The organism is Solirubrobacter deserti (genome assembly GCF_027587175.1).
In the GTDB taxonomy this organism is placed as follows: domain Bacteria; phylum Actinomycetota; class Thermoleophilia; order Solirubrobacterales; family Solirubrobacteraceae; genus Solirubrobacter; species Solirubrobacter deserti.
The window spans coordinates 1-106,912 of sequence record NZ_JAPCID010000023.1; the positions used below are offsets into that span (position 1 = coordinate 1).

Below are 106,912 nucleotides of genomic sequence, written 5' to 3' on the forward strand. Positions count from 1 at the left end.
CCCGCACGCCCCCCAGGCCGGCCGGCGAGGCCGCCGCGTGACGCCCGGCGGCGCACCGCGGTGGGGGGGGCGGGCGTGCCGGCGGCGCCGCCGAGCGCGGCCGACGGGCGGCCGACGAGCCCGGCGAGGGCGCGCACGCCGCGAGCCGGCAGCCCGGGCTTCGGCGTGTGGGCGTTCTCGCGCAGCGCGGCGACCGGCGCGATCTTCGTCGCGCGCCGCGCCGGCAGCATGGCGGCCAGCGTCGTGGCGAGCGTGCCGACGAGGATCGAGACGACGATCGTGCGCGTGGCGACGACCATCCCGGCCGTGGGGAGCTCGGCGCCGACGGCGGCGAAGAGCGCGTTCAGCGCTTCCGCCAGCACGATGCCGACACCGATGCCGACCGCGGACGCGAGCAGGCCGACCGTCAGCGCCTCCAGCAGCACAGCGGTGCGGACCTGGCGGCGGGACGCGCCGACCATCCGCAGCAGCCCGAACTCCTTCGTGCGCTGGGCGACGGTGATGGAGAGCGAGTTGAAGATCGTGAACGAGCCGACGAGCACGGCGACCGCCGCGAACGCCAGCAGGATCGCGCGCACGATGTCCACCAGCGTCGTGAGCGAGTCGAAGTAGAAGCGGTCATCCTCGGCCGCGGTCCGGACTTCCGTGTTCGGACCGGCCGCGCCGGCGATGTCGGCGCGGCGGCCGGCGACGAGGATGCGGTCGTAGCCGTCCTTGGCGAACAGCGTCCGTGCTGCCTCCAGGTCGAAGACGGCGGCGCTCGCCTTGCCCAGCGACTTGACGGTCGCGAAGTTGGCGATGCCGGTGAGCGTGAACGTCTGCGCCTCGCCGCGGGCGGAGACCTCGATCCGGTCACCCACCGCGTAGTCCTGCGCCTCGGCGGTGGCGCGGTCGATCACGACCTCGCCCGGGCCCTGTGCCCAGCGGCCGTCGTGCAGGCGGAACGGCGTGAGCTGCTCGGCGCCCGGGGTCTTGGCGTCGAAGCCGACGCCGAAGTACGGGCCGGTGCCGACCGGCTTGCCGTCTTTGCCCATCACCTGGGCGGTGTCGGTGATGTCGCCGACGGCGGCGGTCACGCCGGGCGCCTGGCGCACCTTGTCGAGGGTGGCCGCGGGGATGGTGGGCGCCTGCGCGCGGATCTCGGAGGTCGAGGAGCCCTTGAACGCGGTCTTCGTGACCACCACGGCGTCCGTGCCGTCGTAGGCGGCGTGCGTGAGGTTCTCCGCCGCGCCGGACATCGTGTCCGTGAGGGTGTAGGCCGCGCACACGAACGCGACGCCGACGACGATGGCGAGCGTCGTCAGGGCGGTGCGGACCGGCCGCGCCGCCAGGCCCTTCCAGGTGACCTTGATCATGCGCGCGCGGCGTCGCGCATGGCGGCGAGGATCGCGTCCTGGCTCGGGCCGGCGAGGTCCGCGACGACGCGGCCGTCGGCCATCAGCAGGACGCGGTCGGCGGACGCCGCGGCGCGCGCGTCGTGCGTGACCATGACGGTCGTCTGGCCGTCCTCGTCCACCGCGGCGCGCAGCAGCGCGAGCACGTCGGCGCCGGACGCGGAGTCCAGGTTGCCCGTCGGCTCGTCGGCGAACAGGACGGTCGGGGAGCAGATCAGCGCGCGCGCGACGGCGACGCGCTGCTGCTGGCCGCCGGACAGCTGCGCCGGCTTGTGGTCGCGGCGCTCGGTGAGACCCATGCGGTCGAGCAGGCGCTCGACGGCGCCCGCCTCCGGCTTGCGGCCCGCGATCGCGAGCGGCAGCGTGATGTTCTCCTCGGCGGAGAGCGTCGGGAGCAGGTTGAACGACTGGAAGACGAAGCCGATGTGCTTGCGGCGCAGGCGGGTGAGGTCGCGGTCGGACATGCGCGTGATGTCCTCGCCCGCGATGTGGACGCTGCCCGCGTCCGGCGTGTCGAGGCCGGCCAGCAGGTGCATGAGCGTGGACTTGCCGGAGCCGGACGGGCCCATCACGGCGGTGAATTGGCCCTTGGGCACTTCGAGCGAGACGCCGCGCAGCGCATGCACGGCGGAGCCGCCTTCACCGTACGTGCGGGTGAGGGCGGTCGCGGACACCGCGACGTGGTCGGTCTCGGGGAGGTCGAAGGGGACGGAGGCGAGAGCGGTCATCTGGGGCTTCCTTGCGTTAGACGGTCGCGGCCGCCTCGCGCGTGAGCCGCGGGCGACGACTCGGCCTGCGGCCTCGCGTCGCTGGGAGATCCGCCCAGAGGGCGGACTCCCGGGCCTCGTCCACGAGGCGTTGAAGGGTCTGATCGAGGGCGCCCGCGTTGAGCAGGGCGGTGGTCGCCTCGGCGAGGAGGCGACCGGCGAGGCCACGGGTGGGCCGCACGGACACGGAGGCGTGCACTTCAGAGCCGACGGCGTGGGGAGCGAGCGTGCCGTCAGGGAATCCCTCGGAAAGGGTTGTCCCGACGATCCGGTAGTCGACGTCGAAGCCGACGGGGCCGCGCGCGGTGAGCGCGAAGCCGTGGACGTCGGCGCTGTGGACCAGCACGTCGAAGCCGACGCGCCGCCCCGCCAGCCGGCCGGACACGCGCACGGTGCGACCGGCGGTGAGCCGGCGGTCGTCCTCGACGTCGAACGGCACGGGCGCCCAGCGAGCGGCGGCGTCCGGGTCGGTCAGGACGTCGAGCACGGCCGCGGGCTGAGCCTGGGCGGTCGCGGTGGCGGTCCACGTCTTCATGGACCGAACTCTTCCGGGTCGCACGGCGCGCGTCGTCGGCCCGGGAGACGATTGTGGGTGCGCGTCCGGATGACGTCAGGTCATCCATAAGGAGTACGCCGGGATCGTCCGCGCTTACGAGGACATACGGGTATCCGCACGTCAGAATCCGGCCGGTGACCGCCCGCCACCGCCTTCCCGCGCTGATCGGGCTCGCACTCGTCGCCGAGTTCCAGCTCGAGCTCGCGCTGCTGGTGCCGGCGGGCACGCCGTACCGCGCGCTCGCGTCGCTGATCCTGGTGGCGATGGCGGTCGCGCTCGTCGCCGGGCGCTGGTTCCCGCTCACCGGCGCGCTGACGATCTTCGCCGGCGCGGCGCTGCTGCCGCTGCTCTCGGAGACCTACTACCACGAGCTGCTGATCGCCTACGCGTCCCCGTTCGTGGGCGCGTACTGGCTGGGGCTGCGCGCGACCCGGTGGGAGCTGGCGGTCGGCATCCCGCTCACCGCCGCGCTGTGCCTGATCGCGACCACCCCGTACGACAACGACGCGGCGATCTCGAGCGGGTTCTTCACCGCCGTGATCTCGGTCGCCGCCCCGGTGCTCATCGGCCGGCTGCTGCGCTCGCGGGCGGCGCTCAACCGCGCGCTGCGTGAGAAGGCGCGCCAGCTCGAGCGCCACCGCGAGGACGCCGCCGGGCGCGCCGTGGTCGACGAGCGCGCGCGGATCGCGGGCGAGCTGCACGACGTCGTCGCGCACGCGCTGTCGGCGATGACCGTGCAGGCGACGGGCGCCCGCCGGCTCACGCTGACGCGGCCGGATTCCGCCCGTGAGGCGTTCGCCGCGATCGAGACCACGGGCCGCGAAGCCCTGGACGAGCTGCGCCGCCTGCTCGGCGTGCTGCGCAACGAGGACGCCGGCGTGTCCCTGGCGCCGCAGCCGTCGCTGCGGCACCTGCGCTCGCTGGCGCGCCGGACGACCGCGGCCGGCCTGCCCGTCGCGCTGCGCGTGGAGGGCGACGCGCGCGAGATCTCCGCCGGGCTGGACGTCACCGCCTACCGCGTGATCCAGGAGGCCCTGTCCGCGGCGCGCGAGCAGGGCGGCGCCGGCCGCGCCGACGTCCGCGTCGTCCACCGCGGCGACCTGCTCGAGCTCGAGATCCGCGACGACGGCGCCTCGGTCGGCGCGCGCCCCCTGACGGGCGTGCGCGAGCGCGTCCTGCTCCACGGCGGCCGCTTCTCCGCCGGCGCTCGCCGCACGGGCGGCCACACCGTCCGCGCGACGCTTGCCGTCGACGGCCGCAGCGTCAACCCACGCGAAGAAGCCGGCCCCGATTGCCCGGTCGACCGCCTCCTTAAAGGGGTCAGACCCCTTTATCTTCGCCGCCCGGGCAAAATGCCCGCGAACGAGCCGGTTTCGTCCGTCTCCGGCCCCGCTCCCACGGCCCGCCCGAACCTAAAGGGGTCAGACCCCTTTAGGTTGCTTTATGCGCGGCGATGGGTGGCGCGGCTGCGGCGGCCGACCAGCGTGGATCGGCTCGTGGCCGCGCTGTTCGCGGTCGCGGCGGTGGTCGAGGTGCTCGTCTCGCCCGACCGGACCGGGCCGGTCGCGGCCAACGTCGCGGTCGCGCTCGGGTACGCGAGCGCGTTGCTGTGGCGGCGGCGGTCACCGCTGCCGGCGCTCGGCATCGCGCTCGGCGCCGGGTTGCTGATGGACTTCGCGCTGACGCCGATCCTGAACCTGTTCGTGCCGTTCGCGATCGTGCTGGTGAGCGCGTACGCGACCGGCGCGCACCGGGACGGGCTCGCGAGCTACGCCGGGCTCGCGCTGACCGTCGCGGGGTTGGAGGCGGTGCAGGCGGCGATGGGTCCGCGGGTCGCCGCCGACTTCTTCTTCGCGGGGCTGATCGGCGCGGTCGCGTGGGGCGCCGGGCGGATGATCCGTTCGCGCATGCGGCTCGCGGCCGAGCTGCACGAGGCCACCGTGCGGCTGGCCGAGGCGGGCGAGGACGAGCGGCGGCTCGCGGCCGTCGACGAGCGGCGCCGGATCGCGCGCGAGATGCACGACGTGGTCGCGCACTCGATCAGCGTCATGGTCGTCCAGGCCGGCGGCGCGCGGCGCATCCTGGAACGTGACGCGGGGCGCGCCGTTGAGGCCGCGACCCGGATCGAGCGCACCGGCCGCGAGGCGCTGGGCGAGATGCGCCACCTGCTCGGCATGCTCTCCGACGGCGCCGACCGCGCCGCGCTCGCCCCGCAGCCGACCCTCGCGGAGATCGGCGAGCTCGTCGCCCGCGCCCGCGCCGCCGGCCTGCCCGCCGCGCTCGACGTGCGCGGGGAACGTCGCCCTCTGTCGGCAGGATTGGACCTTGCCGCGTACCGGATCGTCCAGGAAGGACTCACGAACGCCATGAAGCACGCACCCGGCGCCGTCACGACCGTCACGGTCTCGTGGGCGCCGCACGACCTCGCGCTGGAGATCCGCAACGCGGCCGGCGCCGCCGCGACCAAGAGTGGCGGGCACGGCCTGACGGGCATGGCCGAACGCGTGCGCATCTACGGCGGCGAGCTGCAGGCCGGCCCGGCCGAAGACGGCTGGTGCGTGAGCGCGCGCCTGCCGCTCGCAGGCGACGCTGGCCTGGCGGCTCCCGTCGCTGCGAGTACTCGCCCAAGAGGCTCGCACTCGCGCTCTGGGACGGTTCCGGCATGAGCGTCCGGCTGCTGATCGCCGACGACCAGGCGCTCGTCCGCGCGGGCTTCCGCATGATCCTCGACGCCGAGGACGACCTCGAGGTCGTCGGCGAGGCCACGGACGGGCTCGACGCGGTCGAGCAGGCCAAGCGCCTGAAGCCCGATGTCGTGCTGATGGACATCCGCATGCCCGAGCTGGACGGCATCGAGGCCACGCGCCGCCTTCTGGCCGCCGCGGGCGAGCACCCCGTCCGGGTCCTGATGCTCACCACCTTCGACCTCAACGAGTACGTCTACGAGGCGCTGCGCGCCGGCGCGTCCGGCTTCCTGCTCAAGGACGTCCCGCCCGAGCAGCTCGCAGCGGGCATCCGCGTCGTCGCGCAGGGCGAGGCGCTGCTGGCGCCGAGCATCACGCGCCGGCTGATCTCCGAGTTCGCAGCCGCCGCCCCCGTCCGCCCGACGCCGCCCAAGGGCCTAAACGAGCTGACCGCGCGCGAGCTGGAAGTCTTCCGCTGCGTCGCGCGCGGCCTGTCCAACGCCGAGATCGCCGCCGAGCTGATCGTGTCCGAGACGACCGTGAAGACCCACGTCGCCCGGCTGCTGATGAAGCTCGGCCTACGCGACCGCGTCCAGGCGGTCGTCCTCGCTTACGAGTCGGGCATCGCTGTCCCCGGTAAGGGCTAGCCACACGATGTCGCCCCCGGCCAGCTCGAGCTGAGCGGCCTCGTAGCGCGTCAGCTGGGCGAACACCGGCTTGCCGTCGGACAGCTCGAGGTCCACGCGCACCTCGAACCCCAGGTGCGAGACACGCATCACCTGGGCTTCGCGCGTGCCGGCGTCAGGCTGCGTGCGGAGCGCGATGTCGTGCGGCCGGACGAGCGTGCCGTCGACCTTCGCCACCGGGCCGAGGAAGCCCATCACGAACGGGTTCGCCGGCCGGTCGTAGAGCTCACGCGGGCCGCCGACCTGCTCGATGTGGGCGTTGTCCATGACCGCGATGTTGTCCGCGATCGACAGCGCCTCCTCCTGGTCGTGGGTGACGAGCAGCGTCGTCACGTGGACCTCGTCGTGCAGGCGGCGCAGCCACTCGCGCAGTTCCGTGCGCACCTTCGCGTCCAGCGCGCCGAACGGCTCGTCCAGCAGCAGCACCTTCGGCTCGACCGCCAGCGCGCGAGCGAGCGCCATCCGCTGGCGCTGGCCACCGGACAGCTGCGACGGGTAGCGCTTGGCGAACCCGCCCAGCCCGACGATGTTGAGCAGCTCGTCGACCCGCGCGTCGATCTTGTCCTTCGGCGTCTTGCGGATCTTGAGCCCGAAGCCGACGTTGTCGCGCACGGTCATGTGCTTGAACGCGGCGTAGTGCTGGAAGACGAAGCCGATCCCGCGCTTCTGGGGCGGCACGTTGGTGACGTCGTCGCCGTGGATGACGACCGAGCCGGCGTCGGCCCACTCGAGCCCGCCGATGATCCGCAGCAGCGTCGACTTGCCCGACCCGGACGGGCCGAGCAGCGCGGTCAGCGAGCCGTCTGGGACCTCCAGCGACACGTCGTCGAGGGCGGTGAAGTCGCCGAAGTGCTTGGACACGTTCGAGACGGTGATCATGCCTCCCGCCTCCTTTCGAGCAGGGCCATGAGGACGAGGGTCACGAGCGCGAGCCCCATCAGGACGGTGGACGCGGCGTAGGCGCCGAAGGTGTTGTGGTCGTCGATGTAGCGGGCGTGGACGAGCAGCGTGAGCGTCTGCGACTCGCCGGCCACGCCGCCGGCGACGACGGTCAGCGCCCCGAACTCGCCGAGCGAGCGGGCGACGGTGAGGACGACGCCGTAGAAGACGCCGACTTTGATCGCGGGCAGCGTGATGCGCCAGAACGTCTGCCAGCGCGAGGCGCCGAGCGTCGAGGCGGCCTCCTCCTGCTCGGTGCCGATCTCCCGCAGCACGGGCTCGACCTCCCGCACCACGAACGGCAGCGTCACGAACACGGTCGCGAGCACCATGCCGGGCAGCGAGAAGATCACCGGCAGCGCGCCGCCGAGCCAGCCGTCGTTGCCCCAGAACAGGATCAGGGCGACGCCGACGATCACGGGTGAGACCGCGAACGGGAGGTCCACGACCGCCTGCAGGATGCCCTTGCCGGGGAAGTTGCCGCGGGCGAGCGCGAGCGCCGTCACGAGCCCGAACACGACGTTGAGCGGCACGACGATGGCGACGATCGTCAGCGACAGGCTGATGGCCGAGATCGCCGCCGGGGTCGTGACGGACTGAAAGAACGCGACGAGGCCGTCCTCGAACGTGCGGTAGAGGATCATCGCCAGCGGGACGAGCACGAGCACGCCGAGGTAGCCGAGGGCGGCGGTGCGGAGCGCGATGCGGGTGCTCATGCGACGCCCTTGCGCTTCGTGAACCAGCGGATCGCGAACAGCACCACGAACGAGATCGCCAGCAGCGTCACCGACACCGCCGCGGCGCTCGCCGGCCGGTCCGTCTCGATCTGCTTGGCGATGTACTGCGAGGCGACCTCGGTGTCGCGCGGGATGCCGCCGCCGATCAGCACGACCGAGCCGAACTCGCCGATGGCTCGCGCGAACGCCAGCCCGGCGCCGCCCAGCAGCGCCGGGTACAGCGCGGGCAGGATGATCGAGCGGAACGTCGTCCACCCGCTCGCGCCCAGGGACGCGGCGGCCTGCTCGGCCTCGCGGTCGACCTCCATCAGCACGGGCTGCACGGAGCGCACGACGAACGGCAGCGTCACGAACGCCAGCGCGACGATCACGGCGGGCTTGGTGGCGTACAGATGGATGCCGACCGGGCTGCGCGGCCCGTACAGCGACAGCAGCACGATCGAGGCGACGATCGTCGGCAGCGCGAACGGCAGGTCGATGATCGCGTTGACCAGCGACTTGCCGCGGAACTCGTCACGGACCAGGACCCACGCGATCAACGTGCCCGTGACGACGTTGATCAGCGCCACCAGCGCCGAGATCGCGGTGGTGAGCAGCAATGCGTAACGCGCCGACGGCGCCGTGATCGCGTCCCAGAACTCCGCCGGCCCGGCCTCCAGCGACTTGGTGAAGACGGCCGCCAGCGGCAGCAGGACGATCAGGCTCAGCCACAGCGACGCGACGCCGAGCCCGATCGGGCCGACGCCGCCGCCGAGGTTGCGCCGGGTCCGGGCAGGCGGTTTGGGGACCGCGAGCGACGCCATCGCGACCTAGCCCGTCGCCTCGTCGTAGATCTTGGCCACGGAACCGGTCTCCGGCTCGAACAGCTCGTCGTTGACCTTGCCCCAGCCGCCCAGGTCGTCGATCGTCCACAGCTTCTCGGGCGGCGGGAAGTCGGACGCGAACTGCTGCGCGACGTCCGGGTCGACCGGGCGGAAGCCGGCCTCGGCCCACGCCGTCTGGCCTTCCTTGGTGTAGAGGAAGTCCACGAACGCCTGCGCCTTCTCCTTGTTCTTGGAGTCCTTGAGGACGGCGACGGGGTTGTCGATCCGGAACGTGACGGGCGGGTTGGTGTGCTCGACGTCCTCGCCGTTGCGCTCGGCGAACAGCGCCTCGTTCTCGTAGGAGAGCAGCACGTCGCCCGTGCCCTGCAGGAACGTCTCGGTCGCCTCGCGCCCGGACTTGGGCTGCACCTTGACGTGCTCGCCGATCAGCTTCTCCAGGTAGGCGAGGCCCGCTTCCGGGTTCTGGCCGCCGCCTGACTTCTCGGCGTAGGGCGCCAGCAGATTCCACTTCGCAGAGCCGGACGAGAACGGGTTCGGCGTGACGACCTCGATGCCCGGCTTGAGCAGGTCGTCCCAGGTCTTGATGTTCTCGGGGTTGCCCTTGCGGGTCACGATCGTGACGACCGAGCCGAACGGGACGCCCTTGTACTCGTTCTGGTTCCAGGTCTCCTCGACCTGGCCGGACTCGACGAGCCGCGTGATGTCCGGCTCGACGGAGAAGTTGACCACGTCCGTCTCCAGCCCCGACTCGACCTTGCGCGACTGATCGCCGGACGCGCCATAGGACTGGCTGAACGTCACGCCCTTGCCCTCGGGCGTCGCGTTGAAGGCGGGGATCACCTTGTCGAAGCCGACCTTCGGGACAGCGTAGGCGACGAGCGAGAGCTTCGACGAGCCGCCGCCGCTCGCGGCCGCGGCGTTGCTTTCGGAACCGCCGCCGACCTCATCGCTGGCGCCGCCACAGGCCGCCACGACCAGCGCGAGCAGGGCGGCGACAAGGGCTGTGATCTTCACTGAAAACGAGCTCCTTCGAAATGGACCGAAGTCGACAGGGATTCGAGAGAATACAGAACCACACAAACCCGATCGGCTTTTTACACGGCTACTCTCACGAGCCGGAGTTCGAACTCGGAGGGTCTGAAGTGCGAAAGCTCGCGTTGGTGGTCGTCGCGGCGTTGACGATCGCGGCCTGTGGCGGCGAAGAGGAATCGGGTGGCACCGCCGGTGGCGGCGGTGGCGAGAAGAAGACGGCGATCTACGTCTCGACGAACCCACTGGGCACGAATCAGTTCTTGAACCTGATCGCCGACGGCGCCAAGGCCGGCGGTGAGCAGTGCGGGGTGGAGGTCAAGGTCGTGCAGTCCAACGACCCGAACCAGCTCGCGACGAACCTGCGCGCCGCCGCGCAGGCCAAGCCCGATCTGATCATCGCCAACTCGTTCGACTCCGTGCAGACGATCGAGCAGCTGGCCAAGCAGAACGCCGACCAGAAGTGGGCACTCGTGGACGCCACGATCGAGAACACGCCCAACCTGCGCGGGATCCTGTTCAAGGAGAACGAGGGCATGTACCTGATCGGCGCCGCTTATGCCCTTCTCGCGAAGGACGGCGCGGGCGACTTCCCGGCCTCCAAGTCGGTCGGGTTCGTCGGCGCGATCGACAACGCGCTCGTACGCCGCTGGTACGCGGGCATGGAGCAGGGCGTCAAGGACACGGCGCCCGAGCTCGAGGTCCTGCAGGGCTGGGGCAACAGCTACACCGACCCGGCGACCAGCAAGGAGCTCGCGCTCAGCCAGGCCCAGAAGGGCGCCAAGTACATCGCCGCCGTCGCCGCCGCGGGCAACTCGGGCGTCTTCGAGGCCGCGGCCGAACGCGACTTCTACACCAGCGGCGTGGACGTCGACGAGCGCCCGAAGGACCCGGACCACATCATCCTGTCGATGGTCAAGCGCTCCGACCAGGCCGTCCAGCAGGCCGTCTGCGACGTCGGCAAGGACACCTTCAAGGGCGGCGACGTGGCGCTCGGCGTCAAGGACAACGCGGTCGGCCCCGACTTCCTGACGCTGCCCGAGCTCGAGATCCCCTCGCGCCTGCCGCAGGACGTGCAGGACGAGCTGAAGGCGCTCAAGGACCGGATCGTCTCGGGCGAGATCACCGTCAAGCAGTGATCGCCCTCGAGGGCATCGTCAAGCGCTTCGGCGCGCTCACCGCGCTCGACGGGGTCGACCTGACCGTCGAGCGCGGGACCGTCCACGCCGTCGTGGGCGAGAACGGCGCGGGCAAGACGACCCTCATGGGCGTGCTGGGCGGGATCGTCGCCGCCGACGCGGGCACGGTGTCCCTGGACGGCGAGCCGGTGCGGATCGCGTCGGTGGAGGACGCGTACGCGCACGGCATCGGCATGGTCCACCAGCACTTCCGGCTGTTCCGGCGGCTGACCGTCGCCGAGAACGTCGTGATGGGGCGCGAGCCGCGCCGGCGCGGCGGCTACGACCATGCCGCCGCCGAGGCACTGGTGGACGAGCTCGGGCGCGCGCACGGGCTGCGCGTGGACCCGCGCGCCCGCGTCGGCGAGCTGTCGGTCGGCGACCAGCAGCGCGTGGAGCTGCTGCGCGCGCTGCACCGCGCCGCGGACGTGCTGATCCTCGACGAGCCGACGGCCGTGCTCACCCCGCAGGAGGCCGAAGGGCTGTTCGGCGTGATGCGCGAGCTCGCCGGGCAGGGTCGGACCGTGCTGTTCATCAGCCACAAGCTGCGCGAGGTGCTGACGGTCTCCGACACCGTGACCGTGCTGCGGCGCGGAAGCGTGACCGGCGTGCGCCGCGCTTCCGAGACCGACGAGCGCGAGCTGGCGGGCCTGATGGTCGGGCGGGCGATCGAGTCGGCCTATCAGGCGCCGGACACGCCGGCGGGCGAGCCCGTGCTGCGCCTGGAGGCCCTGACGGCGCGCGGGCTCAAGCCGCTCGACCTGGAGGTGAGCGCGGGCGAGATCGTCGGCGTCGCGGGCGTGGCCGGCAACGGGCAGACCGAGCTCGCCGAGGCGATCGCGGGGCTGCGGCCGCGCGAGGGCGGGACGCTGACGATCGCCGGCCGCGCGCTGAGCGACGCGACCGTCGCGCAGCGGCGGGAGGCGGGCCTCGCCCACATTCCCGAGGACCGCTACGCGCGCGGCCTGGCCCGCGAGGCGACGATCGCCGAGAACCTGCTGATGGGCACGCACCGGCGGCGCTTCCGCCTGGACCGGCGCGCCATGAACGCGCGTGCCCGCGAGCTGGTGGAGGCGTTCGACGTGCGCGCCGGCGACGTCGGGGACCGCGCCGCGACGCTGTCCGGCGGCAACGCCCAGAAGCTCGTGATCGCGCGCGAGCTGGCGGGCGAGCCCGCGGTCGTGCTCGCGTGCCAGCCGACGCGCGGCGTGGACATCGGCGCGGCGGAGTTCGTGCACGCGCAGCTGCGCGCCGCGCGCGACCGCGGCGCGGGCGTGCTGCTGATCAGCGCCGACCTCGACGAGCTGCTCGCGCTCGCCGACCGCATCGTCGTGCTCTACGAGGGCGCGCTGGTCGGCGAGTCGCGCGACGAGGCCGAGCTCGGCCTGCTGATGGCCGGTGCGCATGCGTGACCGCGGCTTCGCCGTCGGCGAGGCGCTGCTGGCGGTGGCGATCGCGCTCGCGGTCGGCGCGCTGTTCGTGCTGATCGCCGACGATTCGCCCGCGACGGCCTACGAGGCGCTGTGGACGAGCTCGGTCGGCTCCACCAACGCGCTCGCGCAGTCGATGACGACCGCGATCCCGATCATCGTCGTCGGACTCGGGATGGGGCTCGCGTTCCGGGTCGGGTTGTTCAACCTCGGCGGCGAAGGGCAGATGATCCTCGGCGCGCTGACGACCGCCGTGGTCGGCCATGCGCTCGCTTCGCTGCCGGGGGCGATCACGTTCGTGCTCGCGGTGGTGTCCGGCTGTCTGGCGGGCGCGGCGTGGGCGGTCCTGCCCGCGTTGTGGGAGGTGTTCCTACGCGTGCCGCTCGTGGTCACGACGCTGCTGCTCAACTACGTCGGCGCGCTGCTGGCGACCTACCTCGCGGCGTACCCGCTGCGCGACGAGAGCGGCGGCTCGACGCTGGCGCAGACGGCCGAGATCCCGAGCGCGCTGCAGCTGCCGATCATCGTCCCCAACACGCCGCTGCACGCCGGGCTGTTCGCCGCGGTCCTGGCACCGCTGGGCGTGCTGTGGCTGCTGCAGCGGACCTCGCTCGGTTACGCCATGCGCATGACCGGCCTCAACCGCGACTTCGCCGAGACCGGCGGCGTGCCCATGAAGCGCACGATCGTGACCACGATGGCGCTGTCGGGAGCGCTGTGCGGGCTCGCGGGCGCGCTGCTGGTGATGGGGCAGACCTACCGCTACCTCGACGACTCGATCGTCTCGCCGCAGACCGCGTGGAGCGGCCTCGCGGCGTCGATGCTGGCCGGCTTCCATCCGCTGTTCACGTTCGTGTCCGGGTTCTTCCTCGCTGCCCTGCAGACTGGCGGCAGCGGCCTGCAGCTGGCGACGAACGTGCCGCTGCAGCTGGTCAACGTCATCCAGGCCGTGATCATCGCGATGGTCGCTGTGCGGCTGTGGCTCGGCCGGAGGGTGCTGCGGCGATGAGCGACTTCTTCTCGATCTTCGACTTCGCGCTGATCCTCTCCGCGCTGCGGCTGACGAGCCCGATCCTGCTCGCCGCGCTCGGCGGGCTGCTCACCGACCGCGCCGGGATCTTCAACATCGGCCTCGAGGGCCAGATGCTCGTCGGCGCCTTCCTCGGCTTCGCCGGCCTGTACTGGACGGGCAGCGCCTGGCTGGGCCTGCTGCTGGGCGTTGCCGGCGCGACCGCCCTGTCGCTGCTGTTCGGGCTGTGGGTGATCCGCCTCAAGGGCGATCCGATCATCGTCGGCCTGGCCGTGAACCTGTTCGCGATCGGCCTCACCGCCTATCTGACGCTCCCGGTGTTCGGCGTGCAGGGCTCCTACGACGACCCCGCGCTCGAAGGCCTCCCGCGGCTGTTCGGCTTCTCGCCGCTCGTGTACCTCGGCGCGCTGCTCGTCCCGGCGCTGTGGTGGCTGCTGTTCAAGCACCCGTTCGGCGTGCGGCTGCGCGCGGTCGGCGAGGACGCCGAGGCCGCCTCCGAGGCCGCGGTGCACCCCGACCGGATCAAGTTCCTGGCCTGCGGGCTGTGCGGCGTGCTGTGCGGGCTCGCGGGCGCCCAGCTCGCGCTCTCGCTCGTCACTCAGTGGGTGCAGGGCATGACCGCGGGCCGCGGCTTCATCGCCCTGGTGGCGATCATGCTCGCCCGCTCGCACCCCGTCGGCGCGGCCGCGGCGGCACTGCTGTTCGGCCTGGCGTACGCGATGGCCGTGCGCCTGCAGGGCATCGGCATCCCGCCGCAGTTCGTGTCGATGCTGCCCTACGTCCTGACCATCGCCGTGCTCGTGCTGCTCGCGCGCCGGCTCCGTAACCGCCCGGTGACCACATGAGACGAGTGATCCTGGACATGGACGTCGGCATCGACGACGCCATCGCCATCCTCTACCTCGCCGCCCGCGAGGACGCCGAGATCGTCGCGCTCGGTGCGGTGCACGGCAACTGCACGGCCCACGACGCGGCGCGCAACGCACTGATCGTGTTCGAGACGCTCGGGCTGGACGTGCCGGTGGCTCTCGGCGCCGTGAAGCCGCTCGAGCAGGAGCTGAGCGTCGCTTCGTTCGTGCACGGCGCGGACGGGATGGGCGACGCCGGCTTCCCCGACCCGAAGGGCGCGGTCACGGGTGAGCACGCCGCCGACCAGCTGATCCGGCTCTCGCTCGAACACCCGGGCGAGCTCGACCTGCTCGCGGTGGGTCCGTTGACGAACCTCGGCGTGGCGCTGCGGAAGGACCCTGAGGTATTGGCGCGTCTGCGCTCGGTCGTGATCATGGGCGGCTCCGGCGCCTACCCGCCGGCCGGCACGCTGCGCGAGGTCGACGCCAACATCGACCACGACGCCGCCGCGGCCGCACTCGTGTTCGCCGCACCCCGGAATGAGCTCGTCATGGTTGGCGTCAACGTGACGTCGCCCGCGATCCTCGACGAGGAGGCCGCCGCCGCGCTCGCCGCCTCCGACACGCCGGCGGCCCGGCTGGCCTCGGCGATCCTCCCGTTCTACCTGGGCTTCTACCAGCACAAATGGGGCCGCCGGGTGTGCTCGATGCACGACCCGCTTGCGGCGGGCATCCTCGTCGACCCGACCTACGCGACGGCCTGGCGCCAGGGTCCGGTCAACGTCGTCAGCGACGGCTTCATGGCGCGCGCCTGGCTGATGGAGCGCGAAGACGGCGGCCCGGTGTCGCTGCCCGTCACCGAGGCACCGCCGACGCGGGTCGTCGACAGTGCCGACTGGCAGCGCTTCGGCGACGAGCTGGTGACACGGCTCACACAGGCCTGAGTCGCGTTCGACGGGTCGTATAACGGAATACGACACCCGGTCCTAATAACTCTAAATCCGATCCGGGATTAGGAGTTTCTATTGTGAGCCGCCGATGCTTGAGATCAGCGGCTTGCGCAAGGTCTTCCCGAACGGTGTCGTCGCCCTGGACGGCGTCGATCTTTCCGTACCGGCGGGCGAGATCGTCGGCGTCATCGGGCGCAGCGGCACGGGCAAGAGCACGCTCATCCGCTGCGTGAACCGGCTCGAGGAGCCGACCGCCGGCACGATCACGCTCGACGGCGCGGACATCACGCGCATGGGTGGCGCCGAGCTGCGGGCGACGCGCCGGCGGATCGGGATGATCTTCCAGCAGTTCAACCTGCTCACCTCGCGGACAGCCGCCGAGAACGTCGCGTTGCCGCTGGAGATCGCGGGCGTGGGGCGCGCCGAGCGAGGCCGCCGCGCGCACGAGCTGCTCGAGCTCGTCGGCCTCGGCGACCGCGGCGGCTCGTACCCGTCGCAGCTGTCCGGCGGCCAGAAGCAGCGCGTCGGGATCGCCCGCGCGCTCGCGTCCGAGCCGTCGCTGCTGCTGTCGGACGAGGCCACGTCCGCGCTGGACGCCGAGACCACGACCTCCGTGCTGGACCTGCTGCGGCGCATCAACGCCGAGCTCGGCTTGACGGTCCTGCTGATCACGCACGAGATGGACGTCGTGCGCGCGGCGTGCGACCGGGTCGCGCTGCTCGACGCAGGGCGGGTCGTGGAGGAAGGTCCGCTCGGCGAGGTCGTCGCGCGGCCCGGCTCCCGGCTCGCCTCCGGCCTGCTGCCGTCGCTCGGCCGGGTCGAGGTCGGCGGGCACGAGCACGCCGAGGAGGTCGTCCTGTTCGAGGACGCCGAGGAGCGGCTCGCGGCGGCGATCGCCGACGGCGCCCGGATCGAGGCCCGCTCCACCGAGCGGATCGGCGAGCGGCGCGTCACCCGCGCGCTGGTCGTGACCCCGAAGGAGGTCGCGGTATGAACGACGGCTGGAGCGAATGGGCCCCGCTGCTGTGGACGGCCACGCGCGAGACGCTCGTGATGGTCGGCGTGGCGATGCTCGTCACGATCCCGTTCGGGCTGCTGTTGGGCGTGCTGCTGCTGCTCACCGATCGCGGCGGGCAACTGGAGTCGCGCGTCGCCAATCGGGTCCTCGGCGCGATCGTCAACGTCGGGCGCTCGGTCCCCTTCATCATCCTGCTGGTCGCCGTGATCCCGCTCACGCGGGCGCTCGTCGGCACCACCATCGGCACCACGGCGGCGATCGTGCCGCTCGCACTGGCGACGATCCCGTTCTTCGCGAGGATCGTCGAGACGGCGCTGCGTGAGGTGCCGAACGGCCTCGTCGAGGCCGCGCTGGCCTCGGGCGCGCGGCGCCGCGAGGTCGTGTCCAAGGTCCTGGTGCCGGAGGCGCTCCCCTCACTCGTCTCGGGCGTGACCATCACCACGATCGGCGTCATCGGCTACTCCGCCATGGCCGGCGCCGTCGGTGGCGGAGGCCTCGGCGACGTGGCCATCCGCTACGGCTACCAGCGCTACGAGACGGAGGTCACGATCGCGACCGTCGTCGTGCTCGTGCTGCTGGTGCAGCTTCTGCAGTTCGCCGGCGACCGCGTGTCCCGGCGCCTCTCTCACTCCTGAAAGGTCCCCCCATGCGACGCATCGCTCTTGCCCTGGCCGCCGCCACCCTCGCCCTGGGTGCGGCCGCCTGCGGCGGCGAGGAGGAGACCGGCAGCGCCGCCGCGGCCGACAAGCCGCTCGTCGTCGGCGCCTCCCCCGTCCCCCACGCCGAGATCCTCAACTTCATCAAGGACAACCTCGCCGAGAAGAACGGCCTCGAGCTCGAGGTGAAGGAGTTCACGGACTACGTGCTCCCGAACACCGCGCTCGTCGACGGCCAGCTGGACGCCAACTACTTCCAGACGCCCGCCTACCTGGCCGACCAGGAGAAGGCACGCAACTTCAAGGCGACATCGATCGTCGGCGTGCATATCGAGCCGCTCGGCCTGTACTCGCGCGAGATCGAGGACGTCGCGTCGGTGCCGAACGGCGCGCAGGTCGCGATCCCGAACGACGCCACCAACGAGGCCCGCGCGCTGCGCCTGCTCGCCGCGAACAACCTGATCACGCTCAAGCCGGAAGCCACCGAGACGGCGACGATCCGCGACATCCAGGACAACCCGAAGAAGCTCGAGTTCGCCGAGGTCGAGGCCGCCCAGACGCCGCGTTCGCTCGACGACGCCGACCTCGCCGTGATCAACGGCAACTACGCGCTCGAAGCCGACCTCACCCCGAGCGAGGACGCCCTCGCGCTCGAGCAGGCGCAGAACAACCCGAACGCCAACCTCCTCGTCACGCTGCCGGAGGAGCGCAACGATCCGCGCGTGAAGAAGCTCGCGCAGTTGCTCACCTCGCCCGAGGTCAAGCAGTTCATCGACCAGCAGTACAAGGGCGCGGTGCTCCCCGCCTTCTAGCCTGATGACCGTGAGACGTGCCGCGTTCGACCCCACCGCCTTCCAATGGGCCGGCGTCACCGCCCGCGCCTACAAGGACGAGCCCGGCAGCGCCCGGGGCATGGCCTGGCAGGGCCTCTCGCGTCACACGCTGGTGCGGTCCGAGGAGGCGGGCGTGACGTTCGAAGTGCGCTACTTCGAGATCGCGCCCGGTGGGTTCTCGAGCCTGGAGAAGCACGAGCACGTCCACGTCGTCTTCACCGCCCGCGGGCGGGGCCAGGCGCTGATCGGCGACCAGGTGGTGGACCTCGACCACCTCGACCTGGTCGAGGTCCCGCCGTGGACGCCGCACCGCTGGATCAACGCGGGCGACGAGCCGTTCGGCTTCATCTGCACCGTCGAGGGCACGCGCGACAAGCCGCAGCCCGTCTCCGACGAGGAGTGGGAAGCGCTCCTCGCCGACCCGCGCACGGCGCCCTTCGCACACTAGGCTGCCGCCCGTGCGGCGGCTCGTCCTCCTTCTCGCGCTCGTCCTCGCCGCGTGCGGTGGCGGCGAGCCGGGCGACGAGGAGGTCCTCCGCGAAGTCGAGCGCAGCTACGCGCAGGAGACACCGCCGCTGCCGGGGGACGCGGCCACCGAGGCGCCGGTCGATCAGCGGTCGGTCGAGGCGTTCGTGCGCGACTACCAGCGGCTGGCTTCTTCGCTGACGAGCCCGCCGCGGGCGCCGCACGGCGGATCGAGACCGCCTACGAGCGCGAGTGGGAGGAGCCGGCCAAGGTCGCGACGCGCTACGACGAGCTCGAGCTGCTCGCGTACGACCGTGAACGAGTGTGGTTCTCCGACATCGAGCGCGACGTCCTCGAGGGCAACGACGTCTACGTGAGCGCGTTCGCGGAATGGGCGCGGATCTCGCGCGGCGCGTTCGAGCCGCGCAACGTGCGCGAGCGCTGGCGCGGCGAACGGGCGACGATCAGCTTCGAGCTCGACGGCACCGCGCACTCGGTCCGCGCCGCTCCGCAGGGCGACTTCCTCGACCTCTGCGTGCTCGACGGCATCAACCGGCTGATCGACGGCCGGCGCTTCGAGGTCCACCGCGCCGACGGGGCGCTCGGCCAGGTCGCGTTCGTCGTCGCGCTCACGGCGCGCGAGAAGCGCGCGCTCGAGCGGCGCGACTGGGCGTTCGCCACGCCCGCCCAGCTGCGTCAGACGTTCGGCTACGGCCAGACCACCGAGGGCGGCGCCCCGGCCCCCTGCTAGAAGCGCACGCTGTACTTGGCGGGCTGCGGGTCGTGCAGGCGGCCGGCGAGCGCGTCGGGCAGCTGGTCGAGGGTGATCTCCGGGCCCACCAGGTCGGCCCACGGGTACTCGCCCGCGGCCAGCACTTCCAGCGCCCGCGCGAGGTAGCGGGGCGCGTGGTGGTAAGTGCCCAGCAGCGTGACCTCCTCGTAGTGCACGCGCGCGGTGGGGACGGTGAACGTCGTGCCGCGCGCGCAGCCGCCGAACAGGTTCACCGTGCCGCCGGGCGCGGCCATCGCAACGGCGAGCTCCCACGCCTCGGGGCGCCCGACGGCCTCCAGCACGAGGTCGGCGTCGCCGCCCTGCTCGATGTCCTGCGGCCCGCGCGTGGCGATCACGGTCTTGGCGGCGCCGAAGCGCGTGGCCAGCTCCAGCCGTTCCGGGTGCGGGTCGAGCACCGTCGGCCTGGCGCCCGCGCTCGCCGCCAGCGCGCACAGCATCAGGCCGAGCGAGCCGCCGCCGAGGATCGTGACCCGCTCGGGCACCTCGACGACGTCCAGCGCGTGGACCGCGCAGGCCAGCGGCTCGGCGATCGGCGCCAGCGCGAGCGGCACGCCGTCCGGGATCGGGTGCAGGTTCTTCGCGACCAGCCGCGCCGGCAGCAGCACCTTCTCCGCGAACCCGCCGAGCACGTACAGCAGGTCCTCGCACAGCGACTCGCGTCCGCGCCGGCACTGGCGGCACTCGCCGCACGGGGCGGAGTTGCCGCAGAAGACGACGTCGCCGACCTGCACCGTGTCGACGCCTTCGCCGACGGCCTCGATCGTGCCCGCGAACTCGTGGCCGAGCCGCGCCGGGAACGGGCCCAGCGACGGATGCCCGCGCAGCAGCGACTTGACGTCGGTGTGGCAGGACGCCGCCGCGCCGACTTGCAGCACCGCCTCGCCCGGACCCGCGACGGGATCGGCGACCTCCTCGACGCGCAGGTCGCCCGGCGCATGGACCAGCGCGGCCCTCATGCGGCGGTCACGACGACCTTGATGCCCTCGCGGCTGCGCGCCGCGGCCAGCGCCGCCTCGGTCTCCTCCAGCGGGAACCGGTGCGTGATCAGCTTGTCGGCGGAGATCTTGCCGTCGGCGATCAGCTGCAGCGCGGCCCGCGTGTCGCGCGGCCCGGCCGAGTAGGACGCCTGGATCTCCAGCTCGCGGAAGAAGAGGTCGTCGACGCCGAAGTCACGCCGCTCCCCAGGGCCGCTGGGCGCGAACAGCTGGATGATCCCGCCGCGGTCAGCGCTCGCCACCGCCAGCTCCCACGCGGCCGCGGCGCCCGTCGCCAGCATGACGACCGTGGGCGAGCCGACCGCCCCGTGCACCGGCTCCACGCCGTGCGCGCCCAACTCGGTGGCCAGCGCGCGCCGGTCCTCGCGCGGCTCGGCCACCGTCACCTCCGCGCCACGCGCGAGCGCCGCCTGGGCGATCAGCAGACCCATCTGCCCGCCGCCGACCACGAGCAGCCGGGTGTCCGAGTCGACCCGCGCTCGGTCCAGCCCGCGCACGCAGCAGGCGAGCGGCTCGATCAGCGTCGCCGCCTCGTCTGAGACATGGTCCGGCAGCGGCAGCAGATCGAGGGACGCGTTCAGCGCCGGCACGAGGATCAGCTCGCTGAACCCGCCGGGCTCGATCCGCGTCGCCTTGAACGTGTCGCACAGCGTCTCGTGCCCGCGGCGGCAGAACTCGCACTCGCCGCACGGCACGTGGTGGTGCACGAACACGCGCGTGCCCGGCTGCGGCAGCTCCTCGCCCCGCGCGTCGACCACCACGCCGACGGGCTCGTGGCCGAGCACGAGCGGCGCGCGCGGGTCCTGGTACCACTGCATGAGGTCTGAGCCGCAGATGCCGCACGCGCGCATCGCGACGAGCACCTCGCCCGGTCCGGGCCGCGGCACCTCGCGCTCCTCGAGCCGCACCTCGCCCTGCCCGTAGTAGACGGCCGCCCTCACGCCACGACCCCCGCGATCGCCGGGCCGAACGGCGCGCGGAGCACGCCCGCGTCGGTGATCAGGCCGGTGATCAATGAGGACGGCGTCACGTCGAAGGCGGGATTCCACACGCGCGTGCTCTCTTGCAACCCGGCGATCGAGCGGACCTCGGACCCGTCGCGCTCCTCGATCTCGATCACGGCGCCGTGCGGCGTCGCGGGATCCAGGGTGGAGCGCGGCGCGGCAACGTAGAACGGCACCTCGTGGTGGCGCGCCGCGATCGCGAGCGCGTACGTCCCGATCTTGTTCGCGGTGTCGCCGTTGGCCGCGATCCGGTCGGCGCCGACGATCACGGCGTCGATCTGCCCGCTCGCCAGCAGCGCCGGCGCGGCGCCGTCCGGGAGCACGGTCACGGGGATGCCGGCGTCGTCGAGCTCCCACGCGGTCAGCCGCGCGCCCTGCAGCAGCGGGCGCGTCTCGCACGCGAACACCTCCACGGGCTCGCCCGCCTGCTGCTTGGCGTAGACGACGCCAAGCGCCGTTCCCCAGCCCGCGGTCGCGAGCCGGCCCGTGTTGCAGACCGTGAGGATCCGCGAGGCGTCCGACAACTCCGCACGCCCGAACTCGCCGATGGCTTCGCAGGCGGCGATGTCCTCGTGCAGGATCGCGAGCGCCTCGGCCTCGCGGTCCGGCGCCGCGAGCACGCGCTGCACCGCCCAGCGCAGGTTGACCGCCGTCGGCCGCGCGGACGCGATCCGCTCGATCGCCGCGTCGTCGTCCCCCGCCAGGAGCACGCCGAGCGCGCCCGTCACGCCGATCGCCGGCGCCCCGCGCACGGCCAGCCGCTGGATCGCCTCCACCACCTCGTCTGCCGTCTGGAGCCGGATCACCCGCTCCTGCGCGGGCAACAACGTCTGGTCGATGATCTCGATCGCGTCCCCGGTCCAGCCCACCGCGGTCCGCACAGCCATCATCCTCGTGCCACCTCCTCGCGCGCGATGGCGCTCACTTCCCCGGCCGTCTCCGGCCGATCCAGCAGGAGCCGCTTGACCGTCTCGATCACGGCGCGCCCGGCGACCGCGCGCGGCTCGACATCCAACGTCTCGAGGTCCGGCACGTGCGCGAGCCCGACGATCCGGCGCGCGGCCTCGGTGGCCGCGAACGCCGCCGCGTCGCGCTGCGTCTGCGCCAGCCAGCGCTCCAGGAACGGCTCGTTGAACACGCGCGGGTCGACGACCCCCGGCCACAGCGCGCGGAACTCCGCCTCGAACGCGTCCCACAGCTGCTCGAACAGCGTCGCCGCCCAGGCGCCGTGCTCCTCGCGGCCGAGCACCGCGTCGCGCGCCATCGTGACGATGAAATTCGACCACGGCAGCGCGAGGTCGAACGCGATCGGCCCGTAGAACGCGAACTCGGAGTCGAAGGCGCGCGTGGACCCGTCCTTGACCATCACGGAGCCGGTGTGGAGGTCGCCGTGCAGCAGCGCCTCGGCGCGGGTCATGAACGCGTACTTGAGCTCGCCCGCGGCGGCCTTGAGCTCGGGCGTCTGCAACGAGGCGGCCGCGTCCGCGAGCTCGTCCTGGAACCAGTTGCGGTCGGCGCCGCTGAACGGCTCGGTGAGCACGAGATCCTCGGTGATCTCGCACAGGTCCGGGTTGATCGCAGCGGCCGTGAGCCACTTGAGCTCCTTGGCCTCGACCCCGAACAGCGACGTGTGGAACGCGACCCGCGCGACGTAGCGGCCGACGTCGCCCGCCGCGCTGTCGTGACGCTCACCGTCGGTCAGCGCGCCGCGCCACACGCGGTGGTCGGTCAGGTCCTCCATCGCGAGGATGTAGCGCTCGGCGTCGAAGCCGTAGAAGGCGGGCAGGTACTCGGCCGCGAAGCGCCCGTGCACCGCGTAGGCGCGCGCCTCGGCGACGGCGCGCTCGGGCGTGAACGGCCACGACGGACCGACCAGGCGCACGTACGGCAGCGCCTGCTTGAGCACGATCCCGCGGCCGCCGCCGTCCTGGCAGACGAAGACGAGGTTGAGGTTGCCGTCACCGACCTCGGTGACGTCGAGGCTCGACGTGTCGACGCGGTCCGCCAGCTCGGGGCGCGCGTCGATGTACGCCGCGACCTTCTCCGGCTCGAGCAGCTCGTACGTAGTCGACCGGTGGGGCTGCCGCCCCCCCGAGACCCCCCCGCTCACCGCAGCTTCCTGACGCCGAAGGTGAGCAGCAGCGCGACCATGAGGACGACCCCCTTGACGAAGTCCTGCGTGTAGTACGGGAAGTTCTTGATCGTGAGCCCGTTGAGCATGATCCCGAGGAACACTGCCCCGATCGTGGTGCCGAGGATGTTCGGGCGGTTGACCGCGAGGACGGCATACCCGACAAGGGCCGCGGCGACCGCGTCGAGCAGGAACGGGCTGCCCGCGCCGACGTCGCCCTCGCCGATCCGCGCGGCGAGGATGATGCCGCCGAGCGAGGCCAGCACGCCGCTGATGATGTAGGCGATCATCCGCACCCGGTCGACCCGGATGCCCGCCAGCCGTGCGGCCTCGAGGTTGCCGCCGACGGCGTAGAACTGCCGGCCCCAGCGCGTGCGCTCCATCACGACCCAGAGCACGATCGCCACGACGGCGAAGATGATGATCGGGAACGGGATCTCGCCGAACAGGCGCCCGCGGCCCAGGTACAGGAAGGCGTCGGTGAAGACGCCGGTGTACTCGGTGCCGTCCAGGACGAGGCCGGTCGAGATCGACTGGCCCTCGGACGGCAGCAGTTGCACGCCCTGGAGCACGAACAGCATGCCGAGCGTGGCCAGCAGGTCGGGCACTCGCAGCCGCACGATCAGCGCGCCGTTGAGCGCGCCGATCAGCAGGCCGCCGAGCAGCGCGACGGGCACGACGGCGATCGTCGGCCACGCGAACATCACCAGGCAGATCGCGCACAGCATCACGGTGAAGCCGGCGTTGGCGCCGATCGAGAGGTCGAAGCCGCCGACCACCATCGAGATCGTCACGCCCAGCCCGATGATCCCGACGATCGAGATGGACTGGAGGATGGAAACGATGTTGTTGAACGAGCGGAACGAAGGTTCTGTCACCGCGAAATAGACCGTCACACCGGCAAACAAGGCCAGCAGCCCATAACGCAAGATGAGTCGCTCGACGCCGGGGGCGGCGCCGACCTCGATCGGTCGCGCGGGCTGCTCTTGGGTGCTCATGCGTTCATCGCCAACGTCAGGGCCTCACGGCTCGCGTCGGCCGCGAGCACGTCCTGCACGACCGAGCCGTGCGAGAGGACCACGATACGATCGGCCACCTCGAGCACCTCGTCGACGTCCGCGCTGGCGACGACGATCGCCGCGCCCGCCGACAGCTCGCGCACCTTGGCCGCGATGTCGCGGCGGGCGCCGAGGTCGACACCGCGGAACGGCTCGTCGAGGGCCAGCACCCGCGCGGGCTTGAGCAGCCAGCGGCCGACGACGACCTTCTGCTGGTTGCCGCCCGACAGCGACTCGATCGGCGCCTCCGGGCCGGCCGTACGCACGCGCAGGTCGCGGATGAGGTCGATCACGCGGCGGCGCTCGTTGCCGGCCTGCGTGAAGAAGCGCCGGACGAGCGCGAGCGTCGCGTTGCCGCGTACGCTCCAGCCCGGGATCAGCGCCTGCGCGGCGCGGTCTTCGGGCACGAGGTGCACCCCGTGGCCGATCGCCTCGGCGGGGTGCTGCGGGCGGATCGGCCGGCCGTCGAGCGTGATCGTGCCCTCGGGCAGCGGGCTCAGGCCGAACAGCGCGCCCAGCAGCTCGGACTTGCCGGCGCCGATCAGCCCGGTGAGGCCGAGCACCTCGCCCTCTTTGAGGTCCAGGTCGAACGGCTCGCTGTGCGCGAACAGCCGCGCACCCTCGATCCGGACGATCGCCTCGCCGGCGACGTGCCCGGAGGGCCGCTGGATCTCCTCGGCCAGCTCGCCGAGCATCGCGTTCACGACGTCCTCGCGCGTGAAGGGCTTGGCGAACGTCGCCACCAGCTGGCCGTCGCGCATCACCGCGACCCGGTCGGCCAGCGCGTCGACCTCGCCGAGCCGGTGCGAGACGTACAGGATCGCGACGCCCTGCTCACGGAGCTTGCGGACGACGTCGAACAGCCGCTCGGCCTCGGCGGTGGAGAGCGCGGACGTCGGCTCGTCGAGGATCAGCAGGCGCGGTTGCTGGGCGAGCGAGCGCGCGACCGCGATCAGCTGGCGTTCGGAGACGCCCAGCCGTGTGACGTCGTCGAGTAGCGTGGCGTCGCTCAGGTGCAGGCCGAGGCCCTCGGCCACCGCGCGGGCGCGCGGCAGCAGTCGGCGCGGCGAGGCCCACGCGCCGTCCTCCCCGCTCGCGAGCCGGTCCAGCGTGAGGTTCTCGGCGGTGCTCAGTCCGGGGATCGTCCACTCCGATGCGTGTTGGTGCACGGTCTCCACACCCGCGCGGCGGGCGTCGAGCGGCGAGTGGAAGCGGGTGGGCTCACCGTCGACGAGCACTTCGCCCGTGTCGGGCGCGAGCGCGCCCGACAGGATCTTGTTCAGCGTCGACTTGCCCGCCCCGTTGGCGCCGACGACGGCGAGCACCTCGCCCGCCGCCGGCTCCAGGCTCACCCCGCGCAGCGCCTGCGTGGAGCCGAACGACTTCGCGACTTCACGCAGCGCAACGGTCATCTAGGACTTGGGAATCCAGTCGGCCGTGGCCGTGTCCTGCGTGTTGAGCTCGGGCAGCTTGGCGCGCAGATCCTCGAGCGTCTTGACCGAGTTCTCCCTGAGGAAGTCCTGTGTGATCAGCGACGGCGGGACGAGCACGTCGGTGTCGATCGGGTCGCCGTTGAGCTTGAGCGCGGCGGCGCGCACCGCGACGCGGCCGACGTTGGCCGGGTCGGTGGCGATCGTCGCCACCCACGGGCTGCCCTCCTTGGTCATCACGCCGATGTCCGGTGTGGAGATGTCGGCGCCGTAGACCTTCACGTCGGTCTTGTTGGCGGCCTCGAGCGCGTTCACGACGCCCTTGGCGAACTCGTCGTAGGGCGCGAGTACGGCCTTGAGCTCCGGGTTGGCGGTGATGACCGCGTTCGCCTGCTCCTGCGTGTCGTTGGCCGTGGAATCGGAGACCTCGCCGAACTGGGCGACCTCCTTGATGGCGGAGTTCGCCTTCTTGACCTCGTCCCAGCCGCGGTTGCGGCGGTCCAGCGGCGCGAAGCCCGGCACGTACACGTAGCCGACCTCGCCCTCGCCGCCGATGCCCTTGACGAGCTCCTCGCCGATGCGCGTGCCCGCTTCCTCGTCGGACTGCTGGATCTCGACGACCTCGGGGTTGTCGTTCTCGACGTCGAACACGACGACCGGGATGCCGGCTTTGACGGCGTCGTCGATCAGCGGGTTGACGGTGGTCGCGAGGCCGTGGTCGACGATGATCGCGTCCGGCTTGGAGTCGATCGCGCGCTGCAGGTCGGTCGCGTGCTGGTCGTTGTTGTTGCGCGCGTCGGAGATGCGCAGGTCGATGTTGAGCGCCTTCGCCTGCTCCTCGGCGCCCAGCAGCCACTGCTGGAAGAAGTCGCCCGACGCGAGCTGGCGCACGAGCGCGACCTCCACGCCCGCCTGGAACTTCTCGGGCAGCTGGGCGGCCTGCTCGGTGGCGGCCGGCGTGGCCGTGCCCTCGTCGGACGCCGTCGACGACGTGTTGTCGCCGCAGCCGGCGAGCATGAGCACCGCGGCGAGCGCGACGAGGGATTTACGCATTGCGGTTGGGACCTCCGAGAAAAAGGCGAGAAAGCCGATCAGGTTTAGCGCGCCAGTCTATCTTGTGGTCCAAGCCTCAGGGTCGTCAGCGAGCGCGTTGACGTTGTCGGGGAGCGCGCCGGCGGCGAGATCGGCGAGGCTGACGTGCTCGACGACGTCGCGCAGGTTCTTGCGCAGCGCGATCCACACGCGCTGCAGCGGTTCGGCCGGGCCCTGGTAGGTGACGGACTCGGGGCGCTCCCCGCGCACGGCCGCGAGCGGGCCGTCGACGGCGCGGATGATGTCGGCGACGCTGATCTCGTCCGCGGGCTTGTTGAGCCGGTGCCCGCCCTCCGCGCCGCGCTGGCTCTGCACCAGCCCGGCGTGCCGCAGGTCGGACAGGATGTTCTCGAGGAAGCGCTGCGGGATGCCCTGAGCGGTCGCGATCGTCTCGGCGCGCACGAGCGAGCCGGTGTTCTGGGCGGCGGCGAGTTCGGCGGCGGCGCGGACCGCGTAATCGGCCTTGGCGGAGACCTTCACGCGCGCATTGTGACGAGAACCCGCGCGCCGCCGAGCGGCGAGTCCTCGATCCGGGCCTCCCCGCCGTGCAGTTGCGCCTGCTGAGCGACGATCGCGAGGCCGAGCCCGGAGCCGCCCGCGCCGGCGTGCACGAAGCGCTCGAAGACGCGCTCGCGCCGGTCGGGTGGGATGCCGGGGCCGTCGTCGTCGACCGCGATGTGATGCGCGCCGAGCTCGATCCGCACGGTGCTGGCGCCGTGCCGCGCCGCATTTTCGAGCAGGTTGTCGAGGATCGCGCGGATGCCCGTCGCGTCGCCGGTGACCGTCAGCTCGTGCGCCTCGCCGAACGCGAAGTCCACCTCCGGGTGGCGCCGGCGGGCGTCGGCGAGCGCGGCGTCGGCGACATCCCCGACATCGACGGGCTCGCGCGCGACCGCACCGGCGTCGCCGCGAGCGAGCGCCTGCAGCCCGTCGAGCAGCGCCGCGAGCCGCGCGACGTCGCGCTCGAGCTCCGCGAGGACCTTGTCGTCCGGGCCATGTCTGAGCGCGGCCAGGTTCGCCCGCACGCTCGTCAGCGGGGTGCGCAGCTCGTGGCCGGCGTCCGCCGTGAACCGCTCGGTCGCGGCGACCGACTCCTCCAGCCGGGCGAGCATCGCGTTGAGCGCGTGCGCGACCTCGCCGACCTCGGCCGGGCCGGACTCGTCCACCCGCGCGCGCGTCGTCGTGATGCCCGCCGCCTGCTCGCGCAGCGACGAGAGCGGCCGCAGCGAGCGCGCTGCCACCAGCCGCACCGCGATCGCCGTCACCACCAAGCCGAGCAGCGCGGCGAGCGCGATCGTGTTCTGCAGGTCGTCGATGCGGTCCTCGACGACCTGCAGCGGCCGCGCGACGATCAACCGCCCGCGGCGCAGCACGCGCCAGCGGGAGCCGTCCGCGGCGGTGAGCGTCCGCAGGCCGGTGCGCGGCACCGGAAGCTCCGGCGCGCGGCCGTTGTCGTAGCTCACCCGGCCCTGCGTCAGCAGCCGCACGGAGGCGTCGCCCGCGAGCCGGTCGAGCTGCCCGGTGCGGTCGCGGCGCGCGGGCACGACCATTCGGTTCACGGTCGCGCGCAGCTCGCGGTCGAACGTCGCGCGCTCGCGCCGGCCGACCTCCGCCATCAGCAGCACGCCGACCACGACGAACACGACGGCCGCCGTGATCGTCACCAGCAGCGCGACGCGCCCCGCGAGCGACTTCACCGCAGCACGAACCCCACGCCGCGGACCGTGTGGATCACGCGCGGCTCGCCGAGCTTGCGGCGCAGGTAGCCGACGAAGACGTCGACCACGTTGCCGTCGGCCTCCCAGTCATACCCCCACACCTGCTCGAGCAGTTGCGTGCGCGTGAGGACCATCCCCGGGTGGCGCAGGAACGCCTCGAGCAGGTCGAACTCACGCCGGGTGAGGTCGAGCTCGACGCCGCCACGGGCCGCGATCCGGCGCGCCGGGTCCAGGCGCACGTCAGCCGCCACGAGCACGTCGCCGGTCGCGGCCGGCGCGCCGCGGCGCAGCAGCGCGTGCAGGCGCGCGACCAGCTCCTCCATCGCGAACGGCTTGACCAGATAGTCGTCCGCGCCCGCCTGCAGGCCGGCGACCCGGTCGGCGACCTCGTCGCGCGCGCTCAGGATGCAGATCGGCGTGTCCAACCCCCGGGCGCGCAGCCGGGTCGCCACCTCGCGCCCGTCGAGGTCGGGCAGGACGACGTCGAGCACGATCGCCGCCGGCGGCTCATCCATGGCCGCGGCCAGCGCGCCGGCGCCGTCCGCGGCCGTGCGCACGGCGAAGCCCTCGAGGCGTAACGCGCGCTCGAGGGCCGTTCGAATCGCCGGCTCGTCGTCGACGACGAGGATCAGCGGACGCGCAGGAACGGAACCCAGAGCTTGTCCTCGCGCTTGGCGGCCTGCTCGGCCGTGAGCCATCCGTCCTGGACCAGCGCGTCGAGGCGCTGCTTGACGAGCGCACGCACCGCGTCGCTGAGCTGCTTGGGCTCGACCTTCAGCGCCGCGGCGACCGTGTTCGTCCACACCTCCCGCTTGTTCCCCTTCTCGGCCGCCTTGACGTCCTTGCGGGACGCTTTGAGCGCCGCCTGCACGTCCTCGGCGGGTTTGTCCAGCTGCTCACCGAGCTTGTTCGCGAGCACCTGGTTGAAGGCGCCGGCCTTCTTCTCCTTGGACGGGGCGGCGGTGGCCGTGGCGACCAGTCCGGCTCCGGCGACGGCGACGATGGCGGCGACGATCCAGTTCTTCATGGCCACCAGCTTCAACCCCGTTCTTGTGGAAACGCTGTGGTTTCAGGCGTTCCAACGCAGCAGGACGGGCGTCTCGCGCTCGTAGCCGAGCTCGCAGATCGCGGCGGTGTCGAGCTTGAGCGACCCGCCGTGTCCCGGCGGCAAGCCGATCCAGCGGGCGCCGAACACGCGCAGGATGTGGCCGTGGGCGAACAGCGCGACGTCGCCGCCCGCCTCGCGGGCGCGCGCCAGCACGCGGTCCGCCCGCGCGCCGGCGTCCGCCAGCGTCTCGCCGCCCGGTGAGCCGTCCGCCCACAGCGTCCAGCCCGGCCGGTCGACGCGGATCTCCTTCGTGGTCAGCCCCTCGTAGTCGCCGTAGGCGATCTCGACGAGGCCGTCCTCGGTCTCGGGCTCGAAGCCCGCGAGCCGCGCCGTGTCCTGCGCGCGCTGGCGGGGCGAGGCGAGCACGAGCGCGAACTCGCGGCCCGCGAGCCGGTCGCGCACGCCCACCGCCGCCTCCCGTCCGCGCTGGGTGAGCGGGACGTCGGTGGTCGACGTGTGCTTGCCCGACGCGCTCCACTCGGTCTCGCCGTGGCGCACCAGCACGATCCTCATTCGACGTAGCTCCTCGCTGCGGCGATCACCGCGTCCACATGGCGCTGCAGCGGCGCCGGGCCGGCCCGCAGCTCGACGACGAACGCCGTCCCGTCCTTGATCAGGTGGTTCTGCCAGCCGATCGCCGTGCCGTGGTAGTTCGGCAGCGACTTCAAGGGAAGGCCGGTGCGGCGCGCGTAGTCGCGCTGGACCCCCGCGTCCACCCCGCGCGCCCGCACGGTGATCCCCATGTGCTGGTGGTAGTAGACGCCGAGCTGCGGGCGCACGCGCCGGACCAGCCGCATCAGCGCCTTGGTCTCCGGCTCCGAGCCCGCCTTCGGCCCGGGGTAGTAGGTGCCGCGCGCGCCGGGTGCCCAGCGGTACGGGAAGTTGCGGTTGAGGTCGACGCCGCGGGCGTTCTGGCGCGTGTTCGCGGCGCGCCCGTCCGGGTTGCCGGTGCGGACCAGCCAGAACTGCACGCCGGCCACGCGCTCGCGCCGGAGCGCCGTGACGATCGCCTCCCCGGCCGGCTCGTTGCCGTGCACGTCGCCGACCACGAGCACCTTCACGGGCGCGTCCTCGTCCCCCACGCGCGTGGCGCGGATCTCCCGGCCTTCGGCCGAGTGGCCGATCACCAACGTCGCGAGCGCAGCGGCGAGCACGCCGTTCTTTGTACCGTCTGCGGCCGTGGCCAGGGTGGTGATCGTCGGCGCGGGGACCTTCGGAGCGTCGCTGGCCTGGCATCTGGCGGGCGGCGGGGACGACGTCGTGCTGATCGACCAGTTCGAGCCGGGCGACCCGCGCGCGACCTCCGGCGGCGAGACGCGGCTGATCCGCTGCGCCCACGGCCCGGACGCGGACTACGCGGCGATGGCGCGCCGTGCGCGCACGCTGTGGCGCGAGCTCGAAGCCGAGACGGGCACCGACCTGCTGACCGAGTGCGGCGTCTCGTGGTTCGCGCACCGCGACGACGGCTGGGAGGCCGCGTCGGCACAGACCCTGCACGCCCTGGACATCCCCGCCGAACGCCAGGACGTCGCCGACGCCGCGCGCCGGTTCCCGTCCTTGAACGGCGCCGACCTGACCTGGGTGCTGCACGAGCCGGAGGCGGGCGTGCTGCGCGCGGCCCACGCCGTCCGCGCGCTCGCCCAGGCGGCGACGGAGCGCGGCGCGCGCATCGTCCACGGCCGCGCGGCGCCCGACGGCGACCGCGTCGTCCTCGAGGGCGACGTCTACGAGGCCGACCGCGTCGTGTGGAGCTGCGGCGGTTGGCTCGCCACGCTCTTCCCGGCGGTCGTGCAACTGCGCGTCACGCTCCAGCAGCTGTTCTTCTACGACGGCGGGCCGGGCTGGGAGCGCGCGCCGGCCTGGATCGACTACGACCGCGCCGTCTACGGCACCGGCGACCTGCACGACCTGGGCGTCAAGTGCGCCTGGGACGAGGAAGGCCCGCCGCTGGACCCCGACGCGCCGCTGCCGGACGCGACGCCGCAGACGGAGGCGCTGATGCGCGGATACGTCGCCGAGCGCTTCCCCGCGCTCGCCGCCGCGCCGCTGAAGGGCACCAGGACGTGCCGCTACGAGCTCACCGCCGACTCCGAGTTCCTGGCCGCCGAGCACGACGGCGTCTGGCTCGTCGGGGGCGGCTCCGGCCACGGCTTCAAGCACGGCCCGGCGCTGGCCGAGCGCGTGATCGCCGCCTGGGACGGCGGCGAGCCGTTGCCCGCGCGCTTCGGCCTGCACCGGCGTGAGCGCGGCACCTCCCTGCGGACGGCCGGCTCGAACCTCTAACGTCAGTCGCCGATGCCGGCCCTGATCTTCGACCTCGACGGCACGCTCGTCGACACCGTCTACGCCCACGTGTTTGCGTGGCAGAAGGCGCTGCACGAGAACGGGATGGCCGTCGACGGCTGGCGCATCCACCGCAAGATCGGGATGAGCGGCGGGCTCTTCACCCGCGCGGTCGGCCGGGAGATCGGCCACGAGCTCACCGACGAGGAGGCCGAGCAGCTGCAGGTCACCCACGACCGCATCTTCCGCGAGCTGCTTCCGCTGGAGGAGCGCCGCCCGCTGCCAGGCGCCAAGGACCTGCTGGCGGAGCTGCGCGAGCGCGAGATCGTGCACGGGATCGCCACCTCGGGCCGGCGGCCGAGCATCGACGCCTCGCTGGAGGCGCTCGGCATCCCGGACGCGACGGTCGTCGTCGAGCGTGGCGACGTCGCGCGGGCCAAGCCGGAGCCGGACCTGTTCCTCGAGTGCGCACGGCGCCTGGAGGCCGACGCCGAGGAGTGCTACGTGGTCGGCGACGCCGTCTGGGACCTTCTGGCCGCGCGCCGGGCGCGGATGCTCAGCATCGGCCTGCTCTCCGGTGGCTACGGCGCGGACGAGCTGCTCGGCGCGGGCGCCTTCCGCGTCTACCGCGACGCGGCCGAGCTCCACGCGTCTCTGGACGAGCTCGGCGTGTGATGACGCCGAAGGCGGTCGTCGAGCGCTGGCTCGAGTTGTTCAACGCCGGCGACGCCGACGGGCTCGCCGCCCTCTACCGCGAGGACGCCGTCAACCACCAGGTCGCCGAGGACCCGGTCGAGGGCCGGGCGGCGATCCACGCGATGTTCGAGCGCGAGTTCGCGGCCGCCGAGATGGTCTGCATCCCCGAGGTCATCCACGAGGCCGGCGACGTCGCGATCCTCGAGTGGCGCGACCCGCTCGGGCTGCGCGGCTGCGGCTTCTTCACCGTCCGCGACGGCCTGATCGCGTTCCAGCGCGGCTACTGGGACAAGCTGTCGTTCCTGAAGCTCTACGGTTGAGCCAGCAGCGCGCCGAGGGCGCGCGCGTCGTCGAACAGCGTCGACTTCAGCGTCTGGTTGTACATCGCCGCGGCCGGGTGGTAGAGCGGGAAGAGCCGCCCGTTGACCAGCGTGCCGTGCACCTCGCCGATCTTCGCCGCGGGCGCGAAGTGTTTGAGCGCGTGGCGGCCGAGCGGGACGATGAAGCGCGGCCGGATGAGCTCGATCTCGCGCTCGAGCACGGGCATCCAGTGCGCGATCTCCGGCGCCTTGGGGTCGCGGTTCTTGGGCGGGCGCGCCTTGACCACGTTCGTGATCCACACGTCGGAACGCTGCAACCCCGCCTCCGCGAGCAGCTCGTCGAGCAGCTTGCCGGCGCGACCCACGAACGGGCGCCCGAGCTCGTCCTCGGTCGCGCCGGGTGCCTCGCCCACGAACACGACGGCGGCCTCGGGGTTGCCCTCGCCGGGGACGGTCCGCGTGGCCGTCTCGCACGGCTCGTAGCCGCAGCCGGCGTGCGCGACGATCTCGTCGCGCAGGCCCGCTAGTCCACCAGCCGGCGCTGGACGGCCCAACGGGAGAGCTCGTGGCGGGAGGACAGCTGCAGCTTGCGCAGGACGGCGGACACGTGCGCCTCGACCGTCTTGGTGGAGATGTTCAGCCGCGCGGCGATCTCCTTGTACAGGTAGCCGCGGGCGATGTGGCGCAGGACCTCGCGCTCGCGCGCGGTCAGCTGCTCGAGCTCGGGGTCGTTGACCTCGACCGGTCCCGCCACGGAGGCGAACGCGTCCAGCACGAACCCCGCGAGCCGCGGCGAGAAGACGGCGTCGCCGTCGGCGATCCGCCGCACGGCGTCCGCGAGCTCCTCGCCGGAGATCGTCTTGGTGACGTAGCCGCGCGCGCCCGCCCGGATGATCGCGATCACATCCTCGGGCGCGTCGGACACGCTGAGCGCGAGAAACCGCTGCGCCGGCCGCTTCTCGGCCACCTGGCGCAGTACCTCCAGCCCGCCGCCGCCCGGCATGTGCACGTCCAGCAGGACGACGTCCGGTTCCAGGCGCACGACGCACTCGACCGCCTCCTCGACGGAAGACGCGTCCCCGATCACGTCCACGAGCCCGTCCAGCTCGGCGCGCACGCCCGCGCGGAACAGCGAGTGGTCGTCGACGATGACGACGCTCGCCTTCACGGTTCGATCACCAGCTCGACTTCGGTTCCGTGGCCGGGGGTCGAGTGCACCGTCGCCCGGCCGCCATGGCGCTCCATGCGACCGACAATAGAGTCACGGACGCCGCGCCGGTCGTGCGAAACGCTCTCGACGTCGAAACCGGGACCGCGATCGCGCACGAACACTTCGACGCGCCCGTCGGCGACCTCGGCGTAGAGCGAGATCGGCTCCGGCCCGGCGAACTTGGACGCGTTCACGAGCGCCTCGCGCGCGGCCGCGACCAGCGCGGCGGCGGGCTCTTCGAGCGGCGCGTCGCCCACGGTCACGACCTCGATCGGCACGTGATGGTCGGCCTCGACTTCCTCCGCCGCAGCTTCAAGCGCACCGGCCAGTGAGTTCTGGTCGTTCCGCGTGCCGTTCAGCCACGCCCGCAGCTCGCGCTCCTGCCGGCGCGCGAGCGCGGCGACCTCGCGCGGGTCGTCCGCGCGCTTCTGCACGAGCGCGAGCGTCTGCAGCACCGAGTCGTGCAGGTGCGCGGCCACCTCGGCACGCTCCTGCGAGCGGATACGCGCCGCGCGCTCGTCGTTGAGCCCGCGCACGAGCCGGATCCACCACGGCGCGAGGATGATCGTGAAGGCCACGAGCATCACCAGCACGGGCAGGACGACGTCCCGCGCCGGCGCCAGCGCGTCGTTGACATACAGGAAGATCAGCGCGCCGCCGACCACCAATGCCGCGCCCGCGGTCGCCCGGTTGACGGTCTGGCGCGGGAGCCGCGCGCGCGAGGTGACCCGCTCGGGCGCCGTCTGCGACTGCCGCCAGATCAGCGCGCCGCCGGCCGCCGCGATCACCAGCGGCCACAGGAACTGGTCGCTCACGAACCAGAAGCCCCACGCCCGCAGCAGCAGCAGGCCGGAGGCCACCAGGCAGCCCATCCCGGCCGCGACGAGCCAGGTGTCGCTGCGGGTCAGCAGCCGCTGCACGGCCGGCTTCTCCGGGCCTTCGGCGGGGATCAGCACCCAGCCGAGCGCGTACAGCGGGATCGCCACGCCGCCGAGCGCGACCGCGGCGATGAAGCCGATCCGGATCAGGATCGGGTCGATCCCGACGCGGTTGGCGAAGCCGGAGCAGACGCCGCCGAGGTACCCGTGCGACGGATCGCGGCGGACGGGGAGCGGAGCGGCGTCGCTCATGAGAGGCCCGCCGTGATGAGGACGACGCCGATCGCCGCCAGGACCGCCGGCGCCGCGTACTCGAAGCGCAGGTCGATCGAGCCGAGCCGGTCCAGCAACAGCAGCGTGCCGAGCGCGATCGTCGCGAGCCCCGCGACGATGAGCGTGCGATCGACACGACCGCGCCTCATGCGCAGGCGTCGCGGTTTCGGTCGACCTGCAGGTGGCCCACGCCGATGTCGGCCTTGATCACGAGCTGCTTGCGCGCCTCGCGGATGGCGATGTCCGGGCCTTCCTTGAAACGGTTCGGGATGTCGGCCGCGCCGACGCCGATGTCGCCGTCGATCGACGCGCAGACGTCGTTGGGCACGAGCACGCGGGCCTCTCCGATCCCGACGTTCACCTTCACCTCGGTGCTGCCGGCGGGGACGTTCAGGTCGCGCAGGTCCAGCTCCATCCGGCCGACGCCGACGCGGTACTCGGGGCGCAGGTCCGCCACCGCCAGCGGCGCGTGGCGCCGCTCGCCCACGCCGCCTTCGAGATCGAGGTCGGCGGCGGAGACGACGGCGAGCGGGAGCACCAGCACGATGACGGGGAGGATGAGCCATCGCGGCCCGCCGAGCAGGCCGGCGGTGACCAGGCCAAGGCCGGCGACCATCGAGACGATGGCCACCGCGACGCCGCCGCCGAGCGCGACGACGAACCCGATGCCGACCGCGGCGGCGACCGCGGCCACGAGGCCGAGCATCGCCAGCACGCCCTTCGCGGCCAGCCGGGCGGGGTCATTGCGGATCTCCTGGCCGATCGCGCGATACCCGGCCACCGCCAGCAGCGTGAAGACGGCGATGCCGAACAGCCCGGGGCCGAGGATGAACCCTGGAGGCGACATCGTCGTCAGCCCGGCGACGGCGAGGCTGGCGATGATGACCAGGGAAGCCGCCCGCGGCTTGTCCGCCATCCAGGCCGGCCGGCCGTTGTCGGACGCCAGGAACGCCGCCAGCGCGAGGTAGGCGACGATGCCGATCCCGCCGAACACCACCGACACGCCGAACGCGACCCGGAACAGCATCGGGTCCACGCCGAAGTAGCGGCCCAGGCCGCCCGCCACGCCCCACACGTGCTTGTCGGAAGTCGAGAGGGTGAGTTGGCGAACGGGGGCGTCGGGTTCCATGGCGCACAGGCTGCCGCCGGCGGGCCGATCCCGCCATTGGGGATCACCCTAGGGAACCCCGAGACGATCCCTAGGCGAGATGCACGACTTTGGTACGCGTCACGGCCGCGAGGAGCTCGGGCTCGGCGCCCGGGCGGGGCGTGCAGAAGACGGCGTCGACGCTGACCGTGCGGGCCGGGAGCTCCCGCCAGGCGCGCTGGGCGTTCGCGTGCAGCGGCGTCAGGACCGAGGCGATCCCCATCCGGTCGTCGACGAGGAGGGCCTCGCCGAACGAGTCGACGGTGCGGACCGTCACGACCGGGCCGCGCGTCTCGCCGCAGATCACGAGCGCATTGGCGGGCGCGTCGGTCAGGACCGTGGGCGGATAGAAGTAGCCGGGCCCGTACAGGGGCTCGCCGCCCGCCAGCAGCTCCGCGCCCTCGTAGACGGCGTCCTGGACCTGGCGGTGCACCCACAACCGCTGTTCCTCGTCGATCAGCGGGCCGAGCTCGGTGCCCGGCGCCAGGCCCGGCCCGCTCCGCAGCGCCCGCGCGTGCGCGACCAGCGCGTCGAGGAACGGCTCGGCCACGGAGCGGTGCACGTTCACGCGCTCAACCGACCCGCACGACTGGCCCGCGCCCGCGTACGCGCTGGCGGCGACCTGCTCGGCCGCCCACTCGGGGTCGGTGCCGGCGTCGATCACGACCAGGTGGCTGCCCGCGGCCTCCTCGCCCGGCCGGATCACGAGGTCCACGCCGGGATGCGTGCTCAAGGGACGGGCGGCGCGGTCGTCTCCGTGCAGCAACTGCAGCGCTTCACCGAGGTCGAGCAGCTCCACCACCCGCTGGGCGGCCAGCGGCGCCTTCTCCGACGGCTTGAGCACGACGGCGTTGCCGCTCACCAGCGCCGCCGCGAGCGCGCTGCAGGAGGCGGCCAGCGGGTCCGCCCACGGCATCAGGATCGCGACCACGCCGCGCGGTTCGCGCACGATCAGCCCGCCGCGCGGGCCGGCCGCGCTGTCGAGCGGCCCGAGCTCCGCGTACGCCTCGATCGCGGCGATCCCGCGCTCGACCCCGCCGAGGGAAGCGGCCAAGGGCGCGCCCGTCTCGCGCGTCTGCAGCTCGGCGAGCTCGCGCGCGTGCTCGCGCAGGCGCCGCGCCGCGGCCTTGAGCAGCGACCCGCGTGCCTCCGGCGTGCTGCGCGCCCACGCGCCCGCAGCCGAGCGCGCGGCGAGCACCGCGTCGTGCGCCTCCGGTGCGGCGCACGCCGGCACGTGGCCGATCGCCTCACCCGTGGCCGGATCGATCACCGCGAGCTCCGGCACACGGTGGAAGACGCCTACGTCGAGCATGCCCATAACCCCTTGCGGGACGCGTACCCGCGCGCCGACGACTCGAACACTTGTCGGGTCCGGGAGTTGACGACCAGTTCCGCCCTTCAGGTTCGTTGCTGCAGTGACGAAGACTCCGGACAGGAGACCACGTGTCATGACCAACGAACGCACACAGGCCTACGGGCGCGTTGTACAGACACTCACCGAGCTGGGGCCCACGAAGCTCCTCGCCGGTGAGCAGGCTCGCATCCGCGACGCCGCCGACAACCTCATCTTCGCCGCGTCGCTCGACGAGGCCCGTGACTCGCTGCGCGACATGGGCGCGCTGGCCGAGCACCTGCTCAAGAGTGGCCGCTGGCTGGAGGAGCGCGTCGACACGCTGATCGCCGACATCCTCGCCTGCGGGCCGAGCGCGGTACCGCTCGCCGCGGCCTAACCAGCTTCCTGAGCCGACAGCGGTTCGGCGACGTCCTCGAGCGACTGCTGCTCGGCGTCGACGCCGAACACGATCTCGATGATCGCGGCGAAGGCCATCAGCCCCGCCGCGATCCAGTAGCCGACGGCGACGCCCGCGGGGTCGTCGCCGCCGAGCAGCCGGCCGAACAGCAGCGGCCCGACCGCGCCGCCGATGCCGGTGGAGATCGCGTAGAACAGCGCGATCGCCATCGCGCGGATCTCGAGCGGGAACGTCTCGCTGACGGTCAGGTAGCCCGCCGACGCGGCGGCGCTGGCGAAGAAGAACGCGCCGCACAGCAGCGCGATGTAGCCCCAGGTGCCGAGCGCGTCGCCGGCGAGCAGCGCCGCGAGCGCCGCCAGCCCGAGCGCCGCCACGAAGTAGGTGCCGGAGATCATCGGCCGCCGCCCGACCGTGTCGAACAGGCGGCCGAGGATCAGCACGCCGAGGAAGTTCGCGATCCCGAACGGGATCAGGTAGAGGCCGGCCACGCTGGAGTCGACGTCGAAGACGCCCGTCAGCACGAGCGAGAACGTGAAGATGACGGCGTTGTAGACGAACGCCTGCGTGGCGAGCAGCGTGAAGCCGAGCAGCGAGCGGCGCGGATAGTCGCGGAACAGCACGCGCGCGATCTCGACGAAGTTCGTCGATCGGCGTTGGACGATCTCCAGCTCGTCGTCGGCGCCGACCGGTTCCAGCGATTTCCAGGTCTTGCGCTCGATCTCGCGTTCGATCCCGTCGACCAGCTGCTCGGCCTCGTCGTTGCGGCCGTGGATCATCAGCCAGCGCGGTGATTCCGGCACGTGCCGGCGCACGAGCATGATCCCGATCGCGAGTACCGCGCCGAGAAAGAACGCGAGCCGCCAGCCGAGGTCGGCGCCGAACAGGTCCTTGTCGAGCAGCAGGCCGGAGAGCGCCGCGCCGAAGGCCGCGCCCAGCCAGTAGGAGCCGTTGATGATCAGCCCGACCCGACCGCGGTACTTGGCCGGGATCAGCTCGTCGATGGCGGAGTTGATCGCCGCGTACTCGCCGCCGATGCCGAGGCCGGTCAGGAAGCGGAAGAACCAGAACGAGTACGCGCTCCAGGTGAAGCCGGTGAGCACGGTCGCGAGCAGGTACAGGCCGAGCGACGCGATGAACAGCTTCTTGCGGCCCAGCCGGTCGGTCAGATAGCCGAAGCCGAGCGCGCCGACCGCCGCGCCCGCGATGTAGAAGGTGCCGCCGACCGCCACCTGGTACTCGCTGATGCCGAGCGCGTCCTGCTCGGACAGCCGGCTCGCGATCGCGCCCACGATGGTGACCTCGAGCCCGTCGAGGATCCACACCGTCCCCAACCCGAGCACGACGAGCCAATGCCACGGGCTCCACGGCAGGCGGTCCATGCGGGCGGGAATGCGGGTCTTCACGGTCTCAGGCACGCCGCGCAACTACCCGTACCATCGAATCGGTGATCGACGAGCTCATCCGCACGCGCCGGACGCACAAGGCGTACGGCCCCGACCCCGTCCCGCGCGAGACCCTGCTCGAGCTGTTCGAACTGGCGCGCTGGGCGCCCAATCACCACGTCACGAACCCCTGGCGGTTTCGCGTGATCGGCCCGCGGGCGCTGGCCACGCTCAAGGCGGCGGCCGAGGCGCACAAGCCCGGCTCGGCGAGCAAGCTCGACCGCGCGCCGACGCTCGTCGCCGTGAGCGTCAAGCAGACAGGACAGGCCGAGCAGGACCACGAGGACCTGCTCGCGACCGCGGTCGCCGCGTACATCGTGCTGCTCGGCGCGCACGCGCGCGGGCTCGCCGCCTACTGGCGCACGGTGCCGGTGCTGGACGCGCTCGGCCTCCCCGACGACGAGACGCCGATCGGCCTGCTCTACCTCGGCACGCCGCGCCAGGAGCAGCGCGTGCCCGAGCGCGCGCCGGTCGAGGAGATCGCGTTCTTCCTCGATTGACGGGGTAAGAGAGCGCTCAATGGCCGCGCGCTCGATCTGGAACGGCACGCTCACGTTCGGGCTCGTCAACGTGCCCGTGAAGGTGTTCACGGCGCAGGAGTCCAAGAGCATCCACTTCCACCAGGTCCACCTCAAGGACGAGGCGCGGATCGAGCACCGCAAGGTCTGCCCCAAGGAGGACAAGGAGGTCCCGAGCGACGAGATCGTCAAGGGCTACGAGCTCTCCGACGGCGGGATCGTCGTGCTCACCAAGGAGGAGATCGCGGCCGCCGGGGGCGAGAACGCGAAGCTGATCGACGTCGAGCGCTTCGTACCCGGTGAGCAGATCGACCCGATCTTCTACGAGAAGACCTACTACCTCGGCGCGGGTGACAAGGGCGAGGACGCGTTCCGGCTGCTGCGCAAGGCGCTCGAGGAGACGGGCAAGGTCGCGATCGGCCGCTGGGTCTTCCACGACCGCGAGCGGCTCGTCGCCGTCCGCCCGCACGACGGCGTGCTCGCGATGGAGGTCATGAACTTCCACGACGAGGTCGTCGAGCCGGGCGATCTCGACCTGCCGAGCCCGCAGAAGAACCCGACCGACCGCGAGCTCCAGATGGCGGGCAAGCTGGTCGACAGCCTGCAGGCGAAGTTCGAGCCGCACAAGTACAAGGACACCCACCGCGAGGCCGTCCTGCAGGTGATCGAGCGCAAGCGCAGCGGCGAGGAGATCGAGGTCGAAGAGCCCGAGCCGCAGGAGGAGACCGACGACCTCATGAAGGCGCTGGAGGCCAGCCTTGGCTAGGGCGCTGTGGACCGGTTCGCTCTCGTTCGGGCTCGTCAACGTGCCCGTCCAGCTCGTCAGCGCCGTGCGCGACCTCGATCTGCACTTCCGCCAGATCCACGAGAAAGACGACACGCCGATCGAGACGCACCGCGTCTGCTCGAAGGAGGGCAAGGAGGTCCCCTACGAGGAGATCGGCAACGAGTACGACGGCGTCGTGGTCACCGACGACGAGCTGAGCGCCGCCGACCCGGTGAAGACGCGCACGATCGACATCGAGTCGTTCGTCAAGCTCGACGAGATCGACCCGATCTACTACGACCACCCGTACTACCTCGTCCCCGCCGGCGAGACCGACGGCACCATCCGCGCCTACCGGCTGCTCGCGGGCGTGATGGAGCGCAGCGAGCGCGTGGCGCTCGGCCGCTTCGTCATGCGCACGAAGGAGTACCTGGTCGCGATCCGCGTGCGCGAGAAGGCGCTCACGCTCTCCACGCTGCGCTTCGCCGACGAGGTTCGCGACACCGACGGCGTCCCAGGCTCCGGCGGCCGCACCAAGCCCAAGGAGGTCAAGGAGGCTGTCAAGCTGATCGAGGCGCTCTCCGGCGACTGGGACCCCTCCGAGTACGAGGACGAGTACCGCAAGCGGCTGCAGGCGATCGTCCGCAAGAAGCGCAAGGGCGGCGACATCAAGCTCCCGGAGACCGACCCCGAGCGCATGGAGCCGGTGCCGGACCTGATGGCGGCGCTGGAGAAGTCCCTGGCGCTACACGGGTAGGGCGTCCGCCACGGGGCGCTCGCCCGAGAGCACCCAGTGCCGGCCGGACCGCAGCAGGCGCCCGTCCTGGGCGAGCCGGGTCAGCGCGCCCGAGACCGAAGGCCGGCGCGCGCCCGCGAGGTGGCTGAGGACCTCGTGCGTGAGCGGCAGCTCGAGGTGGATGCCGTCGGGATGGACCTTGCCGTAGCGGTCGGCGAGCTCCCAGAACAGCATCCACAGGCGGACGTCCAGCTTGGGCTGCTGGGCGATCGCCATCGAGGTGACCAGCCGCACGGCCCGTGACATCGCGCGGCCCGCGAGCTCGGCGCCGAGCTGCGGCCAGTGCGCGGCGCGGTGCATCCAGCGCGTGTCCAGCACGGCGATCCGCGTCGGCGCCACGACGCGCCACGTCCACTCGGCGTCGAGCGTCGTCTCCGAGTCGGCCTGCCACGGGCGCAGCAGGTCGCCCGGGCCGAGCAGCTCCGCCGCGTGGCGGCCGCCGACGCCGACGCGTCGCAGCAGCAAGCCGTCGACGACGAGCATGCCGTAGCCGCCGCGGGCACGCTCGATCGTCTCGGGTTCGGCCTCGCGCCACGGGCCCGTGCCGTAGCGCAGGATCGTGGCCCCGGTGGCCTGGCGGGCCTGTGGGCGTTGGTCGGCCGGGACCAGCTCCGCCAGCCCCGCATCCACGTCGAGCACGCTCACCTGGTCGTTCACAGAACACCGGTGATAGCAGGACACATCGCCACAATGCCCGCCGTGCCCAATCCCCGTCTCGGCTACCTGCTGACCGTCCTGTCGGCCACCTGCTCGGCCCTGAACGGCTCGCTCTCGCGGTATCTGCTCGACGAGGGGATGTCTCCCGCGCGGCTCTCGGAGTTCCGCTCGGCCGTGTCCGCGCTGCTGCTGGTCGCCGCGCTCGCCGCCTTTTCCCCCGGCCGGCTGAGGATCGCCCGCCGCGACGTCCCGCAGCTCGCGTGGCTGGGCATCGCCGGCATCGCGCTCGTCCACGCGACCTACTACGCGGCGATCGCCCGGATGGACATCGGCGTGGCGCTCGTCATCCAGTACCTCGCGCCGGCGATGCTGCTGATCTGGGCGGCCGTGGTGCACCGCGTCCACGCGCCCAGGAGCCTGTGGGCGGCGGTCGCGCTGTCGGTCGCGGGCTGCGCACTCGTGGTCGACGCGCCCTCGGGCGCCGGCAACCTCGACGGCGTCGGGGTCGTCTTCGCGCTGTTGGCCGCGGTCACGCTCGCGATCTACCTCACCGCCTCGCAGAAGGCCGGCGAGCGCTACGACGCGTTCACCACGCTCACGTACGGCTTCGGCTTCGCGACCGTGTTCTGGCTCGTGGTGGCGCCCGTCTGGTCGTTCCCGTGGGAGCTGCTGGGCTCGCTCGAGAACCTGGCGGTCGCGCTCGGCGTGGCCACGATCGGCACGCTGATCCCGTTCCTGCTCCTGGTCACGGCGTTGCGGCACCTGCCGGCGGCGAAGGTCGCGGTGGTGGCGACGCTCGAGCCGGTCCTGGCTTCCGTGTTCGCCTGGTTTCTGCTCGACCAGTCGCTGTCGGCGGTCCAGATCGCGGGCGGCGTCGTGGTGCTCGCGGCCGTCACCTGGGTACGGCGCACTCCATGGACGTCCTCATCGCCGGCGGACACGGGCAGATCGCCCGCCGGCTCATCCGAATCCTCGCCCGCAACGGTCACACCGCCCGCGGGCTGATCCGCAACCCCGACCACGTCGCCGACCTCGAGGCCGACGGCGGCCACCCGGTCCTGTGCGACCTCGAGCACGACGACCTGCGCCCGCACATCGGCGGCGCGGAGGCGATCGTCTTCGCGGCCGGCGCCGGCCCCGGCAGTGGCCCGGAGCGCAAGCAGACCGTCGACCTCGGCGCGGCGGTGAAGTGCATCGAGGCCGCCCAGGCGCTCGGCGTCGACCGCTTCGTGATCGTGTCCTCGATCGGCACGCAGGATGCCGAGCACGCCGGACCGATGCGCGCCTACCTGGAGGCCAAGGCCGCCGCCGACGACGCACTGCGCACGAGCGGACTGAGCTGGACGATCGTCAAGCCGGGCATGCTCACCGACGAGCCGGGCAGCGGCACCGTGGACATCGCGACCGCGTTCGGGCGCCGGGACGCCGTCTCCCGCGACAACGTCGCGCTCGTCCTCTACCACGTCCTGCTGGCTGACAACACGATCCGGACGGAGTTCGAGCTCTTCGACGGGCCGACGCCGGCCGACGTCGCGGTGCAATCGCTACAGCGCGGCGACGGCCCGGTTACCGTCTTGTAAATGCGTTCGCCCATCGCCGGAATCGTCGCCGCGGCGTTCCTCTGCTTTGCAGGGACCCCCGCTTCCCAAGCGGCCGTTGACAAGGGGCCCGCCGGGCTCGCCTTCTACACGCCGCCGGAGACGCTGCCCAAGGGCACGCACGGCACGCCGATCTGGGTGCGCGGCCTCACCGGCAAGGCCAAGCTGACGAGCGCGAAGAGCAACCGGCTGCTGCTCTACCTGGGCCAGCAGACGAGCGGGCACGACACCGCGATCTCCGGGACGGTGCACGTCCCGAAGGGCAAGGCGCCCAGGGGTGGCTGGCCCATCGTCACGTGGGCGCACGGCACGATCGGGATCGCGGACGCGTGCGCGCCCTCGCGCGTCGGCATGCCCGCGCAGTACGACCACAAGCTGCTCAACACGTGGCTGAAGGCCGGCTACGCCGTCGTGCGCACGGACTACGAGGGCCTCGGCACGCCCACCACGCACCCGTACCTGATCGGCGTCTCGGAGGGCCGCGCCGTCCTGGACATGGTCCGCGGCGCGCGCAAGCTGGACCGCAGCCTGGGCAAGCGGGTCGTGATCGCCGGCCACTCGCAGGGCGGCCACGCGGCGCTGTGGGCCGGCGCGCTGGCCGGCCGCTGGACGCCCGAGCTCGACGTGCGCGGGACGCTCGCGCTCGCACCCGCCAGCCACCTCGGCGAGCAGGCCGCGCTGCTCGGCGCGCTCACGGCGCCCGGCCCCCTCACGGGCCTCGCGGCGATGATCGTGCGCGGCGTCGACGTCGACCGGCCCGCGCTCAACGCCGCCTCGCTGCTGTCCGACCGCGCCCGCGTGCTGTTCCCGCAGGTGGACGAGGTCTGCCTCAGCGACCTGACGGAGGGCGACTCGTTCGGCGGGCTCGCGCCGTCCGAGCTGCTGCGGCCGGACGGCAACCTCGCCCCGGTGATCGGGGCCCTGAACGAGAACGACCCGGAGACGCTGAAGATCCGCTCCGGCCCGGTGCAGATCGAGCAGGGCACGACGGACACGACCGTGCTGCCGCTGTTCACCAACCAGCTCGTGCCCAAGCTCAAGGCCGGCGGGGCGAACGTGACCTACAAGACCTACACCGGCGTCGATCATGCGGGCGCGGTGCTGAACAGCCGGGCCGCGGCGGACGCGACGAAGTTCGTGCGTTCGCGCCTCAGCAGGTGAGGTCGGATGATCGGGGTGGGGCGGAGGGGATGTCCCTACTTCAAATGCCAGCGGCCTTGCTGACGGCCTTGATGTAGCCGACCGCGGTGGCGGGGCGGTCTTCCGGCTCCTTCTCGAGGGCCCGGTTGATCGCCTTGCCGACCGCGGCCTCCTGGCCGGGGATCTCCGGCGGCGCCTCCTGCAGGTGCGCGAACAGCACGCGCATCGACGGGCGCCCGCCGAACGGCGGCGTGCCCGTGAGGCACTCGTGGATGACGCAGCCGACCGCGTAGATGTCGGTCGCGGCGCTGACGTCCTCCCCGCGGATCTGCTCCGGGGCCATGTAGTCGAGCGAGCCGAGCGCCTGCCCGGGGCGGGTGAGGTTGGACGCCTGCGAGTCCTTGGCCAGCCCGAAGTCCGTCACGTAAGCGCGGTCGCCGTCCAGCAGGATGTTCGCGGGCTTGATGTCCCGGTGGACGAGGCCGGACGCGTGCAGCGCGTCGATGCCCTCGGCGGGACCGGTCAGCAGCCGGATCGTCGTCTCCAGGTCCAGGGTCCCCGCAGCGGCGATCCGCTCCTGCAGCGACCCGCCCGGGATCAGCTCCTGCACGAGGTAGGGCAGCCCGCCCGACTCGCCGGCGTCCAGGACGGGCACAACGTGGGGATGGGAGATCTTCTGGGCGGCGGCGACCTCGCGCTGGAAGCGCCGGACGAAGACCTCGTCCTGGGAGAGCTCGGTGGTGACGACCTTCACCGCGACGGGCTTCCCGCCGTCGGCGACCCCTTCAAAGACGATGCCCATACGGCCGCGCCCGATGGTCCGCGTGATCCGGTAAGGACCGACGGAGTCGCCCGGCCTGGGCTCGAGTGCGATCTCAGGCATACGAGCGCCGCAAGTCTATCGGCTCGACGGCGGGTCCAGCACCGCCACCCGACTTCCGGTCAGCCGTCACTTGCGGTCAGCCCGCGGAGCCGGGACACTAGGCGTCGATCTCGCTATGGACAAGCCAAGGCTCGGTGACTACAGGATCGAGGGGATCGTCGGGGTGGGGCGCATGGGCGTCGTTTATCTTGCGATCGACCGCATCACGGGACGCGCTGTCGCGTTGAAGGTGCTGCGTGAGGATGTCGCCGCCGATCCCGTCTACCGCGCGCGCTTCCGGCGCGAGGGTGAACTGCTGGCCCAGCTCGAGCACCCGCACATCATCCCGATCCACGGGATGGGCGAGGTGGAAGGCGAGCTCTACATCGCCAGCCGGCTCGTCTCGAGCACGCTGCGCAACCTCATCCTGGCCGGTCCACTCTCGATCGATGTGGCGATGAAGGTCCTGGTCTCCGTCGCGAGCGCGCTGGACGCGGCGCACGCCGCGGGCGTCGTCCACCGCGACGTCAAGCCCGCCAACGTCCTGCTCGACCCGGGTCCCGAGGTCTTCCTCGGCGACTTCGGCCTCGCGCGCGACAACGATGGCAGCCAGTTGACCGCCCCGGGGCAGGTCCTCGGCACCATCGACTACATGGCGCCCGAGCTGCTGGACGGCGAGCGCGTCGGCGCCGCGACCGACATCTACGGGCTCGCCTGTCTCGCCTGCGAGACGCTGACCGGTACCGTCCCCTACGTGCGCGAAACTGACGCCGCCACCATGTACGCCCACATCGTCGAGCCGCCGCCCAGCGTCAGCGAGCGCCGTCCGGAGCTGCCGCGCACGCTCGACGCCGTGCTCGCCGCGGGCATGGCCAAGGACCCGGAGGACCGCCCGGCGTCGGCGGGCACCCTCGTCATCGACATGCTCGGCGCGCTCGGGCGCCCGGCCCCGGCGTGTCTGGCCGCATAAGGAAGTGATGCACTGACGCGGCCGGATCAGCAGGCAACAGCCGTCGGGGGGGAAGCGCTAAACGGGCGCTATGAGATCGTGGCACCCATCTCCAGTGGGGCGATGGGTGCGGTTTACCGTGCCACGGACCGGGAGACCGGGGCCGACGTCGCCGTCAAGCGCCTGCTGGACGTCCGCCACGCCGCCCGCTTCGAGATCGAGGCGCGGCTGCTGGCGAGCCTGAGCCACCCGCGCGTGGTCAAGGTGCTCGACCACTCCAGCGACGACCAGGGCCTGTACATCGTCATGGATCTCGTCCACGGCGTGGACCTGGGCGCGATCCTCAAGCGCAGCGGCAACCCGGGCCTGTCGTACGGCGACGCGATCGAGTACGTGCGCCACGGCTGCGAGGCGCTGTCCTACGTGCACTCGCAGCAGATCGTCCACCGCGACGTCAAGCCGCAGAACATGATCCACGGCGAGGACGGCGTCGTCCTGGTCGACTTCGGCGTGGCGCGCGCGCTGGGCGGCGACGAGGATCAGGGCACGATCGCGGTCGGCACCCCGCGCTACATGGCGCCCGAGGTGTTCGCGGGCGGCACCGTCAGCGCGGCGTCGGACATCTTCAGCCTGGCGGCGACCCTGTGGACGCTGCTGATCGGCACGCCGCCGCGCTACGGCGACGTGCTCAAGCTCGACAAGCTCGCGCCGGGCCTGCCGCCCGAGCTACACACCGCACTGTCGGGCGGGCTCGAGATGCTGCCCGAGCAGCGGATCCCGTCGGCGGGCGCGTTCGCGGAGGCGATCGGCGTGCCGCTTACGGGCGACCGGGGCCACTCGCTGGCCCAGTCGCTCGGCCGGCCGACGACGCGCCGCAAGGTCATGGAGGCGATCGTCCGCACCGCCGCCGGCATGTTCGAGGCCGCCGCGTGCTCGATCGCGCTCACCGACCCGTCGAACGGCGAGCTGGTCTACGAGGCGGCGTGGGGGGCGGGCGCGAGCGAGGTCGTCGGCATGCGGCTCCCGCCGGGGGTCGGCATCGCGGGCGCGGTCGTGGCGAGCGGGGACGGCGTGTTCGTGCCCGAGTGCCGCAAGGACCCGCGCTTCGCCCGCCAGGTCGCGGCCGGCACGGGCTACGTGCCGTACACGATGGTCGTCGCGCCGCTCGTGCGCGAGGGCAAGACGATCGGCGTCCTCTCCGTGCTGGACCGCCGCGACGGCGGCCCGTACCTGCGCGAGGACCTCGGCAAGGTCGCGCTGTTCGCCGACCTCGCCGTCGTCGCGCTCGACCTGGACACGTTCCCGCTCAGCAGCTCGGGCGGCCGCACCCTATTGGCGTGAGGCGCAGCCCTTCCGCCCCACCCCGATCATCCGACCTAACGTGACTTGATCGACGCGGCGATCTCCTTCGCCGCGTCCAGCCGCTCGCCCCGGGTGGCGTTGACGGTGATCGCGATCCCGCCCCAGGCGGGATCGTTGAGCAGGAGGTCCGAGCAGTTGCGGTTCTCGCACTCGGGCGTGCCGAAGTTCTTGACGGTCGCCAGCTCGGATTCCTCCGCCTGCGTCTCCAACGGCTTGCGCTCCCCCGTCTCGAACGTCCCCGGGTTCGCCTGCTCGTTGGGCGTGTGGAAGATCCGGATGACGGTCTGCCCGTCGGTGAGCACGTGCACCCGAAGGTCGCCGCCGCCGGACCGGTCGAGCTCGAACGAGCGCGGGGCGCGGCCCTCCCAGCCCGGGCCGGTGATGCGCCGGAACGCATCCGCCGTGGGCTCCGCGCTGGCCTCGGCGGTGGCCGTCGGCGTCGGCTTGGGCCGGGCCGGCTCCTCTTCGTCGCGTGTCAGCAGCAGCACCGCCGCCACGATCAGCAGCACGAGGAGCAACAGCAGCAACAGCAGCAACAGCAGGATGATCAGCTTCTTCTTGTTGCGCGGCGGCTTGGGGCCGATGTGGCGGCCGCACGACGGGCAGAAGTCCGCGCCCTTCTCGACCTCTGCGAAGCAGTGCGGGCACTGCTCCATCTGCGGCGGCAGCACGGCGGTCGGCGCCTGGTCGCGCGCCTCCGGGCGCAGCTTGTCGGCGAAGCGCGTCGGGACGTCGAAGCTGCTGTCGTAGCGCTTGACGCGCACGTTGCGCGGCACGTCCGTGTCGATCCAGAGCGTGACGGCGTCGGCCTGGACGTCGACTTCCGCCACGCCGCCCGGCCGCTTGCGCGGGACGAACTGGACCTGGACCTCCGTCCGGCCCCAGACGATCACGGCCCGGTCCTGCAGCACGAGCGCCGCGCCGGGCTCCCACTTGCCGAGCCACAGCTCCAGCGGGACGAACATCTCGCCGCTGTCGTAGCGGCCGACATGCGAGGCGAGGTCGGGCGCGAAGTACTCGAGCGCCTCGTCCACGTCCTGCGCGAAGCGCGGATCGGCGACCGCCGCACGCGTCCGATCGGCCGTCTCGTAGAGCGTCTGCGTCTGGTCTTGGCCCGTGGTCATGGCGGTGAGGGCGCAGCCTACCTGGACGCACGGTACTTGCCGCGGAAGTCCAACGGCGGTTAGCGTTGCACCACATTGAGTCTTGACACGCATTACGACGCGATCGTCGTCGGCTCGGGGTTCGGCGGGTCGGTGACGGCCTTCCGGCTGGCCGAGGCCGGCAAGCGCGTCCTGATCCTCGAACGCGGCCGCCCGTACCCGCCCGGCTCGTTCACCCGCAGCCCATACCGCGCGCGCGAGAGCTTCTGGGATCCGCCGCGCGGGCTGGTCGGCATGTACCACTACTGGTCCTTTCGAGGGATCGACGCGCTGGTCTCGGCCGGGCTCGGCGGCGGCTCGCTGATCTACGCCAACGTCTTCATCCGCAAGGACGAGCGCTGGTTCGTGCAGGAGGACCTGGACCGCGGCGGCTACGAGTACTGGCCTGTCAACCGCGGCGACCTCGACCCGCACTACGACCGGGTCGAGCACATGGTCGGGCTGCAGGAGTTCCCGGTCGACCACGAGCCGTACGCGTCGACGCCGAAGACGATCGCGTTCAAAGAGGCGGCGACCGAGCTCGGGCTGCGCCACTTCCACCCCAAGCTGGCGGTGACGTTCGCCAACGAGGGGCGCGACCCGGTGCCGGGCGAGGCGATCGTGGAGAAGATCCCGAACCTGCACGGCCGCACGCGCACCACCTGCCAGATGTCGGGCGAGTGCGATGTCGGGTGCAACTTCGGCTCCAAGAACACCCTCGACTACAACTACCTCACGCACGCCGCCCACCACGGGGCGGAGATCCGCACTTTGGCCGATGTGCGCCGCTTCGAGCCGCGTGAGAATGGCGGCTATGTGGTGCATTACGCGGACCTCGACGCCGGCGCGCCCGAGGCGCCGCCGACGGTGCGGGTGACCTGCGACCACCTGATCCTGAGCGCCGGCACGCTGGGTACGACGAACCTGCTGTTGCGCAACCGCGCCGTCCTGCCCGGGCTCTCGAGCCGGATCGGCACGCGCTTCTGCGGAAACGGGGACCTGTTGACGCTGATCCTCAACACGAGCCGCGTCACGGACGGCAAGCGCGAGTCACGGATCGTCGACCCGGGCTACGGGCCGGTCATCACGACGACCGCGCACATCCCGGGCGCCGAGGACGGCGGCACGGGCCGTGGCTTCTACCTGCAGGACGCCGGCTACCCGCAGCACCTCGCGTGGATCCTCCACATCCTCAGCGCGCCGGTGCAGCTGTGGCGCTGGCGCGCGGGCGCGACGCACCTGGTCAAGAACTGGCTCAAGGGCTCGCCCGACACCGACGTCACCGCCCACATCGCCGACCTGATGCTGCCCAGTGAGCTGTCCGCGGGCGGGCTCCCGCTGCTGAGCATGGGCCGCGACATCCCGGACGGGCGCATGTACCTCAAGAACGGCCGCCTGGACCTGGACTGGAACCGGCGCGCCTCCGAGGAGTACTTCGCGCGCGTGCGCGGCGTCTCGCGGGACATGGCGCGCGTGCTCGGCGGGCGCTTCGCCGACAATCCGCTCTGGTTCCTGCGGCGCGTGATCACGGTGCACCCGCTGGGCGGCGCGCCGATGGGACGCACCCGCGAGGAGGGCGTGGTCGACGCGTACGGGAACGTCTTCGGGCATCCTGGATTGCACATCGCGGACGGCTCCGTCATGCCCGGCCCCACCGGCCCCAACCCCAGCTTCACGATCGCGGCGCTGGCAGACCGCTTCGCCGACCAGATCATCGATCCCGACAGACGCGTCGCGGAGGCGGCGGCCAGATGAGCTCAAGCGTGCGCTTCACCGAGGAGATGCTCGGTCACATCACCTTCGGCGAGACCGACTTCGCCCGCGGAGCCCGGCCGGACGGCGAAGGCGCGGCCGCCTTCATGTTCCACCTCACGATCGAGGTGGCCGACGTGAATCACTTCGGGAACGATCCCCTGAGAGCCGCGGACGCTCGTGGCTGGGTGCATTGCGATGCACTGGGCGGCCAACTTCCCGTCGTCAACGGTTGGTTCAACCTGTTCGTCGACCAGGACGGGAAGCCGGGCGTCAAGCACATGCTCTATCGGCTGTGGTTCTACGACGGCGTCGGGCACCCGCTGACGATGATCGGGCACAAGGTGGTCGCGAACGACGGCGGCTTCGACCTGTGGAAGGACACCACCACGCTCTTCACCCGCGTCCTGCGCGGGCACGTGCCCGAGGGCGCCGACGAGAGCGCGGAGATCGTCGGGTCCGGGATCATCATCATCCGGATGCGTGACTTCGCCAAGCAGCTCACCACGTTCCGCGCCTCGGGCCCCGGCCTCGGCGCCCAGCTCGGTGCGCTCGTGAAGTTCGGCGTCATCTTCGTCCAGCAGCTGGCTCAGGTGTACCTACGCAGGGGGTCTCGCAAGCGTGTCGCCGCGCAAGGCTAAGCGCCTCAAGGCCGCCGAGGCGGCCAGAACCAAGTCCAGCGGCCGGACCCACGTCCTCGGCATCCTCGCCGGCGGCGCGGTGATCACGGTCTTCGGCGCGGAGCTGACCCGCGTCTGGCGGCTCGGGACGCTTCCGCGCTCGCGCCAGATCACGTCCGAGGACGACCGCCGCTCCAGGCCGGTCGAGGCCGTGATGACGCTGCGCGAGGGCTACGCCGTCTCGCGCACGCGCGAGAACGCCCTGTTCAACATGCTCGCGTCCTTCACCGTCGCGTTCGGCATCACGCGCGCGATCACGTGGACGATCCGCGAGAAGGGCGGCTTCGGCCCGATCAAGGACGTCGTGGTCGGCGACACGCACATCCACCATTTCCTACCGGGCGGCATCCTGGCGCTGGCCGCCGGCGGCGTCGCGATCGGCACCAAGGGTGAGCACCTGGACAAGTACCTCGCGTTCCCGTTCGGCGTCGGCGTGGCGCTGGTCCTCGACGAGTCCGCGCTGCTGCTCGAGCTCGACGACGTCTACTGGACCGAGGAGGGCGTGCTGAGCATCCAGATCGCGTTCGCCGCGATCGCGCTGCTGTCCGCGCTCGCCTACCTGATCCGGATGATCCGGCACTCGGAGGCGCAGGACACCGAGTCCGACTGGGAGCTCGCGGCCAAGGCCTGGGACGACCTCCAGATGAGCTCTGGAGGCGTCCCGGGAATCGGACTTTGAAGGCAGGACATCCGCTCCGCCCCACCCCGATCATCCGACCTTAAGTCACCCGTCTGACGCGTCGACGAGGCGCGGGCCGTAGGCCGGCGGGGCGATCAGGAAGGCGACGCCGAAGCCGGCCATGATGCCGACCATCAGGGCGCCCACCCACAGGGTGGGGTCCCAGCCGATGCCCTTGTCGAGGGCCAGGATCCCGTAGTAGGAGATCCACAGCACGGCGGCGGCGATCGGGCCCGCCGTGCGGATGCCGCCGAGCGTGAGCCGGTCCTTGCCCGACCGGCTTTGTACGACGTCGATCGCCAGGCCCGCGAGCACGAGCGGGATGACCAGGACCCAGTCGCGGTACTCGGTCATGATGCTCGCGAGCAGGCCGTATCCGGTGAACACCAGCGTCATGGCGCCGAACGGGACACGCCACCGGCGCAGCATCAGCAGCGCCGGGCCGAGCAGGATCAGCGTCGTGATGATCATCGACGCGATGCCGTGTGAGGCCGCGTAGTAGTAGAACGGCCACTGGTCGTCGCCGTAGCCGGTCAGGCCGGCGTTCAGCGAGACGGTCTGGTCGTCGAAGTCGTCCTTGAACTGCGCCTGGTAGTCGGCGACGAAGTCGCTGGTCGGCGTGACGTTGGTCATGAACGCCGACAGGTACATCGTGATGAAGCCCGAGACGCCGATGAACAGCGTCGCGGAGATCAGCACGGGCAGGAAGCCCTTGAGGTCGGGCGTGATGTCGGCCTTGGCCCACATCGAGCGGATGCCGGTGGAGCTCACGAGCAGGCCGCCGAAGAACAGCAGCAGGTGCGGCGGGGAGTAGATCGCGTCCACGCCGACCTCGAAGCCGTAGGCGGCGTGCCAGATGAAGTCGGTCGGGCCGCCGAGGGCGAGCGTGAGCAGGCCGAGGATGGCGACGCCGTAGCCGACAGGGATCGCCTTCAGGTCCGGGATCAGCGACTTGCGGGGGTCAGCGCCGGCCGCGAGCTGGTACTTGGTCACGAGCAGGCCGATCCAGACGCCGATCGCGGTCATGCCGGCGTACAGGAACAGATGCGGGAGCGACCAGAAGGACTCCTGGCCGGTCTCGTTGTTGTGGCCGCGCCCGTCGAAGAACATGGCGATGATCGGCCAGACGGTGAGGGAGGCCGTGATGAGGTCCTCCTTGTAGGTGGTGACGGGGCGCTCACCTCGCGCCGCCGCGGGGGCGCTGCGCGCCATCTGGGTCAGACCCGACATCCCTTTTCCTTTCTCAGACGACCGCGGTCGCGGTCCGCTCCTCGTCAGCCAACTGGTCCGACTCGAAGTCGGCGTCCGGCAGATACTTCTCCAACCACTTGGGCACCCACCAGTTCCAGTCGCCCATCAGCTCCATCGTCGCCGGCACCAGGACGAGCCGGACGAGCGTCGCGTCCAGCGCGATCGCCACCGCCAGCCCGAGCCCGATCTCCTTCACCTGCGGGACGCCGGTGGTGGCGAAGATGCCGAAGACGACGACCATGATCACGGCCGCGCTGGTGATCACCTTCGCGCTGCCCTGCAGGCCTTCGGCGACGGCGCGGCGGTTGTCGCCCGTCGCCAGGTAGCGCTCGCGGATGCGCGAGAGCAGGAACACCTCGTAGTCCATGCTCAGCCCGAACACGATCGCGAGCAGCAGCGGCGGCGTGACGACGTTGACGTAGCCGCGCGCTTCGTACCCGGTCCAGTCGAACCAGCCGTACTGGAAGAACATGACGAGCACGCCATAGGCGGCCGCGACCGTCAGCAGGTTCATCAGCACGGCCTTCAGCGGCAGGATGACGCTGCGCAGGACCAGCAGCAGCACGAGGTAGCTGCAGATCATCACGAACAGGAAGATCTTCCACAGGTTCGCGGCGACGAGGTCGTTGAAGTCCTCCTGCTGGCCGGTGTAGCCGCCGATCTGGACGCTGCCCACGGTGCTCGGGCCGCCCTCGGCGCGCAGGCGGTCCAGCAGCGCCGTGGTCGACGGCGCCTCCGGGTCCTCGCGCGGCACGACCTTGTAGAGGACGGCGCGGTTGTCGGAGGAGAGGATCGGCCCCTCGACGCGGGTCACGCCTTCCGTGCCTTTGAGCTGCTCCGCGTAGGCGAGCAGCGCGTCCTCCCTGCCGGTGAGCTCGGAGCGGCTGTCGACGACGACCAGCAGCGGCGCGGACTCGCCCGCCGGGATCTGCTGCGCGGCGAGCTCGAAGCCGACGCGTGTCTCGTGCCCCTCGGGGAACTGGCGCAGCGCGCCGTTGCCGAAGTCGAGTGAGAGCGCGGGGATGGCGAGCGCGAGCAGGATCGCCGCGGCGCCGACCGCGCTCAGCGTGCTGCGCTTCATCACCGCCGCGGTCCAGCGCCGCCAGAACTGGCGGGACGGCCGCTGCCCGAACAACAAGCCGGTGACGCTGACGATCTTCCCGCGGCCTTCCACGCGCGGGCCCGCCCACGCGATCAGCGCGGGCAGCAGCGTGACGGCGGCGAGGACCGACAGCGCGACGACCGTGATCGCGCCGATCGCGAGCGAGCGCATCGCGGTCGAGTCGAGCAGGAACAGCCCGGCGAGGCTGACGATCACGGTGACGCCGGAGAAGACGACGGTCGCGCCGGAGGTGCGCATGGCGATGTCGAGCGCCTGCGCCTGATCGTGGCCCGCCGCGACCTCCTCGCGGTAGCGGCTGAGCACGAACAGGCTGTAGTCCACGGCCACGCCGATGCCCAGCATCGACGTGATGTTGGTGACGAACACCGACATCGTGAGCGCGAGGCTGAGCAGGTAGATGATCGCGCCGGTCACGACCACGGCGGCGACGGCGAGCGCGGCTGGGAGCAGCGCGGCGAGCACGGTGCCGAAGACCGCGAGCAGGACGATCAGGATCGCGGGGAAGCCGGTCAGCTCCGCGTGCTCGAGGTCCTCCTGCTGGAGCTGCTGCATGCCGGCCCACAGCGCCTGCTGGCCGACGACGTAGTGCTGGACGCCGTCTTCGACCTCGTCCACCTTCAGCTCGGCGCGCAGGTCCTTGGCGGCCTGCAGGATGTCGTCGGCGACGCCGTCGACCACGAGCGGGAGGACGATCACGTCCCGCGTGGCGGCGGCCTGCTTGGCCGTGGCCGCCACCTGGGGGTCGACTTCGGCGTGTTCGATCGGCTTGGCGACCGCGACGACGCGGTCGACGGCGGCGGCCAGGTCGCCTTCGCCCTTGTCCTCGAGCACGATGCCGAGGCCTTCGCCCTGCTCGTGGTGGAAGCGGCTGAGCGCTCGGTCGACCTCCGAGGAGCCGGAACCGGGGACGTCGAAGCCGCCGCTCGTGAGGTTGCTCGTCTGCTGCGCCATCAGCGGCACCGCCGCGACCACCAGCACCAGCCATCCCAGCGCGACGAGCTTCCGGCGTGTCCGCACGAACGCTGAGAGTCGGTTCATGGCGGTCTGCAACAGAGCGCGAGCATAACCGCGCCCGATACCGGTGCGCTAGCCGTTCGACGAGATGTGCCGCGCGACGAGCGTGGCCGCGGCGGGCGCTCCCCGGACGAAGCCGAAGAACGGGCCGAAGTCCGCGGTCGCGGTGAAGCCGGGCAGGTAGAGACCGGGCCGCGCGACGGACTGCATGTGCTCGTCCAGCCCGGGCGTCGCGAGCGGCGGCAGGTACGGGACGCGGGCGAGATCGGCCTGGTAGCCCGTCGCGAGCACGATTCGGTCAGGGCGCAGACGTGTGTCATCACTTAGGCGGACCTCGCCATTGAGTGCGACGACGTCCGCTTCGGCGTGCACGTGCACGGCCTGGATGCGCGGCGCGAGCCAGGGTTCGAGCGTGAGCCGGCCGACCTCCCAGAAACGCCGCGCGATCGCCGCCTGCTCGGTCGCGGGCAGCCGGCGCCAGTAGCCCGGGACGTCGAGCGTCGCTTGCACGTGCTCGTTCACGAAGTCCCAGCTGGTCGGGGCAAAGCGCGGCTGCGGGTGGCGGTGCACGACGTCCACCCGGGCCGCGCTGTGCTCGAGCAGCAGCGCCGCGGTCTCGTAGGCGGACTGGCGGCCGCCGACGATCAGGTACTCGGCGCCCGCCGCGTCGCCGAAGTCGACGTAGTCGCAGGTGTGGACCTCGTCCGTCGCCCACTCGGGGCGGTGCTGGAAGTACGCGACGCCCGGTGCGGCGACGACGATCCCGTCTGGCAGCTCGGTGATCTCCTCCGCGATAGGCTCGATGCCGGCCTGGTCCTGGAACCACTGCGCGTAGTCGAGGAACAGCCCGACCGGGATCGGGTCCGGCGGGTCGGGGCAGAACGCGCGGAACGTCAGCTCGCCCGCCGGGTCCATGTGCCAGTCGGGCCCGCTGCGCAGCAGCATCCCGTCCGGCATGTGGTCGCGCCAGAACCCCATCGGCTTGCCGTAGACGGTCGCTGAGATCCCGCGGTCGCGCAGCGCCTTCGCCGTCGCCAACCCGTACGGGCCTGCACCGATGACAACGACCTCGCTCACCTAAAGCAACCTAAAGGGGTCAGACCCGTTAATGTTTCTTTAGGTACGCAGGAGGATGGCTTCGCCCTGGCCGCCGCCGCCGCACAGGGTCGCGACGCCGAGCCCTCCTCCGCGCCGGCGCAGCTCGTACGCGAGCGTGAGGATGAGGCGTAGGCCCGAGCCCGCGAGCGGATGGCCGAGGGCGACCGCGCCGCCGTTCACGTTCACCGTGTCCAGGTCGAGCTCGAGCGCGTCGGCGGAGGCGAGCACGACGCCCGCGAACGCCTCGTTGATCTCCCACAGCGCGATGTCCGCCGGCGCGAGCCCGAAGCGCGCGAGCAGCTTCGTGCTCGCTTCGGCCGGGCGCAGGTGCAGCGTCGAGTCCGGGCCCGCGACGACCGCGCGGCCGACGACCTCGGCCAGGAACTCCGGCGCGCGGTCGGCGGTGGTGATCACGGCCGCCGCGGCGCCGTCGGACACCTGCGAAGCGTTGCCCGCCGTGATCGTGCCGTCCGGCGTGAACGCGGGCTTGAGCGCCGCGAGCGCCTCATAGCTCGTCTCGCGCACGCCCTCGTCGCGCTCGAGCTCGGCGAGCGGCGCGATCTCCTCCGCGAGCCGCTCACGCCCGGCCAGCGCCTTGGCGTGCGAAGCCTCCGCGAACCGGTCCTGCGCCTCGCGCGTGACGCCGAGCCGCGCGTTCTCGGCGTCGGACATGCCGCCCATGCCCTCGTCCGCGATCGAGCAGTAGAGCCCGTCGTGGACCATCACGTCGACCATCGCCGCGTCGCCCATCTTCACCTGCGGCCGCATCCGCACCGCGTGCGGTGCGCGGGTCATCGAGTCCAAGCCACCCGCCAGCACGGTCGTCGCCTCGCCCGAGCGCAGCATCGACGCCGCCAGCGCCACCGCGCTCATCGACGCCAGGCACACGTCGTTGAGGGTGATGCCGGGCACGGTCCGCTCCACGCCGCCCAGCAGCGCCGCCCGGCGCCCCGGGTTCTGCCCGTTCGCGGCCTGCAGCACGTTCCCGACCGCGACGTAGTCCGGCTTCAGGTCCGTGCGGGCGAGCGCCGCCCGCACGGCGTGCGCCCCGAGCTCCACCGCGTCCACCTTCGCGAGTGCACCGTTGAACTTTCCGATCGGCGTACGCGCTCCCGCCGCAATCACCACGCGCTCCATCACCGCGGATATGGTCGCAGCATGAAGCGGCTCCTGATCCTGACCTGGCTGATGCTGTTCTCCCGCCGCGAGCCCGTCTCGCGCACCCCGGCGGAGGTGGGCCTGGACTTCGAGCCCGTCTCGTTCCCGGCCACCGACGGCGTGGACATCAAGGGCTGGTTCGTGCCGGCGAAGGGCGAGGGACCCAAGCCCGCGATCGTGTTCGTGCACGGCTGGATGTGGAACCGGCTGGGCAACGTGGCGGGCAAGGCGCCGATCGACGACCGCGACGTGGACTTCCTGCCCGCCACCAAGGCCCTCGTGGACGCGGGCTACAGCGTGCTGATGTACGACATCCGCGGCCACGGGGAGAGCGCGCGGGGCCGGAGCCTGCTGTCGTTCGGGCCGGTCGAGAAGCGCGACTTCGTCGGCGCGGTCAACTACCTGCGCACCCGCGCCGACGTCGACGGCGAGCGGATCGGCTCGATCGGCATCTCCATGGGCGGGACGATCGCGCTCTACGGCGCACCCGAGTGCCAGCCGGTCAAGGCCGTGCTCGCCGTGCAGCCGGCCAAGGTGACGACCTTCAACTACAACTTCGCGCTCGACCAGTGGGGCCCGCTCGGTCCGGCGATCGTCGCCCCGATCGAGCTCATCTACCGGATCGCGCGCACGCCGCCGCCGAGCGTGCAGGACCCGGGCGAGCCGGCCAAGCGGCTGGACGGGACCGTCGTCAGGTACGTGCAGGGCACGGGCGACCGCTGGGGCACGATGGTCGACGTGCTGCGGTTCGCGGAGGGCACGCCGACCCTCGACGGGCCGGTCGTGCACTACCCCTCCAGCGGCCGCTACGACGGCTACCGCTACGTGTCCGCGGAGACCGACGACATCGTCGACTTCTTCCGGCGCAACCTCTGAAGAAGTCCACGATAAGTGGCTTAGGATGATCTAGATAATGCTGTGCGGACGTTTACCCGTCACTCCAAATACAGCATTATCTCGATTACGATAATCTTCCTAATGTCGTGCTTGAGCCGTTTGACTTTCCAGCTATCGAACGGTTCGTCAACCGCGAGACAGACTTAGCGCGCCTGGAAGAGTGGTGGAACGGCGACGATCCGAATGCGCTTGCACTCTTCGGTCGCCGTCGGGTCGGTAAGTCGTGGTTGTTTCGCCGCCTGGCGCATGGCAAGCCGGCGATCGTGTTGGTCGCAGAGCGGCGTGACACCCGTCCGCAGCTTCAGCGCCTGGCTGAACGCCTGTCTCCGGCGCTCGGATTCCGGCCGGACATCCCGGACCTGTCGTCCTTGTTCGAGGTGCTCTACCGGCTGGCCGCCGATGAGCGGCGCTTGGTCGTCATCGACGAGTTTCCATGGTTGCTCCCGAGCGGCGGCGCGGCGCAGCGGGAAGCGCTGACGAGCATCCAGGCGGTGATGGAGGAACGCGATGCCTCGCAGTTGCGGCTGGTGTTGTGTGGCTCCTACATCGGGCAGATGGAAAGCCTGCTTTCGGAGAGCAGCCCCCTGCGAGGCCGGTTGACGCCGCTGCGAATCCGGCCGCTGCGGTTCGACGGCGCCCGCCGGTTCATGCCTGACGCGCTCGACGTTCGCGAGCAGGTGGAACGGTACGCCGTTGCGGGCGGAATGGCGATGTACCTGGACGAACTCGCTCGCGGCGAGTCACTGGCCGCGCAGGTCCAGCGAGCGGTGCTCTCGGATCGCGGGAAGCTGTTCGACGACCCGCGCGAAGTGCTGGAAGAGGAACTGCGTGCCCCGGGTGTCTACTTCTCCCTGCTGGAGGAGCTCGCGTTCCGGCGCCGCTCGCTCGGTGAACTCGCGGCCGCGCTCAATCGCGACAGTGGGACACTGGGCCCTTACCTGAACCGGTTGAGCGAAATGGAGATCATCCGTGGCATATCCCAAGTCGTCGGCGGCAGCGAACGCGACCGACGCTGGGAGTGCCAGGATCCGTTCCTGCGGTTCTGGTTCAGATTCGTGTTCGGCATGCAGGACGACCTGGGCGCCGGACTCGAGCCGGCGGACTATTGGGACGGCGCGATCGCGCCAGAGCTCGCCGACCATGCCGCGCCGGTGTTCGAGGACCTCTGCCGCGAGTGGGTGCGCAAGACGCACGGCCGCGTCGCCCCGCGAGTCGGCTCCTGGTGGGGACCAGCTCGGCATGACCTGCGCCGTACCCACGAGCGAGAAACCGACGAGATCGACATCGTCGGCGTCGCACGCAACCAGGTCACGCTCATCGGCGAGTGCAAATGGACGGCCAAGCCGCTCGACGGCGGCGTGCTCCGCGACCTGGACGACTACAAGCTCCCTGCACTGCGTCAGTCGAAGGCCAAGGTCGCCAAGCAGCCGCGGATCCTGCTGTTCTCGCGCAGCGGCTTTGAGCGCAGGCTCGTGGAGGATGCCGCCGAGCGGGGCGACGTCGAGCTCGTCGACGCCACCCAGGTCTGCGAGGACCTCGCGAGCGACTAGGCGCCGGGTTTAGGCATCTGCGAGCGCAGCATCGCGTCGAAGGCCGCGTCGGGCAGGACCTTGCGCGTGGCCATGAACATGTGCGCGGACGGCGCGACGCGGTAGCGCGCCTTCGGCTTGTCGGTCGAGAGCGCCTTGAGCACCGTCTCCCCCACGGCCTCGGCGCTGCACGCCAGCATGCCGAGCGCGCCGGTGGTGTAGCTGGAGGTGACCTCGGCCACGCCGTCGTTGAAGCTCGCGTACGGCCCGTCCTCCTGCACGCGCCGGCCGACCGCGGTCTTGCCCAGCGGCGTCTTGACGAAGCCCGGCTCGATCAGCACGGTCTTGATCCCGAACGGCCGCGTCTCGTAGCGCAGCGCGTCGCTGATCGCCTCCAGCGCGTGCTTGGTGCCGCAGTAGTAGCCCGTGCCCGGCCAGGTGAACTTCCCGTTCATCGAGCCGACGGTGATGATGTGGCCGCGGCGGCGCTCACGCATCTGCGGGAGCACGAGCTGCGCGAGCCGCACCGGCCCGAAGACGTTGGTCTCGAACAGCGCCCGCACGCGGTCCATCGGCACCGACTCGATCGCGCCGACCTCCTGGATGCCCGCGTTGTTGACGAGCGCGTCGATGCCCTCGCTCACGGCCTCCACGGCGGCGACCATCGAGTCCTCGCTGGTGACGTCGAGCGCCAGCGTCTTGCAGCCCTTGGCCTCCAGGTCGGCGATCGACTCGGTCCGGCGCGCCGTCGCGTACACGTTGTAGCCCTTGGCGGCGAGCACTTCGGCGGTCGCCCGCCCGATGCCCGAGGAGCATCCGGTGATCAGCACGGTCTGGCTCATGCGGCAGTCACAACCTCTTCCTGCTTCGTCGGTGCGGACTCGAAGTCCATGTCGGGGAGCCGGCGATCCAGCCACTTGGGGATCCACCAGTTCAAGTCGCCCATCAGCTGCATCGTCGTCGGGACCAGCACGAGCCGCACGATCGTCGCGTCGAGCGCGATCGCCACCGCCAGCCCGACGCCGATCTCCTTGACCTGCGGCACACCCGTGCCGGCGAAGATCGCGAACACCGCGACCATGATCAGCGCCGCGCTCGAGATCGTCTTCGCGCTCGCCGCCAGGCCCTGGGAGACCGCCTGCTGCGTGTCGCCGGTCGCGTGGAAGCGCTCCTTGATGCGCGAGAGCATGAACACCTCGTAGTCCATGCTCAGCCCGAACACGACCGCGAGCAGCAGCGCGGGCGTGATCGCCTGCACGTAGCCGAGCGACTCGAAGCCGGTGACGGAGTCGAACCAGCCCCACTGGAAGACCATCACGAGCACGCCGTACGCCGCCGCGACCGAGAGCGCGTTCATCAGCACGGCCTTGATCGGCAGCACGACGCTGCGCAGCACCACGAGCAGCACGAGGAAGCTCAGCACCACCACGAACAGCGCCACCTTCCACAGCGAGCCGGAGATCACCGCCGTGTCGTCCTGGTTCTGCGCGGTGGCGCCGCCGATGTGCATGGGCACCGGCGGGTTCAGCGCCCGCAGCCGGTCGACGAGCGCGACCGTCGCGTCGCTCTCCGGCGACTCCTGTGGCGTGACGACGACCAGCGTCTTGGTCCCGTCGCGCGAGCGCTGCGGCGGGGAGACCTGCGCCACGCCGGGCAGCGACTGGATGTCCGAGCGCACGTAGTCGTCGACCTGGTTGCCCTCGAACACGAGCTGCACCGGGCCGAGCGAGCCCGGCCCGTACTGCACCGCCGCGATGTCGAACCCGACCCGGGTCTCGAAGTCCTCCGGGAACATGGCGATCGCCGCGGTGTTGGTCTTCATCACCAACGCCGGCGAGGCGATCAGCAGCATCACCGCGGTGGCGGCGAGCGCGAACGGCAGCGGGCGGCGCATCAGCAGCGCCGTCCAGCGCTCCCAGAAGCCCGGGCCGGGCTTCGGCTCGCGCTTGACCCGCAGCCGCCCGATCAGCCTGCCCGGCCGCGCGACGCGGTGCCCGAGCGCCGCGATGAGCGCCGGCAGCAGCGTGATCGCGGCCATCACGGCGATGCCGACGACGACGATCGCGCCCACGGCCATCGACTGCACGACCTTCGCGTCGATCAGGAACAGCCCGGCCAGCGCGACGATGACGGTCACGCCGGAGAACGCGACCGCCATGCCCGAGGTGCGCAGCGCGACCTCCCGCGCCTCGGACGGCTCGAGCCCGTTCCCGAGCTCCTCCCGGTAGCGGGCGAGAATGAACAGCGAGTAGTCCACCGCCACGCCGATGCCGAGCATCGAGGCCATGTTGGTCACGAACGTCGACATCCCGTAGACCTGCGAGAGGAAGAAGACGATCGCGCCGGTCACGACCACCGACGCGATGCCGAGCGCCAGCGGCAGCGCCGCCGCGGCCAGCGAACCGAACACGAACAGCAGGATCAGCAACACGATCGGCAGGCCGACGATCTCCGCCTGCTCGAGGTCCTCCTTGGACAGCTCCTGGATGCCCGCCCACAGCGCGCTCTGCCCGAGCAGGAAGACGGCGAGGTCATCGCCCTCCTCGCCGGTGTGCAGGTTCTCGCGCATCGTGGCGGCGGCGTCGACGGCCTCGTCGCGGTCGCCCTCGACCACGAGCGGCATGACCACCACGGGTTCGGTGGACGCGCGCGCGGCGGCGGCCGCCTCGGGGTTCAGGCGCACCGCCTCGACGTCCTCGAAGCCCTCCCGCTCGACGCGATCGACCGCCGCGGCGAGCTTGGCCGGATCGCGGTCCCGGTTGTCGAAGAGCACCGACAGCGACTCGGCCGACGTGCCCTCGAACTCGCTCCCGAGCGCGTCCGCGACGAGCTGCGAGCCCGACCCCTGCGTCTCGAAGCCACCGCCCGTCAGGTTCTCCGTCTGGCGGCCCGCGAACGGCACCGACGCGACGACGATGACGAGCCAGACGATGAGGACGAGGCGACGCCGGCGAGCGACGAAGCGCTCGAGCCGGTCCATGACAGCTTGCATAGCGCACTTCTAACGGCCATGGACAGCGCTTGCAATCTGGTGCGTGGCGCGGATACAACACGCACTCTGACCGAGACACACTCCGTACGCACCTCAGACGGCACCGAGATCCGTCTCACCCGCCACCAGTTCGGGTCCAAGGGCCCACTCGTGCTGGCCCCCGGCTACGGCAACGCCGCCAGCGCGTTCGCCGTCGAGACCGTGCCCAAGAACTGGGTCCAGTACCTGGGAGAACACGGCTACGACGTGTGGCTGCTGGACTACCGGGCCAGCCCCGTGCTGGACGCCAGCCGCACGCAGTTCACCGTCGACGACATCGCCACGCGCGACTGGCCCGCCGCGGTCGACACCGTGCGCGAGAAGACCGGGCAGTCGGACGTGCAGGTTTTCGGGCACTGCGTCGGCGGCCTGTCGCTGTTCATGGCGATGGGCGCCGGGATGGAAGGGGTGCGCAGCGCCACCTTCTCCAGCCTCGCCGGCAACCCGATCCCCACGCCCGGCAACCAGCTGCGTGCCCACGCCCGGATGGCGACGCTGTTCAAGCTGCTCGGGATCAAGTTCCTCGACGTCGCCTACGACCCGAAGCGCTGGGACGGCAAGCTGATCGAGACGGTGATGAAGGCCGTGCCGTTCCGGCACGTCTACGACAACCCGATCGCGCGCCGGATCTACTTCATCTACGGCGACGTCTACGACTACGAGAACATCAACCGCCCGACGATGGAACAGGCCGTGCCCGGCTTCTTCGGCGGCGGCAACCTGACGTTCTTCGAGCACATCTCGCTGATGATCCGGGCCAGCGAGGCGCGCGACGCGCACGGCCAGGACACCTACTGGCGCAACCTCGAGAACTTCAAAGTCCCGATCCACTTCATCACGGGCGAGCACAACAAGATGTTCGTCCCGCGCGGGCTGCAGCGCTCCTACGACGGGCTGCGCAAGGCCCACGGGCCGAAGCTGTACTCGCATCACGTGATCAAGGACTACGCGCACCTGGATCTGTGGCTGGGCGAGAACGCCGAGCGCGACGTGTGGCCGACCGCCCTTGCCGAGCTGGAGAAGCGCAACTAGATGAGCCGTCGTGGTCTGGAGGACTTCTTCTCCTACCCCTTTGCCCAGGCGATCCAGGACCGCCGGACCCGGCGCGTCGCGCAGGGCACTTCGCTGCCGCACGGCGCGCAGCCGTACCAGTCCAGCAACGCGCCCTCGCCGCTGGCGCCGCTGGAGGAGGCGATCCTGATCGCCTCCACGAGCGTGACGGGCGCGGTCATGCACGACGGGCCGACGCAGAAGGTCGACGGCTCGCCCGAGCTCGGCACGATGTTCCTCGAGGTGGCCGGGCGCGCCGCTTCGAGCGCCGACAACGCGCAGGCCACGTCGTTCTTCATGACCAACGACGAGGGCGTGTGGCTGATCGAGCGCCCGCGCGGCGCCGCGGCCGTGGAGCTGTTCTCGCAGATCCCCCCGCGCTGGGAGGACCGCACCGAGGACGACTGGCTGTCGTTCGCCAAGGCGGTCAAGCGCAAGGTCTACGACGGGCGCTTCGCGTTCCCGGACAAGCAGTGGCCGTACTTCCTCGGCTGGAACGGGCAGATGACCAACGCGCCCGGCACGACGCAGTTCCTGCCCGTCGTGGACAACACGCGCCAGTACATCAACGTGCTGCTGATCCTCCTGAGCGAGCCGAAGGGCAAGGCGCCGCTGTTCATCGACGACTGGCAGCCGTTCCGGCCCAAGGGCGCCATGGAGTGGGCGGCGTGGGCGGCCTCCAAGCTCGGGCTGGTGGACCCGATTCCCTACCAGCCGATCGGCGGGCTCAAGCAGGCGCGCGGCGGCTACTCGTCGCTGGACGTGCCGGCGCCGCTCGGGTCGATCACGACGGTGCGCACGGACTACGAGGCGCACTTTTTGTTCCAGAACCTGATGCTCACCGCCGAGGCGCTGCGCCTGGGCGCGTGGGTGCACGGCGCGCCGATGATCCCGCACGTGTGGCAGCGGGACCCGGCCAAGGGCATCCTCGGCCTCGGCTTCCGCGAGTACAGCGCGAAGACGTTCGACTCGCGCTGGAAGCGCTGGCCTCCGGTGCCGGCTTCCCAGCCCGCGTACGTGGGCATCGACGGTGTGCTCGAGGGCCTGTGTCCGCCGTACGTGAACGACATGGACGCGGCCGTCGACCAGGTGCTCGAGGAGAAGTTCGGTCCCGACGGGACGTACACGAACGCGGACGTGTTCGCACAGTCCTACAAGGACAAGGAGACCGCGCAGGCGTACCTGAAGGCCGCCGGCCACCCGCCGCACGAGGCAATCGAGTACACGAAGCAGATCTGCCGCTACCTGGTGGAGACCTACGGGCGCTTCCCGGCCCACACGGACCCGTTCCACCTCCCCGGCATCTGGCTCCAGTGCTCGCACCTGGAGATCGAGTACTACGAGCAGTTCGCCAACCCGCGGCACGTGCGGCGGCAGGCCGAGGGTCGGGAGATCTGGGACCGCTAGATGGGCAACGTCCACGGCCGGATGACCGGCCTGACGCTCTTCACGCCCATCCGCCCGCAGTGGGTGTGGTTCCTGCGGATCGGGCTGCCGGTCACCCGGTACCTGCCGTTCATGGCGCGCCACATCCTGCAGTTCAACTTCATCAAGTTCGTGCGCTGGACGATCGTGCCAGGCCTCGAGGGCGAGCACCTGAACTACCAGTACCTGTACTTCGAGAGCAATTTCGACGGGCCCTGGCAGCACTACATCGACGCCTTCGCGTACGTGATCCCGCTCGACATCCGCGTCACCTGGGGGCGCGGCCCGGGCTTCCCGGCGCCGCCGCCCGCCGAGCCGCTGAAGGCCTGGATCGCGAAGAACTCGATGGAGGGCGGCACGTACTACTGCGCGCACGCGGACGACTCCACGCGCATGGTCTCGGGCGCGCTGGCCGTGCGCGACCGCTTCGCCGAGCTCGATCCCGATCTGCCGCCCGAGCAGTTCAAGGCCGCATGGGAGCGCTTCCTGAGCGATGCTCAGGCGCATCTCTGAGAGCGGCCACCGCGTCGGGAGCGCGTACGCGCTGACGACGTTCGCGCGCGTGCAGGACGGGCGCGCCGACGAGCTCGAGGCCTACCTGGGCGCGCTGCCGGTCGGCCCGGACAGCCCGTTCGCGCGCATCGACACGCTCCACATCGCCCGCGTGCAGCTGTTTCGCGCGCTCGTGCACCAGGGGCCCGATCAGACCAAGCGCGACGAGTTGCAGCACACGCACCTCGTCTTCACGAGCACGATCGACGGTGACCTCGAGCCGTACGTGGAGGCGTTGCGCAAGCGCGTGCCGGAGTGCGACCAGTGGTGGGGCCGCTGCGTCGGCTACCCCGGCCGCACGCAGGCGGGCGCGTTCCTGGGGTGGGTGCGCTCGATCCAGGCCCGGCCCGGGCTCTTCCGGAGCGCGCTGCCGAACGCGACCGTGCACGAGGTGCGCCACGCCCTGGCGCTGCGTGAGCGGGTGATCGACTTCGCCGTCGAGGCGCAGGGCCTGTCCGCCGCCGAGCTGCACGAGCGCTTCAAGGGCGAATTCCGGCCCGGAGGGCTCGATTCGCTGGAAGAACCCGCCCGGGGGGCTCCTTCTTCCGCCGCTGCGAGAGCTCGGCGCTGATGCTCGGCCGCCCGCCCAACGTCCCGCGCCGCAAGCCACGACGCGCGGACATCGACCTCGGCGACATCCAGGGCAACGTCCTGCGCGGCTACACGCATCCCGCGGCCGCGTACCTGTTCCTGCGGATCGTCGACGTCGACGCGGCGCGCGCGCTGATGCGGCGGATGCTGCCGCAGGTGATGACCGCCGAACCGTGGCGCGACGGCGTGCCCGAGACGGCGATGAACGTCGCGTTCACGTTCTCGGGGTTGTCCGCGCTCGGACTTTCGCCGAACCTGCTCGAGTCGTTCCCGGAGGCGTTCCGGGAGGGGATGGCGGCGCGCGCCGAGCGGCTCGGCGACCGCGGCCCGAGCGCGCCCAGCGAGTGGGAGGACGGGCTGGGCACGGGTGGCGCGCACGTGCTCGTGACGGTCTACGCAGTCGACTGGGAGCACCTGACCGCGGCCGTGCGGTCGGTGATCGGCGAGGACGAGCGCCAGCAGGCCGTGACGCTCGTGCACCTGCAGCGCGCGGAGGCGCTGCCCGGCGGCAAGGACCACTTCGGCTTCTTCGACGGCATCGCGCAGCCCGCGGTGCGCGGCGCGGGCGTCGAGCCGCGGCCCGGCGACGGCCAGCCCGACGGCGCCGGCGGCTGGCGCGAGCTCGCCACGGGCGAGATCCTCCTCGGCTACGAGGACGAGGACGGCACGCTGCCCGCCGCGCCGCTCGCCCCCTTCGAGCGCAACGGCACGTTCGTCGTCTACCGCAAGCTGGCCATGGACACCGCCGCCTTCCGGCGCTTCGTCGACGCCCAGAGCTACCCGGGCGGCCCGCGCCAGCTCGCCGCCAAGATCGTCGGCCGCTGGCCCGACGGCACGCCGCTGGCGCTCTCCCCCGGCTCGCCCGACGCCGCGATCGCCTCCGACCCCGCCCGGCTGAACAACTTCGGCTACGCCGACGACCCGGACGGCTTCAAGTGCCCGCTCGGCGCGCACATCCGCCGCGCCAACCCGCGCGACTCGGCCGGCTTCTTCGACGGCCGCCTGTCCAACCGCCACCGGCTCGTGCGCCGCGGTCGCGCCTACGGCAAGCCACTCCCACCCGGCGCGACGGAGGACGACGGCACCGACCGCGGCCTCGTGTTCGTCTGCTTCCAGGCCGACATCTGGCGCCAGTTCGAGACGGTCCAGGCGCTCTGGATCGACGACGGCGACCCGTTCGGCCTCGGCCGCGACAAGGACTTCCTCGTCGGCGAGCCGCACGGGACCGAAGGCAAGATGACGATCCAGGGCCACCCGCCGCACTTCCTCAAGCCGCAGCCCCGCTTCGTGACCCTGCGCGGCGGCGAGTACCTGTTCCAGCCTTCGATGAGCGCGCTACGCCACCTCAGCGGGGCTGGCTGACGCTCATGTCAACCGACGCCGGGCGCGGGGGCGTAGTCGCCCAGGAAGTCCGGGCCGATGATCTCCTGGCGGACCGCTTCGCGCCCGATGTAGCAGCGCCATTCGCGCCCGTCCGAGCGCAGGCTGCGGCACCCGCCGTTGACGTGCTTGGTCGCGTCGACCGTCGGCTCGACGGTGCCCTTGAGGTCCGCGATCTCGCTCTGGAACTCGCCCTCGATCGTGCAGTGGTACTCGACGCCTTCCCGGACGACCTCGCACTGCGGGCTGGTGCCGACGAGGAACTTGGTGCCGCGGGGCAGCGACTGCTCGACGTCCTCGGTGGAGAGCAGGCCGCCGGCGAGCGCCGCGCCCGGCGCCAGCAGCGCCGCGCACGCCGCGCCGGTGAGAACGCGCCGGCGGCGTCGGCGGCCGCGCAGGTCCTGCTGGGTCGCGCGCTCGAGGTCGTCGCCGATGGACATGAGCCGGCCGGTCATCGGGCCTCCTGCTTGGAAGACAGTCGGGTGCGCAACGCCGCCAGCCCGCGGTGCACGCGGACGCGCGCCGCGGCGGGCGTGGTGCCGAGGGACGCGGCGACTTCGTCGTAGGCCAGGTCGTCGACGACGCGCAGGCGGATCGCTTCGCGCTGGCTGGGCGGGAGCGCGTCGAGCGCCTCGTCGAGCCCGTCCAGCCAGGTCTCGTCCGGCGCCGGCGCGGGCGTCGCCACCTGCATCCCCAGCCGCTCGCGGGCGGCGTGCTCGAGCTGGCGGCGGCGCACGGACTGCAGGAGCACGTTGCGGGCGATCCCGAACAGCCAGGGCCCGGCGCTTCCGTCGCACTCGTCGCGGAAGCGCGCCCGCACGAGCCACGCCTGCGCGAACGTCTCGGCGGTCAGCTCGTGCGCGGCCTCCTCGTCGCGCGAGCGTCGCAGGTGGTAGGCGAGCACCCGATCCGAGTAGCGGTCATAGAGCTCGCGGAACGCGCCCGCGTCGCCGCGGGCGCGCGCCATCAGGACAGCGTCGCTGGTCATCTGCCACTGAGATGACCAGACGGCACGGTTTCGTTACGGCTCCCGCTGCGTCGCGTTCGCGGCGAGCTCCGGTTCCTCCGCGGCGAGCGCGGCCGACTCGCGCAGCGACCACAGCTTGACCTTCGCCTTGCGCCCGCGGACCTCGGCCTCGCCGACCTCGACCAGGTCGTCGACCGGGCGCGTGAGCGCCTGCTTGGTCGAGTCGGCGACGTAGAGCTGGTGCGGCGTTCCCTTGGTCATGCCCTCCAGGCGCGCGGCCGTGTTGGTGGTGTCGCCGAGCGCGGTGTACTCGAGCCGGCGCTCGGAGCCGACGTTGCCGGACATGACGGGCCCGGAGTTCAACCCGATCCCCATCTTGAAGCCGTCGTGCAGTCCCTGCTCGCGCAGCCAGCCGTTGAAGCCGTCCATCCGCGAGAGCATGTCCCGGGCCGCGTCCAGCGCACGGTCGGCGTGGTCTGCGGCCTTCAGGGGCGCGCCGAACACGGCCATGATGCCGTCGCCCATGTAGGCCACCAGCGTCCCGCCGTGGTCGAGGATCGCCTCGCTCATCTCGGTCAGGTACTTGTTGAGCGCCTCGATCACCCGCTCCGGCTCGAGCGTCTCGCTGAAGCTCGTGAAGCCGCGCAGGTCGCTGAACATGACCGTCGCCTCGCCGCGCACGCCGCCGAGACGGACGCCGTCGGCGTCGGCCAGCACCTGGTCCACGACGGCCTCGGGCACGAAGCGCGCGAACGCGTCGCGCGCCTGCTCGCGCTCGAGCGCGGTGGTCAACCCGTGCACGATGCCGGTGACGAGCATCGCGGCCAGGCCGGCGATGAAGGGGTAAGCGACGTGGTTGATCACGCCCTCGGACTGGAACAGCACCTGCGACCCGACCAGCAGGACCCCGATGCCCGCGGCGCCGATCGCCAGTGCGGGACCGACCCTCAGGCGCAGCCCCGCGATCGGCGCGAGCAGGCCGAGCAGCACGACCGCGAGCACGTTCAGCCACCCCGGCCCGGAGCGCAGCGGGTACCCCTCGAGCGCGGTCCGGACCGCCGCCATATGGATCTCCGGCCCGGCCATCAGCGTGTTGCCGCTGGTGGACGTGCTGTGGCGATCCTGATTGACGTTGGCCGTGGCGCCGACCATGACGATCTTGCCGCGCACGACCGATGGGTCGAAGAGGCCGTCGCGCACCTTGGCGAAGCTGATCGTGCGCCGGGTCTCCGGCGGCCCGGGGAAGTCGATCCAGTTGTCCTCCGCGGTCGGCGGCGTGACCGGGCGACCGCTCGCGAGCCGCGCCACCTCGACGCTCAACGACGGCAGGCCGTCCTTGTCGCGTGAGACGCGCCGGATCTTCGCGTCGTCGTCGGTGGGGAACCCGGAGAAGCTCATCAGCGGCCCGGGCTGTCCGCGCCGGTGCGGGTTCCCGAAGACCTCGTAGGAGCCGTCCGCGCGGACCTCGGTGGTGGCCAGCACGATCTTGCCCCGCGCCGCCTCGATCGCAGCCTCCAGCGCTGCGTCGGCCCGCTTGTCGTCGCTGCGCTCGCTGAACTGCACGTCGTAGGCGATGACCTTGGCGCCCGCGTCCAGCAGGTTGCGGATGGCGTCGGCATGGTCGTGCCGGTCGAACGGCCACGTGGGCTTGGGCGGGGCCGTGTACGTGTACTCGTCGATCGCGACGAGCACCTGCTCCTCGTCCGGGCCTTCGCTGCCGCGCACGTCGAAGCGGTAGTTGACGGTCGAGAGCTCCAGCCGCTCGAGCGCGTGCGTGGCCTGCAGGACCAGCACCAGCCCGACGATCAACGCCGCGGCCCCGAGCAGCGAGCCGGCCACCAGCCGCCGCGTGCGCGGGTTGGCGCCGCGCGGGCCGAGCCGTTCCAGCGGGCCGCCGAGCGGGACCCGCGACGGCACGTGCGCGAACGGCGTCAGGACGAGCGCCGCGGCCGCGGCGGCCAGCGGCGGGACGACCGACACGATCGTGCCGCGGTTGAACAGGACCTGTGCGACGAGGAGGAACACCGCGACCGCCAGCACGCCGGCGATGACCGCCGGCATCGTCCCGAACCAGCGGCAGACGAGCGGGACCACGAGCGCCAGCGCGAGGATCGCCAGCGCGTCCAGCCACCACCCGGACGCCTGCAACGGGAAGCCGGCCAGCGCCGTCGCCGCCGCGTTGGCGGTGGCCTCCGGGCCGGGCATGTGGTCGTCGACCGGCGTGCGGTGGAAGTCCTTCCCCGCCTGCGCCGTGGCGCCCACGACCACGAGCTTGCCGCGCACGTCGGCCGCCGGGAACGCGTTGCGTTCCACGTCGGAGAAACGCAGCTGCCGGAACGTGCCCGCGGGCCCGGCCCAGTCGACCGGACGCCGTCCGTCCGACGCGATCAGGCCGCGGAAGCTCGGCAGCGCCCGGACCGCGGCGACCGACAACGTCGGCAGGCCCTTGATGTTCATGGACATCTGGCGCAGCACGCCGTCGCCGTCGGCCGGCAGCAGCGAGGCCGACTCGGTGGCGCCGCTGTACGCGATCCCATGGCCCCCGCCGAAGATCTGCGTGGTCCCGTCGTCGGCGACCTCGGTGGTGGCGAGCACGACCCGGGGCGAGTCCGCGACCGCTTCGATCAGCGCGTTGTCGGAGTCGGGGTTGTCGCTCTCCTCCGTGAACTGGACGTCGTAGGCGAGGACGCCGGCGCCCGCCTTGGTCAGGTTGCGGATCACCCGCGCGTGGCTGCGGCGGTCGAGCGGGTAGCGGCCCGCGGCCTTCAGCGTGGCGTCGTCCATCGCGACGATCACGACGTCCTTGGACGCCTCTCGCTCGCCGCGGATCGAGAAGCGCGTGTCGACGCTCGCCCGCTCGGCCCCGCCGAGCCAGCCCGTGCCGTGGAAGACGAACCCGACCGTCGCGGCGATCAGCGCGATCGCGACCAGCGCCATGCCGCCGGGACGCCTCATGCCGCCGCCACGAGCAGCGCGACCAGGAACAGCGAGAGCACGTGGAACGACTGGTCGACCGCCGCCGCGAGCGCCAGGTTCAGACCGTCCGCGCGCTTGACGCGCACGAGGTACAGGCTCACGAGCCGGCCGTCGTCGATCATCAGGTGCGGGATGAACACGAGCGCGCCGGCGATCACCGCCCACGCCGGCTCGAGCTCGCCGCCGATCCAGATCAGCGCGGGCAGGAACGCGAGCGTGTACGTCGTGACGTGGGTGAGCAGCGCGCGCCGCGCGACCGGGTCGCTGCCGAGCCCGCCGCGTTTGTGGCGCGCCTGCCAGTCCGTCTGGAGGAGATAGTCACCCGCCATGTGGGCGACGAGGAACGCCGCGAGGACGGAGACCCAGCTCACTAGCGACGCGCCAGGTACTGCTTCCCGGCCCGGACGACCACGTTGCGCTTGCGCTTGAAGTCGCGGACGAGGACGGAGCCCTGGGTGACCCGGGTCAGCGTCCCGTCGCAGCGGTCGGTGACGAGCCACTTGGTGCCGCGCACGGTCGCCGAGCTGTACTTGCCCGACGTGCGGAACGCGCCCTTGCCCTCGCCCCACAGCTTGCGCGTCTTCTTTTTCTTCTGCGCCGCGCTCGCCCGGCCGCCGGAGCGCTTGGGGCACTTGGCGAGCGCCTCGGCGAGCGCGAGGTCGGTGATCGGCTTGGCGCCGCGCGTCTGGCCGACCTTGAACACGCCGTCGTAGAACCAGGCGAGCTGCGTCTGGTCGCCCGTGCCGGTCGTCGAGACGAGGTTCACGCGGCCCCTGGTGGCATCGATGGTCGCGCCCACCGGGATCTGCATCGCGCCCTTGAGCTCCACGAACGTCTTCGAGGGCGGGATCTTGATGAAGATGCGGCCCCGGCGGACGCTGACGTTGACCGTCTTGCCCGTGACGGGCGGCGGCAGCTGCTCGATCTCCGGCGCGGCCGCGCCGGGGTTGCCGTTGCCGCTCGGGGCGGGCGGCGTGACCGTGCCGGGGGGAGCGGGGCTCGCGAGCAGCCAGCGGACGTCGATCGTGCGCCGCTCACCCGGGGCGAGGTTGTCGAGCGCGAACTCGACCCCGACGCCGTTGTCGGGCGCCGCGGAGTCGACCGTGTTGTTGAGCCCGTCGGCCGCGAAGTTGGCGAAGACGGCCTCGAAGTCGCCCTCCTGGTAGGCGCGCCAGGGCGTGACCTCCTGGAGCCCGTACACGAGCCCGGACGTCTCCTCGCGCCCGCCGACGAACCGCGGGGGCGTAGCGGCGATCGCGCCGTTGCCGCTGTCGTTGTTGCCGACATAGAGGTCCGCGAGCGCGCCGGCGCGCAGTGAGGTCGGCGCCGTCGAGACGTTCTCGATGTCGTAGGCGATGTTCACCTGCGGCACGTTGTCGGTGTAGGAGATCGTCTCCGTCACCCGCAGGTTCGGCCCGACCGTATAGACGCTCGCCAGGAGCTTGGTCGCGCCGCCGTCGGCGAGCGTCGGGCCCGAGAGCCGCGTGCGGCCGGGCGCGGCGTCGAAGCCCGACTCGAGCGGGTAGTGGTTCGGACCTTCCTTGATCTCGAGCCCGGCGTGGCCCGGGTTCTCGTCCGGGTCATAGAAGAGCCCGGCCGCGATCCCGTCCTGGCGGATCTGGATCCCGCCGAGCCCGTCGGCGATCACGTTCAACGGCGCGCCGTCGATCTGGGCGCCCGCGCCCGCGGGCACGGCGAACACGGTCGCGCCCGCGAGAGCGGCCGCAACCAACATTCGAATGCCGCCTCGTCTGCGCAAACCACCCCGATCGTCTTTCAATGGCCCTCGGTCTGTCAAGCCCCTCTGGACGGGTGGACGGGCGTCCGTTCGGGCAGAGGCGCCGTGTCCCTACCCTGGGTCGCCGTGCGCTGCTACGTCGAGCCGAGCCCCGCGGGCGGGTACTTCGTGCGCATTCGCGGGGAGGCGGCGCCGGTGTCCCGGCACGACACCGAGGAGGAGGCGGAAGCCGCCGCGGCCGCGTACGAGCGCGGGCTCGCGCGCGAGGACACGGTCGAGCACGCGATCCTCAAGGACGAGTCGGAAGTGCTCATCCGCGCGGTCCGGCCCGACGACAAGCCGCTGTTCGTCGCCGGCTTCAGCGACCTCTCGCCGGCGTCCGTCCGGGGACGCTTCCTGGCGTCGCGGCCGGCGCTGAACGTGCAGGAGCTGGCGTTCTTCACCGAGATCGACCACGTCGACCACGAGGCCATCGGCGCCCTCGACGCCGCCTCGCGCAAGGCGGTGGGCGTGGCGCGGTACGTGCGCGACGGTGAGCGGCCCCACGTCGCGGAGGCGGCGCTGGTCGTGGCCGATGCCTGGCAGGGTCGCGGGCTCGGCGACAAGCTGCTGCGCCAGCTGCGCGACCGCGCGCTCGAGAATGGCATCCGCTGTTTCACCGCGCTGCTGTTCGCCGACAATGAGGCCATGCTCAAGCTCTTCCGCCGGCTCGGCGAGGTCACGGTCACCGGCCGTGACGGCAGCGTGATCGAGATCGCGGTGCCGCTCGGATGAGCAGCGGCTTCGGGCTCGACCATCTGCCCTACGGCGTCGTCGACGGGCACTGCGTCGTCCGCTACGAGGACCACGTACTCGACCTCAGCACGGTGCCCGGGCTCCCGCCCGTGTTCGACTACCCGACGCTCAACCCCTTCCTGGCGCTCGGCCGGCCCGTGTGGGAGGACGTGCGCGAGAAGGTCACGCGCGTGCTGGAGGCTGGCACCGTCGAGCTGCAGGCGATCTACGAGCTCGAGCTGCCGCTCGCGGTGGGCGACTACGTCGACTTCTACTCCTCGCTCGAGCACGCGACCAACGTGGGCAGGCGGTTCCGGCCGGACGACCCGCTGCCACCCGCGTGGAAGGCGCTGCCGATCGGCTACCACGGGCGCGCCGGGTCGATCGTCGTCTCCGGTAGCGACATCGTGCGCCCGCACGGGCTGCGGCCGAGCTACGGGCCGACCGAGGAGCTGGACTTCGAGCTCGAGCTGGGCTTCGTCACCGGCCCCGGCAAGCACCTCGGCTGCCCGATCCCGGCGAGCGACGTGCGCGATCACGTCTTCGGCTTCGTGCTCGTCAACGACTGGAGCGCGCGCGACCTGCAGCGCTTCGAGTACCGCCCGCTCGGGCCGCTGACGGGCAAGTCGTTCGCCACCAGCATCTCGGCCTGGGTCACGCCGCTGGCTGCGCTCGAGCCGTACCTGGTTCCGGCGCGCGAGCAGGACCCGGAGCCTGACGAGTACTTGCGCACCACCGGTGACTGGGCGCTCGACATCGACCTCGAGGTCGAGGTGAGCGGGACCGTCGTCACCCGCGGGAACGCGCGCAGCCTGTACTGGACGTTCCCCCAACAGCTCGCGCACGCGACGGTCAACGGCGCCGCCGTCCGCCCCGGCGACCTGTTCGCGTCGGGCACCATCTCCGGCCCCGAACCCGGCACCTACGGGTGCCTGCTGGAAGCGGGCGGGCCCTACCTCGACGACGGCGACACGGTGACGCTGCGCGGCCGCGCGGGCACGATCGAGCTCGGCGCCGTGCGCGGGACGATCGTCAGCGCGCGGTGATCGCCGCGACCTCGCGCGGCAGCGAGATCGGGTCGAACGGCTTCGCGATCACGCCCGCCGCGCCCAGCGCCAACAGCGTGTCGTCCTCGCCCTTGGCCGTGAGGAAGATCACCGGCACGTCGTCGCCGAGCAGCGGGCGCAGCTGCTCGAGCGTGGCCGGGCCGTCGGTGTCGGGCATCATCACGTCAAGCAGGACGACGGCCGGCCGCGCCGCCGACGCCGCCCGCACCGCTTCCGCCGCCGACCCCGCGACGGTCACGTCCCAGCCGCCGACGCGCTCGAGCGCCATCTTCGCGATCGCGCGGATGTCGGGCTCGTCGTCCACGAGCAGCAGGTAGCTCAAGCCAGCGCCTCCGCCACCGAGGCGTCCAGGTTCTCGGCGTCCACCTTCACCACCGGGAGGTCGAGCTCGACGCCGTCGAGCCCGGCGCCGGAGACGAGCACGAGCGCGAAGCCCTCCGCCTCGGCCAGCACCTCCGGGTCGTCGAACGTCTCCACGCGGCGCCCGAGCCGGCGCACGGCGCGCGCGAGCTGAGCGCGCCGCGGCGCGCGCCGGTCGTAGACGGCGACCGGCGGCTTGCCCTGCGGCAGCGGCAGCGTGATCCGGAACGTCGCGCCCGCCCCGGGCTCGCTCTCGGCCCAGATGCGGCCCGCGTGCTGCTCGATGATCGCGCGCGAGATCGGCAGCCCGAGGCCGGTGCCGCCCTTCTCGCGATGGTCGGACGCGTCGACCTGGCGGAAGCGCTCGAACACCGCTTCCAGCTGCTCGGGCGGGATGCCGCGCCCTTCGTCCATGACCGAGATCAGCACGTTGGCGCCGTGCGCCTTGACCATCGTGCGCACGGACGCGCCGGGTGGCGAGAACTTGATCGCGTTGCCGACGAGGTTCACCAGCGCCTGGACGATCCGATCGGGGTCCACGAACAGCTCCAGGTCCCCAGGCGCCTGCCACTCGAGCGCGACGCCGGCCGCGTCCGCCACGGGCTGGACGACCTGCGCCGTGGCCGCGAGCAGGTCGACGGGCGTGACGCTGCGCACCTCGAGCTCCACGCGGCCGGCGTGCAGGCGCTCGAGGTCCAGCGTCTCCTCGACCAGGCGCGTGAGCCGCTCGGTGTTCTCGCGCGCGATCCGCACCATGTCGGCGGCCTCGACCGACAGCTCGCCCGCGACGCCCGCCTCGAGCAGGCCGAGCGAGCCGCGGATGGAGGTGAGCGGCGTCTTGAGCTCGTGCCCGACGACGGACACGAGCTCGTCCTTGAGGCGCTCGACCTCCTTGCGCTCGGAGATGTCCTCGACCATCCCGATCGTCACGTCCGGCCGCCCATCGCGGTCGCGCAGGATCGAGGCCGTCAGCGCCGCCCAGAACCAGGTGCCGTCCGGCCGCACGTAGCGCTTCTCGCGCCGGTAGCGGTCGAGTTCACCGCTGAAGAGCTTGTCGACGTTGTCGCCCCCGCGGTCGGCCGGATGCGTGATCGCGGACACGGGGACCCCGCGCAGCTCGCCGGCGGGGATCTCGATCATGGCCGCGAACGCCCGGTTCGCCTCGACGATCCGGCCGCTCTCGTCGACCATCGTCATGCCGATCGCGGCCTCGTGGAAGACCGCCCGGAACCGCTGCTCGCTCTCACGCCAGCTGGCGAGTGCCTCGGAGAGGTCCTTGTGGTTGAGCTCGTCCTCCGCGATCCGGGCGATGTCGCGCAGCAGCGCGATCTCGGTCGCGCCAAGTTGACGCGGCTTGGTGTCGGCGATGCACACAGTGCCGACTCGGAAACCGGTCGCGGTCGTGATTGGTACGCCTGCGTAAAAGCGCAGGTACGGCGGACCGGTCACCACCCGCATGTGCGCGACCCGCGGATCGAGGTGGGTGTCGGGGATCACCAGCGGCTGCGGGCTCTCGATCGCGATCGAGCAGAACGACACGGCACGGTCGTCTTCGCTCCCCGTCAGCCCGATGCACGACTTAAACCACTGACGTTCCTCGTCGACGAGTGACACGAGCGCGATCGGCACGTCGAACGCCGCGGAGGCGATCCGGGTGAGACGGTCGAAGCGCTCCTCCGGGGGCGTGTCGAGAATGTTCAGCGCCTGTAGAGCGCTGAGCCGGTCAGCCTCCAAAGTCCCTGCTGCAGCCACGATCGACACGCTACCCGCCTACCATCCGTCGGGATGCAGGAGACGGACGAGCTGCAGGCCGTGATCGCGGCGATGTGGGCGAACGCGCGGCCGCGGCTGCTCGCGCGGGTGGAAGCGCTGGAGGCCGCTGTGGCCGCCGACCTGCGGGACCCCGAGCGTGAGACGGCGCTGCTGCAGGCGCACACGCTGGTCGGCACGCTGGGGACCTTCGGCCGCCCCGTGGCGTCGGACTCGGCGCGCGCGGCGGAGGTCGCCCTGGAGGCGGGTGACCGGGACGCCGTCTGCGCCGCGGTCGAGAAGCTGCGCGCGCAGATCGAAGCGGACTAGGTCCGCTTGCTGGCCACGTAGTACTGGCGCACGAACACCACGACGATCAACCCGAGGCCGAGGTAGAGCCCGTAGCGGGAGATCGCCTTCGCGATGTCCACCGCGTCCTGCCCCATCGCGTAGCCGAGCCCGATGCAGAGGCCGATCCACAGGCCTGAGCCGATCAGGTCCAGCAGCAGGAACACCCACAGCCGCATGCGCGTCCAGCCCGCGGCGGCGTAGATCAGCACGTTCGGGACGGGCTGGAAGTAGGCGATGATGATCGCCGCCCAGCCGAAGCGTTTGGTCAGCCGTTCGAGCCTTTGCGCGCGCTTCTCGGCCTTCGGGTGGTTGCCGATGAAGACGTCGATCGCGCGCTTGCCCCACCGCCGGCCGGCCCACCAGTACAGCCAGTCGAACATCATCATCCCGGGGATCGAGACGAGGATCACCAGCGGCAGCGACGCCTCGCCGATCCGCACCATCCCGCCCAGCGTCACCATCCCGGACGCCGAGCCCTTGAGCAGGACGAGGATCCACGGGTGCGCGAGCAGCGTCGGCGTCAGCGGCATCAGCGCCAGCAGGTAGAGCCCGCTGGCCATGATCGCGCCGAGCAGGAACTTGTCGGCGGGCTGCGCGCGACCCTCCCACGGGAGCGCGGGTGGCGGCGGCTCGGCCTTGCGCGGCAGTGCCGCCCCGTCCTCGCTCATCTAGGCAAAGGTACTGCGCCAGGCCTCCGGGGCGGCGTGGATCTCCAGATTCGCCGCGCCCCGCCACGCGGCGAGCCGTTCGAGCTCGCGGCGGATCGCCTTCGGGAGCCGCGCGCCGCGCGGGACCTTCGGCTCGGCGTGGACGGTGTGCGCGACGAGCGTGTCCCGCTTGCGGTCCATGGCGAGGTCCACGCGGCCGACGAGCCGGTCGCCGTCGAGGATCGGGAGCACGAAGTAGCCCCAGCGGCGCTTCGGCCTGGGCACATAGATCTCGAGCCGGTGGTGGAAGCCGAACAGCGCCTCGGTGCGCGCGCGGTCGCACAGCAGGTTGTCGAACGGGCTCAGGAGCACGGTGCGGCCCTTGAAGTCGTCATTCAGGCGCTCGACGTCCTCGGCGCAGATCCACCAGTCCTCGCCCAGCCCTTCCACCGCCAGCGGCTCGATCACGCCCTCGCGGTGCAGCTCGGCGAGCACCTCGGGCAGGTCCGGGTAGCGCCCGCGCGTGAAGTGGGCGCGGATGTGCGGCACGCGCGCGGCGCCGAGCGCCTTGATCGCCAGCGGCGCGGCCCGGCGCGTGATCTCGCGGCCCTCGATCGGCTCGCGCGGCGCCTCGGCCGGCAGGCAGCGCTCCATCAGGTCCCAGACCCGCTGCGCGCCCTCGCGGCGGGAGATGCCGACCACGCCGCGCACCCACATCATGTCCAGCATCCGCGAGACGTTGCGGCCGGTCGTCCAGCCGCCGGACTCCCACGCGACGGTCGCGCGGTCCTCGAACGCGGTCGCGCGCGACGGACCGGCCTCGGTCAGCACCTCGAGGATGTGCTCGCGCAGGCCCACCTCGCTGCCGTACCACGCGTTCACCCGCCGTTGCCACGCGCCGCCGCGGCCGTGCGGCCAATGGCGCATCTCCCACGCGTGCAGCGGCAGGTCCTCGCTGAGCACGTAGGACGCCTCGTGCGCCCAGTACTCGAACAGCGCGCGGTCCTCGTAGGCGAGCTGCTCGAACGCTCGCTCGTCGAACGCGCCGTGGCGGGAGAAGAGCACGAGCAGGTGGTTGCGGGCGACGACCGCGGTCGGGTCGAGCTGGAGGCAGCGCAGCGCGCGCACCGTCTCCAGCAGGTCCTGGGGTGTCGCCTTGCGGCGTGGGAGCGGGCCGTCGAGGCGCTGGTTGCGGATGGCGAGCCGGCGGACGGCCTGCGGTGTGGCGCGGAGCACCAGCTCAATTCTGGCGGAACAGGTAGGCGGCCGCGGCGCGTCCGACGACGATCCCCGCCGCGCACCAGGCGAACGCGATCCACAGCTCGTCGCCTACCGGGGTGCCCATCGTGAGCGCGCGCACCGAGTCGGCGATCGGCGTCACGGGCTGGTGCTCGGCGACCCACCGCAGGCCCGCGGGCATCGACTCGGCGGGCACGAACGCGCTCGACACGTAGGGCGCGAAGGCGGCGACGAACGTGATCGCGTTGGCGCCTTCGATCGTCTTGGCGAGCAGCCCGAACGCGGCCGCCATCCAGCTGATCGCGACCATCAGTGCGAGCAGCAGCGCGGCCGCGGCGAGCCAGCGCGCCGGGTCGACCTCGGGTCGGAAGCCGGCGATCAGCGCGACGGCGATCACGAGGCTGGTGGAGACGACGTTGCGCGCCACGGACGCCGTGACGTGGCCGGTCAGCACGGCGCCGGACGGAATCGGCAACGTGCGGAAGCGGTCGATCACGCCCGTGGTCATGTCGACCGCGACGGCGACCGCGGTGGACGCCGAGCCGAAGCCCGCGCACAGCACGATGATCCCCGGCACGACGTAGTCGACGTAGCGCCCGCCGGCGTCGATCGCGCCGCCGAACACGTAGACGAACATGAGCAGGATCGCGACGGGCAGCAGCACGGCGGTCAGCAGCGCGTCGATCGAGCGGACGCTGTGGCGCAGGCTGCGGCCGACGAAGGTGAGGCTGGCCGTCATCGCGTCACCGCCAGGAACACGTCGTCCAGCGACGGTTGGTGGAGCTCGATGCGTTCGGCGTCCGGGTGGGCCTCCAGCGCGCGGCGGACGTCGTCTGGACCGTTCACCGGGATGCGCTGGGAGCGGTCGGCGAAGTGCAGCTCGAGCACCTCGCTCGCGATCCGGGCCTTCAACTCGGCGGCGGTGCCCTGCTCGATCACGCGACCGCCGTCGATCACGGCGATCCGCTGCGCGAGCCGGTCGGCCTCCTCCAGGTACTGCGTCGTGAGCAGGACGGTCACGCCCTCGTCGGCGAGCGTGGTCACGGCGTCCCAGACGGCGCGTCGCGAGCGGGGGTCCAGGCCCGTGGTCGGCTCGTCGAGGAAGAGCACCTGCGGGCGCTGGACCAGGCTCATCGCCAGGTCGAGCCGGCGCCGCATGCCGCCGCTGTAGGACTCCACCCGGCGGCCGGCGGCCTCGACCAGGTCGAAGCGCTCCAGCAGGTCGTCCGCGATGCCCTTCGGCGCGCCGCGCAGCCGGGCCATCATGCGCAGGTTCTCGGCGCCGGTGAGCATGCCGTCCACCGCCGCCTCCTGGGCGGTGAGGCTGATCGCGGCGCGGACGGCGTTCGGCTCGCGGACGACGTGGTGGCCCGCGACGCGCGCCGTGCCGCCGTCGGGGGCGAGCAGGGTGGTGAGGATGCGGACGGTCGTCGTCTTGCCGGCGCCGTTCGGACCGAGCAGCGCGAACACCTCGCCGGCCTGCACCTGCAGGTCCACGCCGTCCAGGACCGTGGCGTTCCCGAAGCGCTTCCTCAGACCTTCGACCTCGATTGTGTATGGCATACACAAGAGTGTACGGCATACACTGCGGCTATGGCAAGGGGGTTGAACGTCGAGCAGATCGTCGAGGCGGCGGTCGCGATCGCGGACGAGCAGGGGCTGGCCGCGGTCTCGATGGCGACAGTCGCCAAGCGCTGCGGGTTCACGACGATGTCGCTCTACCGGCACGTCGCCAGCAAGGACGAGCTCGTGTGGCGGATGGTCGACCGGGCGGTCGGCGTCGCCCCTGAGCTCGAGTACGACGGGTGGCGCGACGGGCTGTTCCAGTGGGGCCACGCGCTGATGGACCGGCTGCGCGAGCACCCGTGGGGGATCGACATCCCGATCATCGGCTCGCTGCCGACCTTCGCGCAGCTGTCGTGGCTCAACCGCGGGCTGGAGATCCTCGACGGGCACGTCGAGCACCCGGGCGAGGCGGCCGACCTCGTCCTGCTGCTCAACGGCTACGTGTTCTGGGCGCTGCGGCTGGAGGTCTCGCTCGCGGCCGCGCCGCCGACGCCGCTCGTCCCGCCCGACTTCGACCTCGAGGCGCTGCCCTACGTGGCGCGCGCGCTGAGCGTGGGCGGGTTCGAGGACGAGAGCTCGCCCGAGGAGAACTTCGTGCTCGGGCTCAACCGGACGCTGGACGGGATCGCGGCCGCGTTGCGCTAGCCGTCGAGCCCGCGGCCGGTGCCGCCGAGCTTCCCGCGGACCTCCTCGAAGTACCGCTCGGCGTTCTCGGGCGTGACCAGCTTGGCGCCGGTATCGACGGTCGGCTTGACCTGCTCGTCATTGAGCGCCTTGATCGCCGATTCGACGCCGACCTTCGCCATGCCGTAGGGGTCCTGCGCGATCGTCGCGTACATCTTGCCCTCGAGGATGCGCTGCGTGGCTTCCAGCGCGCCGTCGAAGCCGATCAGCTTGATCTGGTCGGTCTTCTTGCGCGCGGCGATGGCCTCGATCGCGCCCAGCGCCATCTGGTCGTTGGCCGCGAACACCGCGTCGACGTCGGGGTTGGTCTGGAGGATGTCCTCCATCGCGCCGACGGCCTGCTCGCGGTCGAACTGGCCCGTCACCTCCTTGACGATCTTCGTCTTGGCGCCGGCCTTCTTGAGGCCTTCCTTGACGCCGTCGACGCGGTCGATGCCGACCTGCGAGCCCGGAATCCCGGACACGATCGCGAGCTCGCCCTCGTTCTTGAGCAGCTTGGCGATGTACTCGCCGGCCTTGACGCCGCCCTGCTTGTTCTCGGTGCCGACGTAGGCCGTCTTGGGCTTCCAGTCCTTGATGTCGGAGTCGAACAGCACGACCGGGATGCGGCGGGCGGCCTTCTCCAGCACGGGCTTGAGCAGATCGCTGTCGGAGGGCGCGATGACGAGCGCGTCGACGTCCTGGGCGAGCAGGTTCTCGACGAGGTCGATCTGCTCGACGATCTCGGTGTCGGCGCCCGCGGCCTTCGTCAGCAGCTTGGCCTTGCCCTTGGCGCCGGCCTGCGCGCCCTTCTCGGTGTTGACCCAATACTCCTGGTTGAGCGACTTGGGCACGAAGCCGATCTTCAGCTCGTCCTCGTCGGTGGGCGCGAGCTGGCCGCCGCAGCCCGTCAGCACGAGGGCGAGCGCCAGCAGCCGCTTCACCGGTCCCCGCCACCCACGATCATCGACACGAGCTTCTCCTGCGTCTGTTTCGTCGGCTGCTCCTCGCCGACGTAGCGGCCCTGGCGCAGCACGACGGCGCGGTCGGCGACCTCGATCACGTGCTCCATGTTGTGGCTGATGACGATCACCGAGACGCCCTGCTCGGCCGCCTCGCGGATGAGCTTGAGGACGTTGCCGGCTTCTCGCGCGCCGAGCGCGGACGTGGGCTCGTCGAGGATCACGATCCGCTTGCCGAACGCGATCGCCCGTGCGCAGGCGACGGCCTGACGCTGGCCGCCGGACATCAGCCCGATCTCGGCGTCGGCGCTCGGGAGGTTGACCTGGAGGCGGTCGACGATCTCCTCGGTGTCGTGCCTCATGCCGCGGTCGTCGACCCAGCGCAGCCAGCCGAAGCGCGTCTTCTCCCGCCCGGCGAAGAAGTTGCCGATGGCGCCGGTGTTGTCGAACAGGGCGAGGTCCTGGTAGACGGTCTCGATGCCGAGCTCGCGCGCGGCGTGCGGGGAGTCGATCGTGACCGGCTCGCCGTCGAGCTTGATCGTGCCGTCGTCGGGCTTGACGACGCCGGACAGGATCTTGATCAGCGTCGACTTGCCGGCGCCGTTGTCGCCCAGCAGCGCGAGCACCTCGCCCTCGTTGAGCTCGAGCGAGACGTCGCGCAGCGCGGTGGTGCCGCCGAAGCGCTTGCTGACGCTGTCGACCTCCAGGACCGCGCTCATTCGTCCTGCCCCCGGATCGTGCGGAAGCGCTCTTCGAGCCGGCGCCTGAACACGTCGAGCTCGACGGCCACCACGACGATCACCCCGATCGCGATGAGCTGCACGTAGGTGGAGACGTTGAGCAGGTTGAGGCCGTTGTTGATCACGCCGAAGATCAGCACGCCGACGATCGCGCCCCCGACCGTGCCACGGCCGCCGAAGAAGGACGCGCCGCCGATGATCACGGCGGAGATCGCGGCGAGCTCGTCCAGCTGGCCGGCGCTCGGGTAGCCCGCGTTGGTGCGGCCGGCGGTGATCACGCCCGCGAGGCCGGCGGCCAGGCCGGAGAAGATGAAGACGCTGATGATGACCCTGTCGACCGGGATGCCCAGCCGTCGCGCCGCTTCCTTGTCCGCGCCGACCAGGTAGATCCAGCGTCCCCACTGCAGCTTCGCGAGCAGCACGTAGGCGAGCAGACCGAAGACCGCGACGATGATGATCGGCACCGGGATCGGGCCGAGCTCACCGCCGCCCGCCGTCTGCACGATGCCCGGCATGCCCGGCATCGGCGCGCCGTCGGACAGCATCAGCGCGAGGCCGCGCGCCGCGTTGAGCGTGGCGAGCGTCGGGATGAACGCGTGCGGCATGCGGCCCTTGACGAGCATGATCCCGTTCAGCGCGCCGACCGCCGCGCCGGTGAGCAGCATCATCGGGATCACGAGCGGGCCGCCGAAGTCCCACCCGTACGCGAGCGCGCCCGTGACGGTGCACAGCGCGAGCACCGAGCCGACGGACAGGTCGATCCCGCCGACGAGCACCACGAACAGCTGCCCGATCGCCAGGCACGCGAGCGGCGCCACTTGCACCGCGATGTTCGAGAGGTTGTCGCCGGTCATGAAGAACGGCGACGCGAGCGTCATGATCGCGATCAGCAGGACCAGGATCAGCGCGGGCCCGAAGCGGATGACCCGCAGCGACAGGTTGAGACTGCGTTCCCCGGCGGAGGGCGAAGACGCGGCAGCGGTGGCCATGGCGACGGGTTCTGTACCCGTTGTCGCGTAGGCTGAGACCAGTGGCGCGAGTTGTCGTCGTCGGTTCGATCAACGTCGACCTCGTGGTCGTCACCGAGCGCCTGCCCGCAGCCGGCGAGACCGTGACGGGCGGGCGCTTCGGCTCCTACGGGGGCGGCAAGAGCGCGAACCAGGCCGTCGCCGCCGCTCGACTCGGCGCGGAGGTCGCGTTCGTGGGCGCGGTCGGCGACGACGCCATGGGCGAAGAGGCGACGGAGGCGCTCCGCACGGAGGGCATCGACGTGTCGCGGATGGCCCGCCTGGGGGAGCCCACCGGCGTGGCCCTGATCGTCGTCGACGCCGCCGGTGAGAACCAGATCGCGGTCGCCTCGGGCGCGAACGCCGCGCTCGACGCCGCCGCGATCGCGCCCACGTTGGACGAGCTGCTCGCTGCGGCCGACTCGCCGCCCGCCCCCACGGCCGACTCGACGCCCGCGCCCGCGGGCGTCGTCCTCCTCGGCCATGAGGTCGGCGAGGACGTGGTGATCGCGGCGGCCCGCGCCGCCGAGGCCGCGGGCTGGCCTGTCGTGCTCAACCCGGCGCCCGCGCGCGAGCTGCCCGCCGCGCCGCTCGCCGTGCTCACCCCGAACGCGAGCGAGGCCGAGCAGCTCACGGGTGAAGCCGAGCCGGAAGCCGCCGCGCGCGCGTTGTCCGAGTCCACCGGCGCGGCCGTGCTGATCACGCTCGGTGCCCGCGGCGCCCTCCTGCTCGAGCCGGGCGGCTCGCCCGAGTTGCTGCCGGCGACCAACGTCGACGTCGTCGACACCACCGGCGCGGGCGACACGGTCAACGGCGCGCTCGCCGCCGAGCTCGCCGCGGGCCGACCTCTGCGCGAGGCCGCCGAGTTCGCGCTCCGAGCGGCCGCGCTCTCGACCACGAAGCCGGGCGCCCGCGGCGGCATGCCGACGCGCGCAGAAGTGGACGCCGCGTGAGACGCGCAGCCGTGCACCGCCGCGGCTCGTGCCGGGCGCGCGCGACCCCCGTCCTCGCGGAACATCCCCCTCTTCGGGCGAAGCCCGGTTGCGCGAGACGGGGGTCGCGCGCGCCCGGCCACCACGGCGCCGGAGCCCCGCCGCTGCGAGCGAGGCTCGATCTCGGGTCGCGTGCGCCCGGCCACCACGGCGCCGGAGCCCGACCGTGAGGCGAAGAGCCATCCCGCTCCCCATCATCGCGGCCGGCGCGGGCCTGGCAGCCTGGGCGGCGTGGATCGAGCCGCGCAGGCTCGTCGTGCGCGATGTCGACCTCGCCGTGCCTCACTGGCCCGCCGCCCTGAGCGGGTTGCGGGCCGGGGTCATGTCGGACCTCCACGCGGGCGTGCCGCACGCGGGCCTCAACAAGATCGCGCGGGCCGTCGACGCGCTCAATGCGCGCGAGCCCGACATCCATCTGCTGCTCGGCGACTACCTCGACGCCAGCCAGAAGCTGCGGCGCAAGCTCGCGCCCGAGGCGGTCGCGGCCGAGCTCGCCCGGCTGAAGGCGCCGCTCGGGACGTACGCGGTGATCGGCAACCACGACTGGCACAACTCGGGCGACCGGATGTGGCGGGCGCTCGAAGCGCACGGCATCCCGGTGCTCGAGGACCGAGCCGTGAAGGTCGGCGACTTCTGGATCGCGGGACTGGGCGACATGCGCCACCGCTTGCCGAACGTCGTCCACGCGCTGCGCGAGGTGCCCGAGGACGAGCCGGTGATCGTCCTCTCGCACGACCCGGACCTGTTCCCGCGCATCCCACACCGCGTCTCGCTCACGCTGTCCGGTCACACGCACGGCGGGCAGGTCGCGATCCCGGTCATCCGGCGGCCGCTGATGCCCTCCCACTACGGGGAGCGGTACGCGCGCGGGCACATCGTCGAGCACGGCCGGCACCTGCTCGTGACCAGCGGCATCGGCACCAGCGGCCTGCCGGTCCGGTTCCTCGCGCCACCCGAGGTGCTGCACCTGACCTTGCGTAACCTGTGAGTTACGCGTAACCTACGGGTTACATGAACAGCATCGAGCGCGACATCTTCATCGCCGCCCCCGTCGAGCGGGTGTGGCAGATCGTCACCGAGCCGGAGCACATGGCCAACTGGTTCGGCGACGCCGGCGCCTCCCGCGCCGGCGACACCATCACCGTCAGCTGGGCCGAGCACGGCGACGGAGAGCTGCGGATCGTCCGCGAGGACGCGCCGCACGCCTTCGCCTTCCGCTGGGACGCGAACGACGCGGGCATCGGCGACACCCTCGTCGAGTTCACGCTTGCCACCGAGGGCGACGGCACGCGCGTGAAGGTCGTCGAGAGCGGTTGGGGCGAGCTGAACACGAGCCCGGAGCGCCAGGCCGAGCTGCGCGACGGCAACGCCAGTGGCTGGAAGCACGAGCTCGGCGACCTCGAGCGCTACGCGCAGACGATCGCCGTGTGACCGAGGACGTCTTCACCGCCCTCGCCGACCCCACGCGGCGCTCGATCCTCGACCTGCTCGCGGCCCACGGCCACGGCACGGCCACCACGCTGTCCGCCGAGCTGCCCGTGAGCCGCCCGGCGGTGATCAAGCACCTCGCTGTCCTCGACCGCGCCGGGCTCGTTGCTGCGCAGCGGCACGGCCGCGAGGTGAGGTACGTCGTCCAGCCCGAGCGCCTCCAGGAGACGGCGGCGTGGATGTCACGGCTGGCGGACCGGTGGGACGCTCGGCTGGCGGGGGTGAAGGCGCTGGCCGAGGCCGCCGAGGACGCCGACTCGCGCGGATGAAGACGACCAGCTGCGCGGCAAAGAAGAGAAAGCCCGGAATCGCGAGGATCCACAGCCCGTCGGCGGCGGTGACGACGGTGAACACCGCGGCGAGCGGCAGGATGAGCAGCGCGACGCGTCTGCGTTGACTGCCAAGCGTTCGCGGCATGCAGTGAGTTGTACCCCGGCGACCGGAACTTCCCGGGTTCAGCGTGAGCTGACAGCGCCGCACGCGAGCTGCGGTTGCGAAGATCCGTGGCCACGATGACCCACGTGACTCAGATGGCGGAGCTGTGGTTCGACCACGAGCCGCAACTCGACCTCGACGCACTCGCCGCCGCGGTCCCCGGCGCCGAGCGGATGGGCGACGCGCTCGTCCACCCGCGCTTCGCGTTCACCCTCGACGACGGTTCGAAGGGCGCGCTGGTCACCACGTTCCTGACGCCCGACGGTGAGCGCACGGACGAGAATGCGGCGACCACCGAGCAGACGTGGGACTGGGAGGACGCGGACGCTGTGCTCGCCCGTTGCACGCACAGCCTGCTCGTCGCCGAGCTGTTCGGCAGCGTGCGCCCGTACCGGGAGCGCATCGAGACCTACGTCCCCACCCTGTGCGCCGCGATCGAGCAGCTGCAGCCCGCGGCGGTGTGGCTGCCCAACAGCGAGCGCGTCGCCAACCCCGCCGCGATCCTGCACGATCGCGAGCTCATCGCCTGCCTGAACGTCCGGTTGTACGGGATCGAGGACACCGACCACAAGCTCATGGACACGCTCGGCCTGCACGCGCTCGGCCTGCCGGACCTGCAGTGCGCCTACGAGCACGACGACCCGGCCGACATCGCCCAGTTGCTGTTCGACGTCGCCGGTTACCTGCTCGACCACGGCGACGTGATCGAGGACGGCGACGACCTCGCCGAGCGCGGCTGGGTCTGCCACGACGCCGTCTCGGTGACCGAGCCCGAACGGCGCGCGCTCACCCTCACCCGGCCGTAGCGCCGCGCAGGAACGCTGCCTGGAACCCACGCAGCTCGCCGCGGGCCATGCCCGAGGCGATCGCCGGGTCCGCCTGCATGTACGCCTGCGCCGCGTCCTCATCGGGCGCCTCGAACACGCAGATGCCGGTGTTCGTCGTGCCCAACGTCGGCCCGGCGAGGATCAGCGAGCCCTCCTCCAGCCGTTGCGTGAGCAGCTTGACGTGCTCGCCCCAGACCGCCTGTTCCTCGTCCGTCATCGTGCCGGCGAAGTTCTCGCGCGGGGGATGCAGGAAGTAGATCCATTGCTCCATGGCGCGCGAGCCTATTCAGTGAGCACGACGCATCCGCGCGCGAGCAGTTCGGCGGGCGGGTCGTAGACCTGGTTCCAGCGCAGGTCGAGCTTCTCGAGGCGCGGGAGCTCGCCGATCCAGTCCGGGACGGACGTCAGGCGGTTCGCGCGCAGGTCGAGCAGGCGCAGCTCGTGGAGTCCGCGCACGGTCTCGGGGACCGCGGTGAGCGCGTTGGTGCGCAGGTGCAGCTCGCGCAGCTTCGGCAGCCGCAGCTCCGGCACCGCCGTCAGCCCGAGGTCCAGCGCGCGCAGCTCGATCAGCTCGGGGAGGTCGAGAGCCGGCAGCGCCGGCAGCGGGTTCTCGCTCACGTTCAGGTAGGTGAGCGAGGGCGGCAAGGACGGCAGCGCCGTGAGCGCGTTGTCGTGCAGGTAGAGGATCTCCAGCCGGGTCAGCGCGGACAGGTCGGGCACGGCGCGCAGCGCATTGTGGCCGAGGTCGAGCGTGCGCAGAGCGGCCAGCGAGCCGTACCACTCGGGCACGGTCTCCAGGCCGAGCTCACACGTATAGAGCCGCTCGAGCTCCGGATCCGGAGCCTCGAGCAGCCCTCTCAGGCGTCGTACAGCCCCTCCAGCGTGAAGATCCGGCGCAGGATCGCGACCGACGACGCGTACGTGGAATCCAGCCCGTAGTAGGACAGGCCGCGGGCGCCGAGCGTGCGCGCCTGCGAGTACGGCGTGTCTGAGGCGTAGTGGATGATCCCGAAGTCGATCGGGAGCTTGGAGAAGTTCACCGCCTCGCCGGTCGGGTAGCGGTCGGCGTCCGCGATCTCGTAGACCGCGTTGCAGAACGGGCCGGCCTCCATCTCGACCACGGTGTACGCCTCGCGGTAGTAGAAGTCGAGGTAGTTGCGGTTCTGCAGGAAGGTCGACTTGACCGTGACCGCGCGCTGATTGTCGAGGCCGCTGCCGAAGACGAGGTAGGGCGCGATGTCGTCGAACGAGAACGCGTTGTCGAGCCAGTAGGTGGAGCCCGAGTGCTCGTCGTGGATGACGCCGCTGATCAGCACGTCGCCGACGTCCGCGTTGAGCGTCGCCGCCTTGCCCAGCACGTAGACGCCGCGCAGCGTGTCGTGCGCGGTCGTGATCTCGCGCAGGATGTTGTACGCCGCGAGCCCGAGCGGGTACTCGATGTTGACCACGACGCCCTGCGCGTGCGCGAGCTTCTCCGCGTCGACCGGGCCGAGCCGCGGGTCCAGGCCGGCCGGGTCCAGCGAGGCGAGGTCGATCACCTGGGCGGACACGCGCAGACCGGTGCGCGAGGAGATGTGCGTGATGCCGAGCTCGCGCTCGTGCTTGCGGCGGCGCTCCCACGCCGGGCCGTCCTCGGGCTGGCGCTCGTAGTACAGCCGCGCGCCGTAGTAGAGGAAGTTCTCCCACGACCCGGTGGTGCGGCTCGAGCGGAAGCGCTCGAGCTCCTCCTGCAGGTAGTCCGGCCCGTTGGCCTCCACCCAGTCGACGATCTCGTCCTCGGTCGCCCCCGCGCTCGCCGACACCAGGTTCACCAGCGAGTGCGTGTTGGACGAGACGAAGTACATCGGCTTGTCGCTCAGCGACTGGTCGGTGAACGTCGCCCGCACGGGCGCCCACCAGCGGCGCGTGAGCCGCGCGTAGCCGGACGCCGATCCGCCGAGCATCCGGATGCGCAGGCTGAGCTTGCGCTCGCGCACCTCGTCGACGAACGCCGCGAGCCCTTCCGGCCACGACTCCTCGACCCGCTCCCAGTCCTCCTCCGAGCCGCCGCAGCAGCGGGCGAGCTCGGCCGGCGTGGGCTCGTCGGAGCAGTCCGCCGCGCGCAGCAGCGCGTGCAGCTTGTTCCACTCCAGCTGGTAGGCGACCAGCGACGGGATCGCGTCGTCCAGGTCCGAGGTGGAGGCGAGCAGGACGGCGAGCGTGCCGGTGCCCGAGTCGAACCAGCGGCGCCGCCGCGCGGGGGACTCGTACGGGGTCCAGTCCTCGATCCGGCCGATCCCGGCGCGCGCGAACGCCTCGGACTCCTGCCCCATGACGATCACGTTCGCCCGCCAGATCGTGGCCGGCAGCCGCCGCAGCGAGTACAGGAACGCGCCCAGGTCGGGCTGCTCGGGGTCGTAGGCGAGCGGGTGCAGGCTCGAGTTCATCGCCGCGTGCGACGGCTCGAGCACGCGCAGGAGCGTCTCCCCCGACGACCGCAGCAGCGTCGTGTACGTGCGGTGGTAGAGCTCGACCTCGTCGGACGTCTGGCGCAGCGTGCCGTTCGGCTCAGCCGAGGGGACACGAAGACGGGGAACGGCCATGCGCCATGACGCTACCGCACCTTCGGCCAGGACCGGTCAAGCACCCGTTGCCGGTCCCCGCCGCCCGCGCTCAGCGCCGGATGGGGTAGCCCGCGCGCGCCCACGTGCCGACGCCGCCGTCGACCACGTGCAGGACCTCGCGCGCCCCGTACCGCTGCACGAGCGAAGCGCCGACCGCGGCGCGCTGCCCGCTCGCGCAGATGACCGCGACCGGCTCGTCCGCGTCCAGGTCGGACGGCAGCGCGTGGATGTCGTGGTAGGGCACGAACACCGAGTCCGGGATGTGCCCGGCCTCCCACTCGTCGCGCTCGCGGACGTCGAGGATCTGGGTGCCGTCGCGCTCGTGCAGCTCGTGCACGGTGAGCCGCTCGATCTTCGCCACCGGCAGCTTCTCCTCGCGCCAGCTCGTCATCCCGCCCGCGAGGTAGCCGGCGATCCGCTCGACGCCGACGGCGGCGGCCAGCTCGGCCGCGTGCAGCGCGTCGGCGTCGTCGCGGCCGACCAGCACGATCTCCTCGTCCGGCCCGGCGATCCACGCCAGCCGGGTCCCGAACCCGGCCTGCAGGATCGTGTTGCAGATCGCGCCCGGGATGTGCGCGTCGTCGAACTGGAGCGAGGTGCGCACGTCGATCACGGGCGCGTCGAGCGTCTGGATCTGGCGCGGGGTGAGCGGGTGCGCGTCGACGGTCCGGCGGTCCAGCGACCCGCGGTTGATCGCGACGATCGCCTTGAAGTTCGGCGGCTGCGGGCGCAGCGCGGAGGTCGCGCGCGCGACGAACTCGTCCTCGTCGCCGACGCCCAGCAGCTCGTTGTGGCGGCGCTCGAAGCCGATCGTCGTGGACACCTTGAGGTCCATCGCGGGCCCGCCGCACAGCGAGCCGCCCAGGTGGCCGGGCCAGACCTCGACGTCGTCGCCCAGTACCAGCAGCGCGGTGTGCAGCGAGCGGTAGATGTCGCGCGCGCCCTCCTCCTTCTCGACGGCGAGGTCGGGCCGCGCGATGTCGCCCACGAACAACGAGTCACCGGTCAGCACCGCCCATGGCTCAGAGCCGCGCGCAGTATCGATGAGCGCGAACGCCGTGTGCTCGGGCCGGTGCCCGGGCGTGTGCAGCGCGCGCACGCGCACCGACCCCAGCTCCAGCTCCCAGCCGTCCTGGAAGGCCTCGTGCTCGTAGTCGGGCGAAGCGAGCGCGTGGACATGGATCGTCGCGCCGGTCGCGGCCGCGAGCCGGCCGTGGCCGCTGACGTGGTCCGCGTGGTTGTGCGTCTCGAGGATGTGCTCGATCGAGACGCCGAGGTAGCGCGCGAGCCGCAGGTACTCGCCGATCTCGAGCCGCGGGTCCACGACGGCCGCGACGCCCGCGGACTCGTCGCCGACCAGGTAAGAGGCGCACCCGAGGTCCTCGTGCGCAATCTGCCGGAAGATCACGAGGCGAAATCTACTCCCACTGTGCGCGCCATCACGTTGCGTGCGCAAGCAACGGCTATCTTAGTCTGCGTGACTGAGATTTTTGACACCACTCCCACGCTGTGCGCCGTCTGCGGCGAGCGGCCGGGTACGGTGCGCATGGTGTTCGCGGCCGGCCCTCAGCGGCGGACCGCGGTGCTGTGTGAAACGTGCGCGACCGACCTGCGCGAGCGCAAGCCCGCCGACCCCGAGCGCGCGCCCAAGAGCGCCCTCGGCGAATTCGGGCGCGATCTCACCGCCGCCGCCAAGGCGGGCCGCATCGACCCGGTCATCGGTCGCGACGACGAGATCGCCCAGACGATCGAGATCCTCTCCCGCCGGCGCAAGAACAACGCCGTCCTGATCGGCGAGGCCGGCGTCGGCAAGACCGCCATCGCCGAGGGCCTGGCGCTGCGCATCCACGAGCAGACCGTCCCCGAGGTGCTGCACGGGACGCGCCTGGTCGCGCTCGACCTGTCCGGCATGGTCGCCGGCGCGCAGTTCCGCGGCCAGTTCGAGCAGCGCCTGAAGAAGGCGCTCGAGGACGCCTCCGGCGGCAACACGATCCTGTTCATCGACGAGCTGCACACCGTGCTCGGCGCCGGCAACGCCGAGGGCGGCATGGACGCGGCCAACATCCTCAAGCCGCTGCTCGCGCGCGGTGAGCTGCGCGTGATCGGCGCGACCACGCTCGCCGAGTACCGCAAGATCGAGCGCGACTCCGCCCTCGCCCGCCGCTTCTCCGCGGTGACTGTCGAGGAGCCGTCGGTCGACGACACCGTGACGATCCTGCGCGGCCTGCGCGGCGCGTACGAGAAGCACCACGCCGTCATGATCGACGACGCGGCGCTCGAGGCTGCCGCCCGGCTGAGCGATCGCTACATCACCGAGTACCACCTGCCCGACAAGGCGATCGACCTCGTCGACCAGGCCGCGGCGCGGCTGCGGCTGACGGGCGCCAAGGACCTGAGCGCCGAGATCGCGGACGCCGTCACGCGCGAGGACTACGAGCGCGCGGCCGAGCTCAAGCGCCGCCAGGGCGCCGATGGCCCCGTGGTCGTCGGCGAGACCCAGATTGCCGCGGTGGTCGCGGACCGCACCGGCATCCCGGTCGGCGAGCTCGTCGAGGGCGAGCTCGAGCGGCTCAACGACCTCGAGGACGACCTGCACGAGCGCGTGATCGGCCAGGACGCGGCCGTCGAGGTGGTGGCGGACACGATCCGCCGCGCCCGCGTCGGCCTCTCCGAGGGCGACCGTCCGCTCGGCAGCTTCCTGTTCCTCGGCCCCACCGGCGTCGGCAAGACCGAATTGGTCAAGGCCCTGGCGGAGCGGCTGTTCGCCACCGAGAAGGCGCTCGTCCGGATCGACATGAGCGAGTTCCGCGAGCCGCACACGGTCGCGCGGCTGATCGGCTCGCCTCCCGGCTACGTCGGGTACGGCGACGGCGGCCAGCTGACCGAGCCCGTGCGCCGGCGCCCGTACTCGGTGATCCTGCTCGACGAGATCGAGAAGGCGCACCCGGAGGTCTGGAACGTGCTCCTGCAGGTGATGGACGACGGCCGCCTGACCGACGGCGAGGGCCGCACGGTGGACTTCAACAACGCGGTGATCGTGATGACGTCGAACCTCGGCGCGGGGCAGGCCAAGCGCGGAATCGGCTTCACCGCGAGCGCGCCGAAGGCCGAGGCCGCGCGCATGGAGGAGGCCGCCAAGGCCGCCTTCCTACCCGAGTTCATCAACCGCATCGACGAGATCGTGACCTTCGACGCGCTGAGCGCCGAGCAGGTCGAGCGGATCGCGGCACAGATGGTCGAGCGGGTCGGCGACCGGCTCGCGACCGAGCGCGACATCAACCTCGACGTCGCCGACGCCTACGTCGCCCGGCTGGCGCAGGAGGGATTCGACGAGGCCTACGGCGCCCGCCCGCTGCAGCGCCACATCCGGCGCACGCTGGAGAAGGCGCTGACGCGCGCGATCCTCGCCGGCGAGATCGCCGACGGCGACCGCGTCCACGTCACCGAGGACGGGTCGCTGATCGTCGAGCCGGCGCACGCCTTCACGACGGCCTAAGGGCACCTAGGAGGTCTGACCCCTTAGGTTGCGGGCATGACCGACTTTCCGCTGCCGGGCGCGGCGACCCCCGTGGTCGTCGCGCCCGCGCCCGGTCGTGGCCCGCAGTTCTGGACCGGCGCGCCGTCCGCCGTGCTCGACGGCGACACGATCGTCCTCGGCTACCGCGTGCGCAACGGGCCGGACACCACGGACGAGACCGTGATCGCGGTCTCCCACGACGGCGAGCACTACGAGACCGTGCTCGTGCTGCCGCAGCAGCACTTCGGAGCGGCGTGGACCGAGCGGCCCGCGCTGGTGCGGACCGAAGTCGGCTGGCGGCTGTGGGTGAGCTGCGCGACCCCGAACACCAAGCACTGGTACATCGCGGTCGCTGAGGCCCCGACGCTCGACGCGTTGAGCGAGGCGGAGCTCTCCGTCGCGTTCGCCGGTGACGACCACACCGCGGTCAAGGACCCGATCATCCGGCGTTCCGCGGGCGGCTGGGAGGCGTGGATCTGCTGCCACCTGCTCGACGTCCCGGGCGAGGAGGACCGCATGAACACGGCCTACGCCACCAGCACCGACGGCTGGTCGTGGACGTGGCACGGCACCGTGCTCGAGGGCCGGCCCGGCACCTGGACGGAACGCGGCGCGCGGCTGACCACGATCCTGCCGGACGGCCGCGCGGCGTACGACGCGCGCGCGTCCGCACAGGAGAACTGGTTCGAGCGCACCGGCGTGACGCGCCGCGACGGCAACCGCTTCGAAGCCTCGGGCGAGCCGCTCGCGGACGTCCGCTACCTCGAGGTGCTGCCGCTGCCGGACGGGGCGCACCGCATCTGGTACGAGGCGCGTCTGGACGACGAGTCGCACGAGCTCAGGACCGAGCTGATCCAGTAGGTCGGCCGGCGTGTCATCCCGCGTGGAGCTCGCGCGGGGCATCGAGCGCGCCGACCGTGATGGCGGCGCAGCGGCCGGCGAGCGCCTCGCGTGAGAGCCCGACGACGCCGGCGATGTCGTGGTCGCTCGTGCCCGCCAGCCGCATCGCGAGGATCGCGCGGTCGGTGCGGCTCAACGCCTCGGCCGCACGACGCTGCGCGCCCGGCGTGATCGGCGGCAACGGCCGCTCGCCCCGCACGGCCGCGAGCAGCTCGTGCGCGGGCGCGGCCTTGTCGACGAGCGCCGCCGCGCCCGCGAACGTCGCGCGCACGACGTCGACGCCGGTCGCGTGCACGACCACACGCGCCGACCGCACCGTCAGGCACGCGCGCACGTCGTCCACCACGACGACGTCGGGGTCGGCGCGATAGAGCAACGGGAGGAGCGCGCGCCGGTGCTCCGCCGCGCCGACCGGCACGACACCGGGCGCCGCGCGCAGGATCGCCTCCAGCCCCGCGCGGGTCGCGGGGTGGGCGTCGAGGATCGCGACGCGGATCATGCCGCCACCGCCGTCCGCAGCGCGGGGCGCGGTCGCCAGGTCACCACGAGGTAGCCCAGCAGGGTGATCGCCACGCCGGCCGCCACGTCGAACACGTAGTGGTTGGCGGTCGCGACCGTCGACAGCGCGACCAGCGGCGCCCAGCTCAGCGCCAGCGCCTTCAGCCAGCGCCGCCGCACGACCATCGCGACGGCCACGCTCAACGCCAGCGCGAACCCGCAGTGCAGCGACGGGACCGCCGCGATCGGGTTGTAGAACCACGTCGAGTGCCCCGCGAGCGTCACGGCGGACGTCTCGCTCACGAAGTCCGTCATGCCGACCTCGGCCAGCCGCGGCGGCGCCACGGGGAACAGCGCGTAGACCGGTAGCGAGAGCATCCAGGTGGCGATCACCGTGTTACGGAGCCGGGGGTACAGGCGCGGCGCCCACCGGTACATCGACAGCAGGACGAGCGGCAGCACGACGATCTGGGCCGCGAGATACACGTGGCTGAGCAGCGCGCCGCCGAGCGCGTCCTGCACGCCGTGCTCGAAGCCGACGCCGCCCTGCGCGCCGACGACCCACTGCGCGTTGCTCTGCGCGAGGTCCATCTGGCCGCTGGTGACGCCGCGGCCGGCGTTGTAGAGCAGATACGCGGCGCCGAAGAGCATCAGTTCGCGGACGCCGCGGCGGCGGACGAAAGAGGGAGTCATGGGATGTCGACCTCGTCGACTCGGATCGCAGTGGCGCGCTCGGCGAGGAAGTACGGGAGGAGCCCGAGCGCGTGTTCGGGACCGTCCGCCTGCACCGTCCACCAGATCGCGTGCCCGCCGAACGCACACGAGGCCAGCGCCGCGCGGTGGCGGAGCGGGCTCGCGTGTCCCCGGAAGGCGGCGAACGCCACGCCGCACTCGTGCGGCTCATGGCGGTGGTGGAGCAGGAAGCGGGGCATGGCGCACACGCTCCCGTGAAGGCACCCGTGGCTCATCGGGGCGCTGCCCTGATTCGGGACCCTGATCCGGGTCCCTAAGGGTGCGAGATCGGGGTCCTGCCCTGAAGTCGCGGCGCCCGCGCCCGAGGACGCTCCGTGCCATGGCTACCTTCCTCTACCGGCTCGGCCGCTGGGCGTATGACCACCGCCGCGCCGTGCTCGCGCTCTGGCTCGCGATCCTGATCACCGTCGGCGGCATCGCGGCCGCGTTCGGCGGCACGAAGTCCAACAAGTTCGAAGTTCCGGGCACCGAGTCCCAGCAGGCGCAGGAGCTGCTGGAGGAGCGCTACCCGGCCGCGAGCGGCTCGTTCGCGCGCGTCGTGTTCGCCGCGCCCGAGGGCCAGACGCTCTCCGGCGGCGAGAACGCCGCCGCCATGGACGCGACGCTCGGGGAGGCGAAGGGCGCCGCCGAGGTGAGCGGTGTCTCGGACCCGGTGTTGAGCAAGGACGGGACGATCGGCTACGCCGACGTCATCTATCCCACCCCGTCCTCGGAGATCTCCGACGAGGCGCGCGAGCAGCTCGCCGACGTCGCGCACACAGGTGAGGCCGCCGGGCTCCAGGTCGAGTTCTCGGGCGGGATCGCCGCCGAGGAGGCCGCGCACGGCTCCGAGTCGCTCGGCATGATCGTCGCCTTCTTCGTGCTCGCGATCACGATGGCGTCGCTGCTGGCCGCCGGCATGCCGCTGCTCACCGCCATGCTCGGCGTGTCGATCGGGCTCGCGGGCCTCACCGGCCTGTCGAGCGTGATCGACCTGAGCGAGACCGCGCCGGTGCTCGCCACGATGCTCGGGCTCGCGGTCGGTATCGACTACGCGCTGTTCATCCTCGCCCGGCACAAGCAGAACCTGGGCGACGGCATGGAACCGCGTGAGTCCGTCGCCCACGCGAGCGGCACCGCCGGCAGCGCGGTCGTGTTCGCCGGCCTGACCGTGATCATCGCGCTCGTCGGCCTGTGCGTCGTGAACATCCCGTTCCTCTCCGTGATGGGTCTGGCCGCGGCCGGCACCGTCGCCATCGCGGTCCTCGTCGCGCTCACGCTGCTGCCCGCGCTGTTGGGCTTCGCCGGCGCGCGCCTGGCCAAGCCGAACCGCTTGCTCGCCGGCCGCTCGGGACGCAAGCGCTCCCCGCTCAGCGCCCGCTGGGTGAGCTTCGTGGTGCGTCGCCCGGGTGCCGTGCTGCTCGTCGGGCTGGCGCTGCTCGGCGTCGCCGCCGTACCCGCCGCGCACATGGAGCTCGGCCTGCCGGATGGCTCCTCCGAGCCCACGAGCTCCACCGAGCGCCGCTCGTACGACCTGCTGACCGCGGGCTTCGGCCCCGGCTTCAACGGCACGCTCACCGTCGTCGTGGACGCGCCCGAGGTGGCCCGCTCCGAGCAGGAGGCCTTCGGCAAGCAGGTGGCTTCCACCCTGGAGGACTTCCCGGGCGTCGCCGCCGTCTCCCCCGCCATGCCCAACGAGGCCGGCGACCTGTGGATCGTCCAGGTCACGCCTGAGACCGGACCCGCGACCCAGGAAACTAAGGACCTCGTCACGGCCCTGCGCACCGAGGCCGAGCAGCTCCCGAAGTCCGCGCATCTGAGCGCGTACGTGACCGGCCAGACCGCGGTCAACATCGACACGGCCGACCGCCTGAACGAGGCGCTGCCGCTCTACGTCGGCGTCGTCGTGGGCCTCGCCCTGCTGCTGCTCATGGTCGTGTTCCGCAGCGTCCTGGTGCCGCTGAAGGCCGCGGCCGGGTTCCTGCTCTCGATCGCCGCCTCGCTGGGCGTGACGGTCTGGATCTTCCAGGACGGCAACCTGAACGGGCTCTTCGACGTCGCCTCGGCCGGCCCGATCGTCTCGTTCCTGCCGATCCTGCTGATCGGCATCCTGTTCGGGCTCGCGATGGACTACGAGGTGTTCCTGGTCTCGCGGATGCGCGAGCGCTTCGTCCACAGCCGCGACGCGAAGGCCGCCGTCGTCAAGGGCTACGTCGACAGCGGCCGCGTCGTCACCGCAGCGGCCACGATCATGATGGTCGTCTTCGGCGCCTACATCCTCTCGCCGGACCCGATCATCAAGTCGATCGGCCTCGCCCTGGCCTTCGGCATCCTCGCCGACGCGTTCCTGGTCCGGCTCACGCTGGTACCGGCCGTGATGGCGCTGCTCGGCCGCCGCGCGTGGTGGATGCCCAAGCGCGTCGAGCGCCTCGTCCCCGACCTCGACATCGAGGGTGAGCGCCTGGCTACAGCTCGATGAGCCCGCGCTCGAGCGCGGTCACCACCGCCGCCGTGCGATCGTCGACGCCGAGCTTGGCGTAGACGTTGAGCAGGTGCGTCTTGACGGTGGCCGCGCTCACGTGCAGGCGCTCGCCGACCTCGCGGTTGGTGCAGCCCTTCGCCACCAGCTGCAGCACCTCCCGCTCCCGGGCGGACAGCTCCTCGCCGTCGCCGCGCCAGACCCGCGCGGCGACGGCGGGGGCGAGCACGACCTCGCCGCGGGCCGCGGCCCGCACCGCGCGATGCAGCTCATCGCGCGGTGCGTCTTTGAGGAGGTAGCCGCTCGCGCCGGCCTGCATGGCGCGCGCGATGTCGCCGTCGCGGTCGTAGGTGGTGAGCACGAGCACACGCGCGGCGGGGTCGAGCTCGCGCAGCTTCGTGGTCGCGGTGACGCCGTCCATGACCGGCATCCGCAGGTCCATCAGCACCACGTCGGGGTTCGCCGACGGGTACACGGCCAGCGCGCGACGCCCGTCCTCGGCCTCGCCCGCCACGACGAACCCCGCGCCCTCGAGCACGGCCCGAAGGCCGTCGCGCACGACGGGATGGTCGTCCACGAGCAGGACCCGCACGCTCACAGCGGCACCGTGACCTGGACGCGCGTGCCCGCGCCGGGCGCGGACGTGATCTCGGCGCGGCCACCGACCGTGGCGGCGCGCTCGCGCATCGTGGTGAGGCCGAACCCGGTCCGCGGGGCGGCGGCGAGGACGCCGCGGGCGGCCGTCGCGAGCGCGCCGTGGTCGTGCGCCCGCGACCCGTGCGGGGCGGCCGCGTCGAACCCGCGGCCGTCGTCGGCCACGCACAGCGTCGCCTCGGCGGCGCCGATGTCGAGCGCGACCTCGACGTGGGTCGCGTCCGCGTGGCGGCGGACGTTCGAGAGCGCCTCGCGGGCACAGCCCAGCAGCGCCTCTTCGACGGCAGCCCCCAGGCCCGCGTCGTCGCCGCGGACCTTCACCGCAACGTCCAGCCCGTGCTCGGCGCGCAGGCGGCCGGCCAGCACCCGCAGGCCGGCGCCCAACCCGTCGCCGGCGTCGAGCAGGTCGGGGCGCAGCGCATGGACGGCGCGGCGGGCGTCGGTCAAGCCGGCGCGGGCCGCGTCGCGGCCGCGCGCGAGCCGGGCCATGCCCGAGTCGACGCGCCCGGCTTCGAGCTCCTGCTCGGCCGCCTCCAGCTGGGCGACGACGCTCACCAGCGACTGTGTGAGCGTGTCGTGGAGCTCGCGGGCGATGCGCTGGCGCTCCTCCAGGGCGCCGATCAGCCGGCCCTGCTCGTGCACCTCGGCGCGCGCGGCTTCCAACTCGGCGATCGTCTCGGCGCGCTTGCGCGAGACGCGCTCGGCGGCGTCGATCGACACGGCCAACACCAGCGCGACGCCGGTCGTCACCGCGATGCCCATGATCAGCTCGCGCCCCTGGAGATCGGCGAGCGCGAACGTGGCGGCGGCGACCGCGCCGCACCCCGGCACCGCCCACCACCCCAAGCGGAGGAACAGCTGCGGGTAGATCGCGTAGACGAGCAGGAAGTAGTGGTTCGAGCGCCCGACCAGCACGAGCATCAACGCGATCAGCCCGAGTACGTGCACGAGCCCGAGCCGGCGCAGCCACACGAACGCCGCATGCCACGCCAGGAACGCGAACGCGAGCGCCAGCGTGACCGGGTCGTGGTCGTCGAACCACGCGGCGCCCGCCGCCACGACCAGCACGCCGGCGAGCAGCCCGCCCCAGATCAGCTCCTCACGCCGCTCGGACATCAGGCGAACCCTACGACCAGCGGAACGCGCGCAGACTGATGAGCCCGCCGACCAGCAGCGCCGCCACCGGCACGAGCACCGAGGACGCGGCCGGCGGCGCGCCCGCCCACGCGTCGCGCAGGCCCTCGACCACGTAGGTCAGCGGCAGAACGTCACCGATTGTGCGCGCGGCGTCCGGCAGGTTCTCGCGCGGCATCGCCGCGCCGCTCAGGAACAGCTTCGGGAAGTAGAGCGCAGAGGCCGCCGCCTGCGCCACCCGCGTGGTCGGCGCCAGCGCACCGATCGCGCCGCCCAAGGCCGCCGCCGTCAGCGCGGCCAGGACGATCAGGGCGACCGCCCGCAGCGGCGCGTCCGGCAGCCCCGCGCCGAACACGACGATCGCCAGCCCGCACAGCAGCACCGTCCCGGCCGCGGCGACCGCCAGCTGCACGATCACGTGCGCGCCCAGCACGTTCGCCGGCCGGATCGGCGCCAGCGACAACCGCCGCAGCACGCCGCGCTCGCGCTCGTTGGCCAGCGACTCCGCGAGCCCCATCACGCCCGCCGTCGCCACCACGAACACCACCAGCCCGGCCTGCAGGACGTCGAGCCCGATCTCGCCCCCGAACTCGGCGCTCGGCCGGCCGACGTCGTCGCCGCCCGCGTTGAGCAACAGCAGCAGGACGGGCAGCAGCAGCGTGAAGCCGACCGCGGCCGGCTCGCGCACGAACAGCCGTAGCTCGGTCAGGCTCAGCGCGCGGAGAGCACGGGCCATGCTTCCCCCTCCCCCACGAACGAGAAGTACGCCGTCTCGAGCCCGCCGAACTCGTCGGTGGGCGCGCACGCGAGCACCTGCCCGCGGTTGATGATCGCGACGCGGTCGCACAGCGCCTCGGCCTCGGCGACATCGTGCGTGACGAGCACGACCGTCAGCCCTTCCGACCGCAACGCGCGCACCAGCGCCCACGCCGAGCGCCGCGCCTCCGGGTCCAGCCCCGTGGTGAGCTCGTCCAACACGACGAGCTCCGGCTCGTGCAGCAGCGCCAGCGCGAGGAAGAGCCGCTGGCGCTCGCCGCCGCTCAACTTCCCGAACGGCTGCTCGCGCACCCGCTCGAGCCCCCAGCGCGCGAGCAGCGCGCGCGGGTCCGCGGTGCGCGGGTACAGCGCGGCGAACAGCTCCAGCGCCTCCCCGACGCGCAGCCGGTCGGGCAGCGTCGCGTGCTGGAGCTGGACGCCGACGCGTGTGCACAGCTCGCGCCCCGGCTGCATCCCCAGCGTCCGGATCGTGCCCGCGTCCGGCGTACGCAGCCCGACCGCGCACTCCACGAACGTCGATTTCCCGGCCCCGTTGGGCCCGAGCAGCCCGAGCACCTCACCGCGCCGCACGGACAACGTCAACCCGTCCAGCGCGACCGTCGCGCCGTAGCGCTTGACGAGGTCGGTGGCTTCGATGGCGAGTTCCATGCCCCTAGCGTCGGGCACGCCGCCGCCCGCGACATCGCCACGACGGCTAGAGCTCACTCAGCCATATGGCTGAGCGGCCTGTAACGTCCGCTTCGTTCGTACCGGCCGGGAGGAGAGACCCGTGGTGGATCAGTGGCTGTCCGAGTTCGAAACCGCGCTGAGCAACGGCGACAGCGCAAGCGCGGCCGCGCTGTTCCATGAGGAGAGCTTCTGGCGCGACCTCGTCGCGTTCACGTGGAACCTGAAGACGGTCGAAGGGCCTGAGGAGATCGAGGCGATGCTCGACAGCACGCTCGAGCACACCCAACCCTCCAACTGGCACACGACCGAGCCGCCGGACACCGCGGACGGCGTCACGACGGCCTGGATCGCGTTCGAGACCGCCGTCGGGCGCGGGAACGGCCTGCTGCGGCTGCGCGACGGGAAGGCGTGGACGCTGCTCACCGCGCTGTACGAGCTCAAGGGCTTCGAGGAGCCCAAGGGCACGCACCGGCCCAAGGGCGTCGAGCACGGCGCGAACCCGGACCGCGTCACCTGGCTCGAGGAGCGCGCCCGGGAAGCTGAGACGCTCGGCTACTCCGAGCAGCCGGAGGTCGTGATCGTGGGCGGCGGCCAAGGGGCGATCGGGCTCGGCGCGCGCCTGCGCCAACTGGGCGTCCCGACGATCATCTGCGAGCGCAACGAGCGCCCCGGCGACTCCTGGCGCAAGCGCTACAAGTCGCTGTGCCTGCACGACCCGGTCTGGTACGACCACCTGCCCTACATCAAGTTCCCCGAGAACTGGCCGGTGTTCTCGCCCAAGGACAAGATCGGCGACTGGCTGGAGATGTACACGCGCGTCATGGAGCTCAACTACTGGGGCTCGACGACCGTGCACTCCGCGAGCTTCGACGAAGACGAGGGCCGCTGGACCGTGCAGGTCGAGCGCGAGGGCCAGGCGATCACGTTGCGCCCGCGCCAGCTCGTGCTCGCGACCGGCATGAGCTCACAGCCCAACCTCCCGGAGATCGAGGGGATGGACGTCTTCAAGGGCGACCAGCACCACTCGTCCAAGCACCCCGGCCCGGACGCCTACGCGGGCAAGCGATGCGTCGTGATCGGCTCCAACAACTCCGCGCACGACATCTGCGCGGCGCTGTGGGAGGTCGGCGCCGACGTGACGATGGTCCAGCGCTCCTCCACCCACATCGTGCGGTCGGACACGCTGATGGAGATCGGGCTCGGCGCGCTCTACTCCGAGCAGGCGCTCGCGAACGGGATCACGACCGAGAAGGCGGACATGATCTTCGCCTCGTTGCCCTACCGGATCCTGCACGAGTTCCAGATCCCGCTCTACGACCAGATGCGCGAGCGCGACAAGGACTTCTACGCGCGCCTGGAGGAGGCCGGCTTCTGGCTCGACTGGGGCGAGGACGGCTCCGGCCTGTTCATGAAGTACCTGCGCCGCGGGTCGGGCTACTACATCGACGTCGGCGCTTCCGAGCTGGTCGCCGACGGCAAGATCAAGCTCCAGCGCGGGAAGGTCGCGCGACTCACCGAGCACACCGTGGTGATGGAGGACGGCACCGAGCTGGGAGCCGACCTCGTCGTCTACGCCACGGGCTACAACTCGATGAACGGCTGGGCCGCGGAGCTGATCTCGCAGGAGGTCGCGGACAAGGTCGGCAAGGTCTGGGGCCTGGGCTCGGACACGACCAAGGACCCCGGACCGTGGGAGGGCGAGCAGCGCAACATGTGGAAGCCGACCCAGCAGGAGAACCTGTGGTTCCACGGCGGCAACCTCCACCAGTCGCGCCACTACTCGCTCTATCTCGCGCTGCAGCTAAAGGCGCGCATGGAGGGGATCGACACGCCGGTCTACGGGCTTCAGGAGGTTCATCACCTGGCGTGAGGCCAGCAGCGCGAGGCCGATGACGACGTAAGCGGCGAGCACCGCGATGTGCTCGCCCGCCGCGGCGCCGTCGAAGAAGCCCGTGCTGCGCAGCAGGCTGCCGCCCGCCCCCGGCGGGAGCAGCTGACCGAGCGCTCCGCCCGGGATCATGTCCGGGCCGGTCGCGACGCCGCTGAGCGGGTTGCCCACGAACACCATCGTCAGCGCGCCGAGCGCCGCACCCTTGTGACCCGCGAGCGCGTAGAGGCCGGCGACGAGCGATCCGATCGCGAGCACGGTCAGGCTGAGCGCCGCGGCGTTGGCGGCGAAGTCGCCTTCGACGACGCCGAGCCAGCTGTCGATGACGAGCGCGCCGGCGGTGCCCGCGAGGACCGCGCCGGCGAACAGGGCGGCGACGCGGCGTCTGGCCTTCGCCGCCAGCACGCCGGTGAGGATGCCGGCGAGCACGAGCGGGAGCACGGACGCGGCGAGCCCGTTCGCCTCGCGCGGGGCGGCGACGACGTCCTCCACCGGCTTCGTCGCGCCGTGGGTGAGCGCCTGCGCGGCCACGGGTGAAGCGGCGGTCGCGACGAGCACCTTGTCGCTGGTGAGCGCGCCGTAGATCTCGCGGTCCTCGATCGCGGCGCGCGCCTGCGCGGCGCTGGCGTAGCGGCGGAATTCGACGCCCTCGATCCGCGGGGCGGTAGGGCCGACCACGCCCACGGGCAGCTCGCGCGGGCCGACCCGCGACGCGGGCCACGCGAACAGGGTGAGGACGAGGGCGGCGATGAGGGGGACGACCAGGATCTTCTTCATGCCTGGAGCGTCCTCCGGCGCGGCCCGCCGGTCATCGGGGGCCGACCCTGGTCTCAGACCCTGAAGCCGGGTTATGCTCGGCAGCACGATGCGGGTCTCCGCCGAGCCGCTCGTCGGGCGTGGCGCCGAGCTCGCGGCGCTGGAAGACCTGCTGGGGCGGCGCGGGTTCTGCACCGTGGAGATCGTCGGCGAACCGGGGATCGGGAAGACGCGCCTGCTGGCGGAGCTCGAGGCGCGCGCGGACCGGCGCGGCGGGCTCGTGCTCAGCGGCAGCGCGTCCGAGCTCGAGCGCGACCTGCCGTTCGGCGTCTGGGTCGACGCGCTGGACGAGTACCTGCACGGACTCGAGCCGCGGCGGCTCGCAGGGCTGCCGGACGAGCTCGGCCACGTGTTCCCGGCCCTGCCAGCGGTGGGCGCCGTCGACCGCTACCGCCTGCACCGCGCGGTCGGCGCGTTGCTGGAGGAGCTCGCGCCGCTGACCCTCGTGCTCGACGACGTCCACTGGGCCGACCCCGGCTCGATCGAACTGCTCTCCGCGCTGCTGCGACGCCCGCCCGACGCGCCCGTGCTGCTCGCCGTGGCGGTGCGGCCACGCCAGATGCCCGACCGGCTCGCGGCCGCGTTGGAGCGCGGCGCGGTCACGCGGCTGGACCTCACCGGGCTGAGCCTGAGCGAGGCGCGTGAGCTCGTCGGCGAGCCCGCGGAGGCCGTGTTCGCCGCCAGCGGCGGCAACCCGCTCTACCTGCGCCAGCTCGCCCGCGCCGGTGTGGTCACGGGCGCCGGCGCGGTCGAGCTCGGCGGCGTGGAAGTGCCGCGCGCGGTCGCCGCGGCGCTCGGCTCCGAGCTGGCGCTGCTGAGCGCCGACGCCCGCTCGGCGCTCGCGGGCGCGGCGGTCGCGGGCGATCCCTTCGAGCCGGAGCTCGCGGCCGCCGCGGCAGCGCTGGAGGAAGCGCGGCTCATGACCGCGCTGGACGAGTTGCTGGCCGCCGACCTGGTGCGCGGCACCGACGTCCCCCGCCGCTTCCGCTTTCGCCACCCGCTCGTCCGCCGCGCGGTCTACGAGTCCACGCCCGCCGGCTGGCGGCTCGGCGCCCACGAACGCAACGCCGCCGCATTGGCCGCGCGCGGCGCCACCGCCGCCGAGCGCGCCCACCACGTGGAGCGCTCCGCCCGCGTCGGCGACCTTGCCGCGGTGGCGGTGCTGCGCGAGGCCGCCGACGAGATGGCGCTCCGCGCGCCTTCCTCGGCGGCGCGCCTGTACGCCGCCGCGCTGCGGTTGGCGCCGGCCGCGGGCGCCACCGCCGCGACCTCGTCGGGCGCCGCCCCCCCCGCCCCCCCCGCGCCCCCCCCCGCCCCCCCCCCAGACCCCCCGCGGGCGGGGGG

Annotated in this window: 110 protein-coding genes; 48 read left to right on the top strand and 62 right to left on the bottom strand. The window is 71.9% G+C overall.

Annotated elements, in window-relative coordinates:
- The 3 genes from OJ962_RS17105 to OJ962_RS17115 form a co-directional block, all read right to left on the bottom strand.
- Positions 1-1,355, bottom strand: a 1,355-nt coding sequence (locus tag OJ962_RS17105; protein ID WP_270006494.1) for an ABC transporter permease, incomplete at its 3' end; no start/stop codon positions are given.
- Positions 1,352-2,122, bottom strand: a complete 771-nt coding sequence (locus OJ962_RS17110) for an ABC transporter ATP-binding protein (protein WP_202956651.1) — start codon at positions 2,120-2,122, stop codon at positions 1,352-1,354. The genes OJ962_RS17105 and OJ962_RS17110, both read right to left, overlap by 4 nt.
- A 16-nt stretch (positions 2,123-2,138) precedes the next feature.
- Positions 2,139-2,696: an SRPBCC family protein gene (locus tag OJ962_RS17115; RefSeq protein WP_202956650.1), complete on the bottom strand. Its 558-nt coding sequence runs from the start codon at positions 2,694-2,696 to the stop codon at positions 2,139-2,141.
- Between the two features lie 155 nt (positions 2,697-2,851).
- Between OJ962_RS17115 and OJ962_RS17120 the strand changes: the two genes are divergently transcribed.
- Positions 2,852-5,383 carry a sensor histidine kinase gene (locus tag OJ962_RS17120; RefSeq protein ID WP_202956649.1) on the top strand — a complete coding sequence of 844 codons (2,532 nt, stop codon included), beginning with the start codon at positions 2,852-2,854 and terminating at the stop codon, positions 5,381-5,383.
- Complete coding sequence (locus OJ962_RS17125; protein ID WP_202956648.1) at positions 5,380-6,048, top strand: response regulator; 669 nt, start codon at positions 5,380-5,382, stop codon at positions 6,046-6,048. The genes OJ962_RS17120 and OJ962_RS17125 overlap by 4 nt, the downstream gene beginning before the upstream one ends.
- Here OJ962_RS17125 and OJ962_RS17130 read toward each other — a convergent pair.
- Genes OJ962_RS17130 through OJ962_RS17145 form a run of 4 tightly spaced genes read right to left on the bottom strand, consistent with a single transcriptional unit; the run spans position 5,980 to position 9,601 of the window.
- Entirely contained in the window at positions 5,980-6,966 is a 987-nt protein-coding gene (locus tag OJ962_RS17130) for a sulfate/molybdate ABC transporter ATP-binding protein (RefSeq protein WP_202956647.1), read from the bottom strand. The genes OJ962_RS17125 and OJ962_RS17130 overlap by 69 nt on opposite strands.
- On the bottom strand, positions 6,963-7,742 hold the full coding sequence (locus OJ962_RS17135; protein ID WP_202956646.1) for a sulfate ABC transporter permease: 780 nt from the start codon (positions 7,740-7,742) through the stop codon (positions 6,963-6,965). The genes OJ962_RS17130 and OJ962_RS17135 overlap by 4 nt, the downstream gene beginning before the upstream one ends.
- On the bottom strand, positions 7,739-8,566 hold the full coding sequence (gene cysT / locus OJ962_RS17140; RefSeq protein WP_202956645.1) for a sulfate ABC transporter permease subunit CysT: 828 nt from the start codon (positions 8,564-8,566) through the stop codon (positions 7,739-7,741). Before cysT ends, OJ962_RS17135 begins: the two co-directional genes overlap by 4 nt.
- Before the next feature lie 6 nt (positions 8,567-8,572).
- Positions 8,573-9,601 (bottom strand): sulfate ABC transporter substrate-binding protein, encoded by a 1,029-nt coding sequence (locus OJ962_RS17145; protein WP_270006495.1) that lies wholly within the window; start codon positions 9,599-9,601, stop codon positions 8,573-8,575.
- A 128-nt stretch (positions 9,602-9,729) separates the two neighbouring features.
- Between OJ962_RS17145 and OJ962_RS17150 the strand changes: the two genes are divergently transcribed.
- The 10 genes from OJ962_RS17150 (at position 9,730) to OJ962_RS17195 (ending at position 18,775) form a co-directional block, all read left to right on the top strand.
- Complete coding sequence (locus OJ962_RS17150) at positions 9,730-10,755, top strand: BMP family lipoprotein (protein WP_202956644.1); 1,026 nt, start codon at positions 9,730-9,732, stop codon at positions 10,753-10,755.
- Complete coding sequence (locus tag OJ962_RS17155) at positions 10,752-12,206, top strand: ABC transporter ATP-binding protein (RefSeq protein ID WP_202956643.1); 1,455 nt, start codon at positions 10,752-10,754, stop codon at positions 12,204-12,206. Before OJ962_RS17150 ends, OJ962_RS17155 begins: the two co-directional genes overlap by 4 nt.
- Positions 12,199-13,233: an ABC transporter permease gene (locus OJ962_RS17160; RefSeq protein ID WP_202956642.1), complete on the top strand. Its 1,035-nt coding sequence runs from the start codon at positions 12,199-12,201 to the stop codon at positions 13,231-13,233. The genes OJ962_RS17155 and OJ962_RS17160 overlap by 8 nt, the downstream gene beginning before the upstream one ends.
- Positions 13,230-14,099, top strand: a complete 870-nt coding sequence (locus tag OJ962_RS17165; RefSeq protein ID WP_202956641.1) for an ABC transporter permease — start codon at positions 13,230-13,232, stop codon at positions 14,097-14,099. The genes OJ962_RS17160 and OJ962_RS17165 overlap by 4 nt, the downstream gene beginning before the upstream one ends.
- The gene (locus OJ962_RS17170) at positions 14,096-15,046 is read left to right on the top strand and encodes a nucleoside hydrolase (RefSeq protein WP_202956640.1); all 951 of its coding nucleotides are present in this window, start codon (positions 14,096-14,098) and stop codon (positions 15,044-15,046) included. Before OJ962_RS17165 ends, OJ962_RS17170 begins: the two co-directional genes overlap by 4 nt.
- Before the next feature lie 94 nt (positions 15,047-15,140).
- A complete protein-coding gene (locus tag OJ962_RS17175) occupies positions 15,141-16,046 on the top strand; it encodes a methionine ABC transporter ATP-binding protein (protein ID WP_202956639.1) in 906 nt (301 codons plus the stop codon).
- Positions 16,043-16,705: a methionine ABC transporter permease gene (locus tag OJ962_RS17180; protein WP_202956638.1), complete on the top strand. Its 663-nt coding sequence runs from the start codon at positions 16,043-16,045 to the stop codon at positions 16,703-16,705. Before OJ962_RS17175 ends, OJ962_RS17180 begins: the two co-directional genes overlap by 4 nt.
- Before the next feature lie 11 nt (positions 16,706-16,716).
- Complete coding sequence (locus tag OJ962_RS17185; RefSeq protein ID WP_202956637.1) at positions 16,717-17,538, top strand: MetQ/NlpA family ABC transporter substrate-binding protein; 822 nt, start codon at positions 16,717-16,719, stop codon at positions 17,536-17,538.
- 10 nt (positions 17,539-17,548) lie between these two features.
- Positions 17,549-18,007 (top strand): cupin domain-containing protein, encoded by a 459-nt coding sequence (locus OJ962_RS17190; protein WP_202956636.1) that lies wholly within the window; start codon positions 17,549-17,551, stop codon positions 18,005-18,007.
- Between the two features lie 339 nt (positions 18,008-18,346).
- Complete coding sequence (locus tag OJ962_RS17195; protein WP_202956634.1) at positions 18,347-18,775, top strand: hypothetical protein; 429 nt, start codon at positions 18,347-18,349, stop codon at positions 18,773-18,775.
- Here OJ962_RS17195 and OJ962_RS17200 read toward each other — a convergent pair.
- From OJ962_RS17200 to OJ962_RS17260, 13 genes are read right to left on the bottom strand one after another with little or no spacing between them, the layout of a single operon-like run.
- Positions 18,772-19,773: a zinc-dependent alcohol dehydrogenase gene (locus OJ962_RS17200; protein ID WP_202956633.1), complete on the bottom strand. Its 1,002-nt coding sequence runs from the start codon at positions 19,771-19,773 to the stop codon at positions 18,772-18,774. The genes OJ962_RS17195 and OJ962_RS17200 overlap by 4 nt on opposite strands.
- Positions 19,770-20,753 (bottom strand): alcohol dehydrogenase catalytic domain-containing protein, encoded by a 984-nt coding sequence (locus tag OJ962_RS17205; RefSeq protein ID WP_202956632.1) that lies wholly within the window; start codon positions 20,751-20,753, stop codon positions 19,770-19,772. Before OJ962_RS17205 ends, OJ962_RS17200 begins: the two co-directional genes overlap by 4 nt.
- Entirely contained in the window at positions 20,750-21,697 is a 948-nt protein-coding gene (gene mtnA, locus OJ962_RS17210) for an S-methyl-5-thioribose-1-phosphate isomerase (protein ID WP_202956631.1), read from the bottom strand. Before mtnA ends, OJ962_RS17205 begins: the two co-directional genes overlap by 4 nt.
- Before the next feature lie 5 nt (positions 21,698-21,702).
- Positions 21,703-22,926 (bottom strand): S-methyl-5-thioribose kinase, encoded by a 1,224-nt coding sequence (mtnK, locus tag OJ962_RS17215; RefSeq protein WP_202956630.1) that lies wholly within the window; start codon positions 22,924-22,926, stop codon positions 21,703-21,705.
- Complete coding sequence (locus OJ962_RS17220) at positions 22,923-23,945, bottom strand: ABC transporter permease (protein ID WP_202956629.1); 1,023 nt, start codon at positions 23,943-23,945, stop codon at positions 22,923-22,925. Before OJ962_RS17220 ends, mtnK begins: the two co-directional genes overlap by 4 nt.
- Positions 23,942-25,417 (bottom strand): sugar ABC transporter ATP-binding protein, encoded by a 1,476-nt coding sequence (locus OJ962_RS17225; RefSeq protein ID WP_202956628.1) that lies wholly within the window; start codon positions 25,415-25,417, stop codon positions 23,942-23,944. Before OJ962_RS17225 ends, OJ962_RS17220 begins: the two co-directional genes overlap by 4 nt.
- Positions 25,418-26,488: a sugar ABC transporter substrate-binding protein gene (locus OJ962_RS17230; RefSeq protein WP_202956627.1), complete on the bottom strand. Its 1,071-nt coding sequence runs from the start codon at positions 26,486-26,488 to the stop codon at positions 25,418-25,420.
- Between the two features lie 57 nt (positions 26,489-26,545).
- Entirely contained in the window at positions 26,546-27,007 is a 462-nt protein-coding gene (locus OJ962_RS17235) for an RrF2 family transcriptional regulator (protein ID WP_202956626.1), read from the bottom strand.
- Positions 27,004-28,224 carry a sensor histidine kinase gene (locus OJ962_RS17240; RefSeq protein WP_202956625.1) on the bottom strand — a complete coding sequence of 407 codons (1,221 nt, stop codon included), beginning with the start codon at positions 28,222-28,224 and terminating at the stop codon, positions 27,004-27,006. Before OJ962_RS17240 ends, OJ962_RS17235 begins: the two co-directional genes overlap by 4 nt.
- Positions 28,221-28,901 (bottom strand): response regulator transcription factor, encoded by a 681-nt coding sequence (locus OJ962_RS17245; protein WP_407697517.1) that lies wholly within the window; start codon positions 28,899-28,901, stop codon positions 28,221-28,223. The genes OJ962_RS17240 and OJ962_RS17245 overlap by 4 nt, the downstream gene beginning before the upstream one ends.
- Complete coding sequence (locus tag OJ962_RS17250) at positions 28,874-29,272, bottom strand: hypothetical protein (protein WP_202956623.1); 399 nt, start codon at positions 29,270-29,272, stop codon at positions 28,874-28,876. The genes OJ962_RS17245 and OJ962_RS17250 overlap by 28 nt, the downstream gene beginning before the upstream one ends.
- 42 nt (positions 29,273-29,314) lie before the next feature.
- Positions 29,315-29,866, bottom strand: coding sequence for a histidine phosphatase family protein (locus tag OJ962_RS17255; RefSeq protein WP_202956622.1), 552 nt, complete (start codon positions 29,864-29,866; stop codon positions 29,315-29,317).
- Positions 29,863-30,507, bottom strand: a complete 645-nt coding sequence (locus OJ962_RS17260; protein ID WP_202956621.1) for a M14 family zinc carboxypeptidase — start codon at positions 30,505-30,507, stop codon at positions 29,863-29,865. The genes OJ962_RS17255 and OJ962_RS17260 overlap by 4 nt, the downstream gene beginning before the upstream one ends.
- A 25-nt stretch (positions 30,508-30,532) precedes the next feature.
- Here OJ962_RS17260 and OJ962_RS17265 point away from each other — a divergent pair, with 25 nt between their 5' ends.
- The 3 genes from OJ962_RS17265 to OJ962_RS17275 are packed head-to-tail and all read left to right on the top strand — an operon-like array spanning position 30,533 to position 32,652.
- Positions 30,533-31,636 carry an FAD-dependent oxidoreductase gene (locus tag OJ962_RS17265; protein ID WP_202956620.1) on the top strand — a complete coding sequence of 368 codons (1,104 nt, stop codon included), beginning with the start codon at positions 30,533-30,535 and terminating at the stop codon, positions 31,634-31,636.
- 12 nt (positions 31,637-31,648) lie between these two features.
- A complete protein-coding gene (locus OJ962_RS17270) occupies positions 31,649-32,311 on the top strand; it encodes an HAD family hydrolase (protein ID WP_202956619.1) in 663 nt (220 codons plus the stop codon).
- Entirely contained in the window at positions 32,311-32,652 is a 342-nt protein-coding gene (locus tag OJ962_RS17275; RefSeq protein ID WP_202956941.1) for a nuclear transport factor 2 family protein, read from the top strand. The genes OJ962_RS17270 and OJ962_RS17275 overlap by 1 nt, the downstream gene beginning before the upstream one ends.
- Here the strand turns inward: OJ962_RS17275 and OJ962_RS17280 are convergent.
- The 6 genes from OJ962_RS17280 to OJ962_RS17305 all read right to left on the bottom strand — a co-directional run bounded on the left by OJ962_RS17280 (position 32,643) and on the right by OJ962_RS17305 (position 37,472).
- Positions 32,643-33,206: a uracil-DNA glycosylase gene (locus OJ962_RS17280; protein WP_202956618.1), complete on the bottom strand. Its 564-nt coding sequence runs from the start codon at positions 33,204-33,206 to the stop codon at positions 32,643-32,645. The genes OJ962_RS17275 and OJ962_RS17280 overlap by 10 nt on opposite strands.
- Entirely contained in the window at positions 33,176-33,820 is a 645-nt protein-coding gene (locus tag OJ962_RS17285) for a response regulator (RefSeq protein WP_202956617.1), read from the bottom strand. Before OJ962_RS17285 ends, OJ962_RS17280 begins: the two co-directional genes overlap by 31 nt.
- Positions 33,817-34,992 (bottom strand): ATP-binding protein, encoded by a 1,176-nt coding sequence (locus tag OJ962_RS17290; RefSeq protein ID WP_202956616.1) that lies wholly within the window; start codon positions 34,990-34,992, stop codon positions 33,817-33,819. The genes OJ962_RS17285 and OJ962_RS17290 overlap by 4 nt, the downstream gene beginning before the upstream one ends.
- Positions 34,989-35,162: a LiaI-LiaF-like domain-containing protein gene (locus OJ962_RS17295; RefSeq protein WP_202956615.1), complete on the bottom strand. Its 174-nt coding sequence runs from the start codon at positions 35,160-35,162 to the stop codon at positions 34,989-34,991. The genes OJ962_RS17290 and OJ962_RS17295 overlap by 4 nt, the downstream gene beginning before the upstream one ends.
- Entirely contained in the window at positions 35,159-36,142 is a 984-nt protein-coding gene (locus OJ962_RS17300) for a PspC domain-containing protein (protein WP_202956614.1), read from the bottom strand. The genes OJ962_RS17295 and OJ962_RS17300 overlap by 4 nt, the downstream gene beginning before the upstream one ends.
- Before the next feature lie 70 nt (positions 36,143-36,212).
- A complete protein-coding gene (locus OJ962_RS17305) occupies positions 36,213-37,472 on the bottom strand; it encodes an aldehyde dehydrogenase family protein (protein WP_202956613.1) in 1,260 nt (419 codons plus the stop codon).
- A 136-nt stretch (positions 37,473-37,608) separates the two neighbouring features.
- Between OJ962_RS17305 and OJ962_RS17310 the strand changes: the two genes are divergently transcribed.
- On the top strand, positions 37,609-37,890 hold the full coding sequence (locus tag OJ962_RS17310) for a hypothetical protein (protein ID WP_202956612.1): 282 nt from the start codon (positions 37,609-37,611) through the stop codon (positions 37,888-37,890).
- Here OJ962_RS17310 and OJ962_RS17315 read toward each other — a convergent pair.
- Entirely contained in the window at positions 37,887-39,326 is a 1,440-nt protein-coding gene (locus OJ962_RS17315; RefSeq protein ID WP_202956611.1) for an MFS transporter, read from the bottom strand. The genes OJ962_RS17310 and OJ962_RS17315 overlap by 4 nt on opposite strands.
- Before the next feature lie 29 nt (positions 39,327-39,355).
- Here OJ962_RS17315 and OJ962_RS17320 point away from each other — a divergent pair, with 29 nt between their 5' ends.
- From OJ962_RS17320 to ku (OJ962_RS17330), 3 genes are read left to right on the top strand one after another with little or no spacing between them, the layout of a single operon-like run.
- Entirely contained in the window at positions 39,356-39,853 is a 498-nt protein-coding gene (locus OJ962_RS17320; RefSeq protein ID WP_202956610.1) for a nitroreductase family protein, read from the top strand.
- A gap of 19 nt (positions 39,854-39,872) precedes the next feature.
- A complete protein-coding gene (gene ku / locus OJ962_RS17325) occupies positions 39,873-40,637 on the top strand; it encodes a non-homologous end joining protein Ku (RefSeq protein WP_202956609.1) in 765 nt (254 codons plus the stop codon).
- On the top strand, positions 40,630-41,394 hold the full coding sequence (ku, locus tag OJ962_RS17330; RefSeq protein WP_202956608.1) for a non-homologous end joining protein Ku: 765 nt from the start codon (positions 40,630-40,632) through the stop codon (positions 41,392-41,394). The genes ku (OJ962_RS17325) and ku (OJ962_RS17330) overlap by 8 nt, the downstream gene beginning before the upstream one ends.
- Here ku (OJ962_RS17330) and OJ962_RS17335 read toward each other — a convergent pair.
- Positions 41,383-42,090 carry a helix-turn-helix domain-containing protein gene (locus tag OJ962_RS17335; protein ID WP_202956607.1) on the bottom strand — a complete coding sequence of 236 codons (708 nt, stop codon included), beginning with the start codon at positions 42,088-42,090 and terminating at the stop codon, positions 41,383-41,385. The genes ku (OJ962_RS17330) and OJ962_RS17335 overlap by 12 nt on opposite strands.
- 42 nt (positions 42,091-42,132) lie before the next feature.
- Between OJ962_RS17335 and OJ962_RS17340 the strand changes: the two genes are divergently transcribed.
- Genes OJ962_RS17340 through OJ962_RS17350 form a run of 3 tightly spaced genes read left to right on the top strand, consistent with a single transcriptional unit; the run spans position 42,133 to position 44,849 of the window.
- Positions 42,133-43,095, top strand: a complete 963-nt coding sequence (locus tag OJ962_RS17340; RefSeq protein WP_202956606.1) for an EamA family transporter — start codon at positions 42,133-42,135, stop codon at positions 43,093-43,095.
- Positions 43,005-43,670, top strand: coding sequence for an SDR family oxidoreductase (locus OJ962_RS17345; RefSeq protein WP_202956605.1), 666 nt, complete (start codon positions 43,005-43,007; stop codon positions 43,668-43,670). Before OJ962_RS17340 ends, OJ962_RS17345 begins: the two co-directional genes overlap by 91 nt.
- Complete coding sequence (locus OJ962_RS17350) at positions 43,671-44,849, top strand: alpha/beta fold hydrolase (protein ID WP_202956604.1); 1,179 nt, start codon at positions 43,671-43,673, stop codon at positions 44,847-44,849.
- A gap of 40 nt (positions 44,850-44,889) precedes the next feature.
- On the opposite strand, the gene OJ962_RS17355 is transcribed toward OJ962_RS17350, so the two are convergent.
- Positions 44,890-45,711: a serine/threonine-protein kinase gene (locus OJ962_RS17355; RefSeq protein ID WP_202956603.1), complete on the bottom strand. Its 822-nt coding sequence runs from the start codon at positions 45,709-45,711 to the stop codon at positions 44,890-44,892.
- 115 nt (positions 45,712-45,826) lie between these two features.
- On the opposite strand from OJ962_RS17355, the gene OJ962_RS17360 reads away from it, so the two are divergent.
- Together OJ962_RS17360 and OJ962_RS17365 are read left to right on the top strand one after the other, a co-directional pair.
- Positions 45,827-46,660 (top strand): serine/threonine-protein kinase, encoded by an 834-nt coding sequence (locus tag OJ962_RS17360; protein WP_202956602.1) that lies wholly within the window; start codon positions 45,827-45,829, stop codon positions 46,658-46,660.
- Positions 46,661-46,738: 78 nt separating this feature from the next.
- The gene (locus tag OJ962_RS17365) at positions 46,739-47,980 is read left to right on the top strand and encodes a protein kinase domain-containing protein (protein ID WP_270006496.1); all 1,242 of its coding nucleotides are present in this window, start codon (positions 46,739-46,741) and stop codon (positions 47,978-47,980) included.
- Positions 47,981-48,015: 35 nt separating this feature from the next.
- On the opposite strand, the gene OJ962_RS17370 is transcribed toward OJ962_RS17365, so the two are convergent.
- Positions 48,016-49,125: a zinc ribbon domain-containing protein gene (locus OJ962_RS17370; RefSeq protein ID WP_202956600.1), complete on the bottom strand. Its 1,110-nt coding sequence runs from the start codon at positions 49,123-49,125 to the stop codon at positions 48,016-48,018.
- Positions 49,126-49,200: 75 nt separating this feature from the next.
- On the opposite strand from OJ962_RS17370, the gene OJ962_RS17375 reads away from it, so the two are divergent.
- From OJ962_RS17375 to OJ962_RS17385, 3 genes are read left to right on the top strand one after another with little or no spacing between them, the layout of a single operon-like run.
- Positions 49,201-50,898 (top strand): GMC oxidoreductase, encoded by a 1,698-nt coding sequence (locus OJ962_RS17375; protein ID WP_202956599.1) that lies wholly within the window; start codon positions 49,201-49,203, stop codon positions 50,896-50,898.
- On the top strand, positions 50,895-51,536 hold the full coding sequence (locus tag OJ962_RS17380) for a hypothetical protein (protein ID WP_202956598.1): 642 nt from the start codon (positions 50,895-50,897) through the stop codon (positions 51,534-51,536). The genes OJ962_RS17375 and OJ962_RS17380 overlap by 4 nt, the downstream gene beginning before the upstream one ends.
- The gene (locus tag OJ962_RS17385) at positions 51,517-52,254 is read left to right on the top strand and encodes a hypothetical protein (protein WP_202956597.1); all 738 of its coding nucleotides are present in this window, start codon (positions 51,517-51,519) and stop codon (positions 52,252-52,254) included. Before OJ962_RS17380 ends, OJ962_RS17385 begins: the two co-directional genes overlap by 20 nt.
- Positions 52,255-52,299: 45 nt before the next feature.
- Here OJ962_RS17385 and OJ962_RS17390 read toward each other — a convergent pair whose 3' ends face one another.
- From OJ962_RS17390 to OJ962_RS17405, 4 genes are read right to left on the bottom strand one after another with little or no spacing between them, the layout of a single operon-like run.
- Positions 52,300-53,484 (bottom strand): hypothetical protein, encoded by a 1,185-nt coding sequence (locus tag OJ962_RS17390; RefSeq protein ID WP_270006497.1) that lies wholly within the window; start codon positions 53,482-53,484, stop codon positions 52,300-52,302.
- A gap of 13 nt (positions 53,485-53,497) precedes the next feature.
- Positions 53,498-55,666 (bottom strand): MMPL family transporter, encoded by a 2,169-nt coding sequence (locus tag OJ962_RS17395; protein ID WP_202956595.1) that lies wholly within the window; start codon positions 55,664-55,666, stop codon positions 53,498-53,500.
- Positions 55,667-55,714: 48 nt separating this feature from the next.
- The gene (locus OJ962_RS17400) at positions 55,715-56,719 is read right to left on the bottom strand and encodes an NAD(P)/FAD-dependent oxidoreductase (RefSeq protein WP_202956594.1); all 1,005 of its coding nucleotides are present in this window, start codon (positions 56,717-56,719) and stop codon (positions 55,715-55,717) included.
- A gap of 39 nt (positions 56,720-56,758) precedes the next feature.
- Positions 56,759-57,877: an acetyl-CoA C-acyltransferase gene (locus tag OJ962_RS17405; RefSeq protein ID WP_202956593.1), complete on the bottom strand. Its 1,119-nt coding sequence runs from the start codon at positions 57,875-57,877 to the stop codon at positions 56,759-56,761.
- 21 nt (positions 57,878-57,898) lie between these two features.
- Between OJ962_RS17405 and OJ962_RS17410 the strand changes: the two genes are divergently transcribed.
- Complete coding sequence (locus OJ962_RS17410) at positions 57,899-58,774, top strand: alpha/beta hydrolase (protein WP_202956592.1); 876 nt, start codon at positions 57,899-57,901, stop codon at positions 58,772-58,774.
- 107 nt (positions 58,775-58,881) lie between these two features.
- Entirely contained in the window at positions 58,882-60,345 is a 1,464-nt protein-coding gene (locus tag OJ962_RS17415) for an ATP-binding protein (RefSeq protein ID WP_202956591.1), read from the top strand.
- Here the strand turns inward: OJ962_RS17415 and OJ962_RS17420 are convergent.
- Both OJ962_RS17420 and OJ962_RS17425 read right to left on the bottom strand, forming a co-directional pair.
- Positions 60,342-61,166 (bottom strand): SDR family NAD(P)-dependent oxidoreductase, encoded by an 825-nt coding sequence (locus tag OJ962_RS17420; protein ID WP_202956590.1) that lies wholly within the window; start codon positions 61,164-61,166, stop codon positions 60,342-60,344. The genes OJ962_RS17415 and OJ962_RS17420 overlap by 4 nt on opposite strands.
- Entirely contained in the window at positions 61,163-63,316 is a 2,154-nt protein-coding gene (locus OJ962_RS17425; protein ID WP_202956589.1) for an MMPL family transporter, read from the bottom strand. The genes OJ962_RS17420 and OJ962_RS17425 overlap by 4 nt, the downstream gene beginning before the upstream one ends.
- 150 nt (positions 63,317-63,466) lie before the next feature.
- Here OJ962_RS17425 and OJ962_RS17430 point away from each other — a divergent pair, with 150 nt between their 5' ends.
- From OJ962_RS17430 to OJ962_RS17450, 5 genes are read left to right on the top strand one after another with little or no spacing between them, the layout of a single operon-like run.
- A complete protein-coding gene (locus OJ962_RS17430) occupies positions 63,467-64,387 on the top strand; it encodes an alpha/beta fold hydrolase (RefSeq protein WP_202956588.1) in 921 nt (306 codons plus the stop codon).
- Positions 64,388-65,812 (top strand): hypothetical protein, encoded by a 1,425-nt coding sequence (locus OJ962_RS17435; RefSeq protein WP_202956587.1) that lies wholly within the window; start codon positions 64,388-64,390, stop codon positions 65,810-65,812.
- Positions 65,813-66,343 (top strand): hypothetical protein, encoded by a 531-nt coding sequence (locus tag OJ962_RS17440; protein WP_202956586.1) that lies wholly within the window; start codon positions 65,813-65,815, stop codon positions 66,341-66,343.
- On the top strand, positions 66,324-66,953 hold the full coding sequence (locus OJ962_RS17445) for a hypothetical protein (RefSeq protein WP_202956585.1): 630 nt from the start codon (positions 66,324-66,326) through the stop codon (positions 66,951-66,953). The genes OJ962_RS17440 and OJ962_RS17445 overlap by 20 nt, the downstream gene beginning before the upstream one ends.
- Positions 66,953-68,335: a Dyp-type peroxidase gene (locus OJ962_RS17450; RefSeq protein WP_202956584.1), complete on the top strand. Its 1,383-nt coding sequence runs from the start codon at positions 66,953-66,955 to the stop codon at positions 68,333-68,335. The genes OJ962_RS17445 and OJ962_RS17450 overlap by 1 nt, the downstream gene beginning before the upstream one ends.
- A gap of 8 nt (positions 68,336-68,343) precedes the next feature.
- On the opposite strand, the gene OJ962_RS17455 is transcribed toward OJ962_RS17450, so the two are convergent.
- Genes OJ962_RS17455 through OJ962_RS17475 form a run of 5 tightly spaced genes read right to left on the bottom strand, consistent with a single transcriptional unit; the run spans position 68,344 to position 74,031 of the window.
- Complete coding sequence (locus tag OJ962_RS17455) at positions 68,344-68,808, bottom strand: hypothetical protein (protein ID WP_202956583.1); 465 nt, start codon at positions 68,806-68,808, stop codon at positions 68,344-68,346.
- Positions 68,805-69,341: an RNA polymerase sigma factor gene (locus OJ962_RS17460; protein WP_202956582.1), complete on the bottom strand. Its 537-nt coding sequence runs from the start codon at positions 69,339-69,341 to the stop codon at positions 68,805-68,807. The genes OJ962_RS17455 and OJ962_RS17460 overlap by 4 nt, the downstream gene beginning before the upstream one ends.
- A gap of 33 nt (positions 69,342-69,374) precedes the next feature.
- Entirely contained in the window at positions 69,375-72,275 is a 2,901-nt protein-coding gene (locus tag OJ962_RS17465; RefSeq protein WP_202956581.1) for an adenylate/guanylate cyclase domain-containing protein, read from the bottom strand.
- Positions 72,272-72,667: a DUF3307 domain-containing protein gene (locus OJ962_RS17470; protein ID WP_202956580.1), complete on the bottom strand. Its 396-nt coding sequence runs from the start codon at positions 72,665-72,667 to the stop codon at positions 72,272-72,274. Before OJ962_RS17470 ends, OJ962_RS17465 begins: the two co-directional genes overlap by 4 nt.
- Positions 72,667-74,031, bottom strand: coding sequence for a hypothetical protein (locus tag OJ962_RS17475; RefSeq protein ID WP_202956579.1), 1,365 nt, complete (start codon positions 74,029-74,031; stop codon positions 72,667-72,669). The genes OJ962_RS17470 and OJ962_RS17475 overlap by 1 nt, the downstream gene beginning before the upstream one ends.
- Before the next feature lie 129 nt (positions 74,032-74,160).
- On the opposite strand from OJ962_RS17475, the gene OJ962_RS17480 reads away from it, so the two are divergent.
- Both OJ962_RS17480 and OJ962_RS17485 read left to right on the top strand, forming a co-directional pair.
- Entirely contained in the window at positions 74,161-74,808 is a 648-nt protein-coding gene (locus OJ962_RS17480; RefSeq protein WP_202956578.1) for a GNAT family N-acetyltransferase, read from the top strand.
- Positions 74,805-75,854, top strand: coding sequence for a fumarylacetoacetate hydrolase family protein (locus OJ962_RS17485; protein WP_202956577.1), 1,050 nt, complete (start codon positions 74,805-74,807; stop codon positions 75,852-75,854). Before OJ962_RS17480 ends, OJ962_RS17485 begins: the two co-directional genes overlap by 4 nt.
- On the opposite strand, the gene OJ962_RS17490 is transcribed toward OJ962_RS17485, so the two are convergent.
- A complete protein-coding gene (locus OJ962_RS17490; protein WP_202956576.1) occupies positions 75,841-76,197 on the bottom strand; it encodes a response regulator in 357 nt (118 codons plus the stop codon). The two genes, OJ962_RS17485 and OJ962_RS17490, sit on opposite strands and share 14 nt — an antisense overlap.
- Positions 76,194-77,987 carry a GAF domain-containing sensor histidine kinase gene (locus OJ962_RS17495; protein ID WP_202956575.1) on the bottom strand — a complete coding sequence of 598 codons (1,794 nt, stop codon included), beginning with the start codon at positions 77,985-77,987 and terminating at the stop codon, positions 76,194-76,196. The genes OJ962_RS17490 and OJ962_RS17495 overlap by 4 nt, the downstream gene beginning before the upstream one ends.
- Before the next feature lie 33 nt (positions 77,988-78,020).
- On the opposite strand from OJ962_RS17495, the gene OJ962_RS17500 reads away from it, so the two are divergent.
- The gene (locus tag OJ962_RS17500) at positions 78,021-78,314 is read left to right on the top strand and encodes an Hpt domain-containing protein (protein WP_202956574.1); all 294 of its coding nucleotides are present in this window, start codon (positions 78,021-78,023) and stop codon (positions 78,312-78,314) included.
- Here OJ962_RS17500 and OJ962_RS17505 read toward each other — a convergent pair.
- The 4 genes from OJ962_RS17505 to OJ962_RS17520 are packed head-to-tail and all read right to left on the bottom strand — an operon-like array spanning position 78,311 to position 81,784.
- The gene (locus OJ962_RS17505) at positions 78,311-79,003 is read right to left on the bottom strand and encodes a DedA family protein (RefSeq protein ID WP_202956573.1); all 693 of its coding nucleotides are present in this window, start codon (positions 79,001-79,003) and stop codon (positions 78,311-78,313) included. The two genes, OJ962_RS17500 and OJ962_RS17505, sit on opposite strands and share 4 nt — an antisense overlap.
- Entirely contained in the window at positions 79,004-80,218 is a 1,215-nt protein-coding gene (locus tag OJ962_RS17510) for a winged helix-turn-helix domain-containing protein (RefSeq protein ID WP_202956572.1), read from the bottom strand.
- Between the two features lie 4 nt (positions 80,219-80,222).
- On the bottom strand, positions 80,223-80,960 hold the full coding sequence (locus OJ962_RS17515) for an ABC transporter permease (RefSeq protein ID WP_202956571.1): 738 nt from the start codon (positions 80,958-80,960) through the stop codon (positions 80,223-80,225).
- Positions 80,957-81,784, bottom strand: a complete 828-nt coding sequence (locus tag OJ962_RS17520; RefSeq protein ID WP_202956570.1) for an ATP-binding cassette domain-containing protein — start codon at positions 81,782-81,784, stop codon at positions 80,957-80,959. Before OJ962_RS17520 ends, OJ962_RS17515 begins: the two co-directional genes overlap by 4 nt.
- 30 nt (positions 81,785-81,814) lie before the next feature.
- Between OJ962_RS17520 and OJ962_RS17525 the strand changes: the two genes are divergently transcribed.
- Positions 81,815-82,432, top strand: a complete 618-nt coding sequence (locus tag OJ962_RS17525) for a TetR/AcrR family transcriptional regulator (protein ID WP_202956569.1) — start codon at positions 81,815-81,817, stop codon at positions 82,430-82,432.
- On the opposite strand, the gene OJ962_RS17530 is transcribed toward OJ962_RS17525, so the two are convergent.
- From OJ962_RS17530 to OJ962_RS17540, 3 genes are read right to left on the bottom strand one after another with little or no spacing between them, the layout of a single operon-like run.
- Positions 82,429-83,394: a sugar ABC transporter substrate-binding protein gene (locus tag OJ962_RS17530; protein ID WP_202956568.1), complete on the bottom strand. Its 966-nt coding sequence runs from the start codon at positions 83,392-83,394 to the stop codon at positions 82,429-82,431. The genes OJ962_RS17525 and OJ962_RS17530 overlap by 4 nt on opposite strands.
- Positions 83,391-84,131 carry an ATP-binding cassette domain-containing protein gene (locus tag OJ962_RS17535; protein ID WP_202956567.1) on the bottom strand — a complete coding sequence of 247 codons (741 nt, stop codon included), beginning with the start codon at positions 84,129-84,131 and terminating at the stop codon, positions 83,391-83,393. The genes OJ962_RS17530 and OJ962_RS17535 overlap by 4 nt, the downstream gene beginning before the upstream one ends.
- Positions 84,128-85,141, bottom strand: coding sequence for an ABC transporter permease (locus tag OJ962_RS17540; protein WP_202956566.1), 1,014 nt, complete (start codon positions 85,139-85,141; stop codon positions 84,128-84,130). Before OJ962_RS17540 ends, OJ962_RS17535 begins: the two co-directional genes overlap by 4 nt.
- A 41-nt stretch (positions 85,142-85,182) precedes the next feature.
- On the opposite strand from OJ962_RS17540, the gene OJ962_RS17545 reads away from it, so the two are divergent.
- From OJ962_RS17545 to OJ962_RS17565, 5 genes are all read left to right on the top strand, one after another.
- On the top strand, positions 85,183-86,112 hold the full coding sequence (locus OJ962_RS17545) for a PfkB family carbohydrate kinase (RefSeq protein WP_202956565.1): 930 nt from the start codon (positions 85,183-85,185) through the stop codon (positions 86,110-86,112).
- A gap of 205 nt (positions 86,113-86,317) precedes the next feature.
- Positions 86,318-87,139: a metallophosphoesterase gene (locus OJ962_RS17550; protein WP_202956564.1), complete on the top strand. Its 822-nt coding sequence runs from the start codon at positions 86,318-86,320 to the stop codon at positions 87,137-87,139.
- Between the two features lie 23 nt (positions 87,140-87,162).
- Positions 87,163-87,582: an SRPBCC domain-containing protein gene (locus OJ962_RS17555; protein ID WP_202956563.1), complete on the top strand. Its 420-nt coding sequence runs from the start codon at positions 87,163-87,165 to the stop codon at positions 87,580-87,582.
- The gene (locus tag OJ962_RS17560; protein WP_202956562.1) at positions 87,579-87,908 is read left to right on the top strand and encodes an ArsR/SmtB family transcription factor; all 330 of its coding nucleotides are present in this window, start codon (positions 87,579-87,581) and stop codon (positions 87,906-87,908) included. The genes OJ962_RS17555 and OJ962_RS17560 overlap by 4 nt, the downstream gene beginning before the upstream one ends.
- Positions 87,909-88,151: 243 nt before the next feature.
- Complete coding sequence (locus OJ962_RS17565) at positions 88,152-88,880, top strand: DUF4261 domain-containing protein (protein WP_202956561.1); 729 nt, start codon at positions 88,152-88,154, stop codon at positions 88,878-88,880.
- Here the strand turns inward: OJ962_RS17565 and OJ962_RS17570 are convergent.
- From OJ962_RS17570 to OJ962_RS17585, 4 genes are all read right to left on the bottom strand, one after another.
- A complete protein-coding gene (locus tag OJ962_RS17570; protein WP_202956560.1) occupies positions 88,867-89,172 on the bottom strand; it encodes a YciI family protein in 306 nt (101 codons plus the stop codon). The two genes, OJ962_RS17565 and OJ962_RS17570, sit on opposite strands and share 14 nt — an antisense overlap.
- 11 nt (positions 89,173-89,183) lie before the next feature.
- Positions 89,184-89,690: a leucine-rich repeat domain-containing protein gene (locus OJ962_RS17575; RefSeq protein ID WP_202956559.1), complete on the bottom strand. Its 507-nt coding sequence runs from the start codon at positions 89,688-89,690 to the stop codon at positions 89,184-89,186.
- A gap of 68 nt (positions 89,691-89,758) precedes the next feature.
- Positions 89,759-91,483, bottom strand: coding sequence for a DUF6909 family protein (locus OJ962_RS17580; RefSeq protein ID WP_202956558.1), 1,725 nt, complete (start codon positions 91,481-91,483; stop codon positions 89,759-89,761).
- 70 nt (positions 91,484-91,553) lie between these two features.
- On the bottom strand, positions 91,554-92,912 hold the full coding sequence (locus OJ962_RS17585; RefSeq protein WP_202956557.1) for an MBL fold metallo-hydrolase: 1,359 nt from the start codon (positions 92,910-92,912) through the stop codon (positions 91,554-91,556).
- A 69-nt stretch (positions 92,913-92,981) separates the two neighbouring features.
- Here OJ962_RS17585 and OJ962_RS17590 point away from each other — a divergent pair, with 69 nt between their 5' ends.
- Together OJ962_RS17590 and OJ962_RS17595 are read left to right on the top strand one after the other, a co-directional pair.
- A complete protein-coding gene (locus tag OJ962_RS17590; protein WP_270006498.1) occupies positions 92,982-95,000 on the top strand; it encodes an ATP-dependent Clp protease ATP-binding subunit in 2,019 nt (672 codons plus the stop codon).
- A gap of 36 nt (positions 95,001-95,036) precedes the next feature.
- Positions 95,037-95,882, top strand: coding sequence for a hypothetical protein (locus tag OJ962_RS17595; protein ID WP_202956556.1), 846 nt, complete (start codon positions 95,037-95,039; stop codon positions 95,880-95,882).
- Positions 95,883-95,895: 13 nt separating this feature from the next.
- On the opposite strand, the gene OJ962_RS17600 is transcribed toward OJ962_RS17595, so the two are convergent.
- From OJ962_RS17600 to OJ962_RS17610, 3 genes are read right to left on the bottom strand one after another with little or no spacing between them, the layout of a single operon-like run.
- A complete protein-coding gene (locus OJ962_RS17600; RefSeq protein WP_202956555.1) occupies positions 95,896-96,420 on the bottom strand; it encodes a response regulator transcription factor in 525 nt (174 codons plus the stop codon).
- Positions 96,417-97,112, bottom strand: a complete 696-nt coding sequence (locus OJ962_RS17605) for a phosphatase PAP2 family protein (RefSeq protein ID WP_202956554.1) — start codon at positions 97,110-97,112, stop codon at positions 96,417-96,419. Before OJ962_RS17605 ends, OJ962_RS17600 begins: the two co-directional genes overlap by 4 nt.
- Complete coding sequence (locus tag OJ962_RS17610) at positions 97,109-97,351, bottom strand: hypothetical protein (RefSeq protein WP_202956553.1); 243 nt, start codon at positions 97,349-97,351, stop codon at positions 97,109-97,111. Before OJ962_RS17610 ends, OJ962_RS17605 begins: the two co-directional genes overlap by 4 nt.
- Before the next feature lie 140 nt (positions 97,352-97,491).
- Here OJ962_RS17610 and OJ962_RS17615 point away from each other — a divergent pair, with 140 nt between their 5' ends.
- Positions 97,492-99,630 carry an MMPL family transporter gene (locus tag OJ962_RS17615; protein WP_202956552.1) on the top strand — a complete coding sequence of 713 codons (2,139 nt, stop codon included), beginning with the start codon at positions 97,492-97,494 and terminating at the stop codon, positions 99,628-99,630.
- On the opposite strand, the gene OJ962_RS17620 is transcribed toward OJ962_RS17615, so the two are convergent.
- From OJ962_RS17620 to OJ962_RS17635, 4 genes are read right to left on the bottom strand one after another with little or no spacing between them, the layout of a single operon-like run.
- Entirely contained in the window at positions 99,617-100,228 is a 612-nt protein-coding gene (locus OJ962_RS17620) for a response regulator transcription factor (protein WP_202956551.1), read from the bottom strand. The genes OJ962_RS17615 and OJ962_RS17620 overlap by 14 nt on opposite strands.
- The gene (locus OJ962_RS17625) at positions 100,225-101,400 is read right to left on the bottom strand and encodes a sensor histidine kinase (protein ID WP_202956550.1); all 1,176 of its coding nucleotides are present in this window, start codon (positions 101,398-101,400) and stop codon (positions 100,225-100,227) included. The genes OJ962_RS17620 and OJ962_RS17625 overlap by 4 nt, the downstream gene beginning before the upstream one ends.
- A gap of 10 nt (positions 101,401-101,410) precedes the next feature.
- A complete protein-coding gene (locus OJ962_RS17630) occupies positions 101,411-102,154 on the bottom strand; it encodes an ABC transporter permease (protein WP_202956549.1) in 744 nt (247 codons plus the stop codon).
- Entirely contained in the window at positions 102,130-102,843 is a 714-nt protein-coding gene (locus OJ962_RS17635) for an ABC transporter ATP-binding protein (RefSeq protein WP_202956548.1), read from the bottom strand. The genes OJ962_RS17630 and OJ962_RS17635 overlap by 25 nt, the downstream gene beginning before the upstream one ends.
- Positions 102,844-102,967: 124 nt before the next feature.
- On the opposite strand from OJ962_RS17635, the gene OJ962_RS17640 reads away from it, so the two are divergent.
- Complete coding sequence (locus tag OJ962_RS17640; protein WP_202956547.1) at positions 102,968-104,734, top strand: NAD(P)/FAD-dependent oxidoreductase; 1,767 nt, start codon at positions 102,968-102,970, stop codon at positions 104,732-104,734.
- Here the strand turns inward: OJ962_RS17640 and OJ962_RS17645 are convergent.
- Positions 104,666-105,529, bottom strand: a complete 864-nt coding sequence (locus tag OJ962_RS17645; RefSeq protein ID WP_202956546.1) for a hypothetical protein — start codon at positions 105,527-105,529, stop codon at positions 104,666-104,668. The genes OJ962_RS17640 and OJ962_RS17645 overlap by 69 nt on opposite strands.
- Before the next feature lie 88 nt (positions 105,530-105,617).
- Here OJ962_RS17645 and OJ962_RS17650 point away from each other — a divergent pair.
- Positions 105,618-106,912, top strand: a 1,295-nt coding sequence (locus OJ962_RS17650) for an ATP-binding protein (protein WP_270006499.1), incomplete at its 3' end; no start/stop codon positions are given.

Bases quoted from the DNA above. Each gene is read 5' to 3' on its own strand.
- OJ962_RS17110 (WP_202956651.1), bottom strand. From the start codon at position 2,122: ATGACCGCTCTCGCCTCCGTCCCCTTCGACCTCCCCGAGACCGACCAC.
- OJ962_RS17115 (WP_202956650.1), bottom strand. From the start codon at position 2,696: ATGAAGACGTGGACCGCCACCGCGACCGCCCAGGCTCAGCCCGCGGCC.
- OJ962_RS17125 (WP_202956648.1), top strand. From the start codon at position 5,380: ATGAGCGTCCGGCTGCTGATCGCCGACGACCAGGCGCTCGTCCGCGCG.
- OJ962_RS17130 (WP_202956647.1), bottom strand. From the start codon at position 6,966: ATGATCACCGTCTCGAACGTGTCCAAGCACTTCGGCGACTTCACCGCC.
- OJ962_RS17135 (WP_202956646.1), bottom strand. From the start codon at position 7,742: ATGAGCACCCGCATCGCGCTCCGCACCGCCGCCCTCGGCTACCTCGGC.
- cysT (WP_202956645.1), bottom strand. From the start codon at position 8,566: ATGGCGTCGCTCGCGGTCCCCAAACCGCCTGCCCGGACCCGGCGCAAC.
- OJ962_RS17160 (WP_202956642.1), top strand. From the start codon at position 12,199: ATGCGTGACCGCGGCTTCGCCGTCGGCGAGGCGCTGCTGGCGGTGGCG.
- OJ962_RS17165 (WP_202956641.1), top strand. From the start codon at position 13,230: ATGAGCGACTTCTTCTCGATCTTCGACTTCGCGCTGATCCTCTCCGCG.
- OJ962_RS17170 (WP_202956640.1), top strand. From the start codon at position 14,096: ATGAGACGAGTGATCCTGGACATGGACGTCGGCATCGACGACGCCATC.
- OJ962_RS17175 (WP_202956639.1), top strand. From the start codon at position 15,141: ATGCTTGAGATCAGCGGCTTGCGCAAGGTCTTCCCGAACGGTGTCGTC.
- OJ962_RS17180 (WP_202956638.1), top strand. From the start codon at position 16,043: ATGAACGACGGCTGGAGCGAATGGGCCCCGCTGCTGTGGACGGCCACG.
- OJ962_RS17185 (WP_202956637.1), top strand. From the start codon at position 16,717: ATGCGACGCATCGCTCTTGCCCTGGCCGCCGCCACCCTCGCCCTGGGT.
- OJ962_RS17200 (WP_202956633.1), bottom strand. From the start codon at position 19,773: ATGAGGGCCGCGCTGGTCCATGCGCCGGGCGACCTGCGCGTCGAGGAG.
- OJ962_RS17220 (WP_202956629.1), bottom strand. From the start codon at position 23,945: ATGAGCACCCAAGAGCAGCCCGCGCGACCGATCGAGGTCGGCGCCGCC.
- OJ962_RS17225 (WP_202956628.1), bottom strand. From the start codon at position 25,417: ATGACCGTTGCGCTGCGTGAAGTCGCGAAGTCGTTCGGCTCCACGCAG.
- OJ962_RS17230 (WP_202956627.1), bottom strand. From the start codon at position 26,488: ATGCGTAAATCCCTCGTCGCGCTCGCCGCGGTGCTCATGCTCGCCGGC.
- OJ962_RS17250 (WP_202956623.1), bottom strand. From the start codon at position 29,272: ATGAAGAACTGGATCGTCGCCGCCATCGTCGCCGTCGCCGGAGCCGGA.
- OJ962_RS17255 (WP_202956622.1), bottom strand. From the start codon at position 29,866: ATGAGGATCGTGCTGGTGCGCCACGGCGAGACCGAGTGGAGCGCGTCG.
- OJ962_RS17270 (WP_202956619.1), top strand. From the start codon at position 31,649: ATGCCGGCCCTGATCTTCGACCTCGACGGCACGCTCGTCGACACCGTC.
- OJ962_RS17275 (WP_202956941.1), top strand. From the start codon at position 32,311: ATGACGCCGAAGGCGGTCGTCGAGCGCTGGCTCGAGTTGTTCAACGCC.
- OJ962_RS17290 (WP_202956616.1), bottom strand. From the start codon at position 34,992: ATGAGCGACGCCGCTCCGCTCCCCGTCCGCCGCGATCCGTCGCACGGG.
- OJ962_RS17295 (WP_202956615.1), bottom strand. From the start codon at position 35,162: ATGAGGCGCGGTCGTGTCGATCGCACGCTCATCGTCGCGGGGCTCGCG.
- OJ962_RS17300 (WP_202956614.1), bottom strand. From the start codon at position 36,142: ATGGAACCCGACGCCCCCGTTCGCCAACTCACCCTCTCGACTTCCGAC.
- OJ962_RS17305 (WP_202956613.1), bottom strand. From the start codon at position 37,472: ATGCTCGACGTAGGCGTCTTCCACCGTGTGCCGGAGCTCGCGGTGATC.
- OJ962_RS17310 (WP_202956612.1), top strand. From the start codon at position 37,609: ATGACCAACGAACGCACACAGGCCTACGGGCGCGTTGTACAGACACTC.
- ku (WP_202956609.1), top strand. From the start codon at position 39,873: ATGGCCGCGCGCTCGATCTGGAACGGCACGCTCACGTTCGGGCTCGTC.
- OJ962_RS17345 (WP_202956605.1), top strand. From the start codon at position 43,005: ATGGACGTCCTCATCGCCGGCGGACACGGGCAGATCGCCCGCCGGCTC.
- OJ962_RS17350 (WP_202956604.1), top strand. From the start codon at position 43,671: ATGCGTTCGCCCATCGCCGGAATCGTCGCCGCGGCGTTCCTCTGCTTT.
- OJ962_RS17355 (WP_202956603.1), bottom strand. From the start codon at position 45,711: ATGCCTGAGATCGCACTCGAGCCCAGGCCGGGCGACTCCGTCGGTCCT.
- OJ962_RS17360 (WP_202956602.1), top strand. From the start codon at position 45,827: ATGGACAAGCCAAGGCTCGGTGACTACAGGATCGAGGGGATCGTCGGG.
- OJ962_RS17370 (WP_202956600.1), bottom strand. From the start codon at position 49,125: ATGACCACGGGCCAAGACCAGACGCAGACGCTCTACGAGACGGCCGAT.
- OJ962_RS17380 (WP_202956598.1), top strand. From the start codon at position 50,895: ATGAGCTCAAGCGTGCGCTTCACCGAGGAGATGCTCGGTCACATCACC.
- OJ962_RS17390 (WP_270006497.1), bottom strand. From the start codon at position 53,484: ATGTCGGGTCTGACCCAGATGGCGCGCAGCGCCCCCGCGGCGGCGCGA.
- OJ962_RS17395 (WP_202956595.1), bottom strand. From the start codon at position 55,666: ATGAACCGACTCTCAGCGTTCGTGCGGACACGCCGGAAGCTCGTCGCG.
- OJ962_RS17405 (WP_202956593.1), bottom strand. From the start codon at position 57,877: ATGGAGCGCGTGGTGATTGCGGCGGGAGCGCGTACGCCGATCGGAAAG.
- OJ962_RS17410 (WP_202956592.1), top strand. From the start codon at position 57,899: ATGAAGCGGCTCCTGATCCTGACCTGGCTGATGCTGTTCTCCCGCCGC.
- OJ962_RS17420 (WP_202956590.1), bottom strand. From the start codon at position 61,166: ATGAGCCAGACCGTGCTGATCACCGGATGCTCCTCGGGCATCGGGCGG.
- OJ962_RS17425 (WP_202956589.1), bottom strand. From the start codon at position 63,316: ATGCAAGCTGTCATGGACCGGCTCGAGCGCTTCGTCGCTCGCCGGCGT.
- OJ962_RS17435 (WP_202956587.1), top strand. From the start codon at position 64,388: ATGAGCCGTCGTGGTCTGGAGGACTTCTTCTCCTACCCCTTTGCCCAG.
- OJ962_RS17440 (WP_202956586.1), top strand. From the start codon at position 65,813: ATGGGCAACGTCCACGGCCGGATGACCGGCCTGACGCTCTTCACGCCC.
- OJ962_RS17445 (WP_202956585.1), top strand. From the start codon at position 66,324: ATGCTCAGGCGCATCTCTGAGAGCGGCCACCGCGTCGGGAGCGCGTAC.
- OJ962_RS17450 (WP_202956584.1), top strand. From the start codon at position 66,953: ATGCTCGGCCGCCCGCCCAACGTCCCGCGCCGCAAGCCACGACGCGCG.
- OJ962_RS17455 (WP_202956583.1), bottom strand. From the start codon at position 68,808: ATGACCGGCCGGCTCATGTCCATCGGCGACGACCTCGAGCGCGCGACC.
- OJ962_RS17460 (WP_202956582.1), bottom strand. From the start codon at position 69,341: ATGACCAGCGACGCTGTCCTGATGGCGCGCGCCCGCGGCGACGCGGGC.
- OJ962_RS17465 (WP_202956581.1), bottom strand. From the start codon at position 72,275: ATGAGGCGTCCCGGCGGCATGGCGCTGGTCGCGATCGCGCTGATCGCC.
- OJ962_RS17475 (WP_202956579.1), bottom strand. From the start codon at position 74,031: ATGTTGGTTGCGGCCGCTCTCGCGGGCGCGACCGTGTTCGCCGTGCCC.
- OJ962_RS17485 (WP_202956577.1), top strand. From the start codon at position 74,805: ATGAGCAGCGGCTTCGGGCTCGACCATCTGCCCTACGGCGTCGTCGAC.
- OJ962_RS17500 (WP_202956574.1), top strand. From the start codon at position 78,021: ATGCAGGAGACGGACGAGCTGCAGGCCGTGATCGCGGCGATGTGGGCG.
- OJ962_RS17505 (WP_202956573.1), bottom strand. From the start codon at position 79,003: ATGAGCGAGGACGGGGCGGCACTGCCGCGCAAGGCCGAGCCGCCGCCA.
- OJ962_RS17515 (WP_202956571.1), bottom strand. From the start codon at position 80,960: ATGACGGCCAGCCTCACCTTCGTCGGCCGCAGCCTGCGCCACAGCGTC.
- OJ962_RS17520 (WP_202956570.1), bottom strand. From the start codon at position 81,784: ATGCCATACACAATCGAGGTCGAAGGTCTGAGGAAGCGCTTCGGGAAC.
- OJ962_RS17525 (WP_202956569.1), top strand. From the start codon at position 81,815: ATGGCAAGGGGGTTGAACGTCGAGCAGATCGTCGAGGCGGCGGTCGCG.
- OJ962_RS17535 (WP_202956567.1), bottom strand. From the start codon at position 84,131: ATGAGCGCGGTCCTGGAGGTCGACAGCGTCAGCAAGCGCTTCGGCGGC.
- OJ962_RS17540 (WP_202956566.1), bottom strand. From the start codon at position 85,141: ATGGCCACCGCTGCCGCGTCTTCGCCCTCCGCCGGGGAACGCAGTCTC.
- OJ962_RS17555 (WP_202956563.1), top strand. From the start codon at position 87,163: ATGAACAGCATCGAGCGCGACATCTTCATCGCCGCCCCCGTCGAGCGG.
- OJ962_RS17565 (WP_202956561.1), top strand. From the start codon at position 88,152: ATGACCCACGTGACTCAGATGGCGGAGCTGTGGTTCGACCACGAGCCG.
- OJ962_RS17570 (WP_202956560.1), bottom strand. From the start codon at position 89,172: ATGGAGCAATGGATCTACTTCCTGCATCCCCCGCGCGAGAACTTCGCC.
- OJ962_RS17580 (WP_202956558.1), bottom strand. From the start codon at position 91,483: ATGGCCGTTCCCCGTCTTCGTGTCCCCTCGGCTGAGCCGAACGGCACG.
- OJ962_RS17595 (WP_202956556.1), top strand. From the start codon at position 95,037: ATGACCGACTTTCCGCTGCCGGGCGCGGCGACCCCCGTGGTCGTCGCG.
- OJ962_RS17600 (WP_202956555.1), bottom strand. From the start codon at position 96,420: ATGATCCGCGTCGCGATCCTCGACGCCCACCCCGCGACCCGCGCGGGG.
- OJ962_RS17605 (WP_202956554.1), bottom strand. From the start codon at position 97,112: ATGACTCCCTCTTTCGTCCGCCGCCGCGGCGTCCGCGAACTGATGCTC.
- OJ962_RS17610 (WP_202956553.1), bottom strand. From the start codon at position 97,351: ATGCCCCGCTTCCTGCTCCACCACCGCCATGAGCCGCACGAGTGCGGC.
- OJ962_RS17615 (WP_202956552.1), top strand. From the start codon at position 97,492: ATGGCTACCTTCCTCTACCGGCTCGGCCGCTGGGCGTATGACCACCGC.
- OJ962_RS17625 (WP_202956550.1), bottom strand. From the start codon at position 101,400: ATGTCCGAGCGGCGTGAGGAGCTGATCTGGGGCGGGCTGCTCGCCGGC.
- OJ962_RS17630 (WP_202956549.1), bottom strand. From the start codon at position 102,154: ATGGCCCGTGCTCTCCGCGCGCTGAGCCTGACCGAGCTACGGCTGTTC.
- OJ962_RS17635 (WP_202956548.1), bottom strand. From the start codon at position 102,843: ATGGAACTCGCCATCGAAGCCACCGACCTCGTCAAGCGCTACGGCGCG.
- OJ962_RS17645 (WP_202956546.1), bottom strand. From the start codon at position 105,529: ATGAAGAAGATCCTGGTCGTCCCCCTCATCGCCGCCCTCGTCCTCACC.